The following is a 115,343-nucleotide window of genomic DNA, read 5'->3' as shown; positions in this document are numbered from 1 at the left end:
ACGTTGTACCGTTCAACTATGTTGATCTTAAATGCTTGTTGTTTTTTTAGCCTTTAGCTGAAATACATTTCCTTCAGAGTCTGTCCCGTCACAAAGCATAAAGTCATAATTTTCAAAGGTTTTTATCTCACGCATGGAAACACCTTTTGAAATTAATTCTTTTCTAGCACTTTCGATATCTATATCAATTTCAAAAACAATTTTTGTGTTGTTGTCGAATTGATGGTTCGGATCAATTGATTTTAAATATTTTTCACCTATCTTATGAAATCCGATATTTACACTTCCTGCATTTAGAAGTACCCAAATATCGTCTTCTTCCAATACCTTAAAGTCAAAGTTCTCAACATAGAATTTTCTAAGATTTTTGACGTTTTGAACATATAGGATCACATCTGAAAATTTGGCTTTCATTTGATCTGTTTTTTAGTAAATCATTAATGGCATGAAAGGAATAAAGATAGTCTAATTTATCTCCGAAATAAGCTATAATTAAATGATATTTATTTCTTTCCCTATGCGAAGCTTCTTGGCAATGTAAAGCTTTAAATTTAAAGCATAAAAGATTAATAGAATGAGAAAAGTAATTGCAGCATTCAATATGACACTTGACGGGTTCTGTGATCATACATCAGGTATTCCCGATGAGGAAATACATAAGCATTATACAGATCTATTAAATGAATCAAGTGTCATTTTATATGGGAGAATAACCTATGAGCTTATGGAATATTGGCGGCCTTATATAAAAAATCCCTCAGGAGAAGAATCAATGGATAACTTTGCATCGGCAATTGACAAAATTCCGAAGGTCATTTTTTCAAATAGCTTGAGAAAACTTGATTGGGATAGTGCCCAGTTAGCAGATGGAGAGCTTATAGATGAAGTATTGAGGCTGAAACACCAAATCGGTAAAGATATTTTAGTTGGGAGTAGAAGTTTAATTATACAGCTGTTGAAGCTTAATCAGATCGACCAATTTCAATTATGCGTTTATCCTGTTGTTGTAGGGCAGGGGTTACCTCTATTTGAAGATATAAGCGATAGGATTGTGTTAAAACTATTAAAAACTAGAACTTTTAGCGGTGGTTCGGTTTTATTATACTATGAGCCAATCAAAGCGATTGACTAAACTTAATGTTGTAATGTAACCTGTGAATGTATTGTTTCCATAGAATTTGGGAAGTTTAAACCTAGGTTTTCAAAAATTATTTTGGTTTCCCGTATATTTTTGAGCAATTAAGAAAAATCTGTTTTCCCATATTTTTTGATGCCATATTCACAAAATATACTTGATAGGATAACTGGCTGGAAAGTTATGCGTCCAATAAAACCTGTCGAATATATTTGATTGACACACTTTCCGTCGGTTATCATGATCTGAATCTTTCCCAAGCGTTTGAAAGTTTTATGGATGGATCTCTCTATTCGCTTCGGGAAGCTTTCTTATATACTAATTTCTTTCAGCGCTTCTTTGTGGGATAGTAATTTAGCTTTTTTTGATTCACCTTACCAGTTTCCATTCTGTCAAGTTGGAAAAAGTGGAGAAGCGCGATGAAAATGCTGTTATAATGATCTTTGAAATGCTCCTTTATTGCTCCTTCATAAGGGGATAACTTTTCATCGTCAAGATACATTGAACACTGATGTGATAGGTTTCCATCGCTGGATAAATGACTTTTTCTATGGTTAATGTTAATATCTTATCACAATTTTTCCGACGATGGATTTAAGTATCATCTTTTTTAAAATCGGTAGTATTTTATCCGTAAGGGTTTCAAAATTGCTGTGACCCTTATAGACAGAGCGTTATTTTTTTCGGGATTCATGAAACCGTTCCCACTATTTGGGAACGGTTTCATGAAAATTAATTGCATCTAGCCATTAGATGTAGCAAGCCTTTGCTGTAATTTAGGATAACCAATACATCTTCTTATAGGAAGATTACAAGACCATTTAAAATATTTAAAGAGATGAAGGTATCCGTAACTAAATGTTTCAAAATAAAATTATTAATTTTTCTCGTGTTGACTATGGTTTCGATTTCAATAGTTGTAGCGCAGTCATCGGTTTTCCATCCAGTGGTTCAGCTGAATTTTGTAAAGTCGAAAATAAGACAAAAACAGGAACCTTATTGGTCTGCTTATCAGGATTTGATTCATTTAGCAGATTCTTTACCAATGAATCATCACGCAATTGAAAACCTAAGTATTCCTGGGTTCTACTCTGATAAGAAGAAACACCGTGAAGTGGCGATGAATCTACAGAAAGATGCCTTTGCAGCCTATAGTGCTGCGTTAGCATTTCGTCTTAATGGGAAAAAGAAATATGCTAAGAAAGCTCTTTATTTTTTAAATGCGTGGGCTGCGATTAACAAAGAATATGATCAGTTGGACGGCTCATTAGTAATGTCCTATGCTGGCTCGGGTTTGATGATTGCTGCTGGACTAATGCAGAATACAAAAGCGTGGAAAGTCGGCGAGCAGCAACAATTTAAACACTGGACACAGAATGTCTTCCAGAAGGCAACCCATAGTATCCGGTCTCGTCATAATAATTCAGGAGATTGGTCACGCTTTTCTGCTCTGCTGGCTGCGGCCTACTTACGTGATACAGCCGATTTTAACGTTACGACCAATCTGATTAAAAATGATCTTTTTGATAAGATTGCTGTGGATGGGCATATGGTTGAGGAAGTGAAGCGAGAAGGTAAAGGGTTATGGTATACTTACTTTTCTCTAGCGCCGTTAACAGCTTCTATGTGGACGATCTTCAATATGACCGGGGAAAATCTATTTTTTGTAGAGCAAAATGGAGCATCCTTATTAGGTGCGCTGCGCTATTTGAGCTACTATACCTTACATCCCGATGAATGGAGGTGGTATAAGAATCCCGATGTGGCTACCCCTAAAACCATTACCGGTTTTTGGCCACCCAATCTTATGGAAGCCATGAAGGATGTTTACCGGGAAGAAGAATTCGAGACTTTTGCCGCCCCTTACAGACCCATCATATTTCAAAAGCATCATTTTGCTTGGACTTTCCCAACATTAATGCCGCTCAATTTTGATCAGTATAAAAGCAAAAACTAGAGGCCATTGGCACTGTTGGAAATCATAGAAGATGTGGTTGTTGGTAAATCTTTAAAATAATATAAATTGATGAAAATAAAGGGTTTTATTGCGTTTAGTATACTCGGGCTTTACCCAGGACTATCAGCTTGCCAGGGATTAGTAAGTAATAAGGATGCACAAAAAGAAGAAGTGATTCACATTGGGAAATATTTGGATCGGGTCGCGTCCTGGCAGTTGGATAGTATTGAACATAAGGGGTTACGTCATGCGGCCCGTGAATGGACGTCTGCGACTTTATTTACCGGTCTGATAGAGATGACGAAGTTGTCAGGTGGAGAACGTTATGCCAGGTATCTCGAGTCGGTAGGAGAGCAGTTTGATTGGAAAATGTATGCGGACAAATATCGGTATTATGCGGACAATTATTGTGTCGGGCAATTGTATACCTGGAAATATAGTCGGGATAAAAACATAGATTACATAGCCGATTTCGCTCGTTTGGCAGATACGTTGGTAGGTCGTCCACATAGTGAATCCTTGGCTTGGAAAAATAATATCGCACTTCGAGAATGGGCTTGGTGCGATGCCTTATTTATGGGCCCTCCAGCACTTTCTGCAATTTATAAGGTGACGGGCAACCTGCAATATCTCGAGTTGGTAGACACGCTTTGGTGGAAGACTACAAGCTATCTTTACAATCCTCAAGAACGCTTGTTCTATAGGGACCAAAGTTACTTTGATAAGAAAGAGAGGAATGGTCAGGATGTTTTTTGGTCTAGGGGAAATGGCTGGGTTTTGGCCGGGTTGGTGCGTGTTTTAAACGATATGCCGAAAGCTTATAAAAGCCGCGCGAGATGGGAGGATCTTTATCGTAGTATGGTACAGCGGATTGCGTCTTTGCAACAGAATGACGGTTATTGGCGGACGAGCCTCTTGGACCCCGAGCGTTACCCCGCAAAAGAAACCAGTGGAACAGCACTATTTACATATGCGATAGCCTGGGGCATCAATAATAAACTTATTCCTTCCAAAGATTATGAGACCGTCGTATGGAAAGGCTGGAAGGCACTCAGTAGTTCGGTGCATCCCGATGGAAAATTAGGTTATGTGCAGCAAGTCGGCGAGGCTCCAGGAGAAGTCAGCTATGGAGATACGGAAATTTACGGTGTAGGGGCCTTTCTGTTGGCGGGTAATGAGTTATTGAAGCTCGCACAAAAAGAATAGTCTAGGGCCAGTGACATGATCAAATTTTCGCGAGGTTGGTATTAAGATTGGTCGTAGGGATTTCTACGGCCAATCATCTGAGCGAAAAGATGCCACAGGAATACCTTCAGTACGATATAGTTCCCCAAAGCACCAGTCATGAAAAGCATACCGCACGGCAATAGGTGCCTGCACGGCAGTTGAAGTAACAGCAATACGGTTATTTTGCAGTACAGCTGTTGCCGGATGAAAGATCTGATCAGCGCCTGCAAGTTCAAACTGGGTTAATGGTTTTCCATAGCTCGTAAGTCCCATAGGACAATGCTTTAATGAAATCAGCACAGTATCATTAAGGATGACGATTTTATCCAAAGTTGGCGTCTGATAAGCTATTCCATGTTTTTGATAGTGGCTACCTAATGCCCAGCTTACCAATCGCTGTGCAACAAACGTTTTATTGGCAGGATGGATATTGTGCATTTCACCTACATCTATCGTAGAAACCATTCCTGCATTCGGTAGGCTATCTTGTGTTTTGAGTTGCATTTCGCGAAGACGAGGTAGTAAAATGCCCTGTCCAGCAGGATATTGCATAGGAGCTATCTCTACATAGTAAAAAGGCCATTCTCCCATATCCCAGCTCTTCCTCCAATCGCGGATCATATTGGTTTGTAATTTGTTGTAGTCATAATAATTATATCGGTTTTGTTCGCCTTGATACCAAATCACGCCAGCAATGCGAAATCCGATGAGTGGGCAGATCATGCCGTGATAAAGATTACCCGGCTGTTGGTGTACCTGCTTTCCGATCGCTCTATTCGGTAATTCTTGCTCTCTTAATGTCATTTCCACAAGCGAAGGCTTCATCCAAGCCTCAATTGCTGAACCGCCCCAAGTGGTTTGAATAATGCCAACAGGAATTTTAAGATGCTGCTGCAGGTACTTTGCAAATTGGTAGCCAAGCGCACTGAATTTGACGACCGAAGTCGCATTTGCTACAGACCAATTTCCCTTTAAATCAAACTCGGCGTTTTCCGCATGTTGTCTTTCTACCTGGAAGAGACGAATTTGATCATTAGGTGACTCCAATAGCATTTCTGTCGCATGAAGAATAGGCTGGCCGTAATAACCTTTCATGGGGATGTCCATATTGGATTGACCTGAACATATCCAAACTTCACCGATCAATACATTATGCAATGTAAGTGTCTTTTCTTGTTGTATCTGAATTTTATAGGGACCACCGGCTTTTGGCGTTTCCACCCATAGTGACCAATTCCCCGCTTGATCTTTGTATGTTTGATATCTCTTTCCATCCCAGGAAGTTTGTATCTGTATTTTCTTTTTTGACGTACTCTTACCCCAAATCTTGACCTTACTTGATTGTTGTAATACCATATTATCTGCAAAAAAATGCGGTATTGTTAAACTTGCGAAGCTTAGTTGGCAAGAGATTAAACTATATATAAAAGCAAGAATGTATTTCATGTATTGAGCTTTCTATTACGCGTGAGTTTTGCTATAAATCCAGCAATGATCAAGACAGCCAGTCCGACAGCCATGACCATATACGAGAACTGCGTAGTCAATGCGCCGAGAACGATGATGCCGATCCCGACTACCGCCATAGAAGCGGCGATAACCCTAATTCCAAATTGATTCTGTTGCTCGGTATCGGTATGTTTTTTATGGTTTTTGGGGGTAATAGAATCGCTATCTTGGTTTGTCATAGGGACTAGTATATGTGGCGCTATCTGACCGGTTGAAAGATAATACAATTCAAATATGGATAATATGAGAATTGGAATTCCCATGCCAAATATAGTTTCCAGGGTTAAATTGAGCTTCCATCCCAAGGTGTCTGGAGCAATTGTTTTTAAAAATAGATTTACGACCAAAGAAATGATCGTAGCGCAGACGACCGAAAGTCCAGTTTGTCTTTTTGAAAATAAGCTCCAAATAATGGGAGCGAAGAGGGCACCACCGGCAATGGATGCAGTACTCAGTACCACATTGACGATCCCTCCGGCGGAAGGTATCCACATGGCAATCAGAATTGTGCCTATACCAAAGATCAAGGTAAATAATCTTGCTACTGCGATAACCGATTTTTCAGAAGCTTCAGGTCTGATGAGATTCTTGTAGATGTCTTGTGCAAATACTGTTGCTGCCATATTGATTGTGGTGTTAGCTTTACTTGACGTTGCCGATACCATGCCTGCCAGAACCAAACCGATAAGCCCCGCAGGCATTACTTTTTGGATAAGCATCATGTAAGCATCTTCTACCTCCAGTCCTGCTAGATTGGGGTTAATAATGCGATAGATCATAGGCGGAAGCATCCAAATCAGCGGACATATAAAATATAAGATGCTAAAAATACCCGATACTTTTTTTGAGCCTTTGGCTGTGGCCACACTGGTGTACCGTTGCACATAGGACCAGTTTCCGCCGAGATAAAATGTTTGGTATACAATAAAGGCTAACATGAAGCCAAAGGTATATTCTTCATTAAAAGGTTTGAAAAAATCTTTGGGTGCCTCGCTAACCAATGTATGAAAGCCGCCAATTTCATTGAAAGCAATCGGAATCACAATGACTACTGCGGCCGACAATATAACGAATTGAACTACATCAGTTACCAAGACTGCCCATAATCCACCGGCAGCGGTATACAAAATAATAATTAGTCCAATGATTACAATACATAAATTAACGGGCAGATCGGCAGCAACGTGAACCATCTTTCCTACGGGATAGAGGACCGCGGCTGTAGTGAACAAGCTTAATAACAAAGTCATATAGGTGTAAAACTGCTTTTCCTTCTGACCAAAACGTTTCCCTATATACTCTGCCCCAGTTGCCACACCTGTTTTTTTCCATCTTGAGGCGATAAAGAGGGTTACAAGCAGACCGCTAATAGCCATGGTCAGCTGGATGGCATTTGCGATTAATCCATGTCTGTAAGCTATCGATCCCCAGACAACAAATGTGCCTGCGGAAAAATAACTAATAAAAAGAGATAGTCCATTGATCCACCAGGGTGTTTCACCCCCTGCCTCAAAAAAAGCTTGTCCGGTCTTACTTCCTACACGCGTAAAAGTAAGACCAATGCCAAAAATCAACAGGCTAAAAATGCCCATCACGATATAGTCTAACTGTATCATACTATAATTCTTTTAAAAGATCATTTATTTTTTTCCGAAACAACGTATACCAAATAGTGATGCCGGTACATGATCCGACGGGTGCAGCATTTGTATACTAATACGTTCAGTAAGTATCGGTTCGGCTAAGGTAATACGATTTAATGTCCTGAAGTTGTCAGACGTTGAATATATGATCTCACCTGAGGAATCTTTGATAGTATATGCGCGCACACAGAAAGGCATTATGTTTTCTGGATGACTCATCAATACTGACTCCATGGCATGGTCAAAGTCTGTGTCAAACCAAAGGTCGATTTGTGTGATATCCTGCGGGCTATCCCAATTAAGTACAAGGGTAGGTGTTTTGTCTTTAGGGTCTGCAACCCAGGCATTTGTAGAAGATACTGGTCTGTTAATTCCATTCTTTAGTTGAATACTTGCAAAAGTATCTATTTGCTGTTCGAAAGCCACCGCAATGTTTTGTCCATTGGGTCTGCGCTGTGGGCACCAGAATTCAAATTCGTCTACACCTACACCGGTTATTGGTATTTGCTTTCCGTTGTTAGATACAGCTTTGTTAAAAGAGTTAAATACGGACAAGACGCCTGTTACACGTTGATCTGTATAGCCCAATTGTATGTTAGGGTTAGCTTGGAAAGTCAAAAAGACATATCCATCGGAAAGTAATAGCGTATCAAAATCAATGTCGACCGAAGTCGTTCCCTTAGTAAGTGGAATCGTACGTGTCGTAAGGGTAATGTCTGGAGTGAAATTTCCGGCTTTCTCCGATATTCGTATTGAAGTTTCCAATACGGTGTCTTGCATTACTTTCAGGGCGACATGGAAAAGTGGAAGTTTTCCTTTTTTCATGGGAAGCAATTGCGCTGATGGTATAGTCAGCGGCTTCCATAGACTGACGCGATCGAAACCAGTAAATTGCAATTCACTGGAAGTACTGATGTGTGCCTGGAGAGCAAGATCCTTCTCATCGTGTAAGGCCATTGAGGGAATATGCTGGCCTTCTGCCATTAGGCGTTGTTGTAGGTTATGCATGTTATTGTCCAAAGTCAGTTGCCGTGGCGACACTTGTAGCTCTTTGCAGAGTGCGGCTGCCATCCCCACTGCTTGACCGACATAAGCGCAGGTCGCCATTACGCGCGTGGCGCCAAAAGCCACATGGCTTACACTAATTATACGCCCTGTCAGAAATAGATTACGGATGTTTTTGCTATATAGACTTCTGTAAGGGATATCGAATATTCCTTTGCTATGCCATTGATTACAGCCTGGTAATTCACTATAGACTCCGTCGGCTGGGTGCAAGTCGATTGACCAACCGCCATATGCAACTGCATCTGGATGTTGACGTTGTTCAATAAGATCCTGTTGTATCATCATATAGTCGCCTTCAAAGCGCCTACTTTCACGTTTTCCAGGTATCATTCCTACCCATTCTAAGGTGAGTGTTTCTGCTTCCGGAAAATTTCCGGAGTTTTTAATATAATTCCATACGCCATAGATGATTTTCCATAATTCCCATTTGATCGTTTCTGTATCGTGCACTGTATCCAAGCGCCCCCCATACTCCACCCACCATAGTTTACAGCCATGCTCGTTCGCTTTAAACTGCTTGAATCGTGGTATTTGACTGATATCCTTCAGAGCGAACGCTGGAGGGGTGAAAGAAACAGGCATCCCTGTATCCTTTGTATAGAAATATAAGGAATGGCCTAATAATTCGCCATATTCTTTACTTGGCGCCATCCCTTCACCAAATTCCTCCTTACTTTCAGCACCCATACGGAATGCAGCCCCTGCTAGAAATCCTACGATACCATCGCCAGAAGCATCGCAAAATAATGGTGCATGAAATGTGTATTGGGTCGAATTCTGGCTACAGAAAGCATGTATACACTCTATTTGGTCTGCAGCGGATTTTTCGATACTATATACAGCTGTGTTTAAGAAAAGTTGGATGTTTTCTTCCTGATTTATTTTATCAATCAGGATCATGTCCAAGATGATTGGGTTGCCTTGCGGATTGCGATAGGTATTTTCAACTAAAATTTCGTCGATGACACCACCCTCCCTGGACCAGCGATTGTTGTTTCCCATGTGTGAGGTGGCACCCAACATCCAAAGACGAACTTCGCTGGAGGCATTGCCACCTAGAATGGGTCTATCCTGTATCAGGATTACTTTTAAACCTTGACGTGCTGCGGTAATGGCGGTACATATACCCGACATACCTCCACCTGTCACGATCAGATCGCCATTGCACTGAATATGATGTAGATTTCTTTTTTCTAGTGTATTGTTTGTGATCATGGATAAAATTGGGATTAAGTGCTATAATTCGTTAGATCAAATTTATCCAATCTATGGGTAGGAGCTGGTGTGGTTTGTTATAAAATTTCCATGGGAACGCTCCCTATATTTGGGAACGCTCCCGTTTTAGTTGCTGTTTTTGGGAATTATTCGCTGGATCGTACAGTCGATTCACGTACCATGAGCTTGGCTTCCATCGTACGGATTATCGGCTTCCATTCTTCGATATTTTTTCCAATTAGCCCCAATAAGAGTTCCATTGCTGTTTTACCTATTTCCCGTACAGGCTGTGCCACTGTAGTGAGGCTAGGTTCGGCAAAGCTCGAACCGTAGTTGTCACTGAATCCGACTACAGCAATATCTTCAGGGATACGTTTATTCATTTTTTTGATTATCTGCATAGCTTCTATCGCTGTGGGATCATTCACAGCAAAAATACCGTCTATGGGGTTATCGAGTTCAACCAGAAATTTGACAAATATTTTGATCTTATTTAAGCTGAGGTCTGAGTCAATAATCAGATCCTGATCGATAGGAATGCCATGTTTGGTCAAGGCATCACAATATCCATTGAGCCTTTTTTGGCTAATGCTGAGCTGTTTGGGACCCGCTAAGTGTGCAATTCGTCGTCTTCCTAGGCTGATAAGGTGCTCTACCGCATTGTATGAGGCATCATAATCGTTGACGACAACCTTGGGTACCATAATTTCATTACAAACTCTATTGAAGAATACAATGGGAATTTTTTTGCGAATAAATACTTTCCAGTGATCATAATTCAATGTTTCCTTTGTCAATGATACCATTACGCCGTCCACACGATTGGCCAGCATGACCTTAGCATTGGCGACCTCTGTTGCGTAGCTTTCATTACATTGCGATATTAGTACAGAATAACCATGTTTGCTGGCCTCTTCCTGTGCACCAACGACTACTTGTGGGAAGAATGAGGTAGAGAATTCAGGTAAGACAATACCGATCGTGTTGGTTTTGTTGGTGATGAGACTTAGTGATTGCATATTGCGTTGATAATCTAATTTCTCAGCCAGTTCCAAGATTTTTTGACGCGTTTCTGCCTTTACATTAGCATGCCCCGTGAGGGCGCGGGATACTGTGGATTTTGAAATATTTAGTTCGTTGGCAATATCAACAATAGTTATCTGATCACTTTTCATAGAAATAAGCGTTGGTTTCGATTTATAATGAGCAATTAAAAATAAGATATGTTTATGAGAAAGCGAATACTTTTTAATTTTTAGATTTTCTAATAATTAGGACGGTATGCTAGTTGGGGCCTAGTGTAAAAACGATAGCATCCTGTAAATCTTTTGGAGATTTTTTAATGAAGTAAAGGTGCGAATAGCAACAGTCGCACCTTTACCGCTGTAGATAGCCGGAATTATTGTCAATAACCAGGATTTTGTCGCATAAGCGGCATTTTTTGAATTTCACTTAATGGAATTGGTAAAAGGTACATTGCTTTCCTAAAGTTTAATGGACGTAAGGCCGAACCGACGAGATAAGTAAAAGTATTATCATTGCGTGTAATAATAATTGTTTTATTAAAGCCTTTCAGCACATTTTCGGCAATCATCCAGCGACGGATATCATTAAAACGATGATCTTCAAAAGCTAGTTCGATACGTCTTTCATTTTGAATGACCACCCGCATTTGCTCTACATTCATACCTGCCTTCAAGCCATATAGGTGGTCTGCACCAGCTAATATTCCGGCTCTTTCACGTAATTCCTTAAGCTTGTCATAGGCGCGGTCCGGAAAGCCCGCTTCATTGATTGCTTCGGCATAGTTGAGTAGTATTTCTGCATAGCGAATCAGGGGCCAGCCGCGCTCGGTAGATCCTGCGGTATTGGTCGCTAAATTCTCATCCAGCATTTTTCTGCTGTAATAGCCTGTGGAGTAATTATTGGGCGTATATGCATCGTTTGTAGAATTAACCGGATTTGAACCGCTACTCATATAGGTATAGATGGTTGTCTTGGGGCCTGTATTGGATACATAAGATAATCCATTATAAATAACGGAATAGTCGAAACGCGGATCCCGATTGGCATAGGGGTTGTTGGGATCATATAGCGTACTTTCATCAGTAGGTTTACCATCTCGCATGGGAAATGCAGCGATCAAATTGTGCGTAGGTTTCATCACTGAGCTGCCCGAACGAGTGGGAGGTAAATAGTAAGCCTCCAGCTCTTTCTGTGTTGACCGATTGTAGGCAAGGATATACTCGCTGTTCATTCGTTTTAGAAACACTTGATAAAAACCGTTGCCTGGGCGTGTATCGTTATCGACGTTTAAAGCATATTTATGGCTGTTGATCACAGCTTCAGCGGCCGTTGCAGCAACTTGCCAACGATTTTTGTCGTAGTTTGGGTAGCCGACCAGGCTACTGAGTTCTGCCGGGGTATCACTTAGTCCACCGTTAAAGAGGGGGCTCGCTGCATAAAGTAATACCCGTGATTTTAGGGCCATGCAGGCACCGTTCGTTATACGACCAAAGTCTATATCCTTGTACACCACCGGCGCAAGAGTCTGTGCTGCTGCATCCAGTTCTTGTACAATGTAATTGATCGATTCTTCAAAAGTATTACGTGGAAGGTCAATAAGATCATTGATTTCAAAGACGCGATCTCCTACGAGTGGAATACCACCAAAAACCGACACCATGTTATAATAATAAAAAGCACGTAGAAAGCGTGCTTCTGCAACCATTCTTGTCCGGGTGGCAGGAGTAAAGGGGGCATTGGGAAGCTTTGTTAAGAGTAAATTTACACGACGGATATTGGTATAAGGGGTATTCCACAGATCCTTATTCGCTGCAAAGCCTGTGAGTACATTGCTAGGAGCTATTACACCCTGAGCATAAGCATTTCCCCAGACCGAGACGTTATTGTTACCTTCGGCATTATCGGTAGCCAATTCCATATTACCAGCGCCACCAGCTGCTGAGAAACGATAGGGATCAAAGCTGAAGCCCATATCCTGATAAATCCGATTAAGAAAACCAAGCGTTCGAACGCTGTCGGTAAATACATCTTCAGCAGAAATACCTACAGTTTTATCATCCAAAAATTTAGAATTTTGACAAGAGTACAATGTGCTTGTCAATACGATTAGAAATATAAATATCTTCATGATTGTGCTTTAAAAAGTTACATTTAAACCTAAGTTGAAAATACGCGTAGGGGGGTAGGGTAGGTCTGCTGATGACTCCAGCACTTCCGGGTCCAAATTGTACAGTTTGTCGAGCTTTGTCCATGTAAATAAATTATAGCCACTGCTATAGACGCGTAATTGTTTTACTTTCAGTTTTTGAAGTACATTCCCAGTTAGTGTATAGCTGATCTCCGCGGTCTTAAGACGAATGTAATCACCTGGTATAGCCCAGAAGTCCGAATACCAATCTCTTGGGCTTTGGCTTAGCGCACTTGTATATACTTGTGGGTATTTGGCGTTATTCCCTAATTCTGGTGTCCAATGTTGCAGGTGTATGGGGAGTGCTTTACTGGCGTTGTGATGTATAACAGCACCTTCGGCACTAGCGACAAAGTTGGCTGCTCCCTGAAAGAGAACTGTAATATTAAAATTTTTGTAACCAGCACCCAATGTAATGCCATAGGTTGTATTAGGCAGATTTGTATAGCCAAAATAAGATTGATCGCTCGCGTTGATGATGCCATCCCCATTTAAATCTTTGTATTTTAAATCTCCCGGGCGACCGCCTGCGGGTTTGGCTACATTAGGATCCGCAATTTCTTCGGAGGTATAAAACTCTCCTGTCCAGCTGTATTTTAGTTTGGCTCCAATCGCTTGGCCGGTTTGTTTTTGATAAGGGTATAAAGGTACTGGTTCGTCCCTAAACAACACTTTATTTTTCGCTAACGAATAGGTTCCTTTTACAGTGTATCGCCAATTGTCCTGAATTTTGCCTGTATAGCCTAATTCAACTTCCCAGCCTTTATTATTGGTTTTTCCTAAGTTTACATTAGGCAAGGTTTGGCCGAATACAGCAGAAACAGCCCCTCTGCTGGTCAGGATATCAAATCGATTGTTGTCAAAATAGTCAATGGTTGCTGTCAGCTTGCGATTAAAAAAAGCTAGATCTAGACCGATATCCATTTTCTTTTCTTTCTCCCAGGTTACTTGATTATTTCCCAAGGCGCCCTCGACAGCGGTAACATAGCTGTTGTTGTTGGCTTCACCAAATAAGCCCGAACCGCTACCAATGCTGTAGTTTTGAAGATAGGCATATACGCCACCGGTATTGTCAACGCCGGTTAGACCATAGGAGCCACGCAACTTGAAGATATCAATAAACGGAAGTTTTTGCTTAACAAAGTTTTCTTCCGCGATATTCCATCCGATGGAGGCTGCAGGGAAGAAGCCAAATCGGCGTTCTTTCGCAAATCGATCGGATCCATTATAGGCACCGCTCAGCTCGAGTAGATATCTGTTCTTGAAGTCGTAACCTATACGGGCAGTATAGCCTCGGAAATTCTCCGGAATAAAATTATAATCTTTTGCGCCTGTTGCGCTTTTACTATTCTGGTTGTATAATATCAGTGCGGATATATGGTGTGTCTGTGCGAAGCTACGGCTATAATTCAGCATGGCTTGAAGGGTGATCGCATAATTGGTACTGCCAGCACCATAGTTTAAGGTTGGAGTTGCGATGCGATAGACGTTGTCCTGACGTCCGAACGAATAGGAATCGGTTGCCGGATCGTAGATATAGGACGGGAAACCGCCGCCCGCAGTAGGTCGCTGTAAAGAACGGTTGTAAGCGTAGTCGTTACGATAAGCTAATGTTCCTTTGAAAGATAGCCCTTGTGTAATAAAATTCAGTTTCTGGTTTGCGGAGGCTGCCAGATTCATATTATTATTGTGTGTACGATAATAACCGTTGTACATCAGCCGACCGATGAGATTGTTGTTATTTCTACCCGAGGAATTTCTCTGCCATACGCTGTAACCTAAACTACCATCTGGATTGAATAGGGGATAATTATAAGGAGCGGTCTCTGCAGTACGACCCAAGTCGCTGAAAATATTATCGTTAGCACTAGCGTTGTTGCGGTTGGTCTCACCTAGACTACCAAAGAAATCAAACCGTACATCAAGGTCATCATTAACTTTTAAATCTATATTTGAACGATAATTATATCGTTTATAATAAAATTTACTGTTCAAGTCTTCGCTGAAGTCCTTTAGTTGTCCTCCTTGGTTCAGGTAGCCTACAGATACATAATATCTGGCGCGGTCGGTACCGCCGGTTACATTCAGTGTATTCGTAGACTGTGGTGCGAATTTGCGCAATAGGATATCCGTCCAATCATTATCGGGATGCGTATAAGGGGAAGTTCCATCTTTGAACAACTGAAGGTCTTCTTCCGAAAATTGCGGTTTAAAATTTGCGTTTGGATTCAAGTTATTTGTGTTGACCTGAGACTCGACCAGGAGTTTGGCTGATTCGTAGGCATTCAAATACCGGGGTGTCCGGGTCAATTGACTCAGCGCATATTCCGTCTGGAAATTGATTTGAGGCTTGCCCGACTTTCCCCGTGTTGTTGTCACTAAGATAACGCCATTGGCACCTTTGATCCCGTAAATGGAGGTTGTTGCAGCATCCTTAAGGATGCTGATTGATTCGACTTCATTTGCATTTAACGTTTGGAATTGTGTGTAGGTGAATTCGATGTCATCCACAATAATAAGCGGTTGGTTGTTACCCGTGTAAGAACTGGTCCCACGGACATAGAAAGTGGCACCATCGTTTCCGGGTTGTCCAGAGCGTTGTTGGCTGGTAAAACCTGTTAAACGGCCCGCTAATGTGTTTTGTAAGCTAGGTGATGGGCTTTGCCGGATTTCTTCGCCACTAATCGAGCTAACAGATCCTGTCAGCGTCTTTTTAGTGGTTTTGCCATAACCCACCACGACCACTTCATCGATTTCCTGCTCGCGAGGTATCAATTGGATGGTAATCGTTTTCTTTCCCTGTACGTCGACCTCCTGGCGTAAATAGCCGAGGTGGTTGACTACAATCGTCCCAGTGCTAATATTTATTTTAAAGTGACCATTTTCATCCGTGCGGGTTTGGTGTGTTGTCACATTTTTCTCCGTAATCGTTACATCTTTTAGCGGACCACTGCTTCCTCGAACGGTGCCAGTCAGCAGCCTTTCCTGACCGAATGCGGTTGAGCAAGTGATCGCGGTTAGGCCAATCAGATAATATGCTAAGTTTTTCATTTTAGAGTTCATGTCTTTTGGATTAATAATAGCCCTCATTTTGGATCAACGCGGTATTTTTAGACGTTTCGCTATAAGGGAGAGGCATATAATAGTACTTCGTCTCGAAATGAAACGGTGCCAGCATTTGTTCAGTTGCGGTTACGGTTGCCTCTGATTGATGCAGCACAAGACCTTTGAGGGTATTTTTGATATCTCCAGCATCCTTCCAACGTCTGATATCCCAGAAGCGATGTTCCTCGAATGCCAGTTCGATGCGTCTTTCATTTTTGATGAGGTCACGCATTGCGGTTTGTGCGATCCCTTCCGAGATACCATAGCGACTATTGTTGCCCGGTTTAATACCAGCCCGTGTCCGTATCAAGATGATCTGTTTGACTGCATCTTCTGTACGACCGACTTCGTTTAGCGCTTCGGCGTAACTTAGTAAGACCTCAGCGTAACGGAAATAGGGGAAATTATGACTTTGATTTGCATAAGTAGTGGAGTTTGTGAAATCACCCAAGAATTTGCGTAAGTAATACGAGGTCTTGGTTTGGTTTAAGAAAGGCTTATTGGGTTTATCCAAGCCACCTTCAAATGTTTCAATCGGCCTACTCAACCAACGGACACCATTGTAAAAGAGAATAGCTTTTAACCGGGGATCTCGATTTTCATATTGAGTGAGATCAGTAGTTGAACCAGCATATGATAAACCTGTCTCCGTCGGGAAGGCATTGACAAAGTTTTGTGTAGGGCTTGTTCTACCATTGCTTGCCGCAGGTGCTACATAACCTACCGGTGCATTATTTGCTTCTAGCGAAGTGGAATTAGCCGACTGTTTGGCGAAGATAATATCTGTATTTACCTTGGTTGTAAAGATATTTGCATAAGCTGTGGAACCTGTGCCAGCAGGTAATTTATGATACCCTTTAGCAATTAGCTCTTCAGCGATTGAAATGACCCGTGTCCAACGCCCGTTGTTTTTGTCTGGATAGCCATTAAGTAGCTTGATTTGTGGATCGATACTAATACTACCACCGTTAAAAAGAGGGCTAGCTGCATAGAGGTATAACCTCAGTTTTAGCGCTAAAGATGCTTCATTTGTCACACGTCCATATTCGGTGGTGGTGAGCAGTGCCGAAGAAGCTGCGGGTAGATCATCTTTGATCGCCGTACACTCATTGGCGATATAATCCACACATTCAGCATAGGAGGCCCGGGGGATATTCAGGTCATCGGTTAGTTCGAATACCTGATCGCCCAATAATGGAATCCCTCCGTAGCGCTTCAACAACTCAAAATATGCAAATGCCCTAAGAAACCTCGCTTCGGCTTTATAGCGACGGATCATATTTTCGGGAATCGGTACCACGGATATATTTTGTAAGAATATATTCGCCCGACGAATAATTGTGTAGCTATTCTGCCAGTTGTTGTCCGGGTAATTGACAGCAGTTAACTGGCCATTTGTAAATAGTTTAATATCCGATGTTTCGGAAGATGATACAGCATCATCGGTTGCTGCGTCGAGCATATCGCCCGTTATGCGGTTGAATCCATTAGGGAGAAAGGAGTAAATTCCAAATAAATAGGCCTTTGCCTGTACCCCCTCCTTGTCTGTCGGATCGAATACGTCCCCAAGCAGAATCCGTTCTTCTGGTTGTTGTTCAAATTTGTTGCAAGATGCTATCCCGAGCATGGCACAGGTTAGCACACAAATTACTGTTTTTCTCATATCTCCCTGTATTATAGTTGGATGTTTAGACCGAAACTGATGACTTTCTGTATGGGGTACAGACCACGGAAATTTTCTGGATCGGCACCATTGAATGTGTTTGAGCTGAATGTGTGTAGATTAAAACCATTTGCGAAAATCCGAGCTGATTTGATCTTTGCCCGTTGGGTCAATGTCGTTGGTAAAGTATATCCTAGCTCGATATTGCGTATACGTAGGTAGTTGCCACTGCGTAACCAAAAGGTTGAATAAACATTATTGTTAACAGCACCGCTCTGTGGCCCTGAACTGGTGCTAAGTCGCGGATAGCTGCCACCGGGATTGTCTAGGGTCCAACGATCGAGGTGGGTGTCGTAAGCCTGACCGGTACCGCCGTTAAATTCCCTGTAACTATTGCCTGAAAGATAGACTTCCCGATTTATCATGCCCTGAAATAAGATTGAAAAGTCGATGTTGGCGACACTAAAACCTAAATTCACACCCAGTAAGATTTGTGGTTTCTCGGAACCTATAGGACCCTGATCATATTGGTTGATCACACCATCACCATTCAGGTCTCGGTAACGAATATCTCCTAACTGAGGTGTATACCCTTCAACTGTTGGCGACGATTGTAATTCTGTATCATTCCTATACAATCCTTCTGCTATATATCCTATGGTTTGTCCAACGGGATGACCTGAGGAGGACATCCAAGAATAGGCCAGTGGAGGTTCGGCTTCGTAAACCATTTTCGATTTTTGGAAGCTGGCATTTAGCAAGGCATGATAGGTGAGTTTGGAGGTGTGATCGCGCCATCCCAATTCGGTCTCAAATCCCGTGTAGTCTTGTTTGCCAATATTTTCATTAGGATAGCTGATGCCCAACAGAGTATTATTACTTTTGCGTGTAATATTGAGGTCGCGATACTTATTTTTATAGTAAGTTAGTTCAAAAATAAGCCGGTCGTTAAGGAGAGCGCCATCGATACCTAGGTTTAACATGTTAACTTTGGCCCAGGTTGGGTTGGCGCTGGCCAAATAAGACTCACCTATAGTTCCTGCCGAACCCGCAGTCGATCCGAAAAATGTCTCAGGAGTTCCATTATAACTTTGTATATAGGTATAATAATTCGCATTGTCACGACCTAATGAACCATATGATCCAAAAAGCTTCATCCGGCTTATCCACTTTGAGTCTTTAAGGAAGTTTTCACGATGTATATTCCAACCTAAGCCAATAGCAGGGAATGTGCCGTATTTGAATCCACCGTCAGTTGGATAGCGATTGGCACCATTCACAGCAAAAGATACTTCTGCTAGGTAGCGGTTGTCATAGTGGTAAGCAGCATGACCTGAGATACCCTGTATGGTATAAGGTAGGTCTGAGCCATTTACCAGATTGTCCCGATTAGCTAACAGGATGAGGTCTATCCCGTGCTTTTCGGTCTCACTGGAATAACCTACTGAAAGTTCCTGAAAATTAGATCTATTCTGAAATGCAATATTATTGCTGTTATTTTGCTCTGTATTGTTACCATACTGTTTATATATAGGGCCTTCGACATCATTGTTTACTAGCTGAAATACAGCAAATGACTTATTCCGCACGTAGTTTTCACGTAGATTCGAAAAAAATGAAGCTCTTGCTTTTAGCCATAAACCTTTCACTACATCATCCAAAGAACGTTTTAAGTAGAAATCTGTTAATACGGTACGAGTATTAGCTACAGCATAACCCGATGCGATTGTTTGCGCTAATATATTATTCTGAAACGTTGAAGAACCACTATAGGTTCCATCTAAGTTATAGATCGGGTATGCGCTATTGGGGGTATTCAAAATCGATTGAAAAATATTGTCGGTACCGTCATTACCTGGGCTATTGGCATTCAATATTCGTCCTTGGATATACACTCCTGCCTCCAGCAAATCGGATAGTTTGACGTCTACATTCGAACGGACAAAATAACCTTTAGCGTTGGTATTGGTGTTATAATTGTTTTTAGCATCGGTTTTCAGGAACCCATTTTGACTGAAATGTTCGAGATTGACGAAGTATTTGACGTATTTATTGCCTCCTCGGGTATTCAGATTATACCGTGCAACAGCAGCGTTATTTTCCATTACCTGTTCAGGCCAACGGACATTTGGATAGACCAATGGATCATTCCCATCTTTAAAGCTCGCTAGGGCAGTTTCACTAAAACCATTGTTTTTGACGGAAAGTCCATCATTTTTTAATGCTTCATTGTACAATAGGGCATATCGATAGGCATCCAATGGTTTTCCGATTAAGTTCTGTAATGGTTTTTGGATACCGTATTGAGCCGAGAAATTAATCTGTGTCCTATCGGTGTACCCTTTTTTTGTGACAATAGATATAGCACCGTCTGCACCGCGGATTCCCAGCATTGCTAGGGAGACAGCATCTTTCAACACGGAAATAGATTCGATCTCCTGCATACCGATTTCTGTTACGGAACGAGGGATGCCATCGATTAAGATAATCGGCGTCCGGCCCCTGAGTTGATAGCTTACATCTTCATTAAGGGGCTGCCCATTGCTTTGGTTAACTTTTAGACCTGGCAATTGTCCCGCCAAGGAAGTAAGGTAGCCAAATGTGGGTGTTGTGGCAATTGCATTGCCTGATAACTTGGATACTGAAGCTGTGGAGTGTTGCTTAGGTGTCTTGAAATAGATTAATTGATGGATCTTACTGATAGAATCTTGCTCTAGAGTTTTCTCTAAAGAGACATCTTGCTGCGCATAGCTCCACAAGGGAAAACAAAAGAGCATAGCATAAGCGGTCTTAGATTTAAGCAAACTTTTTAATTCTAACATACCTGATTGGTTTAAAATTGGTCTCTTAATATTGTTGAGCATCACGAATTTAGCTACCTACGGTTAAAGCTATTTAACCATACTCTTATTCTCACTGTTATTATAAAATAAGGCTCGTAGGTCTATTATATTCGGTTAGTCAATATCCAAAGATATTATAGTTGAACTCGGAAAGGTTTGCTGGATTGGTTTTTTTTTTAATGAAACCGTTCCCAAATTTTGGGAACGGTTTCATGATACAAAAGATCGACTTTGATATTAGCGAGCATCCAGGTTGGGGATAATGAAAGGTGGTAGTTTAAGACAAGGATGTTGAATTTCATTTAAATATAACAGGGAATTCTGTCATTTTGTTACTTATATCATTTCAGAACATTTATGAGTGTTGTTTTCAGTAAAATTGGTTTCAAAATTTAAGAGGGGAGATATCTATTAAATCTTTAAAAAGCCGCTGAAAAGATTGTGGATACTCGAAACCTAATGAATATGCAATTTCACTTATGGGAAGATTGGTTGTTGATAATAGTATTTTAGCTTTTTCAATAATCTTGTTTTGTAGATGCTGCTGGGTTGTCTGTCCGGTAAGCGTACGGAGCATGTCGGTAGGTCAGTATTACCAAATTTACCTAATTACCATAGGCCCGATTACTTTTCCTTCTCTGCTAGCATAAAAGGCGCCACTCGCTGATGAGCAGACCAAAAAAGAAATATTTTTTCAAAAATACTATACGCTAATATATTTTTTGAGTACTTCAAGAAGGTCTGCCCGCCGTATAGGTTTAGGAAGAAAGTCATTCATTCCGGATTCAAGGCATTTTTCTTTTTCCCCCAGCACATTTCCAGCTGTTACGCCAATGATAGGTATATGTTGATATTCTGGCAGCATTCTAATATTTTGTGTTGCCTCAATGCCATTCATTATTGGCATCTGAACATCCATAATAATAATGGAAAACTGCTTTTTCCTGCATTCTTCCAAAGCCTGTAAACCATTTGCAGCTTCCGTTAGATGTATATTGGGAGCGAGAGACTTCATTATCCTATTATTCAGGACCATATTCACCGGGTTATCATCAACCAAAAGCACTTCTAATGCTAGTGTAAATGCATGCGAATCTTTCTTAGGCTGATCCTGAATAATTTCTATTACAGTACTTCGGTCGACCTTTTTAAGGGTTTTGTATAGATCATGTGACTTTATAGGCTTCAACAGTAGATGTGTATTTTCTATTTTCCTAACTGAAGTAAGTATATTCAGTTCTTCCGAAGAAGAAGAAAGTATTATAAATGGAGCAATCTCTTTTCGTTGATTTAATAATCCTTTTATTTTATCTATTGTTTCCAATCCGGACATGATAGGCATATGATAATCCATCAGGATCACATCAAACCGCTCACCTTTCAACATGATATCTAGGGCTTCCATGCCGTTAGAAGCCAACGTAGATTTGATATTTTTATAGGTAAGCATGTGTTCAAGAATGATCCTGTTGCTTTCATTATCATCTACCACTAAGGCCGTTTTAATAGCTGTTTCATCTTCTTCTTTCCATTCAGACATTTCATAAGGAACCTCAAGATCGAAGAAAAATACAGAACCGCTGTCCATTTGGCTGATCAGCGACAAATGACTTCCCATATAGCCTAAGATATTGTTTGATATGGTTAGTCCGAGACCCGTGCCACCATATCGTTTGCTGATTGAACTGTTTTCTTGGGTAAAGGCATCAAAAATGTATTTCTGCTTCTCAACGGGAATGCCGATTCCCGTATCTCTTACAGAAAAACGCAAGGCAATCTTATGATCATCCATGTGTAATTTCACTACTTTTAGCTCGATCTCTCCCTGTTCTGTGAATTTCACAGCATTTCCCAGCAGATTGATTAAGATCTGTTTTAACCTTGCCTCATCAATGAAAAGTATTTTTGGGAGACCCGGCTCAACGTTGAGAAGAAGTTCGATGTTTTTTTTCTGGGATTGATAAAGAATAACATTAATGACTTGGCTTAACATATCATACATATCACTTTTTTCAATTAAAAGTTCCATTTTTCCGGATTCTATTTTAGAGAAATCCAGTATATCATTGATGATGCTAAGGAGGTTTTCCCCTGATTCATTGATGTAATGCAGATATTGCGTCTGTGCTTCATTCAGTGGTGTCCGGAGGAGGAGGTCTGAAAAACCAATAACTCCGTTCAAAGGAGTACGGATCTCATGACTCATATTGGCCAGAAATTCGGATTTTGCCTTGCTAGCTATATCTGCAGTTTCCTTTGCAGTTTTCAGTTCTTCATTTATTTTTACGGCATTTGTAATATTCTGTATGGAAATAATTATACCTCCAACTTCATCTCTTGTAAGATACCAAGGTCCGACTTTGAGATCGTAATGCTGAATTCCTTCCTTTCCTTCCACCTTTAGCGCAAAATCCCCGTCGACATACGTTTTTCCCAAAAGAGCATTACTGTAAATTTTTTTTCTTTCTTCGGGAATATTAGGAGATATTGTAAATAGATTATTGCCGATAAGATCTACATTATTCATACTAAATTCGTCTCTCCATCTGCTACTTACAGCAACGTAGTTAAGGGCCTTGTCAAACATTGCCAAAGGAATAGGGACATCGGTAGCAAAGGACTGCATCATTGCCTCCTTCTGGGTAATTTCCAAAAACATTTTTTTGAAGGCATCAATGTCCTGAATAATTCCAAAAACCCTGTGGCAAATTTCATTTTCAAATTCGGGAATCCCTTTTACTCTTACCCAGATCGTCACGCCATCATTACGTAGAAGCTGTAGCTCCTCATCAAAAGAAATTCCCTGTTGTACCGCTCTGTTAAATAGATATTCTATTCTCTCTCTGCTTTTTCCTTCGTAAAATCCAAGCGCATTTTCAAAAGTTGGTTGGAAATTAGTGTTCGTTTTGTGAATTTCCCTCACACTTTGGGACCATATGAGCCTTCCGGTCTTCATATTGGCTTCCCAGCCTCCCACCTGGGCAACTGCACTTGTTTCCTCAAGCATTTCTTTCGTATAAAACAGATCTCTTTCTAACTTATTCCGGCGTAGAATGTCAGATTTTATTTGGATATAAACGAAAATGGTGACACCAATGGCTGCAACTGCAGAAAAGATAATGAATAAAACTGTCCGTTTGGTGGAGTTATTCAGATCTACATTTTTTAGGGCAAGCTGAACTTCTCCGTGTTTTATAAATTTCTGAACGAGCATTCGACATTTATCCATGGCTCTCTTGTTTTGCACAAGTTCTTCTGGGGTCATTAATATTCCCTTTTTACGATTATCAATCAACAAGGAATATTCTTTCATAAGGATGTCTGAGGTGTGCAGCAGTTCATGAAGTATATTAATCTGAAGTTTATCTTGAAGATTAAGCCTATCTTTGTTAGCTACAAGCAGGGGATATTCACTCCTGCTTTGCTCGAAAGGATCAAGAAAATCTTTCCGGCCGGTAAGCTGATATCCCCGACTGCCTGTTTCAGCATTTAACAGTGTGTTTAAAATATCTTTTATTAAACTGATAGATTCCTTGGTTTTTAAGAGCCTTTGTCTGCTCTCCATCTGGTTATGTATGCTAATATAAGATGCTATAGAACCCGCAATCAGCAGTATCAAAGAAAGTACTACACCTATCTGAAGATTTCTTATAATTTTTTTTGGCATTGAATGGTCGTTTACTGTTAAGATACTAAAAAAGTAAATATCTACTCCACATTTCTTATTTAACACTTTGAAAACTTTAAGTGCAATAACAAATGGTATGAAAGTGTCAGTATTCTTCCCTAGATAATTCTATTCAATTTCAAATATAGCCTGTATTTCAACAGAAGTATTTCCGGGCAGTGACGATGCACCAACTGATGCTCTGGCATGTTTTCCTTTTTCACCAAATACATCTACGGCCAGATCTGATGCAGCGTTCATCAGCTCAGCATGTTTGGAATAGTCTTCAGGAACATTAAAATAACCTGTTAACTGAACACATTTTTTTATGCGGTTAAGGTCGCCTCCAGCGGCTGCTTTTAGCACGCCCAATACATTGAGCATTGTTGTACGTGTCGCCTCTCTTACCTGTTTTTCATCTACGTCCTTACCGAGTTTTCCTGGGTGCTGTATTTTTCCATCCTTTAATGCATATTGATTGATAAACACAAGGTTTCCGCTACGTACAAATGGTTGGTAATTTCCGGCAGGTTTTGGTACTTTAGGCAGGATAATGTTTTTATTGATCAGTACCTGATTTATATCGGTATTATTTGTGCGTGAAATAGGAGCGGATTCTTGGCGAAACGTTCCCTTCAGAGCCGTTGCAACCTTACCAAAGTTTTCCCCCTGATCTTCGGCAAGAAGGCATTCATCTACGCTCGGACGTGGCACATTTTTTATACCTGCTAAACTCGTGGTTCCTAAAACAGAATTGCCCTGAGCAATAGAATTGTCAATTTTGTCATTTGACCGTATGCCATTTGAAACAAGTATCATTCCATGAACCGCAAGAGTATTCCAAAATGACTGTAAGGCGAGTTCACGTCCAGCTCCGCTACCCGCGGACATAAATACGCTGGCAGGCATTCCTTCAAGTGCGTGTTTGGCCCATAGATCTATTGTTTTGGAGAAAAATTCGCTCATGCCGGTACTCATATTTCCAAAATACACTGGAGAGCCAAAGGCGATACCATCATAGGAAGATAGTTCTTCTATATTAACAACCGGGATGGTCTTTAAAATTGGATTCTCCGAATGCTTTACCTGTTTGATCACCGATCGAACATTTGAGTTTTTTTCTAAGCCTTTAGCAAATTCTTTAGCTAATTCATATGTCCCACCGTTATCGGAATAAATAAGGACCAAGACGTTTACATCTTTCTTTTGTGCTATGGATGGGGTTGAAAATGCTGTTATCAGAATAATTAAAGGAAGTAATAATTTTTTAAATTTTGTCATCTCTGAATATTTTGGTCAAAATTAATCAAAGTACTTTTTTTAACTTTGCCAAAAAGTGTATGCAAAACGACATGGGTAAATGTGGGTTAACCGAAGCGGAGCAGGGATGGTATACGGATCGAAGTGAAAAAAAATCCTTCCTGTGGTATGAAAGAAATTATCAGCATGATAACTATGAGCATTATCACAGTCATTATCAGCTGACCTATGTCGAGGAGGGATATCAGTATTTTCATATAGAAAATAGTATTTATCTCGTTCCGCAAAATAGCCTGATCTGGATTCCTTCTGGGATTAAACACCGTATTTCTTCTGATGCAAAGACTGTTAATTTAATGGTACTATTCTTTAGCGAATTGCAAGTCGAAGAATTCCACCGTGAGGTTCGAGTTTTTTCTTGTCCAGCAGTTTTAAGAGAAATGCTTATTTATGCCAAAAAATGGAATAAGCTTGATACCATAGATAAAGAAGAATCAAGTTTCTTGGCTACCATTATCAATAGTCTACCCAGTTTCTGCAATGAAAACACTTCACTGCAGATTCCGGTTCCAACGGACAAACGTCTTGCCAAGGTATGTAATCAAATTAATGTAAACTATGTCTCTAGCATTGATTTAATAGAATTGGCTTCGCTGGCATCTCTATCAGTAAGGCAGATGCAACGAATATTTAAGCAGGAGACAGGAATAACGATCTTAAAATATCAGCAGCTGCTGCGCATAGTTAAAAGTGTTGAATTGCTCGACAGCGGCCAATTTACACAGACAGAGATCGCTACAATGGTTGGATACAAAAGTCTTCACGCTTTCTCAAGTTCTTTTAAGCTACTGATGAAAAAAAGGCCTGCTGTGAATAAGCACAAGGTTAATTTAGATGTCGTGTGATAACCTGAATATTTGGTTCTGTCAACGTATTTGAATACATGCCCAGATCAAAGTAAAGCGTATCTATGTTGTCTACAGCAATTGCGCCGACATAACTGTCGATTCCATTTTGTTTGACCTGCTGCCATTTATAAGGAGCTTCAAGCGTAAATAGACCAAAATTCATTGTCTTTGTGGGAGATGGATCTTTGCACCTCACAACAAGGATGGTAAGAGCAGAAATGTGGAATAGTTTTATGAACTGTTTCATGCAATGGCTTATGCGTTGAATTTACAAAATTAGGCTGCACTATCAATCTAAGGTTAATATTTTTTATTATTAAATCGCAAACGGGTGGAGTGGAAGCGCCAAATTAATTATTAGCTTCGTGCAATATGATTTTCTTTTTAGATATAGACGGTGTCATAGTACATGCCAATCCACATAGGGCGGTAGAGCAGGCAACCGATGGCTTTTATATATTCAGTAGTGAAGCTGTTGAAACATTTAATACTATATTCATTGCAAAAGAAGATCAGGTGATTCTCTCCACCTCGCATCGTTTTAGATATAGCATAGCAGAATGGAAAAAGATATTTCTTGATAGGAATATTCGAATAGGTTCGCTTACGTTGTTGGATGATGTTAAACACCACTTAAATCATCGCTTTACACGGAAAGATCAGGTATTGGGTCAGATTGTGCGTCAAGGTCTGCAAACTGAAGAAATAATCATTATAGACGATGACAAATCATTAAATGAATTACCACAACCATGGAAGTCAAGGTTAATATTGACATCTTCTTATATCGGATTGAATGAAAGGGATCTTCCCAAATTGAAGATCATACTCAATAGGTAATTTCCCATTAATAGTTGTGGTGTTTTGTTCATATCTCTACGACAAGATTCTTATTAAACCCATTATACGGCTCATCAATATAGCCGTGTGGATTGCATATAATTTCGGTGTTACCGATTTTATAGTTTACAGGAGTATGTATATGGCCATGGATCCAGTAGGAGGGCTGATGCTTTATTATTAAGTCTTCCATATCTGAGACGTAGGCGGCGCTGATCGGATCGTCTATATACTTCATTGGCAGGGATCGAATGCTCGGAGCATGATGCGTCACTACGATGTTATGTTGCGCTTCACTGACACGAAGACTTTCCGTCAGCCATTGCCTCGAAGTTTGGTGGATTCTAAACGTATCGATGCTTCTTAATTTGGCATAATTGTCACCTAATCTGATCTTCTTATAATCATTTATACGGCTTTGGCATAGCGATCCGTAAACTGCAGGATTGCCCTTTAAGGAAAAATCAGTCCAGAGTGTGCAGCCATGGAAACAAACGTGGTTGATCTCCAAAGATTCATTTTCCAAAACATGGATATTTGAATTGCTTGCAGCGTCCTTGATTTTATATAGTGTTTTCGGATATGCACCCTTATAATACTCATGATTGCCCAGCACATAGATGATCGGTATATTCAAAGAAAGTGATTTGAGCCAACTGATCCCTTTTACCCCTAGATCCGTATCTCCCGCCAATACAAGTACATCTGCTAATTTCAGATTGATATCGTCGTATCCAAATTCTCTATGTAGGTCGCTAATAATATGGATTTTCATTGTAGGTAATTTTAGTCAATTTAATGCCAATCGTAATAACAAAAACGACATTGTTTTGCTGTTGGAGTTCTGGCTAGCTTCCCACAATTGGGGCAGTAATTAAAAAATATTTCAGAAGCATGATCACGCAGGATACGCGTTGCAGTATCTTCATTAAATTTCTCTAGGCCGTTGTTCAATAAACTTAGTGCATTTTCGTCTTTGATCAGCCATCCAGCTTTAAAGTAAACTCTCTTTATTTTATCAATATCCGCATTTTGATTTATATTTAAAAGCGAATGTGTGTGTTTATAAGCAAGTTTCTCTTTTGGAGACATCAAATGAAGGTAATAGTTGATGATGTAATCTTGTTTTTCTTTTTCCACAACTATGATAGCTAAGTTTTCTTTTTCCAACCTGAAAAATACAATTGGCAACTGTTATTAGGATGGTTAACAACCAAATAATTAATGAGTAAAATAGTAAACCAAATGATGCTCTACCTTGAAAATCAGGAGGTATAACTAATTTTAACTTCATTATGTTTTTAATTTACAGAGTGAGTTATTAACCTATTGTTGGAGCAGTTGCTCTTGTATATTCTCTTGATTTAAACCTAGATTTTCAAAAATAATTTTTGTTTCCCGTACATCTCTGAGCAATTTGAAGAAATCTGTTTTTCCATATTTTTTGATGCCATATTCACAAACTAGGCTTGCGACAACATAGCTTGCAGGAAAATCATGCGTCCAATAAGACTTATCGAATATATTAGATTGACAAACTTTCCATATATCTATCCGATTGATTTCTTTTTTTAATTTGGCTTTAAGTTGCTCATATGATTGCGTTCCACTTCCACCTAAATACGTAGCAAGTCCTTCATCGAAAAACTGATTTATCCCTGGGACAGCGTTTCTAATATACAAATGACTGATTTCATGAGGATAATATTCCGAATTATTTGCAGACAATACATTGTTTTTGTAAACGACGCCACCAGTACTATTTGCATACATCATTGGATGATATTGAAAACCCTGCATATTAAAAAACTCTTCTACCGTCGATGCAGAATAGTAGGTTAATGGGATCCTGGGAACATCAAAATATTGAGACATTTTTTTATTAAACTCTATCTGTTCATTGATGTCTTTATCAACGTTTTTTAATCTATTGTGACTTATATAATAAGTAATTTCTTCTTTCTCTTTCCTTTGCCATGTCTGCTCAATAAAATTTAGATATGATGAGATTCTGACCGTATCATTATCGCATTTTGCTATTACATTGACAATAGCTTTTAATAGAGATTTGCTGGATGAGATAAAACTGATCTTGACAATAAATTGTTTCCGAGGAATCCACGGAATAACCTCCATTACACAGGGGTTGAAAACACGTTGACCACTGTTATTATTCTCCATATCCTTCAAGAAGAAAAATGGACTTCCAAATCGATCAAAGTCAGATTTTTCGCAGAATTTATACCTATTAATATTGGTATAGTCATCCCTAACCCTTAAAAAGCTGTCTACAGTATTGACAATTTTTTGATTGATCGGTATATCTAAATCAACTATGGGGGATACTGCAATAGGGGGCGTATCTTGGCAATAGGCAGATGATAAGAAGGCGCAAAGATTTAAAAGTATTAATAAATATTTCATAATCAAGTTAGTCAGTAGGTGGGTCGTAATCTATTCCTCGGTATTGATTTTTAGCTCCGGAATCTAAGGTTACATAATAGCCTATTTCATGACCCGACACAAATTCAAGTTTTGCTATTTTTTCAATTTTAATGGTCATCGCCAGAGTAAATCCACATTGGTTCAGTTTGTCCTGCTCTTTCAAAACCATTCTTTTTATAAAAGTTTATGGTTTTTCCGTCGGCAATAAGCATCTGCATATGAAAATCATTATAGATCTCTTGCATTTTATCCATCATTTTGGGGTGTATTATCGCTGAAATATCGTGATGTGCTTATTTTAGCAGGTGTCTGAGATCCCATTCCTTTTTGTTATGCCCAGTATCAATTCCACCACCAATAATATTTATAATATCCCTAACTGAACGGTCATGATAATTGATTACATCCAGCGAAGCACCTTTTGACACAAGAAGATTTATTATTTTGATCGTATTCTCCTGACCGCGGTAATTCATAACAGCTATCCATAAAGGGGTATTCCCATTTATTTCACGGATATCAATTTCTGCACCACAATCAATTAAATGGCTTACAATTCGATAGTTCATTTTAGAAACGGCTACATGCAGAGCTGCAAGTTCACCTCCGCGTTTATTCTGCCTATGATTAATGTCAATGCCACAGTGTAAAAGAAAATCTATCAGATCCTCCGGTTGATATCTTTTGTTATAACCCGAACCCGAATATGCTATAAGCAGATTGTTCTGATCATACCCGTCGGTTCTACAAAAATCAACACCTTCCGACCTAGTTTTTTCTAACGTATCAATGTCATTTTCGTAGATTAGTTTAAATAATTCTGTAAATTCCATCTTTTAAGTCTTTAAAGGATTTTACTCCCCTTTAAAAATAGTAATTCATCACCGAATTTTCTAATTTTCAATACTCTGGAACATTCCGCCACAGTACAATACTAAAATCAGTCAATAGTTGACAAATTTTACCTGCACTATCTCTTCCTATGTAAGTAGCATAAAAACCATCTCCAAACCCCGTAGAGAAAAAGAAGGCATTTTGATTTTGAAAACTGTAATTTAAATAATCCTCGAATTTTTCGGAGAACATATTGTCCCAGTTTTTGTCGAGCAGCGTATTCAGATTATTCTTTGCTGCTTGATCAACGAAAAGACCTAGTCCTGCATCTACTCCGTAGCCGTAGATTTCTTTGGATTTAAGGGGGATTGGAGTCTGTCCAGGTAATAAGGCAAACTCCCATTTTCGGATGGGTTCATCTGAGAATTTTACCCGTGCAAAGGCGACCCTTCGATCCTTATTAGCGTTGATATTTGCCATTGCCAATTCGACCGGAAACTCACCAAGAGGGAAATTTTCGCTGAAAGCTATTGCATCTCTTAAGGTAACGGGATCAGTTGCGATAATCTGGCCTGATGATACCTTTATATTTCCGACAGCTATCTTATCAAAAGTTATTTCCGTACCGAATTGCGTTACTTTTGTGCTCGTCGCGAAACTTCCCTCAAATATTTGCGGGAATGCCAGTGATGTGTCGTTAATGGTTGTTTTCGGTATGGTATCTGTGAAGTCAAATTTGGCTGTCGGTACAACAATGTCGTTACTATTACTTGGAACTTTGTTCGTCGAAGTACATGAAAATTGCACCAGGGCCATTAAACATATTGCTATTATTCTTTTGTGCATTGAACGTATAATTAAATTATCTTTGTCTAATTCATGACTCTACATGATGACCTATCTCCTTAAAAAACTTTCTAAGCATTCCATATGTACTACTATCGGCTGTAACCTGCTTGGAACTATCTAGCGCCATTGCTTCACAACTTAAACAGATATTCAAAACAGATATAATTTCGCCCGAGCTTTTATAGAACACTATAGCATCCCTGTAAATGGGGGCACACATCCAATTGTTGACGTTAGTTGTTTTGGTAAGTAAAATATTCTTTAATAGACTGATTTCCTCATTGCCACATATAAATGTATTGGTTCTTTGACTAGAAAAATGAAATCGACCTGTACTATCAATTAAGTACTGTGTTGCACCTAATAGCGCGTCAAGTTCGCTCAGTCGAATTTCTTCGCTATCGGTCAGATTATTGCGTTTCTCCTTTCTTACTTTTAAATTATGTCGCTCTGGTTTCAGTATTTGGATCAATGCATTGTATTCCTTTCCGCGCTGTAAGGAGTATGTTTCGATGTAGTCAAATGGGAAGCCATTTATATAATCAGCGGAGTTCACTGTATTGGCTTTTGCGCTATCTTTGGGCATGTATAAATTCAAGTTTATAGTTATCTGCTAGACACTCGAAAGTCTCATCCTTAAAAAAGAAAATGTAGTGTCTTTTGTTGTCTAAATCATCACTTAACTGTACAATCGGTTCAGGCAATTTCCTATCTAAGCCGCTAATTATTTCGTAGAATTCTCCCCATTCGAGTTGCTTCCAATTTATCCGATATTGTCCATAATAGTATCCCCCGTCGTTGCAAGAGTTTAATGAATACTTGTAGGAGTTTTCAAATGTAATACGTGCTTTGTCGCCTTCGACAAAGCTATCGAACATATAGTGATTAAGATAAATCTCCATTATCAAATTTTTACCTACAATTTGTAGGTTTACTTCCGGTGATACAGGGTGTGCATTCCAGTTGTTTGATAGCTGGATAAAATCAATAACTTTTGCCATATTGTCTTTAGATATAATTATATCATCAGGAAATTGTACACCTTCACTTCGATCAGTGATCTATTTTCAATGTATCATTCAATATTTCTAAGATCTTTCCTGTACCGATCACAGGGGGGCGTTCCCGAAATTCAAATAACATACCTTCGGCAAGTCTTCCTCTAAAATATATGACACCCGCTAATCGAATCGCCGCTTTAACTTCCTCTCCGGGATACACTGTATCTTTATCGATAAATGTTTGTTCACCTGATGTTTGCATTTCATCAAAATCAAATTTTATCTGTGGTCTATATTTAGAGAAAGCAGGCGTCTTTCTTCCACCTTCTTGTGTTGTTCTGTATTGCAGCAGCGCTATGAAATCAGACATATACTAAGACTTTTTCTAAAATTAATCAATTTATCGCAGTGATGAGTCGTCATCAGGATTGTGCTTCCTGTGATGTATACCCCCTGCAACTCCAAATCCAACAAGTGAGCACCATATAGTGATGATATTCTCACGCCCTTTTAGCGCAGCTAATTTAAATATTGGCTGTGCGGCATATAATCTGCTATTGGCCATACCAGTACAGATAACCCAAATATGACCACCATCGAAAGCCAGAATTTTGGGAAAGGCAAGATTATATTTGTAATAAGCGCAAATAGTATTGCAGCTAAAGCCGAACCAACATACATCGCATACATTCCCATTGGAGAAAGCATAAATACAGTGATGCCAATTGTGATTATAAAGATAACAATACTCAAAAACCAATGTAGCATTATGCCTATCAATTTCTTAGGAAAACTGATCCTATCAAAATTGCTCAATGACACAGCTAATGAGATTAATGTCGGGATAAGAATAAATGACCAATCCCATTTAATGCAAACCAGAAATATTATGCTGGCCAAAACGCAGCAAAGTGATGTCATAGCGATTCTCATCATTTAAATATTTTATATCTCAACCGTGTATTCCCAATAATGGTCTGTCTTGTCATTACAAAGAAAACCCTCAAACAAATCGCTAGCGATGAGCTGATCCATTTTTTTATGATCCGTTGCGATGAGAAAGAAGAAGCTATCCCACTCAATGGTAAACAGAATTTCTTTATCTGCGGAGTATAGGTAATAATCTTTGCCGCCGATCTCATCACAGAATTCATATTCCGTTAATCGATTAAGATCCACAGTTGAGGTGTTTTCATAAAACTCGTCGGTTATCATGATCAGGCTCTTTTCCAGGAGTTTGAAAGCTTTATAGATGGCCATCTTTGAAAGTACGCCAAACGCACCTTCAGTCGGATGGTACATACTTTCGCGATCTGTATAATTATTAAGCTTTTCCATGAGGTCCGGTCTCGTAAAATTTCGGTTTAGCCCACCTATAGAAGTTCTTAGGGCCGTATTAAGTTGTGCATAGCCCGTGAGGGAGGAGCCATTCACGATATTTTTCCAAGGTGTTGCTTTACCCGTCCTAAAAATATCTTCATCGGAGGGATATCGTTCATTGTCATAATTATAGATCTCCCTATTTGCCTTGGGAAGGTTTTTTAAAAAATCAACTTTCTTCAACGCCTCTTCATGCGATAGAAGCTTAGCCTTTTTTAGATTACTTTTATCAGTTTCCTCTCTGTCAAGTTGAAAGAAGGGGAGGAATGCAATGAAAACGGTGTTATAATGGTCTTTGAAATGCTCTTTTATTGCCCCTTCATAGGGATATAACTTTTCTGCGTCAAATATGTTGCCCATAAAATATTGGTTAAGTATGAATAGCCTTTATTTCAAATCCAATATATGTAATTTTATGGAGAGCTGAAAATTTGAGAAAGCCCCCAAACCTTTGGCACAAAGTACATCTCCTATACTTTTTCCACTGTTCTTGTTCGATATCATCTATCTCGCAAATAGCTTAAATCCAAAAGTATTGCCTTCCAGTTCGTTTCTTTCATATCTATTGCTATTCGCGAAAATATGATTGTGGACAAGTCGAAGTATACGGTATCATTTACTCGAAAATGGTATTATATAAATGTTAAACAGGTTTTCTAAACCACGATGATATCATCTTTCTATCACATCAGATGGAATATTGTGTCCCCCGTTTTCTACTCTCTTCTTTTACACGTTGTATGGCTAGTGAAGGTGAGTCGAGCCAAAAATATAGGATAGTGACTGAATAGCCCTTTTTTTGAGCATCGATTACTAAATTTTTATAGCTTTTTGTGGGAAGCGTTGTTTCAAATGCAAAATCAGTCCTATTCTTCATTAATTCCGCTATAGGCTCCAACATAATTCGTCCAGCTAACACGGCGTGGAGTTTTTTTTTGATCTCCAAATTTTGTAGTTTAATTTTTTTTAAAGAGGTCACCCCTTTAGAAGTTCATATTCACGCATGGGGAAGTCATGTTCAGACCATTTTTTCTTATAGCCTTCTGGTCCTTCCTCATTCCATATTCTGATGAGATTCTCCCGAACCAAATTAATGTATTTTGGCAATGTAGTAGTTCCCGAGATTACGGGCTCAAAATTATCTTCAGATGTGAGATTCCAACTGGCCCAGTCTTTATACCATCGCAGTTCATAGTCAATACTAGTGCCTTTTTTTTTCAGTATAAGTTTATGCTCACCCGGTTCATCCATAAAAACAACCGATGTTTCATCTTTAGTTTTTAATTCAATAGCAGATTGAGCCAATTCTTTCAGTGAATCGTGTAAGTAGGAGATATTTAGTATTACTATCTCTGTTATATTGCCGATGCAGAGTGTAGCCCAGCCACCCTTATTTACTACATATTTCAGCGTTAGAACTTGTTTCATTGTATTGAGCTATTTTTTACAATTTAAAAATATTTTGTTACATATATATCATATTCTACCCCTAAGTTGGTTTTTCGGTATTTCCGAGATGCCGCTTATGTAAACCGATATAACTATCTTTATGGAGGAAAGGAGATACAGTACGAAACTGGCTGGTACGACCGTCATGCCCGAGAGTAATTACAACCCATACAGATATAATAACAGCTTTTCCAATAAAATAAGATAATGAAAACACTGTTAAATGTATTGTTAAGACTAATTGAGACTGCAAGAATTCTGGGATTAAATTATCGTGATTTAAAAAATGCAGAAGATCTTTTAATGCATAATGAGTTTGGTTTGTGCTTTGACACAATAATAACACAGATGTATGAATACGAAATTGAAATTGATGATGAGTTGTATGAATCGATTTCTAAAATAGGTGATATAATGAATTTGAAACCAGAGAGTTATACTTTTATGAAAGAACTAATAAGGGATGAAAGTAATATTCCTAAACCTTTGAAAGATGAGTTGACGAGGATTATTACGAGCTTAATAGAGTAAAAATTGTAGTTGTCGCTATGGGGGTATGTCCGGGAGCTCAATATTCTGTTGCTTTTGAAATGAAGTTAGCAAGTGGTTCTTATCCAGGAGTATATAAGCGATGTGCTAGATGCAGTTTTGGGTTTTTTATCCAATAATTTACTTCCTCAAATCAAGATCATTTTTAATGAAAATAGTAATCAAGTGTTTTGAAATGGTACGGGTGTTGTAAAATAAAATTATGGAAATAATAACAGAAATACGTGATATAAATTATATGCTTCAGAAATATAAGGGAGCTAATCTCCAACTCGCATTTTATAGTGAGAGTTTAAGTAAACTCGCTATAAGATTATATTCCATGAATCAAAAAAAAGTAATTTATATCATTGGAATTGGTTGTGAAAAAATATGTGGCCCCTTTCGTCTCTCAAATATTGACTTATCGATTAATGATGTAGTTAATTCAGAATTAGGAGCAAATTTAATAAGGGTTTTTGATAAAACATCTGGTTTCGAGCTTTTTGCATCTGGCGGTGTTACGTTAGCACAGGGAGAAGAGTCTGAATTTGGGACATCTTTTGATCATTTTATTGCACCTGATGACTAAATTTTGTTAAAACTAAAATTGTATTTTTCATATATGCGATCTAAGCACTGCCGTTTATTATAATCTGAGCCCGAAATGCCATCAGAGGTTCAATTACGATACAATACCGTTTCTCGTAATCAATCTTAGTTTCAAACCCATACCTTAGCCTTACAGTTTGTAATCATCTTGAAAGTTAATATCTGTAAACATATTAATTCAGCATACTACGACCAATTCCAATTTTCCAATAGCTGCCAATGTTGTCATCTATACTAATATCTTTAGCGATATAGGAGGGAGGTGCACAAGCAATTCGCGCTCCAAAAAAAACATTCAAGAGACAAAATATATAAAGGGGGACATTATTTCCCCCTTTAATCTATGTTCCAATAAATTTAACAAAGACTACACCGCGCATTTTAACGATTAAGTAAAAATAACAAGTTTCCAGCTTTAACAATTAGCATAGTCATTATATAGAAATGTTACTGCGTTAAAGAAAACTACTGTAGAGTGTTATATTTACCATTTTATCCTTTGCTACCTGGTAAGAGCCAAATCCCCAGCCATAGTTGCCATAAATCTTGTGGTGAACAATAAAATCAAAACTTTGGTTCGCTGGTACTTTTAGGCTTACGTATCCACTTTTATTTGTCAGTCCTTTCAGCGTCGAACTTTTTACTACTTCAGCGACATTATTAGAGGTGACATAGATCTTATTGACAGGAAATGCGACGACCCCCTGATCTTGAATAGGGATACTGCTTTGGTACGATAGTAACTGAATTATAAGGGTGCCCGAAAAATCAGTCACCTTTGTTGTCTTTTTACGTTCTATACCCGCTGTAATCTGTACATATTCATCGATGCTGTAATCGTTGTTATTTAATTTTATAAAATCTGTCTTTAGTTGATAATTATTAGGTAACAAATCAGTAAAATAGACTTCGCCAACACTGTTCGTAATAGCTGAATCTATCAGTGAATTGGAGGCTTGCTTGCTCCCAGGGTTATAAATGTAAACTTTGAGGCCAGGCAATCCCTTGCCAGTATCGTCTGTCAATTTGTAGTTTAGTTTTCCCGTAACTTCTCCTTCTACCAGTTTGACAACGACCTCCTTCTTACAGGAGACTGTTGCAATCAACAGTGTGAGCACAATAAAAAAAATGCCTTTCATATTATTAAAGTTTTTTATCAGCAATTTATTGATAAAAACCTGCAAAATAGTTCATCGTTATACCTTTTTGAATGGATGTTGTACCCCAGTTAACATTTGAAAACGTTGTTGTATTGTAGAGTAAGACAACATAATCTTTGCCAGATGCGATATTAAATGTAGCAATACCATTTTCGCCTGTCACACCTTTAAATTCGGCGTTAGCTAAGTTTTTTGAAACATATTGCTCATATTCGTAGTTATTAGCAGGAATAATAAGGACACCTATATTTTTCGCGGGTTGATTCGTATTATAGGAAGTTACTTTAACGACTAAGGTTCCTGAAAAATCTGTCACTTTAGTCTCTTTATTCCTTGTCATACCAGTAGTGACCTGAACATAATCTCGAACAATATAATTTACATTATTTACTTTTGCCGAATCAGCGACTACTAGATAACTTTTCGGATTTAGATCGCCAAAATCAACTTGGCCGTTTCCGTCTGTACGACGCTCATCGATTAATATACTGTTGTTTGCATAATAGCTGTCCAAGTGATCGAACAAGGATACCTTGACATTGGATAGACCTTTACCATTTGCGTCGGTTAATTTGTAAGTAAGTTTTCCACTATTAGAGAGGGACATCTCTACCTCAGTGGTTTTCTTACATGATACAAATGCTACCGCTAAGAGCATTAAATAGGCTAAATTTAATTTCATAAATGTTAATGAATTGTTTAAGGTTGCAAATATATAATTTTAGTTATTATGTTGTGATTTAGAAGTGTTAAATAGACAAAATATATAACTCAATAGCTATAAATTCCATATGTATTAAGTATCTTGACTAAACATAATAATCCTAGTTATACGGAAGTATGGAAGAAGAGGGAGCTGGATTAGCCACTAATTCATTCTAAGTAGTTTTGTATAAATTCCAAAATGATAAAAGCACAACGTTGAAAATAGATTACGAACAGTTTGCAGGTAAAAAATGTCGGGAACTTGTGCAGATCCAGGAGAGGTTTATGGAACAGTTGAGTATCGGCAGCTATCAGCATTGGTATTATGATGCTGAACTTGCACTCTTGCGGTTATACAATGACGATACAGATCAATTGTATCTAAAATATATTCCCATCGGTACCTTTTCGCTTACGTCAGAAACATGGATGTGGAGTTGGTTCAATAATCATAGTTACGAGCCTAATAAGGACAGCACATTTGCTGTTAGGGAATTTGGCCTCGAAAACGATTACCCGAAATTGACAGCAGGCACTTTCCCGGCCGATGAATTCGATTGTTGGGAGTTTGCTGCGATATCATTAGTCACTTTGGAGGGGATAGGAGTGTATCGAGCTCCCACCGAAAAGCTTCAAAGTTATCTTCTAATTACTGCTGTCTTGGAAGAAGATTCTCGGGAAGTTGTCCATTTTAACCAGGCAAAAGTTGAATGTAAAATCCATGGGCGGTCAAGAACAGCGTTTGTTTGTCAGCATCTTAACCTAGAGCATCCGAAGGGTTTTGAAGAGGCTTTTGAAACATATAAAGGGATGGAACTTGGTGAAGATGACGATTTTCAAGCATGGTGTGATGAATGTGAAAAGGTCAGGATCAGAAATAACGGTTGGAACGAATACGCTGAAGAATTTGCAAAGATCAAACTGGTCTGTGAATATTGTTACTTTGAACTAAAAGATTTTAATAATCTTTAAATAGAAGATTAGTAGCATATCTGGACGGAGTTTAACTATCGTTTTTCTTGTATGTTTCATCCTGTTTGTATGGAGTAACTTATAAATTGACAGGTATGTGCCGTTCACAATATTACTTCATAACTTAGAAAGATTTTTTAATAAAAATGGTAAAACACTTTGATGTTAAGTTTTTTTAAACACATATTGTGTTGTTAAATAGTGCTTTAATATCTTAAAAAAATAAAAAAATAAAAAAATAAAAAAATAAAAAAATAAAATTTTAAAAATAACCAACAGGATATTTATTTTTAGTTTTGATGGAAAGAAAATATAATTTACATTTGACGATAATTATAAACTCGTCATATTTTTAATCAATTCTTCAGAAGAATGTTATTGTATTTGTTTTTTTTCATAATGCTGATTATGGCAATCGTTGTCAACGAAAAAAATGCCCGGTATATTCTTGCTGGGTATAATTCGATGTCAGAAATTGAAAAGCACCAATTTGAATTGGTAAAATTTTTGAAATTTTTCAAAAATTATCTTTTGATATTGGCTGTTTCCTATATTGTCATTGGATTTATCTTAATCAAGATGTTTGATAATGCGAATATTGGTATTGTATTCTCTGTATTATATCCTTTTTTTGGTTTTTTCCTTTTAATATATAGGTCCTTAAGTTATTATAGAAATAGTTCTAAAACTAACGTGTTGGTCTTAGTTGTTGGGACGGCAATTATTATTGCAGTTATAACTGCTATTTCTATAGGGTTAAGTAACCCAACTATAAAATTGAATAATAATAAGTTATTTATTTCTGGTCCTTACGGAAAAATACTAAATATTGATGAAATTCTATCCGTGGAGAAGATATCTACACCTATTCAAGCGAAAAAGGTAAGTGGGTTTCAAATGGGTAATGTCCGTAAAGGGAAATTTGAGTTGCCAGATGATGAAATTGTAACCATTATATCAACAACCGATAAAAACTACCTAATGATATTTACAAAGTCTTCCAAGTATATTATAAACTTTGATAGTGTATTGCAAGCTAAAATTAATGAGAAAATAAAAAAGCAATAAGTTTTAACCATTTTATTTTTTATTTTATGAAAATCAAACAAATAATTTTGATCACTTTGAGTGTGATTGGGTGACCTCCCCCTGCAAACCAGACATTTTAAAAATAGAGAATTCGGGTGTGAATTACTAATTTTAAATAGGAGGAAAAACGATGAAAAGATCAAAGTTTACCGAGGCACAGATAGCTTTTGCGCTACGTCAGTCCGAGACCGTTACTCGAATGGAAGAAATATGCTGGCAAATGGGAGTTTCACAGGGCGACATTTTTCAATTGGAAGAAACAATACGGTGGTTTAGGCGTTCCTTAATTACGCAAACTGCGGCAGGCGGAAGATGAGAATGCTTACTTTTATTGAGGAATTGTATTCTCTTTTCAAGAGATTGTTATCATTAAGCCTGCTTTATAATGAGAAAAAAAGACAAAAATATTCCTGTCAACACATTGCCTGAAGGAACTTCGAAGGGTATTATGATGATGCGTGAATCATTTCATGGATCACCAGATTCCGAAGTTGAACGAGCCCATCGCGATGGAGGCTATACGTTTATCATTCAGGAAAAAGGAAATACAACTATTGAAATTGATTTTCAAACCTATTGCATTAAAGCCCCGGCCATTGTCTACATCAATCCCCATCAGGTGCATCGCGTAATCTCATTCGACAAAGCAATGCTCAGTACCTGGATCGTTACCGAAGAAAACATCCGCGCTGCATATCTGAGCTTGTTGCAAGATCTTACACCGGCAAAGATATTGTCTGTAAAGCCTGAGACCCTTGATATCCTGACAGACGCCGTTGCCTTATGTATGAAATTGTCTGGAAAAAAAACGGAGATTTTGTATCATTCCATTTTAAAAGAAAGCTGTAATACCTTGATTACGCTGATTATTTCACAATATTTAGTTTTGGAAAAATCGACAGTATATCATACCCGATTTGAGGATATCACAAGAGCGTTTAAAACAACATTGGAAAAGAATTATAAGAAGATTAAAAATCCAAGAGATTATGCCGGACTTTTAAACCTATCGACTTCTTACCTCAACGAATGTGTCAAGGTGACGACTGGTAAACCCGTTTCTATCCATATTCAGCAGCGGATTGTACTCGAGGCCAAACGGCTGCTTTATCATTCCGGGAAGTCAGTGAAAGAGATTGCGGATGAACTAGGCTACGATGACTTTTCCTACTTCACACGGCTGTTCAGCAAAACGGTAGGAATGTCACCGACTGCCTTTCTTGCTAAAAACCGCGAATAGTCCTAAATTTACAGCATCTCGTTATTGTATCGCCTTTCTTTCCGCCCTTCCTTTGTATCATTAAAAAAGATAGAAATGTTAAGCGAAAAAAATATTGCCATCGTTGGAGGTGGTCCAGGTGGTCTGACATTGGCCAGGCTGCTGCAAATGAAAGGTGTACAGGTTAAAGTGTATGAAAGAGATTTTAGTCAAGCCGCAAGGGTACAGGGAGCTATTGTAGACCTGCACTTTGATTCAGGTCTTAAAGCGATGGAGGCGACCGGACTTATGGAGGCTTTTAAAGCAAACTACATGAAGGGTGCCGACAAATACCGTCTGCTTGATCCGCAGGGAAATATGCTGATGGATGAGAGTCAGCGAGACGAAGAACCCGTATTCGGAGATGAACATTTTCGACCAGAAATCGATAGAGGAGCGCTGAGAGATCTCCTAATCGACGGACTGCTTCCTGATACCGTAGTATGGGATAGCCAGCTTATCGGTTTGCGAGAAATTGAAGATAAATGGGAATTAAAATTTGAGAATGGAATGACCGCGGTTGCTGATCTGGTCATCGGATCGGACGGTTACCGCTCCAAGGTTCGTCCCTATCTGACAGATTTGAAAGCTCTTTATTCCGGAGCCGCAATTATCCAGGGCGAAATAGATCATCCCGAGATTGCATGCCCGGAAATGTACGAACTAGTTAATCAAGGGAATCTGATGGCTATGGGAGATGGTGCGACCCTAGTTGTCCAGCCTAGAGGCGATGGCGGATTCACTTTTTATGCAGCCTCAATGTATCCGGAAAACTGGGGTATATCCAGTGGTATAGATTTTGGTAATCCTATAGAAGTTGGCGGGTATTTAAAAAAACATTTTGTAAATTGGAATCCTGTCTTCTTCATGCTTTTTGAAGCCAGTGAACATTTCACGTGGCGCCCACTTAACTATTTTCCTTTATCGATAAGGTGGGCTTCTAAAAGTAATCTTACCCTCATTGGGGATGCCGCGCATTTAATGCCTCCGAATGGTGAAGGCGTAAATCTGGCCATGCTGGACGCTTTGGATCTGTGGGAATGCCTAACCAGTGGAAGGCAAGCCAATCTTAAAGAGGCAATTTCAGCTTATGAAGATATCATGTTTGAAAGAGCTGCGCCTCTTTGCATGGAAACAATTGATGGAATAAAAGATTTTGCAGCACCAACTAACGAATCTGTAAAGGAACTTGTTAGATTGCTAAGTAATACTAAATCATAGCTTCAGCGGATGGCGTTTTAAATTCTAATTCCAAGATTAGATATGATATACCTAGTGGATAACACTAAGTATATGGGGAGCGTTAATTTTCTTCATTCTCTATATTACGTTTGTGGAATCTCAATGTCTTTACATACTCATTTTGTACCTTCATGCAACATGAATAATCTTGTTAGAAGAAAAATAATAAATAACTATATTGTTGCCATCTATCCGATGAAGGTTGAGTTTACTATATCTGCCACCTAAACATAACAGAATTAGAAAGATGAAAATTAAATATTCTTTTGCAGTATTTTTATATGCCTATTTGAGACAAGTTGATTTATCATTAGACAGGAGCAGGTGGGAACCCATTGATAATCTGAGGGGTTTTTATCGAAGCCAAATTTCTCCTAAAACAGTAGCAAATTATCTCATTGATAAGTTGGGGCTAAACGTTGAAAAATTGAATTATTTGATTTTTATTGAGGAAGAATCTTTGTGGGAGAAAATTAAAGATTCATTATTATCTAACTTTAAGAAAGATGTTATTTTGGATGAAGATAAAGTATACTATTTATGTCAGAAATTATTGCTTTTGGATAATTTCTTAGAGAATGGCGAGTAGGTGCATAGATTAGAAATCGAGAAGTTAAGAATAGAGTTTTCTAAACTAAATTATGGTACCATCATGTTTAAACTTGCCGGCAATGATCGTTTAAAGGCGGACAATATCGAACATTTCTTACAAAATGAAAGATTGAGCACAATTAAAATTTGTGAGTTTAATAAAGGTTATTTTTAGATCAAAATGGTCATTTAGCCAAACTTCCTCCTTTAACGGTTACAAGGGCACCTTTTTGACACCCTCTTTTATGGAGATTCTATATTTGTTCGAACAGAAGAAATTAAAAGTACCTATATTCACGATGTTACCAATGCTGATATTTGGTTTGATATAGAACCGGATGGTTCTCCAGAACTATTAAAAAGATTATTTCCCTTTGCTTCAAGTGATAACGGTCTTTATCTCTTCTGGGATTATGAATCAAAATCCGAGAATGAGATGGATATCTATTTAACTGATTTTAGAGGAATTGGATTTAGAAATGTTGGCAGATCTTTGTATGAAGCTATAGGAAATTTAACGGGAAATCGATACAAAGAATTTTTACCATTTTCTACGCGACCTTTGGCAAGAATTTTTAAATATCCGAATAAAGGCTAAAGGGTTAAAAACTAAACGTTTAATACGGTAATTCAAAAGCTATAAAATGTTATAAAAATCATTCAGAACAGAAATCTAGTAGCCTCAATATGAATACACATATTGAGGCTTTTTGTGAAGACCATTTCAAAAGATCTTCTTGGGTATGAGATGGCTATTTAAGAAGCTTAAAAGTATCTGTGATCCCTTCTATAAATGCTTCCGGATTTTCCCAAGGGCCAAAATGTCCCCCTTTCTTAAATGCTTTTGCATATACGGTATTAAATTGCGCTGCCATCGGGCCATTTTTGAAAATATCCACACGGTTTTTCTCGGTACCCAGGGGAGGATAGGCATCCCCTGCGAGGAAAGTAAAGCCTGCAGGTGCTTCCACAATCGGGGTCCTATCATGTGATGGTTTCCATGGATACCTATTGGCGTTGGAATATACACGGATAGAGGAACCGATAGCCTGATTTATCCAATAGATCATGGCAAAAGTAATAATATCATCCTTTGAGAACACATCTTCAAAATTGCCATGAATGTCACTCCATTTTTTCCAGCGCTGTAGTATCCAAGCAAGCATTCCAACAGGGGAATCGTTCAGTCCATGCGTGATGGTCTGTGCATCAAGCATATGTACCGCAACATGGGAAGCATAGGTGCGCTGTAGGTTGATGATGCCATCACGCAGCTCAGGAGATGCATCTTTCGGTATCATCTGTCCTTCGGTAAGATCCCACGGTCTTTCACTCTGAAAGATGGTCAATGGCATTTCCTGCCCCAAATGGATACCGATCAATTCGTCCGCATATTTATGTCCCAATTGGGCAGTAACGAGCATTCCGTAATCACTTCCTGAAGCGGCGTATTTTTTATAACCCAATGTTTCTGTCATTAGTTTATGCCAGAGTTCCGCCATTTTCCAAAAATTCATTTCCCCGTTCTTAACCGGTGTAGAAAAACCAAATCCCGGCAATGAAGGAACAATGACATCAAAAGACTGTCCGGGATCTCCACCGTAAGAAGCAGGATCGGTGAGCTGGCGGATAACTTTGCTCCAGTGCCAGTAAGTCCACGGCCATCCATGTGAAAGAATAATCGGCGTGGGGTTAGGACCTTTACCTTTTTCGTAAATGAAATGAATAGGCTGCCCATCTATTTCTACCTTATGCTGATGAAAGGAATTCAGTTCTTTCTGTGCTGCCTGCCAGTCATAGCCACCAGTCCAGTGATCAACGATCTCTTTTAGGTAGGCTGTACTGATGCCATAATAAGAATCTTCATTGTTCAGATCCTGAGACCAACGTGTAGCTTTTAGTCTGTTTTGCAAATCTGCAAGTATCTCTTCGGATACGTTAATTTCAAAAGGTTTTAAGTCTGTATTCATTGTTCTGTTATTTTAATAAGTGAAATCCAATTTTAGTCGGGTCTGTACGAGTTTTTCGATATACCAAGTGTTATCTATTTTAACGAAATCGCCATGATAATGTCCGAAACCATGTAATGTCCGGAATGCCGGAACATTGCTTTCGTTTAATAAGACACTCTTCTCGCTTTCAGGTCTTATCAGGCGGTCTTCCATAGAAAATACAGCATGGACTTTCTCAGGAGACAGTATGTCCACTTCAAAAGAAAATAAATGATGGATTGCGGTTGCTTGCCCTACACTTGCAGCAATCTTACCAGCTATTTCCGCTCTTCCTGACATTTCGACAAGAGCATCACCGTTGACATCCAATGGAACAAATGTTCCGTCCGAGGTGAATAAACCAGCAAGCTCCTTGAAGTTTTTGTTGTCAGCATTACGAACATACTTTGCCATTACCGTTCTTATGTCATCGGTGATTTTTAATTTTTCTAAATCTGTCATATTCATTTTTATATTTTTTGATGTCTTTGACAAATTTATGGTGAATTTGATATACATTTGTTACCAGTATAACAGAGTATATCAGTAACATTGGTTATATCACTTAAATTTGTAGCTATGGAAAGAGACCAGACAGAAGAGCTTAGGGCATTACAGGACACCCTTTATTTTATCGGAGGAAAATGGAGAATACCAGTAATCAATTCGATCTGCAACGGAAATAAGCGATTCCGTGAAATAGAAAGAAGTATTCCTGGTATAACAACAAGGATGCTATCTAAGGAATTAAAGGATATGGAACTGAACAAGCTAGTAAGGAGGAACGTTTATCCCGAAACGCCAGTACTAATCGAATATGAACCCACGGGATATTGTAAAACATTTGGGAAGATAATTCAGGAAATGATTAACTGGGGCCGAGAACACAGAAATGTGATCATTGAAAAGTGATGTTATAAATCAGTAATAAGGAGCAATAAAGCAAGTTTATTCAGGGTAATACCCATATCAATATTTTTAGTATTTATAATCTATTCTGATTTAAATATGGATCACAAAAAAATAATAGGCGAGTTTAAAAAACAGATCGATAAAGCAAAAAAGGGAAGTGTCAGCTAGAAAGAAATCGATCAGTATTTTGATTTAATAAAACAAAGTATCCAGGATGATATCAAAGAGGGCTTTAAGGATACAATTGCCAGAAATCTTACTTTAGGAATTGGTATCCATGCAAGAGAATATCCTAAATATCTTATTTTGAATGATCAAAAAGAGGGATGGAAATATATTACGCGCTATTTACTATGGCAACAGCATATTTTAGAAAAACTGTTTGCTTATAAAGAGGTGACACCGAAATCTATAGGATGTATTATCGGTTTGTCACTTTTACGGAATATGGATGATCTCGCAAGATTATCGAGAGCCTATTTTCAACTTTTATTTGAAGAGGACAGGAAAAAATACAAACAGAAGGAGACGCATCATTTGCTTTTAGCAATTTTATATGACCTGATTCAAACGAAGGAAATAAATCAGGAATTGTATTCCACTTTACCTGTTGATCATATTTATAGGAGATTCCTGGATCAATGGCACTCAACGGATGAAAAAGTTATTGGTGACCTACTTTCTGAAATATGCGATTTTCACATTTATAGCTCATTAGATTTAAAAGATAGATTTTCAGAGATCCTTTCGTTAAATTTTATTCCGTATGAGATCAGGTTAATTGAAAAAATACGAAGTGAGCAAGGATTAGGAAACGTAAAAATCAATCACCCCTTACTTGAAACTCAATTGGCAGATATCCCCGAAACAGCTAATGAATGGGATCTTTCTCACGATGAAATTTATCAGTTTTTAAAAAGAAGAGAGGGTAAAGCATGAAACATATAAGGAAAAGGTAAAATGGGAGCGAGCTATGTAGATTTTTTTAGTCGTCCTGCAGGTAACTTTTACAGTTTTTCTTTGTTCGGTAGGAAAGGAGGGAATCGAACCAACTGCTCTCACGCCATTTGAAAGCACTTTTTAAGGGGCTTTTTATAAGTGCCACGAATATGGATTTTTATCTTGTTTCAAAGATTTATCATCCCAAATGATTATAAACAAAATTAAATATGTTTTATCGCCTGAATAAACTCTTAGCTTTAAATTTTCCGATTTGGGTTGACTATTCAGATCCAAAAAACTTATCGTGCCAACAATACCAAAGCGTACAAATTTCAAAATGGTTTCATTCAACATATAAGTTTTTATTTTCACCTTTAGTTCAGTAAAATCTGACCTAGATTCAATTGTTGCTAATCCTTATTATTCAATAGTTTATGCTAATCAGATTTCAGTTTGGGTATTTCTTCTATATTTTTATAAGGTAGTTTATAAATAGGGTTGAAATAATTGTAATATCTCCAAAAAGCAAAAGGATTCATCGGAAACAATCGGTATAACGTAGTATTGTTAGATTTTACATTGCCCTTTTTCAAATATGCATGCCAACTCTCCTCTATCCCTTCGAAGTTTTCAGCGCTAGTTGCTCTTATATAGAAGTCACCGGAGCTATTTGCAAATTTGTAATGGTATGTATCTACGAGCCAATCACAAAGCGTTCTCAATGGATTCAAATTAAATACTACTATTATTAGAAGTATAGGGACTAAATACTTAATTATTTTTTTCATATTAATTACATCCTGTGTTGGATTGAACTTTAATCGGATTTGTTGTTGCACCAGCGACTCCAGCGTCTTTCTTTGCCTTAATAGCTTTATAGAGGCCTGAAGGTGTTGTTCGATAGTTTATAGGTAACGGCGCGGCGGTCATAGTTTTTCTTTCTATTATCCAATCTTGAACAGTAATCTTATCTCATCTTAACTTTATTCCTTGTGTTTCAAGTTGGTCCGCGCCCGATAAGATACCGAAGCTTCCAATTCTTTTTGTTGCCAGTTTATTATGAATTTGATATTTTAATTTTCTTGATGTCGCTTGAATTTCTGTCCAGTCCCAAGCATTTACTTTTCCGTTGAATGTAGTTGAGCTTTCGTTTTTCAGTGCTCCGTTTTCATTAAAATGTCCGATGTGAGATTGATTAAGTTCGCTGTTCTTTAGTCCACCGAAATATAATTGAATAAGTCCCCAACCTTCTGTCGAATATCGAAAGGTGTGACCTTTACAATATTTGGGGTTAAGGTCAATTTTTTTGAATATGGGTTTACCTTTATGTCTTGGTGTCCAAAGTTGAAAAGTAACAGCAAATTTGTCTCCATTGTCAAGGTCAAACTTTGATGATATTTCGTTAACAGTTTTGTATTGGCAAATCCCTTGCCCGTATGGTGAATACGAGTCGTAAACGTGCAAGTCAGTGTCCTTGAAAATGAAGTCAAGAATTTCCAATTTATCGGCTTTGTCAGCGAAAAAATCGTAGGTCATAGTTTAAGTTTTCTGTCTTTTAGTTTTGCTGGTCGTGGATTACGTATTGGCGAAGTCGCGTAGTTGTATCGCAAGATACGAAAGTAGCGCTGTTTTACCAAGTCGCTTGTTAGAAGTCAATGTTCTTCGTTCGTAAATATGTGAACATGTGAAAGGAATGACTACGGTTTCCCGTAACTAATCCCGCTTTTAAGCTCATACCTTAGCCTTACAGTTTGTACTAAACTTGAAAGTTAATAGCTGTAAACCTATTAATTCAGCATAAATAATGTATATTAGGCTTGAATATTAACCTTGCCCGATTGAAAAGTCGCATGCCATGATAGTGACCACGACCAATTCCATCGAAGGGAGGGAGATTTCACGATATAATGATCCAATAGCTGCCAACGTTGTAATCGGCACCACTGTCTTTAGCGAGATAGGAGCGAGCTAATGTGAAATGATATCACATTTACTAGCCATAATAGGGGGAAACTTATCTATTGCTTAGGAGCAGACAGGTCACCCAGTTTCCTTGCCAGCCTTTCCCGCTCACCGCTACCCGTAGTAGAAAATCGGAGTAGTGGTAGACCATACTTTTCCAGTATGGCATCTTTCATTATGTCGCGTTCCGATTGTTTGCCTTCGGCGGCGTGATAGGCATAACCATCCACTTCGATCGCCAGGACCGGATTCTTTCCAAGCTTGTTGTAGATCAGAAAATCCAGGTGCGTCTTGTGATGGCTTGCATACTTTGCTTCCGCAGGCGTCAAGAGTGAGTAGTCGTCAATCAGGCTCCGCAATGGAAAGTGGAGGAGTACATCATATTTAGAAAACCTGTCATCAGATAATACCGAACGCACCAGCGTATACATTAGGTTTTCACTATCAAATATCGATTTTATACGCTTCTGGGACAAGATCCTGCGCCGTTTTTCCTCATAACCTTTGTATAGGTAATCAAAGATCGAATGCAGCTTACTTTGTATGATCGTGAAGTTATTGTATTCAATATAACGGATCAGATCTGCAATATTACTTTCATTTTCAGAATCGTTGCCATGTACCAACAAGATCAGCTGGTCTTTAGCGCGCGAGATTGCAACATTTAGTCGGTTAGGGTTATCCGTAAACTCGGAGATTTCATTGTCGACCGTCGATAGAATAATCACATCATTTTCTCTGCCCTGAAATTTATCAACCGTGTCAGCTATAATTTCCGTACCCGCAAAAGTACCCTGCAAAGCATTTGTCTGATTACGATAAGGTGTCACAATACCCAGATCAACCGAAGCAAGCTGCTGTTGTGGAATAATCTCCTGTAGGATAACATCGATCTGTCGCTGATTCATCCGTGCCCGCGCATGGTTACCGGCCACTGTACGATAGACCAGGAGCGGTTCACGCTCTGATGTTGGCTCAGATAGGATAATGAGCTGATCGTTGTAGAATTTACGGTTACAGAATTCAATAATCTTTGGATGGCAACGGTAATGTTCTTTCAGAAGTGTTTTATGGATACCAGGGAATAACTGTGTGATGGATGCGAGTAAACTGTTTTTCGCATAATGATAAGGATCAGACAGCTTGAATGCATGAAAGATCGCATCTGTTTTTTGGGCCATTGTGGCATCCACTACATTCGGCAGCTGCTTGAGATCACCGACAATAACGGCACGTTTGGCGCATGACAGGGCCAATGCACCCGTTGCCATATCCACCTGTGAAGATTCATCAATGATCACATAGTCATAGACGGTATGCTCAGCCAGGCATCTTCGCAGCGAATAGGTGGTACTCATGATGACGGGATAGTCTTCAATGAAACTTGTGGACTTACCACGCAGATCGGCCTCCTGATATATCGGACGATCCTTGTGCTGATACCTGTTGTAAAGCACATTTTTAAAAAGCCGCATCGCGATTTCCGTATACTCACGCATCTTTGCATCAAAGGAGAAGTTATGTAAAGCCTTTTCCAATGATCCGATACGAGATGCCAGTTCCGCAATCTTTGTTCGGTAATAAGCCGACTGAGCGATCCTGATCATGTCCCAATGCGATAGGGTATAAAAGTCCTTATCTTTGATGCGGTACCTGAAGCGATAGACTAGTTTCTTCCACCAGTTAAACTGTTTGCCAGTATGCTCCAGATCGGTGACTGAATTCCAGAGTGTCAATAGCCGATCTGATGAGAGGTTACTATTCAGTTTAAATTCTGCTATTGATTTCACCGTATTCAGAAAATGCTGCTGTTCTGTCTTTATATTTTCTATTAAGAGCTTTAGGGCGGCTAGCTCGTTCTTCTGTGCTAGTTTTTCGGTGAGCTGTAACAGGAGCTCACTATTCTGCTGTTTTAACTTAGTCAGCTGCTTCTCCGTTAACTGAAACTCGGATAGGTCAGGAATGTCCGATTGCGATTCTATAAATTCTCTTTTATTATGGTTGCTTCCCAGTAAAGCAGCGATAAAAGAGAGACCATTCTTATGCAATTTTTCATACACATTTTTCGTTGCCGAGTTATTGCTTGACACCACAGCTACACTTTGACCATGCATAACAGCGTTGGCAATAATATTGAGGATCGTCTGCGTTTTACCGGTACCCGGAGGGCCCTCGATAACACTCAGTGGGTTGGCAAAGGCATTATTTACAGCCTCTTGTTGACTGAGGTTGAATCCAAAAGGAAAGATTTCAATGGGAGAGAAGGGGATACAATCTTGTGGCTGTGTTTCATTTAGATAGTTCGATAGGATAGCATATTCTGGGATAAATGATATTCTATTATAGCTATCTTCAAGAATATTTTTTCCATCATCAGACTTAAGCCCTACAGCATCTGCAATTGTTTTTAGATAATTGAATGTTGTTTCCGCTTTTTTGCTCTGCAAAGCCGATTTGATGACCTGAACTTTATCTTTATTGTACGTATATTTTTTATTACTGCTTTTAAATGCCACAATACATTTCTCCCCTACGAAAGAATAGGACTGGATATCGTTGGTCTTGTCCCTTCCATCGATATAGATGGCTTCTTTCTGTGAGAATATATTTGAATTGTGCATTAGTTAGTAATTTATATTGAAGTCTAATTTAAGTTTTTCCCCTTAACTGCCCTAACCATTTTTAGCGGATATTGTCAGCGCAATAACTCTTATTAGCTCAAAATTATATAAAAAGCCATTACCCTATAATATAGATGATTTTAAGAATATCAAAATCAATATTTTAAAATAGAAGGATCTATGACTATAAATGGGTAAGTAGCGATTAGTCCTAGTTGATCGTAAACTAAATTAAACCCTTCTTTTCTGCATATTCTTTGAGGTTCGCTATTTGATATCGATTACAATTTTCTTTTGATATTTTCCTGTATTCGGCTCTGGCTTTATCCAGGAGCTTTAGCTCGCCGAAAAACGTTATTTTAGCGGCGACGTTGAGTAAGGTTTCCTCGGATGTTTCCAGTTCGTTGATAAGCTTTTGTTCAGTGTTTAATTTTTCAAAAAAAGGTAAAATAAAGCTTGAAATATTGTATTTCATTTCGGCAATTAGTTCTTCAACATCTGTCATCGTTGTTATATTATACCAAATATCGGGTAGGCCCCTCATGTAGCTAATTCTTTTTCTTATCATACATTCAGGTTCGGTGGGATATGCCGGTACGCCTTTGTTATGAAAGTTAAAGCACGCTAGCCAATACTCGGGCGAAAATATTCCAACGTTTATAGTGAAACGGATATCGTCTTTAGTGCTATAATAACTTTTTTGAATATTTATGATGTGACCGATTTTCTCAAGCGGCAGATAAAAATTGTTGGCCTTCTTTTTAAAACCAAGCGGTTTTAAGATTTTAATAAAGCTTTCTTTTATGATTCTGTCAAATTTTTCTTGGGTTTCTGTTTTCATATATGACCGTTGTACTATTATATTTATTCAATGTTTGAAAAGCGGTAAGGCTTCAATCTAACAAAATATCATATAAAATTTTAATTTTTTTATGGTGAAAAACTATTATTCAAAAATAAAGTTTAGCAAGATATAATCTATTATAATATGAAAAGGATTTAAAGAATTGCGGTACTTTCATTGCCATATTATCACCGACGTACCAAGTTCCCTTATTTCACAAACAGAAGTTGTTGAGAAGATAAGCGTATAAGCTAAAGCAACATCGGCAGAAAACAAAAATGATTTTCTTCTTGACGTTTATTTAGGCGTCAATGAGCGTGTTGGCATTTACATATGTTTTAGACAAGTGAATTTAAAACGAATATTTAGAATGGAAAATAGCTAGCTATAGTAATTTTTTGTTCCTCAATGGTCTTGTAACTATGATTAATAAAACTAAATTATATTTTCATATGGACAACTTAAATATAACATCAGCTACAGTATTGGACTTTGAAATACCCTCATTTTACAATACTTACAAAACCACTTCTGTGGCGGCATATTGAAGGTCTTCTGAAAATCTCTCTTATAGCCTGAAAGGCTTCTCCCTGTAAGTTGTGCAAACTTTTCGATAGGGATATTGAAATGAAAATTGCTCAGCATAAATTTTTCTAGAGCCTTGAAACCGCGGGACCGTTTTTACCCAATTGAATTTTAGTGATTTCTGACATTTGATTGATTTAATGTTACTACACAAAGGTCTTGATTTAATAACTAGATTGCTTTCTTCTACGGTTCAATTTACTTGTCTGTATAGTTCATCTATTGGTAAATTGCATAGTCATTGGTTTTGAACCCAGACAGCCAATATGATCAAAATGTCCGGTCAACAAATTGAGTAGCTTAGTTGCAAAGCTATATATTGATAGAAATTTCAAAGCCTGGTTTTATTCCGGCTACAACATAGTCACTTTTGGCTACATTTGTGAATTCGCCAAGTCTGAACTTTGCTTCATAAAAGATTTAAGATATGAAAGTATTTATTACAGGAGCTACAGGTTTTGTTGGAACAGCCGTAGTACAGGAATTATTAGAAGCAGGTCACGAGGTTCTAGGACTGGCAAGATCAGAAGAATCTGCAAAGAAATTAGTTGAGGCAGGTGCGGAAGCCCACTATGGAAACCTGACAGATTTTGAAAGCTTAAAGTCAGGAGCCCGACTTTCTGATGCTGTGATCCATTTAGGGTTTGTTCACGATTTTAGTCGTTTTCAAGAAATGTGTATCCTAGACAGTGAAGTAATTGGAGCGCTTGGAGATGCTCTGGCTGGAACTGAAAAACCTTTTCTCATTACCTCCGGAACCGCGCTGTTTTCAAAAGATGGATTTACAATGGAGAAAGACCGCGTTGTTAACTACCCGCATCCAAGGATTGCTACCGAAAATGCCGCAGACGATCAGGTTAATAAAGGCGTAAATGTTGCGGTGATCAGATTATCTCCTTCCGTGCATGGAGAAGGGGATAAAATCGGATTTGTACCACTCTTTATTAGAATTGCAAAGGAAAAAGGCGTATCGGCCATCATTGAAGATGGAAATAACCATTGGCCAGCTGTTCACCGCTTTGACGCAGCAAGACTGTACCGCTTGGCTCTTGAAAAACCGTTTGAAAAAGGAACCAGATATCATGCTGTAGCTGAGGAAGGAATTCAGCTTAAAACAGTGGCAAATGAAATTGCCGAACGTCTCAACATCCCGCTAGTTTCACTGAAGCCAGAACAAGCTGAACAACACTTTTCCTGGTTTACACATTTTGCAAAACTTGACAACCAAAGCTCGAGTGTGCAGACAAGGGAATCACTGGACTGGAGTCCTGTTCATCCTACTTTACTGGAAGATTTAAAAGGTTCCTATTACTTTTCTGATCTTCAGTAATTTGTATTTTTATTATAATCCACATAAACACAAAATTCTGTAAAGCCATGTCCGATAATAAACCGATAAGACTAAAGACCATTTCTGAGTTTCATAAACTTCGGGGATTGCCGGTACCAAAGCATCCGCTGATCAGCGTAATCAATTTTGAAGATATGAAAGTACCGTCCGTAATTGGAAAACAAAACTTGCTGTTCGACTTTTATACGATTTCTGTAAAACGGGATATGGACCACAAGTACAGATATGGGCAGAAGGATTATGATTTTGACCAAGGAGTGATGTTCTGCATGGCACCGCATCAGGTGTTAAGTGTGATACGGGAAGAGAAAGGAAAGAATCCTTCCGGATGGATGCTAATGATCCATCCGGATTTTCTCTGGAATACGCCACTGGCAGCATCTGTCAAAAGATATGAATTTTTCGATTATTCTGTGAATGAAGCCCTGTTTCTATCAGAAGACGAGGAACTCAAAATGCTGCAGATCATTGAAAACATCAAGCAGGAATATCACAGCAATATTGACCAGTTCAGCCAAAATATAATAATCTCTCAATTGGAGACCCTGTTTAATTATTCCCAGCGGTTTTATCAGCGCCAGTTTATCACACGTAAGAAAGCTAGTCATCAATTTTTAGAAAAGCTGGAAATATTTCTTAACGAATATTTTGAAGGAAAAGATATTATACAGAATGGGATACCTACGGTACAGTTACTCTCGGAGAAACTAAATATGTCGACACAGTATATGCGGGGCATGCTCAAATCGCTGACAGGACAAACCACCCAGCAGATCATCCACGAGAAAGTAATTGAAAAAGCCAAAGAGAGACTTTCTACAACTGAACTTAGCATCAGCGAGATCGCTTATGAGCTGGGTTTTGAACATTCCCAATCATTCAATAAGCTGTTCAAGGCTAAAACTAATATTTCTCCTATGGAATTTCGTAAATCTTTTAACTGATCACAACTTTTTTGCTAATTATTTTAGTTTTTTATTTATTTAATATTGTATATTTGATGGAAAACCAATTAATAAATATTATGGCTAGATCAAAAAAGCACTTGGGTAAATATGTAGATCCACGTACCGATTTCGGTTGGAAATTTTACTTTGGTAGAGAGGACAACAAGATCTTACTGATTGAGTTTCTCAATAGTCTATTTCATGGAGAGAAGATAATTTCGGATCTAAGATATAAACCTGTAGAACATGATGGTGATTATGAGGAAATGCGTCGTGTTGTATTTGATTTACACTGTATCGGCAGCGATGGTGAAGTTTTCATCATTGAGATGCAGCAGCTCTTTCAAGAATTTTTTAAGGATCGCGCGGTGTATTATACCTCACGTCTCATCAATAAACAATTAGCGCGAGGTAAGAAAGGGGACGATTATTACCTACCAGAGGTTTACTTTATCGGTATTCTGGAGTTTAACATGGATGGAAATGGAAGTTCTAATATGTCCCGTGTGACAGAGCGTCCTTATTTTTATGATGTGGCGCTGTGTGACAAATTGACCAAGGAAATATTCTATGATAAATTGGGATATAAGATGATTTCGCTTCCCTTGTTTAATAAACAGCCAGAAGAACTAAAGACAGTTATGGATCAATGGTTGTACTTACTTAAACACTTGAGTACCATGGATAGATTGCCATCATTTTTGGATAAAAGAATATTTGGTCTTATCTTTGAGATAGGAGAGATAGGTAAATTAACGGAGGAGGAACTAATGTCATACGAAGCAAGTTTAAAACATAAGCGCGATGCTGAGAGTGTGTTCAATTCGGCCAAGAAATCCGGAGAAGCTTTAGGACATGCTAAAGGTCTAGCGGAAGGTAAAGCGGAAGGTCTAGCAGAAGGTAAGGCAGAAGGTAAAGCGGAAGGTCTAGCAGAAGGGGAACGCAAAAAAGCTCTTGAGACTGCTAAAGCATTTAAGGAAATGGGGCTGCCTGTAGAGGATATTGCTAAAGGCACAGGACTTTCAGTCGAAGAGGTCGAAAATCTCTAAGTTTCGCTATTGGGGGACTGTTCCACTAAATGTGCAAATAAATTACGGAGTTCAGCTATGTCCCTTATATTGGACTCTGTTTCCATATAAAGTAGAACTGACCCATACCCTAGCCTTCTAGTTTGTAATCATCTTGAAAGTTAATATCTGTAAACATATTAATTCAGCATACCATGACCAATTCCAAACTTCCCATAGCAGCCAATGTTGTCATCCGGTACCAATATCTTTAGCGATAGAGGAGCGAGCTATGTAGATTTTTTTGGTGGCCACTCTACCACCTATGAGAAGCAGATGCAGGAGATGTACAAGCGTGTTACCGAAGCGCTCAAGCAGCGTGCACAGGCAATTCGTGCTTGCTATTATTGGGCTTAGTGTCGATATCGATGGAATTTTAGGATGTAATACCCAACTCTCGATGCCACTGATATAATCCTCCGGGGTCGAAGACATTCCCTTTTAAAAAACGCTGCAAAAACTCTGTGAGGGACGACGTCAATGCAATTTTAGGGTGCGTTGCATTAAATATTTCATATCGGCAATCTCCTAAATACCTTAATCCCCATATATCTGAATTAATCATATATTCTGAAAAATAAAACCAATTATCCCCATAGTTGTCTGAGTACTCCATTATTCCATCAAGTGGTATAATATTGAAAATATCTTCATTACAACCGAAACCATTACATAAGAGATAAAATCTTCTAAACTCATCGGGCAAAGGAAATCCAATTTTTTGCTCAAAGGTATCAATCTCCGAGAGCATTGCTCCAGGATAGATGTCAATTCCATCTTTCTCGTGCTTTTGTTTTATAGCCGTAATTAATTGTCTCATTGCTATTATGTGGTAAAACTGGCGGGGTATAAAATCATCTTAAGATAAAGTTATTAAATATATTCGTCCATAAGTAAACGCAGTAGGAGTAAATGTAGTTCTGATAAAGTTAATACCTCCGTTCCAATTTCTCGAAACCTTCGGTGGAACCATAACAAGCATATCAAACTCTTTCGTTTAAATTTTCCATTTCTTTAGTGTTTTCTGGCTTCTTTCAGATGCCAACGCAATTCCTCATGAACTAAATCAAAGGCGAAGCTGGAAATTCCAAAATCTTTTGAAAATATCTCATTATTATTCTGCCAAACTGTTATTTGATCCCAACAAGCGAGGAAGAAACTCCCTTCCTGAATAAAGTCCATCCAACCATTGGCTTTAATTGATGCTTGTTTGTCGGTCAATATAATACCCGAGTAATTTTCTAGGCTACCATCCAGAAACATTCCATCATGCCCTTCTATGCAGGATTCTGACCAGTGAAAATCAAATTTAAAGCTCATACCTAACAAACTATTTAGTTCATCAGCAAGCTGGATTTGCACTAGTTCCCTTAATTTTGGCCCCATAGCACTTGAAAGGCCATATTTATCACAATTATCTTCCATAAATTCTTATTTACGTGTTGAAGGTAATCTTTTCAATGTAAAGACAGCATATCCGACCACGGGAAATATGGCTGAGAGAATAATATAAATGCATTTCGCTTGAAATTGCCAATTTATATTCAATGGGAGCGGGATTCTCTTGATGAGATGAGCTATTAAAACATCATATGCTATGTAATAGGCCTCAGGAACCAGGCATAAAATGGTGATATCTATATTGGTATTAAACTGATAGTTTCCCGTAATGAGTATACAAGATATTAGCATCAATAGTCCAATCAATGTTGGGCGGAATACGGTGAATATTTTTCTATTTCTTTGCGCCTGCAGGTATCCCGCATAAATAAGTCCTGCAACTTGCAATCCAAAAATAATCAGGTTAAAATTTAAACTCCCCGTAAAATACCTCAGCCAATCACCGTCTGTTAATAATGCATAAAATGTTAAAGCCATAAAGCTGAGATGTACAAATAGGGGACCGTTAATTCTCTTCATTATCTATATTACCGTATTTGAATACATGCCCATATCAAAGTAAAGCGTATCTCTTTTATCTACAGCAATAGCGCCTACATAACTGTCTATTCCGTTTTGTTTGACCTGCTGCCATTTATAAGGAGCTTCAAGCGTAAATAGACCAAAATCCATTGTCTTTGTGGGAGATGGATCTTTGCACCCAACCACAAGGATGGTAAGGGCAGAAATTTGGGATAGTTTTATGAACTGTTTCATGCTATGGCTTATGCGTTGAATTTATAAAATCCGGCTGAAAGGCACAAGAAGTCATTTCAGTGCCAGTCGCAATAACAAAAACGACATTGTTTTGCTGTTGGAGTTCTGGCTAGCTTACCACAATTGGGACAGTAATTAAAAAATATTTCAGAAGCATGATTACGCATGATAAGCGTTGCGGTATCTTCATTAAATTTCTCTAGGCCGTTGTTCAATAAACTTAGTGCATTTTCGTCTTTGGTCAGCCATCCAGCTTTAAAGTAAACTCTCTTTATTTTATCAATATCTTCATTTTGATCTATTTTTAAAAGTGAATGTGCATGTTTATAAGCAAGTTTCTCTTTTGAAGATATCAAATGAAGATAATGCTGTATAATGTAATTTTGTATTTCTTTTTTCATAATTATAATGTCTAAACTTTCTTTTTCCAACTTGAAAAAATGCGATTTACAAATATTATCAGAGTAGTACATGCCCAAATAATTAATGAGTAGAATAGCACAACTAATGATGCTCCACCTTGAAAATTCGCGGGATCTATATAGAGAAAAATATTAAGTGCAAGGCTAATGGACACAATACATATCAGTTGAACTTTTTCACCTCTACCACCAATTACAAACCTATAGCTGATATAGCAAAATAGGAGTATGTACAGTGCGTAAACCATAATGAATTCATGATCTGTGGGAAACATATTCGCTATTATTTAGTTTTTCTTTTGTTATTTTCTAATGCTAGATTACCAGCGTCAAACCTCAGCGGGTAGGTGTATCCGCATTTTACAGCACGTCCATCTTGATATCCCGGTTTCCAGGGACTAGATTTTCTAATTAATTCAATTAATGCTTCACCTGTATGATAACCAATATCTTTGGTTATCTGAAAATTACTTAGCCGGCCATCTTTCTCAATCGTAAAATTGATAATCAGTTTGCCGTTTACTTTTGCTTTCTTGGCAGCAGTTGGTATCTTATAATTTTTAACAATCCAATTTTTAAATCCGTTTGTACCATAAGGTGGCTCAGGAAATACTTCAATCATGTGAGGAGGAATATCCGCGATTGAGTCATCCAAAACAAGGGACTGACCGACAGCTTGCGATAAGATGCTTATCGATACAATACACATAAATGATAACTTGTGAATCCAAAAAAATCCCATTGTATTAATATATATAACTAAGCAACTAATTTACATATCTAATTTGTATCTTGATGCAATATGATTAATCTAGTAATAAGAAAAGTATTGAACGATTATGTCACTTTCATAAACGACTTCAAATATCAGTTTTCTCCAAATATGGATGAATTTGAACAAAAGAGCAGTCGAAATCGCTCGGGACAAATTGGTGGATTCAATTACCAGTTTCATGGTGCGGGCTGCCGTTTAGAGAAAGACGGAATAGTATGTGAATTTGATTTTATGCCAACCAATGAATATCCCATAAAGTTTTCTTTATGGAAAATGAGCGAATTTATTTTAACCAATAAAACTTATGGAATAGGTAAATTGGAGGAGTCGGAATTACATGAGGTGCTACATACACTTGTTGAAGATGGCACACTTGTCAAATTGGTATTGGGTGGCGTGATTTGGGAAATATACCAGATTTAACACGAAATTTTATTTGCGGATATACTCCTTAGGATAGTATGCTTTTTCAGAAATTCAATAGCATCTTCGTTTTTTAATAGCTGTAAACATATTAATTTAGCATACCACGACCAATTCCATCGAAGGGAGGGAGATTTCACGATCTCATGATCCATAGCAGCCAATCTAGTCATCGGTACTACTGTCTTTAGCGATATATGTAGGTTTCTTTGTCGGTCGCTCTACCAGCTGTCCTCCTCAATCTTTAATCATTGCACAGATCTTAAAGGTTTTCTGTTCTCTGGCCGGCATAACGGAATTAATTCTATTTGCGAAAAAGTCCTTAATTAATTCCCAGTCACTTATATTCATACTACCATTCCCGTTTTTGTCGAGGTAGTCAATAATATTTAAATTACCAATAACTTCAAAATTGTCTCGAAACTTCATAAAGTCTTTTCGGAAAATTAAAAATCCGTAAGAACCTAAAAAGTATGGTTCAGTCTCAGGATGAATTGACCACATCTTTTTAAGTTCATCATCAGAATATTTGAAGTAGTCACACTTTCTATTTCCTATTCCAAAGAATTCGATATCATTAATGTTTGAAGTAGTAGGCTTGTCGAAACTGTCGTAGGTCAATGCCGCGAAAGTAAAATATTGCGGACTTTTGTTCTTGCGCGTACTCGTACAAAGCAACACTTTAAATTTATTGTCAGCGGCTTTGAATGTTAACAAGTCTCCTTGATTAATATCTGTTATTTTTAGCATAGGATGTTTAATCAATAATTTTAAAGTTCAGTTTGTTATTCCCTATTAAAAGGAGTAGTTCTTCGTTCGTTATACTTCCATCAATTTTGTTCGGTAGTACAACGCCAACCGGATGTCCAAAATTTAGGTATTCAGTGCTGTACATGTTTCCTGTCGAATCAATCAATCGTTCTGATTCAGACCATTCATATCCAATGAAATCAACTTGGTCTACTAATTCTTCAATCGTTTCCAATTCAATAATATCTTTGGGATATTTTAAGTCAATTATTATCGAAGGAAACACGGGCGGATTAAATTTGTCCTTGCTTTTCCAGTTTTTCAAGTATTTGGAAATGATTTGCTCAAGTTTGTTGAAATTGAAATTGTCATATATACTCCACATATCGTTAAACAACTCCCTATCTATGTCCTTTATGGGTTGAATGGAGTTTAAATGTAATTCTGCGTCCCTCAATCCCCTTATTGGATTTTTAAAAACATCAAAGGGAATCTTCCTTGTAATTGAATTATTTATATCGTCAATTTCTACCCACCAATAATCAACACGTTTAAGTTTTTTTAATCTCTTATATTCGGCTAGTTTGCCCGTAAAAAAATAGTAAATCCAATTCCTCTTAATTTGTGAAGTAGAATTTAACAAGGAATCACTATATGATATTTGTAATGTTTGTATCATGCCATTATTGCTGACAATATTTGCTCGAACTTTGTGATTTCCTCCATTTTAATGATCACCGCCAGAATAGATCCACATAGGCTCTGTTTGACCAGCTCGTTCAAAACCATTCTTTTTATAAAAGTCTATGGCTTTACCGTCAGCAGTAAGCATCTGCATATGAAAATCCTTATAAATCTCTTGCATTTTATCCATAATCAAATGACCAACCCCTTTGCCTTGATAGGAGGGTAGCACCAGTAGATGCGGATAATAAACCACGAGATACCCATCGGAAATAGCATTTCCGAGGCCTACTAATGTTGTACCATCCCATGCCGTGACCAAAGAATGCGAATTTACGAGTGCTTTAATCAGTAGTTCTGGTTTTTCGGCTGCGCTCCATTTATTAGCTTGGTAAAGTTGCAGAATGTCGTTTGCATTCAAATCTCTATTAACACTAAGCTTTACGTTCATATATTATTCTGTAGTGTTGGTATGTATACTTAAGTAAATGTTCGTTGGAAATATGCGAACATGAGAAAATCGAAGTTTATGCTTCATATTACTCATAAATTTTAGCTCCCTTGAAAATATCAGCAAATGTTGACCACGAAGCTTTTTCAGCATCCACGTTTGCATTTGTATTATCATAATACCCTTGGATATCTTCTGTATATGTCGCCAAAGCTTCCAGAAAATCAGGTAAGGTTTTGTTTTCCCAAGTTTCAGGATGTTGTAGCAAATCCAGGCGCAACAAATCAAGAAATTTGATGAAGCTCTGTCTGTCTGTGACTTTCATTTCGTATAATTTATTATTCATGTAATTTACTTAATTGTCCATAATTTAAGGCCTATAATTTTGATCATTTTATCTATTCTTGCAAATATCAGGTTCAGCTTCTCTTTGAGCGGAATATCATATTTACAAATGCCCTGAACATTTTGAAATCTCCAGCATTCCAATAAGTTTCTAATTTCAGCTAATGTAAAGCCCACTTACTTGATCACTTAGCAAAAAGTCAATCCGCAAGGATTATCAATATGTATTCCGCAATGCATAGACGAGGAGGTAAGCCCGATTTTAATGATTTTCAATCGGTTAAAAATTATAAGCCTGATCGTGCTTATGGGTTATCTAAATTATACCTTATCTGGATCACCAAACACCTGGCCAAAGAATTAAAAAACAGGGGTATATCAATCATTTTATCGAGGCTTGTCTTACTCGTCTTTATCGTGGCAATATGTTTTAGGGTGCGGAAAGACATCAAAAAAAAAGCTACATTTTGAAAATACCTATGCGATTCAGAATGTCTTGACAGGTAAAGCACTCAGACCTTTTGGCGCACATATCGAAAATGATGTTGAAATCATTTCTTATCCTCTTAAAAACTAGGAATGTATAACCTGGGAATGTATTGTGATAGTGGATAATACTTATTTACTCAAAGATCTATTTAATTTTTTTACCTTAGCTGACAGTAATTACTGACATGAAAATTCTCAGAAGCACTTTTTTTAAAAAGCGGAAATCCAATCATGGTGATTTTGAACTGATCCCTGATAAAGGATGGGAGATTTTGCAGTCCTTTATCGATTATGAATCCAAGCTTCTTGTTGTCACGACTACAAAAGAAAAAGATGTCCCGCATCAAGGCTCGGTGAAGCAGTTAGATGTCAGACAATTTATCATTGACCCCGTAAAGGCCAAGATACTCATCCCTTACGTATATCGGACACTTTTTAATTATAAAGTGAGCGAGACGATCAGCGATGACGGTAAGCTATGCCTGATATCGCAAAGAATACATGATGAACAACGAGACAATGACTTTATTTCAGAAAAGTTGTACGATGCAGAAGCGGGTACGCTTGTTTCTTCGTCCGAATCGGTCGCATTTAATCAGAATAAAAGAATAAATCTGCTGGATAGACATTATGCCTGCCAAAAATTAAATCCCACAGATCTCAAAGCAGGAGAGATAAAACAATACTGCTCCAACTGCAAGGCTATGATAGCAAATAATCCAAGATATCCAAAAGCAATCTGCTCGACTTGCCTTTCCAAAGATAAGTATAACGAAGATGGACTGTTTGTTGAGTTTTATAATATTGATCTTTCAGGTGGATTAAAAGTTATCTGCAAGAATACCGCTGGTGAAATTATTTCTGAAGATAATACCCATTGCGAATATATATGCTACATCGATGGCAAGGCGTTTGTTGCCCGAGAAGCCAGGTTCGGAGGGATTGTTATTCAGAAAAGATGATTCTGTGTGATTGAGAAAAAGGATCTATATTTCTTAGTTTAACTTTTAATATGAAAAATTGGAATTCTTCATACTGCCGTACAAATAATATAGATATACACTTTACAAGGACAGGAGGTACCAAACCTCCTATCATATTATTACACGGACTTATGACAAGTGGTCTTTGTTGGATGGATCTAGCAAGGCGATTAGAGCAAGATTATGATGTAATAATGCCCGATGCAAGGGGACATGGAAAATCAGGTAAACCAGATTTCGGGTACACCTATAACGATCATGCAAACGACATTATCGGCTTCATTGAAGCACTCCGGCTGCCACCGGTAATATTATTAGGGCATTCTATGGGGGGAATGACTGCTGCCTTAGTAGCAAGCCTTAGAGCAGACCTGCTCCACACATTGGTACTTTCCGATCCAACGTTTATTGAACTTGATGTTCAGTACCAAGTTTATAACAGCGATGTAGCTCAGCAGCATCTGAAAGTTTTGGAAATGTCGATGGAGGAAGTAATATCTGAAGGAAGGAGGCGACGTCCCCAGAGGTCCACTGAGCTATTGGAAATATTTGCTCAAGCAAGACTTCAGACGTGTATACAGGCATTTGATGTGCTTATTCCTCCAAATCCTGATTATAAGGAATTAATGGGAAAAGTTTCTGTTCCTAGCTTGCTTGTGTTTGGCGATAAAGGAATAGTTTCTTGCAATGTTGCCAAAGAGCTGCAATCTCTTAATACACTAATGGAGATCGAACAAATTCCATATGCCGGTCATTCAGTTCATTTAGACCAGCCTGAGCATTTTACTTCTACTGTAAGTTCTTTTTTAGCTTCCGTCTATTAATTCAATAACCTCATGTTCGTATATTTTTAAAGGAACTCAAATCGATACTTTGATACCCTTGACCATCTTGATTCGAAACCTCATGACTATTCGTTCGGACATTTTTGACCCTATAAATATTGATTGCCCCGATTACTTTTCTCATATCCGTCATATTTTAGTACAACTAAAATATATAACATTTTGAAGTTTAATAGATTGTAGTAGTTTAGTTGTGCAATTCCCTGATAATAATTTGAAATTGTAATCTAAATTTTACGTAAATTCGGTATTCTTTTTAGGTTTACTTCATATGCTCAAAATCCTAGGCCCTCTGCGCTAAAACAGAGTTCAGGAAATGTGAAGAGCAGCCAAAAACAGGTAGAATATTTTGATCATTTAGTTTTGGCAATAAAATTGTGAGGTTGCATATCTTTGGAGCTATTCAGATGTTTCACATAAAGAAAAAGTTTAGTTTAATAGATAGAAGGATGTATTTATATCTTATACTGATCGCTGGTTTAGTCATATTTATTCTGTTGTCTATTGTACTTTACAGAAAATACGCTGCTGGGTTTAAACCCGATAATAACCAGATCATTGATCAAAGTTCTGCAGATTTAACGATGGGTGAACTAAGAAAAATATCCTCACGGCCGATTCTGCTGGGGTTGGAGGATAACCTGGTTAGTGATGAAGATTTGTATTTTGATGATGTGAATTTTTATGCGATCAATACTAAGCATAATAGAAAGGTGGTTTTTCCGCTTACAGATATAGTGGAGTTGAGTAAGACTTCTGTAATAATAACGAATCATCATGTTTGGCTAGTCATCCTCCAGACAAAAGATAATAATAAAATTGTCTTCAGATTTACGCATAATTATACGATTTGGAATAAGAATTTCCATGTGTTTTATCAGAAAGTCAATCAAATTAGCCCTTCTGCAGTTAAATCAAAATGGAGCCTTTGGACTATGTAGTATCGTTTTGTGGCAAAATAGTTGGAGCTGGAATGCCCAGGTGCAGACTAATAAGGTAAAAATAAAGTTTGAATCGGGGAAAGATTACACCCTTTTTACGGACATAGGGTCAGGTGAGGCCCCAAAAAAATATTACCTGCCGTAACTTTTGAGGACTCTGGCGCATGTGTTCATCGGTCGTGCTGACGCTATTATAGGGCTAAGTGTAGATATCGACAAAATCTCAGGAAAGGGAGTCAGAGGTTTGTGCCTAGTATTATGATTATGAACCTGGTAAAGCAATTGGAAAATAATGTCGAATTATTTAGAAAAAGAATTGGTATATTAACCTATCTGTTCTATTTTTGCTCCACGCGATACTGTTCCTCTGAACAAGTCATTAAAAGTCCTTTCTGAAGTTGACTGATCGACTGCCATCAGCTAGAGATATGGAGTGAAGATCGCAATTTTAATCAGTAATGAACATAAACTGAAAATCACATCAAATTATTGCAAACATAAATGAACCAGGTTTTTAAACTCACCATATTTGTATTAACAATACTATTTATTCCTCATTATTCTTCTGCACAAAAGAAAGCGGATTACGTAGAAAAAATTGACAATTTATTAAAAAACCGAAATCCCAGAGATTTTAACGGAGTGGTTTATATCCAGCAGAACGGAAAATTAAAATATGCAAAAACCTATGGATTTGCCGATTTTGATAAGAGAACACCTCTAAAAATCAAGGACCTTTTTTCTACAATGTCCATTGCCAAACAATTTACAGCGGCCCTTATTTTACGGCAGGTAGAACAGGGTACGATCGATCTGCAGGTACCTATTCGCAAATATCTGCCAGATTTTAAATATGCCTGGGCGGATACCGTTACTGTTCATCAGTTGTTAAACAATACTTCGGGATTGAATAGTGACAATATGGACGAACCCCTGAAGTTTAAACCGGGTTCTGCTTTTAGTTATTCAAACATAGGATATTATGTGGCGGGACTGGTCCTGGAGAAGCAGAGTGGTGAAAAATTTGAAAAACTTGTTGCTGAATTGTTTAAAGAGTGCAAAATGAACGGTAGTTATTACCCCAACGAAACAAATAGTAAATTTTTAGTGAAAGGGCACACGATCAAAAGCGACAGGAGTTTCGTCCTTAAGGAAAAATCCGGATTTGATGCGCCCCACTACTATGGAAGTCATCTAATTGTTACTGCGCCTGACTTAGCTCTTTGGAACGAATGCTTGCACAGGGGGAAAGTTTTGAAGCCTGAAACCTATAAAATGATGACTGATTACGTAATCACCGCTGTACATCCGATTTTTGGTGACGAACCCATTGGTTATGCATATGGTTTACGAATAAATGACAAGGCTGATATTTATGAAATTGGACATACTGGCTTTCACCCAGCGGAAGGTTTTACAGCTGTAAACCTGTATTATCCGAAAACTAACACGAGCATTGTCATTATGGAGAATGTGGGTAATGAAAATTTTGACATCGCCTATTTTTACGAGCAGAAAATCAGGGACATTATAAAACAAAGTACGCTTTTAAGGTAAGTCGCTTCTATGAGAAAAATATTTTTATTGATCTGCTGTTTACTATCATTAATCGCAAATGCACAGACCGGGCGTACCATTTATTCAAAATCTTATGGACAGCGTAAAGATCCTGTGATCATATTTATTCACGGCGGACCGAGTGGAAATTCAACACTTTTTGAGGGGACGACCGCTGAAAAGTTAGCAAGCAAAGGATTTTATGTCATCGTTTACGACAGACGTGGTGAAGGTCGCTCCATTGATAGCACTGCAACATTTACTTATCAAGAAGCGATTAATGATCTGAATGAACTTTATAAAACATATTCGCTCAAAAAGGCTAATATCATAGCTCATAGCTTTGGAGGCTTGGTTGGGACGCTTTTTGCAGCACAGAATCCTGATAGAGTAAATTCGCTGATACTTGCGGGGGGGCTGTTTTCCCAGCAGGAAACATATGACCATATTTTAAAAACCACAAAAGAATATTATACGGAGAAAAAAGACAGTCTGAGCCTTCAGCAGATTGCGGAGGTGCAGAATCTTTCGAAAAATTCAGCCGAATATAGAAAAAGGTGTTACGAACTTGCTTCCAAAAACGGTTATTTTACGATGCCTTTTCCAACTGCTGAAGCAGATGAACTCCGTGAACATTTTGAGCTGGGTAAATTCGCTAGTTCCAATATCAGAAATAACAATGCACCTATTGTGTTCTATAGAAATGAACCTAGAAATAACATTGACACACAACCTATTTTAAAGAATCTAAAAAAACAGGTTAAATTATTTGCAATTTATGGAAAACAGGACCATATATTTTCAGACAGGCAATTAAGCAATATGGAGAATATAGTAGGAAAGCAACACTTTATGATCGTTGAAAACTGTTCACATTTTCTTTTTGTTGACCAGCAGAAAATATTTATCAACGCGGTTGTTGGATGGCTAAAATAATAGGGTTGAAAATTTCCATATTTAAATTACCGACCAACATCAGGTTTTTAGTGAAAAAGCCCCTTATAAAATAGATTTATTCATGAACAAATTTTTATTATTTTTCTGCATTTTCTTCTTTTCAGTTCACTCTTTTGCACAACAGCGTAATAGCCTCCGCAAAGAACTTTATCAAATAATTTCAACAAAAAATGCAACAGTGGGTATTGCAATGAAGGGAATTGAAGACAAAGATACGTTAAGTATTAATGGACATTTAAATGCACCATTAATGAGTATTTTTAAATTCCATATTGCTTTGGCGACCTTAAACTTGGTTGATAACGGGAAACTTTCTTTATCACAGAAATTTTTCATTAAAAAAGAAGATCTGCACGCAGATACGTGGAGCCCAATTCGGGACGAATTTCCGAACGGAAATATAGATTTAACTTTGGACCAACTATTACGATATACCGTTTCGCACAGCGATAACAATGGGTGTGATCTTCTTTTAAACTTGATTGGAGGTCCGGAAACCGTCCAAAAGTTTATCAATAAACAAGGAATAAAGGATTTTACCATAAAAGTCAATGAACAAGAAATGCGAACTTGGGAGAATCTTTATATCAACACAACAACGCCATTAGCGTCCACCGATTTATTGGAGAAATTTTATGCAGGACGGGTTCTTAAAAAGAACACCACAAAATACCTTTATCAACTCATGGTTGAATGCTCGAGAGGCCTTACCTGGATGAAAGCAGGGCTTCCCGAAGGAACAGAATTAGCACACAGAACTGGAATTTCAGATAGAAATGAGCATGATTTAAGAGCAGCAATGAACGATGTAGGCATTTTTAAACTTCCAAATGGAAATCACGTCGTTCTTTCTGTTTACTTAAAAGATATCACCGAAGAACGTGAGGTCACTGAAAAAATTATTGCTGACATAACAAAAGCTATTTGGAATTACTACACGAAAAAATAAATATTTATCCAATGACAGTTGACCTCCCCCCGCAAAACAGGACATTTTAAAAATAGAGAATTCGGGTGTGAATTACTAATTTTAAATAGGAGGAAAAACGATGAAAAGATCAAATTTTACCGAGGCAAATTGACCATTGCGCTACGTCAGTCCGAGACTGGGTCTTGCTTTTTATGTTTTCAGGAAATCTCAGGGAGAGTGGCAATTGGCATTCGGTGTACTCGCCGATGACATCAAGGAAGCGTGCATTGACGCCCTTATACTTCGCTTTGATACGGATGTGCCTGAGTTGTATTACCATCATGGAAAACGCCAGGTAGTGGAAGTTCGGGCCAAGAAATACAGCCTTTGGCATATTTATCTCAATAATGCTTATGTAGGAAGTATTCAATATTACACCTTCACTAAGCAGTTCAATTACCACCTTGAAGACAATGGCTTATTGACCGATGATCACGTGCAAAAGTATATAGCAATGATACAACGTGGGGAATTAAAGTGGATAAAGGACGATATTCGATGAAAAACGATATAAAAGGAATAAAAAAACCTTGAGTCCGGGGGGGCGAATCCTGTTTGGTTTTAAAAAATCTATTTCTAGATGTTGAGTGCGGAGTACTAGCTGTCAAAAAGTTTGATCACATGTCCAGCGGTTACCATCCCAATCTTACCATCGGAGTTTCTTTTGGCAGCAAAGGCATAAGAACCGTAACTTGAACCCGAAGTATTCACCGCAGCTTTACATTCAGGATTTAAGGTCGCTTCCAAAACCATTTCCCCTTCAGATTTTCGGAAACTGATTGCTTCGTAAGGAGAGACGTTTTTCGGATTATCGTGATATTTTTTTTGATTGTCATAACCAAAATCTAATAATGTGTTGAGTTCAATCATGGCTAACTCAAATCAATAACATTATTGTCCGCAGGAACAACTATCTTTTTACCATCAGCGTACGATTTACCCCAGTTGCATAAACTGTCTAAAATGGGAACAAGGTCCACACCTTTATTGGTTAATAAATATCTTATCCCTACTGGGATGGTATCTGGTATTTCCCTTTTTACTAAATCGAATCTACTTTAATAAATCATTTATCCTTTTTTCATTTAGCGTTCTACTTTTGGCTCCGTCTAAGTAATAATTTATAATAGTGCTGACTGCGTCAAAATTGTCCACACTGTTAAATTCTGAAGTAATATCTTCCGTAAACCATACAACTTCATCAAAGGGGATGTTAAATTTAATTTTGACTTTGGAAAACTCGCTGCTAGAAGAAAATTCCTCCTTAAAAAGGTTATAACTATCAATCAATGGCTGTAAAGCATGGTATTTGTTCGTCAACTTCGGAAAGTTGATGTAATCAATTTGTTTCAAATGAGCTTCTTCTGGATAATTAATAAAAAATGATATGTGATTGATTTTATCCTTAATATCTTGATGCAAGATATTAGACTCTAAATTCTTATTAGCATTTTTGGCACAGAAGTCTTTTGATCTAAAAGCTATTACGGTCTTTGTAAAATAGTGATAAATTCGTCTCCCTGTATTTTCGTTCGGAAAAATAGCGTTGATCTTATCATTGGTTTCATTAAGACCCTCTAGATATTTCAATAATACAGTTTGTTTGAAAGAATTTTCATCTATTGATTTGTATAAATCTAAAGTGTTAATGAATTGGCTATTGTTTTCATGAAAGGCAAGCCGTAATAAAATCTCATCTTTTTCTTCAACATCATGATAAATATACTGGGCTGCAAAATACTCTTGAAGCGATTTGTGCGACCATTGGTAGTATAATCCATCTACAATCATAACTGGAACAGCGACAGTGATATCGTCAATAAAATCTGAAATATTTAAAGTTATATTTTTAGCCAATCGTAGGGAATTGGCTAGCGCTTTAACGAGACCATCCTTTGTAAATTCTGTTTTATTTTCTGATGTCAAACAAACAAATCCGAAACACCTTAATAGACGGTGGAAATCATCTGTTAATAATCTGGATTTCTTTTCGCGTCTAAATGGTCCGCCCTTTGAATAGTCATGGCTTTCATATAATGAATCATAAACTTGTCGATAGAAGAGGTGTTTTTTATCTGGAATATCATTATTGTATTCGAATGAATGATATAAAAGCGATACAAGCAATGGTGTCTCCAAATATTCACGAATATACTTTTTTATACGAGGTTCCATAATCTTTTTAATAAGATTATTCGATACCAGACCATTACAGCCATATTTTCTAATGAGATTATAAGCTTGTTCTTTGTTCAATTTTTGAATACCATATTCTGAAAAGCTACCGAAGGATTGTAATGAACTATCTGGTCTTGATGTGATAACAAAATAGTTATTACTTGCTTTGCTAATAAAGTCGTTTAATTCATTAGTCACTTTGATTTTGTCATCAAGCGCTACTTCGTCGTAGCCATCAAAGAAAAAAAAGAAATTACCATAATCTATCATTTGCAGCAGTAGTTCTTTATCGAAAGTTCTAGTAAGTTGATTCAGTTGTTCTAAAACTAGTTTTATAATCGTCTTTTTTGATAGTCGCCTAAGTTCAATCAATATGGGGATTCCAGAGGACTTGCTAATGATACTTAAAATTAATTTCTTAATGATGGTAGATTTTCCCGTACCGGCAGTAGCATTTATAAGGACATTGCTATTACTCTTAAATAAACTGGGCCAATATTCATCAACAATGTATTTATCAGTTTTATTGATATTTTTAAGCGTAAGAGGAATATAGATATCATCTAAAATAACTTCCCTACGTTTGCCACCTATAATATTCACGACTGACACATTTTTATATAAACGGGTCATATACTTATCTAGACTTGTCAAAAGAGATTCTTCAGATTGACCTTTTGCCTTTAGATGCGTTGGATTTAAATCCTTTAAAAACGGTTTGACAAAAATTTCAGATATGACTTTAACTCCTTCAGCATATACCGTTGAGAGCTCTGATGGTAATATATTATTATCACTCATAATATTTTGATTAAAATCTCATATATTTCTATAGTAAGATAAGTAAATTGCACGAAGAAAGACAGATATAAATGGTATTGTCTACTATTATAGATCATAACAATGGATATCTTTGAGATAAATATAGGAGAGCGTAGATATTTAGTGAAACCCTTCAACAAAGATGGGGGCCTTTTCTTTATTACTGAGATTAATGGACTGCAGGTAATTTTTGGCGGTACTGGTAATGGCCTGGAAGCAATAGATCCACCAAATATTGATGACGATCTTTTAGATGAGATCGCATCTGAGATAGATTCTTATATGATGTAATAAATATTTAGATTTGTTGTTGGTAAAAGTCTAAAGCGATCTAGTAAACTCGTCAATTTTAATAACATAGATGAATAGAAATAGTTATCGTATGAAAAGCCGTTATATAGTCGCTCCAAAGGATAAAGCAGCAGCAGAATTGTTGGACTATAATAGGGCTACTGAGAATGACTTAATTGAATTGGTCTTGACAGAGCAACAGTATAATACATTAAATTACCATAATGTTTTTTCTAGTTTAAATGAAATTCTAGGATGCAGCATTGAAGATTTTGAAGACGAGTCGATCACTGACGAAAGACAGCTTGAGATGGGCTTGAACTACCTAAATGCTATAAATGTGAATGACGAAGTCGCCAGAAAACTACTAGAAAAATTGATTTATTTGTTCCAAGAAGCGAGAATAAGGAAAACAGGTGTTTACTTCTACTTTTGACTCTATAAAAGCTTAGGCAATTCGTGCTTATGTTATTATAGAGTTTAGTATAGATATGGACGAAATTTCAGGAAAAGTGAGTCATATGCTTATCTAGCGGTTACGAAGTATAAAATATAGGTCTACCAATCCTAATATAGACAACCAATATATGAAGATACAATTGACAATGATTGTCCTACTGACGACATTAACATTGACCAGCTGTGGACAAGATAATGATCATAAATCTGTACATAGCTCGGCAGACACCACTTTTATAAAATCATTGGAAGAAAGGCAATTAGGGGAAAGTAAGTATTCTATTTCTTTACCCACAGATTATGCTATAGGTGAAACCAATGGAGAAGATTTTTCCGTTTACTATTTTAATCCTGCTGACACTACAAATCATACTGGTTTTTCGGGAGGCCTATATTTCGGTAATCATCCTAGCCAATTTCCAGCTATAAGCAAAAGTTGCAAAACGGAGCATCTGAAAAATGAAATATTTGATCAAGATGTAAGCTGGACCATCTATAACTGTAATGGAGACTATTCAATTCAAAGCATAATCTATAGTAAAAGCGGCGAGGGGTGGAATGAAATGATTCACATGTTTGGCAATGCAAAATCAACTAAAGATCTGGACAAATTGCTGTTTATTTTTAAGACAATGAAAAAAAAGGAATAATATATAGAAGGAACTAAGTCAGTTTTAATAAGAATTGGCGGAAATTGTAAATATATAAGAATTAGAAAGATGAAAATTAAATATTCCTTTGTAGTATTTTTATATGCCTATTTGAACCAAATTGACCTTTCTTTAGATAGAAGTAGGTGGGAACCCATTGATAATCTGAGGGATTTTTATCGAAGCCAAATTTCTCCTAAAAAAGTTGCAAATTATCTCATTGATAAATTGGGACTAAACGTTGAAAAATTGAATTATTTGATTTTTATTGATGAAGAATCTTTGTGGAATAAGATTAAAGATTCATTATTATCCACCTTTAAGAAAGATGTTATTTTGGATGAAGATAAAGTATACTTTTTATGTCAGAAATTATTGCTTTTGGACAATATCTTAGCAGATGGAGAACAAGTGCATAGATTAGAAATTGAGAAATTAAGGATAGAGTTTTCTAAACTAAATTATGGTACAATAAAATTTAAACTTGCCAGCAAAGATCGTTTAAAGGCGAACAATATCGAACATTTCTTACAAAATGAAAGATTGAGCACAATTAAAATTTGTGAGTTTAATAAAGGTTATTTTTAGATCGAAATGGTCATCTAGCCAAACTGCCTCCTTTAACTCTTACAAGGGCACCTTTTTGACGCCCTCTTTTTCTGGGTTAACCCATAGCTAATAAGGCCTCCCTAGACTGTCATCAAGGAAAGGCTTTTCTCTCTATTTTATATCTTTATAGCAGCTTACGTTTTGTGTCCTCAAATTCTTCTTGTGTAAGTATTCATTCGTAATCGATAACTTAAAAAAATAATGGACGTTTAAGAAATGTCATTTGGGCTTTTAAGAAAAAAAGTAATAAATTCAATTACTTACATTTGCCAATGTAATAAGTTATTATGGAACAGATTCAGCCAGAAAAATATGGAATGATAACCTATACCGGTGTCTTTCTTACCTGTTTTGCAGACTTAGAAGAAAGATGTTTTCATGCCATGCCCGAACACGTGCTTTTTTACCTGTATTCTGGTGAACAAACTATCGTGGACAGAAACAGGAAAATTAAGGTCAAAGCTGGTGAATGTGCTTTTATCCGCCGTGACCATAGAATAGAGATGTTCAAATACAGCAAAGGAAAGGAACCCTATAAAAGCATTACATTAAGTTTTGATAGAAATGTAATTCGAGATATTTATAATAAAATGTCCAAATCCGATATTCCTGCAGATATTCCTTTTACTGATGATAAAGTAATAAAAGTTAAAACTACTCCCGACATCACCAGTCTATTTCATTCATTGACACCGTACTTTGATGAGCATGTAAAACCAACGGATAAAGTTGTTTATTTAAAGCTAATGGAGGCTATATATGCTATGCTAGAACAATCCGACAATTTCTATCCCATCTTGTTTGATTTTGCTAATCCCTGGAAGATAGATATCCTGGAATTTTTAAATAATAATTTTATGGATGATCTTTCAATTGAAGAAATTGCTGCATATACCGGCAGAAGCTTATCTACATTTAAACGGGATTTTAAAAATATCAGCAATATTTCACCACAAAAATGGATCTTAAAAAAGAGATTGGAAGTTGCTTATCAGATGTTGAAAGAAGGGAAGAGAGTTAGCGAAGTTTATGTAGAGGTCGGGTTCAAAAATCCATCACATTTCTCAACTGCCTTTAAGAAAGAATATAATTTAGCACCTACAGAAGTTCTTTTACAGAAAACAAATTAATACACTGGATTTTTCATGAACTCCATCATCGTTCTAATCTGATTCATTTTTTGATAATTTTATCAGATTGGACGTTTGAGAAAAGATCTTTGGGCCTCGTAGTAAAGTCACTGCGAGGCTTTCATTTTACATTTGTATTGTAATATTAAATACATGCAAAATGGAAAATAACAGCAACAACTCATCACGACGAAATTTTCTGAAATTAACCTCATTAGCTGCGGGTACTACACTTGTCAGCCCTTTGCAGATGTTTGGTCAAACAGCCGATAACACTATCAGAACAAAGAACATTCAGTCAAAAGGAATTGCCGGAAAGGATACCTACAGTCCGCTAGAGCTGTGGAACTTTGAACGTAGAGCCATTGGCGAAACTGATGTTTTGGTTGAAATAAAGTATTCTAGCATTTGCCATTCAGATATTCACACCATCAGGGGACATTGGGGCAAACAGCCCTTTCCTCTTGTTCCCGGACACGAAATTGCAGGTATCGTTAAAGCCATTGGTAAAGGTGTCTCCAAATTTAAAGTTGGCGACCGTGTGGGTGTCGGCGTAATAGCTGATAGCTGTATGAAATGTAAGCCATGTAGCGAGGCACAAGAGCAGCATTGTATTGAAGGAATGGTAGGTACTTATGGAGCACCGTATCCTACAGAGCCGACAGGCATCACACAGGGAGGCTACGCCAGCAATATTGTAACGAAAGAGCATTTTGTTTTTAAAATTCCCGATTCCATGGATTTAAAATACGCCGCTCCATTACTTTGTGCAGGCATTACAGTCTATTCTCCTTTGATGCGAAATCAAGTTAAGAAAGGCGATAAAGTAGGCATTGTAGGTATCGGAGGCTTGGGACACTTAGCCGTTAAGCTGGCAGTATCAAAAGGTGCGGAAGTATACGCTTTTACCACCTCGCCATCAAAGGTTGAAGATATAAAACGCTTCGGGGCAAAAGAAGTTATTGTAGTGGATAAACTCGATACATTAAAGGCCTTCTTCGGAAAGCTGGACTACATGGTTTCCACCGTTCCCTACGACTTTGCCGTGTCCGATTATATTTCCTGCGTAAAACCTTACGGCTTCTTCACACAAGTAGGTGTCGGTGAAAACGGAGGAATTACCCTCAACAATTTTAATATGGTCAATAATAGTGTAAACTATAATGGTTCCCTTGTTGGCGGTACGGCTGAAACTCAGGAACTCCTGAATTATTGCGCCGCTCATAAAATCTATCCCGAAGTACAGGTTATCAGCGCCAGCGAAGTGAACGAAGCTTGGGATAAGGTCGTCAATAAAGAAGCACGTTATAGGTATGTCATAGATGCCAGCACCATTGTTTAATGATGATAGCATTTCATAATAATTTTTAAATGAAAAAAAAGATGATAACTCCACTTTTATATACCATGATGCTGTCCGCAGTATCAGGCTTATCGGTTACTGCAACATCATGTAATGATATTACGCCGAGAGCCGAGCAAACAGTTAATAACGAAAATCAGTTTCAGGATATGGATACGATAAACAAAACGGCTTACAACCTAAACGGTGTAGCATTCAAAATGGTAACTGTCGAGGGAGGCACATTTACGATGGGTTCTGACCAGCGTGCTCAAGGTGGCGGAACACAGGTAAGCAATCAGGCCGGCGAACATCAGGTTACGCTCTCTACCTACATGATAGGCGAAACAGAAGTAACGATAGCCTTATGGAATGAGGTGATGACAGGGAAACATAGCGAGAAGGATAACAAATATCCGGTTGCCAGTGTAACCGTACCAGATTGTCGTGAATTTGTGAAAAAACTCAACGAAAAAGCATATGCCGCAGGTATTATCCCTGCCGACAAAAATTTTTATCTTCCTACCGAAGCGCAATGGGAATTTGCAGCCAAAGGCGGTAACAAAAGCAAGGGATACACTTACGCCGGAAGCAATGATTTATCCGAAGTAGGTTGGACCAGCGATGACGGCAGCAGTGTACATCCTGTCAAACAAAAGAAGCCGAACGAGCTGGGGCTTTACGACATGAGCGGCAATGTATACGAATGGGTAGCTGACTATGCAGCACCATATACTGCCGAAGCCCAAACCGACCCTTGCAATACGAAGCCGAGCAGCAACTACATCAAACGGGGAGGCAGTTTCTATTACAACGACCCTTATCGTTTTACATCCACCTACAGATATTTCTATTCATCTACGGATTACACGATAGGGTTGCGGATTGCGCTTTATTAATTTGCAAACGCGACGAACAATTAAATGGTTAATAATATAAAAGATTTAGATATGATTTTGAATGAACATTATACCCTATCAAATGGAGTTGAAATCCCAAAATTGGGGCTTGGTACTTGGGAGATCAGTAATGATACCGTAGCGCAGGCGGTAAAGGATGCGGTTGCTATTGGCTACAGGCATATTGATACAGCGCAGGGTTACGGTAATGAGAATGGGGTAGGCGAGGGTGTCAGAACATGCGGACTAAAAAGAACAGAAATTTTTGTAACTACCAAACTGGATGCAGCCACAAAAGGTTATGAAGCAACAGTCGCAGGTATCGAAAGTTCGCTTAAAGCATTGGACATTGAGTATATAGACCTGATGATTATCCATGCACCCAAACCGTGGGCAGAGTACGATAAGGAAGATCGCTATTTTGAGGGAAACCGTGAGACCTGGCGTGCTTTGGAAAACGCTTACAAAGCAGGCAAAATTCGTGCTATCGGCGTTTCAAACTTTCAAGTAGAGGATATAGAGAATATTCTTTCAAACTGTAGCGTAAGACCGATGGTCAATCAGATCCTGACACATATCAGTAATACGCCAAAAGAATTGATTGCCTACTGCCAGCAGCACAATATTCTTGTAGAAGCGTATTCGCCCATTGCCCACGGTGAATTGATGAAAAATCAGGAAGTCATTAAAATGGCTGAAAAGTATGATGTTTCGGTTCCCCAGTTAGCTATCCGTTATTGCCTTGAATTGGGATTGCTGCCTTTGGCAAAAACAGCCAATCCAAAGAACATGAAAAGTAATTCGCAGTTGGATTTTGTAATTTCAGCGGATGACATGGAGAAGTTAAAAAATATAGAAAAAATCAAAGATTACGGTGAGTTTAGCAAATTTCCCGTCTTTTGGAGCTAGTTTATCCATCTACTAAATTTCGTGAGTAAGTGCCGTGAGATTTCATGGCGTTTTGCCAAAATGGCCTCCCTTAACGGTTATAAGGGAGGCTTTTTTTATTTTATTGTCTTATTAACACGGTCGAGTAAATCAGCTACGGTTTCCCGTAACCAACCCTTCTTTCAAACCCATACCTTAGCCATACAGTTTGTAATAATCTTGAAGTTAATATCTGTAAACAAATGCTCAAGCAGCGTGCACAGGCAATTCGTGCTGATACTATTATCGTATCGGGCTTAGTGTAGATATCGACGAAATCTCAGGAAAGGGGAGTCAAATGTTTATGATTACTGCGGTGGGTACACCAGTATATCTTAAAGAGGTTGCACACGTTCCGATGGAGAAGCAGGATGAACTATTGTACGGCAAACTGGAAAACCACCTTAACGAAGAGAAAGCTTCAGGCAATAACAACTAGCGAAATGGCGAGACAAAAAAGACATTCCGAGGTCTTAATACCGGCACTTTTGAATTGGAGATATACGAAGAAGATGAAAAAAAGAATAAATAATCTAATATTAGCTGCCCTTATTTTTGGATTTTTTACCGATTGTCACCAAAAGGAAAATAGAAAAGCAAATTTTAGTAAAGAAAAAAAATCAGCGTTTACCGATAAAGATAGTACGGTGTATGCTGAGAAGTTTGACGACTTTTACACCCATTTCTTTAGAGACTCAATATTCCAAATAAGTAGAATAAATTTCCCGCTCAGAGGTATGTCAACTGAATTTGTTTTTAATGAAGAAGAAGCAAGTGATTCAGTAGGTAATGCTTTTTTCATTAAGGACAGAAAGTTTTATTGGACCAAAATGAATTGGACCTTCATACAGGCCGCTAATCTTAATCTAGAAGACTATTCCTTTTTCAAAAAGAAAGGAGATAATTATTATGAGATAACCTATCGGTCAAAGTTGGACGATATTGTTCTATTTTTTAGATTTCAATTTGTGTCAGGACATTGGTACCTCACATATTATAGTTTTGAATGGAACTAGATAAAAGATTACAGAAAGAGGACAATATGACAACAGAAAAATAGAACTTTACAAAAAATGGTAACTTAGAATATGAAAACAGTCAATGAACTATTATTGAAATACAATTGTCCAAAACGTCCTCAAAAAGCCAAAACAAAAATTGAACAAATACAAAGAATTTTGAACTTCAATCTTCCTAACGATTACTTGTTTTTTTTACAGAATTACTCGGGTTTTGAACAGTTTATAGGATCAGAGTTCGTGAGACTTTGGGACACTGACGAATTAATTGGAGCCAATACCGACTATCAAATTTTTGAGAACCTTCCAAAGACTTTGGCAATTGGTGGAAATGGAAGTAGTGAATTTATTGCCATTGAACAAACAGTTGACAATTCAATTAGAGTAGTACTTACGCCTTTTATTGATTTGGACAAACAATATCATATTGAAATTGGAATCTCTTTTACTGACTTTTTACAACGATTAGACAACGGACAAGAATGGTTCAAATGAAACTTATTACGAGAAGAGCGTCAGAGACCCTAAACGTATTGGCAATAGTGGGGCTGACATTAATAAACGGTTGTTGGATGGCTAAAATAATGGCGTTGGAAATTTCTAAGTTTTCGGTTAGGAAGAAACGTTTTGAGTTATCGAAAATTTTTGAATAGAATTAACAACTGATATCTCAAAATAATCTAGCAAGCTTTACAGAGCCTGTAAAGTAACTATTTTGGTAAATTCATAAGTAGTTCCTTTGCAGGTACTTCTTGAATTTTACCATCAACTTTTACCACCAAACTCTCACCCTTTGCAGCACTTTCTTCTGCCAATTTTCGTAAAGCCTTTTGCACTCCTAAACGAATTCGTTCAGCAAGATTGATATTTTCAATATTTACCTTATCGTTCATTATAGTATTTCGATTTTAGTGTTGACCAAATTTCGCTATTTGAAACGAATTCTCCAAATTTATCACCTTGAGCAATTATTTCGGGTATTAGATCCATGTTATCAAAAACCAGCCATCGATCACATATCGGAATATAAATGTTAAACAGGTTTTCTAAACCACGATGATATCGTCTTTCTATCACATCAGATGGAATATTGTGTCCCCCGTTTTCTACTCTCTTCTTTACACGTTGTATGGCTAGTGAAGGTGAGTCGAGCCAAAAATAGAGTACAGTGACTGAATACCCCAGTTTTTGAGCTTCGACTACTAAATTTTTATAGCTTCGAGTGGAGAGAGTTGTTTCAAATGCAAAATCAGCTTTATTCTTCATCAATTCCGCTATACGCTCCAACATAATTCGTCCAGCTGATACAGCTACGCTTTGCGGGTTGAAAGGAGAAATACCTGCTGCTATGTTGTCGGCATTTACAAATTCCCTGCAATCTAATATCTCCGGTAATACAGTGTAACTAGCGGTTGTTTTTCCTGCTCCGTTGCAGCCAGAGATAATGTAGATATTTGGCATATGCTGTTTTTTTGTTAAAATAGGGAAAATTGACCAAATTTTAATTTCTTATTTAAAATTGGTTATTTCAGTAGCGATAGTTTACTCACTTCAAAAGCGGAAAGAGCACAAAGTTCGAGTAGGCTTTTTTTAACAGCCCTACGGTTTCCCGTAGCCAGTCCTACTTTCAAACCCATACCTTAGCTTTACAGTTTGTAATAATCTTGAAAGTTAATATCTGTAAACATATTAATTCAAAATAAATAATGTATATTAGGCTTGGGTATTAACCTTGCCCGATTGAAAAGTAGCATGCCATGATAGTAACCACGACCAATTCCATCGAAGGGAGGGAGATTTCACGATATAATGATCCAATAGCAGCCAATGTAGTTATCGGTACCAATATCTTTAGCGATATAGGAGCGAGCTATGTCGATTTCTTTGGCGGTCCCTCTACCAGCTATGAGAAGAAGATGCAGGAAATGTACAAGCGTGTTACCGAAACGCTTAAGCAACGTGCACAGGCAATTCGTGCTGATGATATTATCGGCCTTAGTGTAGATATTGACGAAATTTTAGGATGTAATACACAATTCTTGATGCCACTGATATAATCCTCCGGCGTCGAAGAAATTCCCTTTTAAAAAACGTTGCAAGAATTCTGTAAGGGACGAAGTTAATGCAATTTTAGGGTGTATTGTATTAAATATTTCATATCGGCAATCACCTAAACACCTTAATCCCCACATATCTGAATTAATTATATAGATACGCATATCATGGCATCGAGTTTTGGCGATACCATGATATCTGGGAGTTGACCTTTAAAATATGGATCATTCAGGAAATAAACAGTGAAAGTTTAGCGTATGTTATTACCAAGGAATTTCGCCTGTTTCAGGGTTTAACTCTTCACTGATAAATTTGCCAGTTACTCCGTCTTTATCTAACAAAGCGTACTTTACTATACGTTTTCCCGCAATTTCAACATCGCCGCCAAAAAAGTTGGTATGATCGGTTTTTGTAAGGCCCGGGCAAACAGCATTTACTTTAAATGGTGTATCACGAAGTTCATGAGCCAAATGAATGGTATACATATTCAAAGCCGATTTGGACGAAGAATAAGCTGAAAAAGATTTATAGCCGTAATTCGGAGAATTCGGGTCGCTATGAAGTGCTAGAGAGCCCATATTTGAGCTTACATTTACGATGCGCGGCTCCTTTGATTTTCTAAGTATATCCATGAATTCGGTTGTCACCCGAACGACCCCATACACATTCGTTTCATAAATTTTTCTGAAATTCTCAATGCTTGCTGCCGTAACATCTTCTGCAATGCCATCCGCATTAATTCCGGCATTGTTGATCAGTACGTCCAGAACATCTGTTCTTTTGCCGATTTCAATTCGCGCTTTTTTCACCGAATCCTCATCAGTCACATCGAGCTGAACGGCCTCAACGTTTACCAATCCTTCGGCTACAAGCTTTTCAACTGCCTGTAAGCCATTTTCTAAATTTCTACTTCCGATGTAGACATAGAATCCTTTTTGCAACAACTGCCTTGCCGTTTCAAAGCCAATACCTTTATTTGCTCCTGTTATAAATGCTGATTTCATTTTTCTTCATTTTTAATATTACCATACAAAGATGATTCTATTAAAAATGAAGTTATTTACCATTTGGTAAAAAGTGATTCTAGCGAATATTTTTTCGTATTCTGCTCAATGATTGTTGCGTAACTCCCAAATATGATGCAATATGAGAAAGGGCCACACGGTTAACAAGTGATGGGTAATTATCTAAGAATTCCAGGTAGCGTGTCGTAGCATCTTCTGAAATCATTGGGTTTTTATTGAATAACTGGTACATACACTTTTGAATCATTTTGTTTTTAATATTGTCCCAACCAACTATTGTTAATGACAATTCGTCCCAAAGTTGTTTTGAAAATACAATAAGTCTACAATCGGTGCTGGCCTGTAAATATGCTGCAGATGGCGAGCTCGAATCAAAACTTACATAATCAACTACTAGGTTATTTTCGGGTATAAAACATCTTGTAATTTCCTCACCTTTATTGTTGTAATAACACCCTCTAATAATTCCTTCCATAATGAAGCCGACCTGCCGCGAAATTTTTCCTGCTTCCGAAAAGTATTCGTCTTTACGAAGTTCAATTTCCGTGACATTGGCTGTTATAAGACTAATTTGCTGTTGGTTTAGGTTGCCAAACTGTAAAATGTATTCTATCAATTCTTTCATTGCTGCAAAATAATAAAATGACGCTGTTTATAATTTACCATTTGGTAAAAGTACTATTCAATTATATAAATCGCTCACAGTCAACGTTAAGCAACTTGTGTTTTCGAAATAATCCTCAGGATTTTGGGACAGGTAAAAGTACATCTGAAACCAGCCTCTGGTTCTTCTGATATCTATTTGTCCAACACTTAGATTCCATGTCCGGCCCATCCAATCCTCTTCTGAGGAAATTTCCCCTTCTTCATAATACGATTTACCGTCAATGTCCGGTCCAAATTTATCGGCAAATAATTTTATCATTCCTTCGACTTCCCAAATATGAATGATGTGTTTTTTTGTTGGACTTTCCTTGCTGAGAATGAATAACGCACCATTGGACTGAGGATGGGGAACTAATAGTTTATTGAAAAAATTAAAAAAATATTGGTCTGTAAGTTTGACAAAGCCAAAACTCTCTCCGTTTTCATACTTCTGCTCGAGATAATTGTCGGTTTTTTTATATTCATCAATTAAAGACTCGAAATGCTCGTCAAAAGTATTAGCAGTAAGGAATGAGTTATTATATTGAACAAAATCATTTGGCTTTAGTACTTTTGTGCGGATATCTAATTTCTGAAAAACCGCTTTTGTTTTATGGTAATTTTTATCGTCGTTTGTGATGTAAAAATCACATCTTGAGGCGAATGCCGAATGAAAAGCGTCTTCTGTAGTATTCCTGAATGTATTTTTCTCCTTGTCTGTAACTTTGATCTTATCGGCTTTAAAGCCGTGCATATCTAAGCTTACATATTCATTTATAATATCATTAAACCATTCGGGAGCATTTTTGGTTTTATCAAAATATTGCCCAACATCGAAGATTTCCATTCCCTTTTTTTTATAGGCATTTTCGATAACATCGAACGGTTTTTTGTCTTGGCTAAAGTGGCCATTGCTTATTCCAACTTGTTGAACAATGTTTCTTAGATCTTTATAACCTTCGCCTTCATTCATATTATCCAGCATCTGTCCAAAACTCTTGAAGAAACCATTCATAGTTAGATCATCTTTTAAGCCCGGAAATAACTCTTCTAACATCTTTGCACTTTCTGGATTTTGATAAGCATCATTGAATGCACTATCCAAAGGAATCGAAGCAATCAGATTTTTCATGGCATCACCAATCCCATACATAGGATTATCTGCTTCCATGGAATCAAACAGGCTGTCAAGGCTAAGATTCTTGAAGAGCGGAGCTTCACTGATCCTGTCGTCCAATAATTCTTCCGGATCACAGATGCTAAGTGTGACTTCTTTTGAATCGTTTCCCAAGCATAGATTGTCTGTCAGGCTGGTAATAAATTCTAAATCCTCCCGAACTAGTTTTTGTTCTTCAGCACTATTGTTTTTGATGCTTGCAAAGATATCCCCGATGTGCGATGTCGAATATACAAGTAGAAATTTTTCTCTGTTGGATATTATCTCAGTCAAATCAGGAAAATAATTGTTTTTCATTCCAGACATGACATTCCAATCCAAATAAACTTTTATCATAATCTCAGACTAAATGATCTCTCTAAATTAATTCTTTTTTGATGATTATCCATACAATTAAGATTTGTACAGCTGTTAATTCAAAGCCTATTTTTTGAATTTATTTCATTGATCATTGCAATCAAAGAGTAACGAAAATAAATAATTGCAATATTTCCTCAGGTTGGCGTAATTGCCCTTAACAATGGTGTATCTTGTATCAAATATCGGAAAGTATTTAAAGTTATGATTTCGTAAAGCATTTGAATGTTTGTAGAAATTAATTCCTCGGATTTTTATTGATTTATTGCTTAAATTGTAGGCACGTCATATTAAAGGAAAAATTCAAGTTTATTGCTTTTAGCTTCCTGAAAGAGCTTTAAAGACAATCTTTGAAATTTGACCCTGTTCTAATCGTAAGGTTATGAAAACAAATTCTAAAAAATTGTCATATAGCCAAAAAGTGCAGGCCAGCCGGAAAGTATTTTATCATCGGTTGGAAATAATCTGTAATAAGATGGTAGGACCAGGATATTTCGAGATCCTCCCAGAAAGTAGTCTCAGACTCTTATATGGACATAGATATCCGTCTGTCAAATTGATCCGGCAAGGAAATCGGGTTATGAATGAGGAAGAGTTCTTGGAGTATAAAGAAACCCTTACCAGGCTACTTAGCGAATATCATGTTGAAACATTGAGAGGTGAACAAATTTCCTATGCAAGATTTTTGACAGATGTCATGGTGCTGATCCATTTTATACAGTATAGGATTGGAAGCAAAATCAAAGGTTTTTTAAGCCTTTATCAAGTTTTCTCCCCATATTTTACGACTACTGAATGGTTTGAAAAACAGCGGAATAAAATTATAGAGATCATGAGCCTAAATGATCTTAGGCTTTATGATTTTTATAGAGGAACGGTTCGTATCAGTTTTGAGCGAATGGCGGTCGAAAAATTTGGTGGTACGAATGAAGTGTTTATTCACCGTTTGGCACATAATACTTCTTTACAGAAAGTAGATGGTAAAAAACGCACCATATTGCAGCTTGGGGTACCTTCATCTGAAAAAGTTGATAAATTTAACTGGGTGGCTATAAGACCCAGTCAGCTTGGAATAACTGATAGGGATGATGATAGTCCAATGCCGGTATTTATACAGCAGCATGTTCTGGAACGGTTTGAAGAACGGATAGTTTTCTGGCGCGGATATGTTCAGGTGTATCTTGGATATGTTCTAAGCAAAGCTAAGGTAAATACTATTTTGCGAAACGGATACTTTCTTCTGGAGTGCTTTCTTGGAGTACATAAAGTGGGATATTTTGTTATCACCCATCATATGGATAAATGGCTTGTACGGACTTTTCTATTTCTAACAAATGATGGTACACCAGAAGGAAATAAATTAAAGAAAATTACTCATCTTGAAATTCCTGATAAGCAGTTCTTGATGCTGGACCGTATGGATGCCTTTATAACTTATGGTATTTCCGAAGACAAAAAATTACGAGAATTATTCGAAAAAGTTGGTTGTAGCTCACTATTGGATTATGCAGACGAACTCAGGAAATTTGTAGGTGACCCGCTTAAAAGTCCTGAGTTCATTCATCGTTATCTATTTAGGATCTAAATTGCTCTTCTAACTATTGTTTCTTTCATGAACAGAAGATAACATCTATGGCAAGGAAGCGGTTGAAGCGATCAAGAAATAAACCAGTAATGCATTTTTAGTACAGTTTAGACTAATTTGGCGACAGAGCATCTAGCCAAAATGGCCTCCCTTGACGGTTAACGAATAAATCAGCTACGGTTTCCCGTAACCAGTCCTACTTTCGAACCCATACCTTAGCCTTACAGTTTGTAATAATCTTGAAAGTTAATATCTGTAAACATATTAATTCAGAATAAATAATGTATATTAGGCTTGGGTATTAACCTTGCCCGATTGAAAAGTAGCATGCCATGATAGTAACCACGACCAATTCCATCGAAGGGAGGGAGATTTCACGATATAATGATCCAATAGCAGCCAATGTTGTCATCGGAACCAATATCTTTAGCGATATAGGAGCGAGCTATGTAGATTTCTTTGGCGGTCGCTCTACCAGCTATGAGAAGAAGATGCAGGAGATGTACAAGCGCGTTACCGAAATGCTCAAGCAGTGCTTACAATTGCATTTATAGATAAAAAAAATACACTAAAAAATATGGATTATTACAGACGATGAATAGTCTGTCTTAGTTAATAGTTATAATAATAGTCGTAATAAGAGAAGATAAATTTATGAGAAGGATACATGGAAAATTACCGCCTGAGCTTCTAGAACATACGACGCCTAAAACTGTCGGAAAAGATTCTGGTTTTAAAATTTCGAGCTTTCGTGAATTAGTTGAGCAAATAGCTAAGCTTTCATATCTAAATAAAGATTATTTACTATTCTTTAGGGGGCAAAAGAGTGATTATCGAAATAGTAATAATAATTCAACATTTTATCCAACAATTTATCGAAGTAATTACTTATCCCAACCGGAGTTGGACTTCCGATTTGAGAAATTAAGCAGTGCTTCAAAAATACTAGTAGAGTTGTTAAAGCAAAATAATATATCAGGTGTTTCTGAGATAGAAAGAAAAAAATATATCCAATGGAGTATTTTACAGCACTATGAAGTAACTGAAACGCCCTTTATTGATGTTACGCAGTCATTAAGAGTAGCTTGTTCTTTTGCTCAGCTCGATAATGATCAACCTAATGCTTTTATTTATGTTTTTGGCTTGCCATATTATTCAAATAGGATTTCAATTAATTCTGAACATGATTTGATAAATATTAGGTTACTAAGTATTTCTCCTCCGCAGGCTTTAAGACCCTATTTCCAAGAAGGCTATTTGGTAGGTACTGATGACGTGTTTAATGATTATTTAAATAAATCAGAACTTGATTTAAACAACAGATTGATAGCAAAATATGAAATTCCTAATAATGATGATTTCTGGGGGATACATTTCAATCGAATTCCTAAATCAGCTCTTTATCCTGACAATGACATAATCCATTCTATCTGTCAGGAAATTACGTCCGAAATAAAAGTGGAATTAAATTCGTCTAATATTGGTAACTATATCAAATTATGGACTGACTTAGAACAAATAATTATTAATAAAGCCAAAAGATACTTTCCCGAAACGCACACATTAACGAATGCAATATACGTCTTACTAAAATATGATGAAGAAAACAGCCATATATATAGTGAAATCAACTATCTCAGGCAGTTTCGCAATAAATTAGTTCACAAACCTACTAGTGTTTCCAATGACGAGACTATCAGGATGACTGAAAATCTTAAAAATGTGCTGAATATGCTTGGATAATAGATGATTAGATGTTATAAAATCGCAACTAAATAATTTAGTTTTTTAGAATATAATTCATTTAAAAAGTTATGTCTACAAATAAGCATGCACTCATTCGTTACGAAGCATTAGATAGATGTTTCTCCAATAAAGGTCGGAAGTTTTTTATTGATGATCTGATAACTTATGTTTCGGAAGCAATTAAAGAGTATACTGGGAAAGCGACCTCCATTTCTCGACGACAGATTTTTAAAGATATAGATTTTATGCGTAGCGAGGCAGGTTTTCGTGCGCCTATCGAATCTTATAAAGAAGGGAAGAAAAGCTATTATCGGTACTCGAAAGCTAATTATTCTATAGCTATACAGCAAATCAATCCAGTCGAAGCAGACTCATTGAAGACCGCTTTGAATATTCTTGGAAGATTCAGTGGATTACAACAATTCGAGTTTGTTCAAGAACTAGCACTTAAACTAAAAAAGAGCTTCCAACTGGAGGAAATCGAAGAATGTATTTTCTTCGATCAGAATGAGTATCTAAAAAATATAAACCTATTAGGTGATTTGCTTAAACATATTCAACAGAAGCAGGTGTTAGAAGTTAAATACAAGCCATTTAACAAAGAGATTGAAGAAACGTTTGTTTTTCATCCTTATTTCCTGAAACAATACAATAAGCGTTGGTTTTTATTCGGAAAGCGAGATAGTTTTGAAAATTGGACCAATTTGGCTTTGGATAGAATCTTTAGCGTGAATACCTTAGAAACCCTAGATTTTATAGCTTCAAAGGAAACGTATAATGCATATTTTGAAGATATCGTGGGCGTTAGCAAACCAGCGAATACAGAGTCTTTGATTGTTTCAATCAAAGTTAGTATGCCATTGTGGCCTTATATAGATTCTAAACCTATCCATCCGTCGCAGACAGTGGTTGAGAGAACTGCAGAATATGTCATTTTAACATTGGATATTATTCCCAATTATGAGTTCTTCTCACATATATTGGGTTATGGTTCCACCATTGAGATTTTAGCTCCAGTTTCGGTGAGAGATTCCATGCATAAAAAACTGGAAGACACTATCAGCAAATACAAATCATAAAAAATTACCTGTGCACATTGGTTGCACAGATACAGTACAACTTTGTATCAATATGTCAAATGCAAAGTTTGAAGTATTTGTGAGTTCAAGGAATTCGCAATACTATTTTAGATTAAAGTCTGGTAATGGTGAAATTATTCTTGGTAGCGAAGGCTACGTGAACAAACAAGGATGTTTAAATGGGATAGCCTCGGTTAAGGCTAACTCTCCCTATGACAGCCGTTACCAGCGTCAAAATTCCGTTTATAATTATACCTTCAACCTTACAGCTGTTAATGGTGAAATTATCGGACGGAGCGAGAATTATACGAGTTTAGCAGGTAGAGAGAATGGGATTGCGGCGGTAAAACGTGATGCTCCTACTGCTCCAATAGTTGATCTTGTTTAATTGTTATGTGCTTTGTGTTATGATAGATACACAAAGCACATTTTATTTTATAATCTAATTACTTTAATATTATGAGTACTAAAATAACCGTATCCCTTTATTGTGCAACCTGCGGTCAAGGTGATTTTGAACACAATGAAAATAAATCTTGGGTGAAATGCAAGAACTGTGGTCGTGAGTATCCCGGTGGAATCGATGAATTAGCAACATTCAATCAAAATCAAATTCAAGATGCAGCAGAGGAAGTTGGTCAACAGTTTATTGATGACTTTGCTAAAAAACTAGAGAAAAGTTTTAGAGGTAATAAATTCATTAAATTCACGAGAAGATGAAAATAGATTTAAGCGATCCTTCATTTATTGTTGCCGCTATGGCATTAGTGGGGACTATTTTTACTTATTTCAAGCACGATAAAAAAATAAAAGCTCAGGAGAAACTAATCAATGACTATCAGCTTGGGAAAATCGAAGAGGAGAAAATCCAAAAAATGCAGGCTGAGGTCAGGGCCTCTATTATTGTAGGTAATAAGGGGCTTCGGACTTTAAGGGTATATAACAAAGGAAAGGCTTCTGCAAAAAATGTTCGGTTAATTTTACATGATGAACCTGAATGTCTTTACAGTTTGAATCCTTTTCCTTTTCCGCTTTTAAATGAACATGAAAATGTAGATCTGAATATCCATCTTCACATGGGATCTCCCGATAATATTTCATTTGAATTATTATGGGATGATGCATTCAAAATGAATAATTCTCATTTACAAACCGTTCAGCTTCGTTAAGCTGTAATCCCCAAAAAATAAGATATAAATAAGAATTTAAAATTAACAACAATGGACTATACAGAGATGTTAAATTCTTTAAAGGAATTTAACATCAATCCTACTATCATAATGGTAATATTTATCATGTGTGTGGTAGCTGCTTTCTTTTTAAGGTTTTTAAATTCCGAAGGCCCCTTAACAGGATTGTTATTCAAAAAAAAGCAGAAGCCGAGGTCATATTGGTTGCAAAGACATGCTGATTTACGTCATCTTGCGAAAGATATTCAGAAACAACAAGAATTTCGGGAATTGACAGGTATATATATCCATCCAGATAAAATCGACAAGCTTATAGCATTGAGGGATAATTCAAACGGGGAGTTTGATTGGCCAGAAATCAAGGCTGCGAGGTCATTTATGGATTTAAGTACGGAGCAGCCAAAGCTTAGAATAGACGTGCGGGCGAAAATTTTTGATATTTTCACGATTACATTATTTTCTGTCGGAGGAATTTGTTTTGCGTTACTCTTTTCAATCGTAGTTGTAATTATAGCTACTGAGAAAGACGTAAAACCTAGTCTCGTGGCATCTCTTCCATTATGTTTCGTTAGTATTGTATTTACTTTTATATTGATGCAATCTTTAAGACGTAATTATAGAAGTGCCAAGCTTATTAAAAAAGTATTAGGTGGGGGTAATAAACTTAGTGTTTGAGACAATATTCTGTTGTATAACGATTGGTTTTGTTTATATTTGGTTCTAGCTGAATATCTGAATTAAGTATTATCAATATGGCCATATCCAATTTCCAATTTTTAGAACAAGAATATCCCTTACTTTTTAATTTAGCACAAGCCGCCGAATACAATCTGTATCAAGATCCAGCCACATCTTTATTCAAGTTGCGGCAATATGGGGAATACATGGCCAAGCAGATTTTTGAGACCTATGGAATTGACCTGCCGGAGGATACAAAATTTCAAAATCTAATTTATAATCTGAGGAGTCAAGGTATTCTACCCTCAAATGTAATTGACCATTTTACGATACTTCGCAAGCAGGGTAATGATGCCGTACACGAATACGTAGGTACCACTGCAGATGCGACTTCGTCGCTTTTTTCCGCATTTAAACTAGGGAAATGGTTTTACGAGTCCTACTCTGTAAAAAATATCGATATTTCTTCATTAAGATTTGGTACACCGAAGGATTTAGATGCCAGACATGCATTGCATATCCTTGAAAAGGAAAATAAGATCTTAAAGGAACAATATGAGCAGGCGATAGCCCAGCATAAAACAGTCAGTGCAGAACAGCGGACGGTATTTACGGCGCGTGCCAAACGCTCCGCATCCAAACTTGATATGGACGAAGCAGAGACCCGAGAGCTTATTGATCTCAATTTGCGTAAGATAGGATGGGAAGCAGACACCAAGTTACTGAATGCTAAAATACATAAGACGCAACCCCAAAGAGGTCGCAATATGGCTATTGCCGAGTGGCCGGTCAAAGGTGGCTATGCAGACTATGCACTATTTGTAGGTACAAGTTTATACGGTGTCATTGAGGCCAAAAAGTATGGTCAGGATATATCCACCAATCTTGATCAAAGTAAGCGTTATGCAATGAATATTATACCAAGAGAAGGTATAGACATATTGGGCGACTGGGATGGTTATCGGGTACCATTTCTATATTCAACCAATGGACGCGAATATTTGCAACAGATTGCCACGAAAAGTGGCGTATGGTATCTTGATATCCGTGAGAAGTATAATAATTCTAGATCTATCAAAGGATTCCATAGTCCAGCGGATTTGCAAATTAAGTTTGAACAAGACATCACACTTGCTAATAAAAAATTGGAAGAGAATTCATTGGATTTTCTTCAGCTCAAGACAGGATTGGGGTTGAGAGATTACCAGATCAAAGCAATTCAAGCAGTCGAAGATATTATTATCCATCATCCCGAGATCAACCGGGCATTATTAGCCATGGCAACCGGTACTGGTAAGACACGTACAGTTATTGGGTTGGCCTATCGCTTAATCCAGACCAATCGTTTTAAACGTATTTTATTTTTGGTAGACCGCACCCTGCTGGCCACACAGGCGCTCGACGGTTTCAAAGATTACAAGGTTGATGATCTGAAAAGTTTCAGTGACTATTACCACATCGACGGGTTAAAGCATGCATGGCCCGATATAGATAGCCGTATCCACTTTGCAACTGTGCAGAGCATGGTCAAAAGACTCTATAACAATGATAGCGAAGGAAAAACGCTGAGCGTAGATACTTATGACTGTATTATCGTTGATGAAGCACATCGAGGCTATTTACTGGATAAGGAAATGGACGATGAAGAGATTTACTTCAAAGACCAAGATGACTATGTCAGCAAGTACCGTCAGGTGTTGGATTATTTTGATGCTTTTGCTGTTGGTTTAACAGCTACACCAGCGCTTCATACCAAAGAGATTTTTAATAGACCTATCTTCAACTATAGTTTACGAGAAGCCGTATTAGATGGTTATCTAGTTGATCAGGATCCACCGATCAAGATCAAGACACAACTATCAGAAGAAGGGATTGTATGGGAAAAAGGCGAGAAACCTACTATTTATGACAAAGAAGGTAATCAGGTTATTGAACTCGATGAGTTGAGTGACGAACTCAAGTTTGATATCTCAGGATTTAATAAACGTGTCATTACCGAGAACTTTAACCGTACGGTACTTCGGGAGCTTGTCAATCATATTGATCCCGATGGCGACGCCAAGACGCTTATCTTTGCAGCTACAGACCATCATGCAGATATGATTGTCAAAATCCTGAAAGAGGAGTTTGCGGCAGTGGGGATACCTGTTCCTGATGATGCTGTGGTAAAAATCACTGGAATCATTGACAAGCCAGCGGAGAAAGTCAAGCGTTATAAAAATGAGAAATACCCAAATATCGCCGTTACAGTCGATCTATTGACCACTGGGATTGATGTACCCAAGATTGCTAATCTCGTATTTATGCGTCGCGTTCGATCACGTATCCTATACGATCAGATGATCGGGCGTGCCACCCGTCTCTGTCCAGAGATAAACAAGGAGAGTTTTCGTGTTTTTGATGCGGTCAATCTATATGAAGGCATTAAAGATTATACGGAAATGAAACCACTTGTTGTCAATCCTTCGGTTGATTTCAGTACATTGAACAGTGAATTTGCAGATATACAAACCGATGAGCGTGCAGCCGTACAGGTTGATCAGATCATTGCGAAGTTGCAACGCAAAAAGCGAACCGCAGGCCTAGATGGCGAAAAGATCAAATACTTTACTGGAGCGGATACACTGGATGAATTTATTCAGCATCTTCGCGAGAAAGATATTACAGAGCAGGTGAAAATGCTGACTGAAAAAGCGGAGCTCTGGAAGTATTTAGACGAGTATAGACAATCGCCGGCTCATCAGTTTTATTCCAATCATGCTGATGTACTTCGTGAGGTAAGTACCGGCTATGGGGAGATGGACAAACCCGAAGACTATATCGAAGGGTTCAGACGCTATCTTGAAGAAAATCAAAATGAGATAGCTGCACTTAAATTGATTGCCACATCTCCGACGCAACTAAAACGTGCCGACCTCAAGGAACTAAGCTTATTACTTGATACCAAGGGCTATAATCTTCGCACCCTACATGATGCGTGGAAAAATGCAAAAAGACAAGATGTAGCAGCCGATATTATTGCTTATATTCGTACCCTTATGCTTGGGTCCGCACTTGAAAGTCGAGAAGATCGTGTCAAAAAAGCCTTCCAACGACTGTATCAAGAGCAAAATTGGACCGTGCCGCAGAAGAGTTTGCTCCAGCGGATTGAAAAGCAGATGATTGCCGAAGGCATTGTTACTGTCGAAGATCTCGACAAAGAGCCCTTTGATGAGATAGGCGGATTTGAACGCATCAATAAAAGATTTGAAAATCACTTGCCCGATATTCTGCAGAAGATCAATACCTATATGTACAATGGAAATCAAACAGCTTAATTGAAATGGCAAAAATTAATGTTTATGATACCGAAATTACGGTTATATCTGTCCAGGAGAGAGACTATATTTCGCTTACTGATATGGCAAATGCCAAAGAGGGTGATAGCCGTGCAGCCGACATCATAAAAAACTGGCTCAGGACAAGATATGCACTTGAATTTTTGAGTACTTGGGAACAAATCAATAATGCCCATTTTAAAGTGGTGGAATCTGACCACTTTAAAATGCAGTCAGGTTTACCAAATTTTGTGTTAAGCGCATCTGAATGGATTGAAAAAACAAATGCAGTTGGCATTATCGTTAAAAAAGGGAAATACGGAGGAACCTATGCCCATAAAGATATTGCTTTTGAGTTCGGTTCGGCCATCAGCGTACCATTTAAACTGTATTTGATCACTGAATTTCAGCGGCTGAAAGAAGAAGAACAAAAGCAATTAGGCTGGACTGCAAAACGTGAATTGGCAAAAATCAATTATCATATTCATACGGATGCCATTAAGCACAATCTTATTCCCAAGGAGCTCTCGTCGGCCCAAACATCAATCATTTATGCCAACGAAGCTGATGTATTGAATGTTGCCTTATTTGGCATGACAGCTAAGCAATGGCGTGAAACAAATCCCGATAAAAAAGGGAATATACGCGATTATGCATCCATCAATGAATTGATCTGTTTGGCTAATATAGAAAATCTGAACGCCGTACTTATCAGTGAAAATTTACCACAAAAAGAAAGACTTATAAAACTCAATAAAATAGCTATTCAACAAATAAGCATATTGCAAAACGTGGAGAATCGCAATTTATTGAAATAGATATCATAACAAATCATGAGCGCTGAAGAAATCGCACAGAAACTTTGGAACCTCTGTAACGTCCTACGTGATGACGGAGTTACCTATCACCAATATTTAAATGAATTGACTTATATTCTTTTCCTCAAACTTTCCGAAGTGCGGAAATTTGACAAGGAGATACCAGAAGAGTATCGCTGGGATAAGTTTAAGTCAATCAAAGATAATAAAGAATTATACGACACCTACCGGGAACTGCTGGCTACCATCTCTGCAAAGACGCAGAACGCAACGATTAAGGAGATCTATACCAATGCAAGCAGTATGCTGCGTAAGCCTGTTAACTTACGTACCCTAGTGACAGCTATAGATGGTATAGACTGGTTTGAAGATGTTGAGAAAGACCAGATTGCGACGATCTATGAAGAGTTGCTAGAGAAAAATGCCAACGAGAAAAAATCTGGAGCTGGACAATATTTCACACCACGCCCGTTGATCAATGTGATGGTTGATCTGTTGGTGCCTAAAATTGGCGAACGTTGGAATGACCCTGCTGCGGGCACATTTGGTTTTATGATCGCAGCAGACCACTATCTCAAAGGAAAAACAGACAACTATTTTACATTGGGTGAGAAGGAACTTCGCTTTCAGAAGTATGAAGCTTTTACGGGCTGTGAACTCGTACAAGATGCCCATCGCTTAGCCTTAATGAATGCCAAGCTACATGGTATAGAGTCCCCCATAGCCTTAGCGGACACACTGAGCCAAGAGGGAGAGGCTTTCAACAATTACGATGGCGTGTTGGCCAATCCACCTTTTGGTACCAAAAAAGGAGGGGAGCGACCAACGCGGACGGACTTGACCTTTTTAAGCTTCAACAAGCAGCTGAATTTTTTACAACATATCTACCGCTCGCTGAAAAAAGACGGCAAAGCACGTGCGGCAGTTGTGCTACCAGATAATGTGCTGTTTGAAGACGGCGACGGTTTGAAAATCCGTCGTGACCTGATGGACAAGTGTAACCTGCATACCATCCTGCGTTTACCTACAGGTATCTTTTACGCGGCAGGTGTCAAGACGAATGTATTATTTTTTACGCGTGGCAAGACAGAAACCGGCAACACCAAAAACGTATGGGTCTACGATATGCGGACCAATGCGCCCAGCTTTGGTAAGCGCACCCCATTCACGCGGACAGCATTTGCCGATTTCGTGAAGGCTTACACAGGTGGCATTTCCATTGATGATGTGAAAGATAGCTGGCAAGGAGATATCGTTGAGGCTAAACGTACTGAAATAGCCAAAGAGGATAATCGCTGGCAGGTATTCAGTCGTGACACCCTTGCAACTAAAGGGGATTCGTTGGATATTGGTTTAATAGCCGACAGTACATTAAGTAGTGGTGATGACCTTGGCGATCCAATAGATATCGCACGTGAAGCGTTATTGGAACTAGATGCTATTACCAAGGAGTTGAATGATTTGATAAAGGAGTTGAATTGATGGAAAACGTATTACCTAAGGGATGGGCCTCTTCGAAATTGGGATATCTTGGACAATATTTAAACGGGAGAGCTTTTAAGCCTAATGAATGGAAACTCGAAGGTTTACCAATTGTTAGAATACAGAACTTAAACAATGAAGATGCCCCATTTAATTATACCGATAAAATACATGAACAAAGATATCTAATTGATAATAATACTTTATTAATGGCATGGTCGGCGTCTTTAGGTGTATATTTCTGGGATAAGGGACCCGCTTGGCTCAATCAGCATATTTTTAAAGTTTTACCAAATGAAAAGTTAATAACGAAAAGATTTCTATACTACTGTTTATCAATTTCCATTGATGATTTTTATCGAAAGACACACGGGACAGGAATGGTTCATATTACTAAACCAGTATTTGAAAATCATGAGATACCGCTCCCTCCACTTTCTGAACAAGAGCGTATAGTTGCAAAACTTGACAAACTCTTTGCTCAACACGAAAAGATAAAAAAAGCACTGGATCGCATTCCACAATTGCTAAAAACTTTTCGCCAGCAAGTGTTGACACAGGCGGTTACAGGAACGCTTACTGAGCAATGGAGGGAAGGAAAAAAATTGGAAGACGCTGATATTTTCATCCGAAAAGTCATTAGTGATAGAAATGAAAATGATCGAACTTTAAAACGAAAACTTACTTATAAATTTATTGAAGGCTCTTATGAGATTCCAGATAAATGGAGTTTTTCTTTTTTACAAAATTTAGGAGAATTTACAAGAGGGAGATCAAAGCACAGGCCAAGGAATGATAAAAAACTATTTAATGGAGCGTATCCATTTATTCAGACTGGCGATGTTTCCAATGCTACGATGTATATCAATGAATACAAAAATACCTATAGCGAATTTGGATTAAAACAAAGTAGATTATTCCCCAAGGGAACATTATGTGTTACAATCGCGGCAAATATAGCAGAAACAGCTATATTAAATTTTGATAGCTGTTTTCCTGATAGTGTGGTGGGCTATGTGCCATATAGAAACCTCTATTCTTCTGAATTTGCCATGTATTTCATTAAAACAATACAAAAAGAGTTAGAGCATTTTGCACCGGCTACGGCTCAAAAAAATATTAACATGGCTATTCTGGGAGAAATCCCATTTCCAGTTCCGCCGCTTCAAGAACAACAAGAAATCGTCCATCGAGTAGAAAGTCTCTTTTTTAAAGCCGATGCTATTGAAACTCGCTATCAAACGTTAAAAGCAAAAATAAACAATTTGCCGCAAGCTATCCTGCATAAAGCCTTCAAAGGTGAGCTAGTCCCTCAGCTTACAACAGATGGTGATGCGATGGAATTGTTAGCGGAGATTATGGCCTTGAAAAAAGATGTAAAGAAAAAAGGAAAAGCTTAAAATTCAAATATTCTCAAGCAATGTAAAAAGCAATGCTTGAGAATATTTATAAATAAAATGCCTTTTAAAAGTGGCTATTTTAAGTTTTTTTCATTTATTACAGTGATTAGATCATTGTAACCATCTCTCAGGGCTAGCTTGTTCAATGTGTACACAAATCGGTCAAACTCCCTATTCAATATATTCTCATAATCGGATGACATTGAATTAAAATCGTACGGTAATAAATTTGATATTGCAAAATTGATTCCCGATAACACGGTTGGAAAATCCACAACAAACAGTTTTCCGTCTTCTACAAATACCTCGACGTCGATATGACGTGGGCGGCCCATATAGTTGAAAGTAAGTTTTTTGGTCTGGAACCTTTTTTTCAATGTTTGAAACTGGCTGTTTACATCTGCTGTAAGGCGTTCAGGAATAATGATCTTTATAATACAATCCTCATACAGCTTATCGTCATCATTCACTATTCCGTTGTTTTGTATAATATGTAAACAAGTAGGTTTTACGAAGTTTTCGTAATATACTGCTGCTAAAGTAGATGATGGAAAAAAGTTAATTCCTGAGTCTACTTGATTTTTGAATAAACTTTTAATCTGATTGATGGCGTTGAGAAAAGTCTGAATTTTATCTCTTTCAAAACGGGCTAACGAAATCCCTTTAATGTCGGACAAGACTTTAATATCTTTGTCTATTAAGAATGCACAATTATTTAGCCCAAGACGGCCTATGAATAAGCCTAATTCGAACAATATATTGTCTCTAGGTTGTAGGTATTCCTTTTCTCTGACCTCTACTTTATCATCTTGTGTCCCGATCAAAATTCCAAAATCGAATTGCAGAGTAGCTTTTATCAAATCGTTTAAATAATTGCTATTCAATTTAAAAATGGCTTTATCCCATATATCTTCATTCCAAACAGTAACTTCAAATTCACCATCTATTTCTAAAATATCTTTTGCTGCTCTTGCCAAATCAAGCTCTTCACTAGAAGAGCCAATGAAAATTCTTTTTTTTCTCATGCTATAATTGTGCTTTTAAATCAGATAGAATAAAACTTACTTCAGCCATCAGATTCTTGAGATACTGTAGCTTATTCGGTTGGTTTCTAAAAATATATTCCCGACCATCTACAGATGTTAAATCATTTGCAGCTTGTTGGTTGGTGGCAAGTTTGAAAAGTTGACTTAGCACGATAGAAACGAGCATATATTTATTTAGGTTCTGATAGGTAGATGCGTCGATATCGTAACAGATAGCATTAAAGTCGAAACTGGTTAATTGAATGTCTTTATCGCTATCTTCTTTAATATTTTTTAATAGGCGAATCATCTTCTTTAATCGGCCTTGTGTAACAGAGCTTTTTTCGTTGATACGTTTAATACTCAAGAAGGGGTAGTCTACATCACCTTTTGAGTTGGTGTGTTTGTTATATACTTGTATACCTCTATAGTCTTCTTGTTTGCTGTTAATCACTGATTTAGCGTCATCATACCAGTTAGCTATAACAATATCGACATCACGTTTCAGGTGTTGATTTGTAATTTTTATAGATTTAGGTTTGGTTATATCACAACTATCGTACACGTCTGATAATTTAGATTCTGACTTCAATCTATTAACTCTTAAATCCTGCAACGCGGTATCAAGTCCGTATCCTCCCCCTTGTAATTCCGCTTTGAGGCTACTGACTTGTGTTGCCTGCAAATATTTTATCTGGTTATAATCAGATAATACTTCCTCGATACCCGACTTGTCAAAGGTGTAAAATTTTTGCGTGATAACAAGAAGGTCAATGTCGCTACTTCCCTTTATATGAGTGTTTGTCATTACCGATCCTTGATATTTGTAAGTAACGTCGGATAAGCTCTCTTGCAGATGGCTTTTTACTCTTTCTCCAGCATCTTTACTCCTTTTAGTATATGCAGCGTCAACACCGTTCATTGCTAACGTAACATACCTCATGATGTCGCTATATTGGAGTGCTGAGAGCTCATCTGACAGGGATTTTTCTAAGATAATATTCTCTGGGTTAGACCTTCTTTGAATATTACTTATGAGTTGGTTATAATTTTTATACATCGTAAATTATTGATAATATGAACAACTATTTATTTTTACCAAAGTTCACTCTTATCTGTGCAGCTAATGTGCACAATAAAATGAGAGAGGCATTTTTTTGTGCAAGCTTAAGGAATGAACTTTTATAATCTTTATGGAAAACCGTAACCATGGTAATTAAGAAATAATGAATAGTTTTTACTATTAATAGGAAAAAGATGTATTTTTAATTGAGCCTGATTTTACGAAAAGTGATTAACGTTCAATAATACAAATTATAATTCATGACCTATAATTTATACATCCAATGTGGCAATGGACAATTTAATTTGTTCGATCTGCCTAATGAGAAACTGGAAAAGGTTTTATTGGCATATTTAAAAGGAGATTCTAAATTTACTTTATCTGGTCAGACTTATCACTTTGGTAATAGTGTAGATGTTTTTAAAATATGTGAAAATGAGTCTGGACGAAATCAAAGGGAACTTGACGAGATAGTCAATATGCATGGGAATCAAGCCTACTTTGGCGGCGCTTATTTTACTCCTGAAGAACTTGAGGGTTTGGGAAAAAACGTTTCAGATGAAATTGTAGGTGATCGAGAATTTGGATGTGAAAAAGAAAAAATAATCCAAAGCAATGAGATATATATTAATTTAAAGCATATAGAAATTTTAGAAAAATTAAATGAACAAACCTCTTATGATTTATCAAAATTGGTAGGATTATGCAAGGAAGTTAACGATAATTTTGTCCGACACAATTACTATTCTGTATCATTACTTCTGAGAACGATATTAAATCATGTTCCTCCTGTGTTCAATGGAAAGGATAACTTCGATCAAGTACTTGCAGAATTAAATGGGCCTAAACATCGGACTAAAAGAGAACTTCTATCTCGGCTTAACGAGCTACAGCGTAAATTAGCGGATTTGGTTACTCATGCTACTCTTAAAGAGTTTGAACCCGAAATAACTAGACAACAAGTTTCTTTTATTCCTGAAATTGATTACCTTTTAACAGAAGTGATCTCTGAACTTAAGTGTAATAGCCACTACTTGATCTGACAGTTGGTTGTTTTTTAAAATTGTCAGATTGCCTATTCGAATATAGTAATGTTTCCGCAAAATCTATAGATTCAACTTGTTACTTATTTTCTTGCACCGGATAAGTAACAAGTTGATCTTCTTTTAGTGTCTCCAGCATCTTTTCTTTTGCCAAATTAATTGTATCATTGAAGGTCTGCATAGGTGTCTTTCCAAAGCAATACTTTCCTGTATGGGTACGATCCTGATTATAGTACGTCATCCAACGATCAAGGTCGTTTTGGAGTTCCTGAATGCTTCGGTATACTTTCTTTCTGAATGCAACTGCATAAAACTCGTCCTGAATAGTACGATGGAAACGTTCGCAAATACCATTTGTTTGAGGACTTTTTGCTTTGGTTTTTGTGTGATCTATATCTTCGATGGCTAAATAGAGCTGATATTCATGCTGGTCTCTTACCCCGCAGTATTCCGTTCCTCGATCTGTCAATATCCTTAACAACCTTAAGTCATGTTGCTCGAAAAATGGTACGACCTGATCATTTAGCATATCTGCAGCAACTAATGCATTCTTACGATCATACAGCTTTGTAAAAGCGACTTTGGAATAGGTATCAATGAAAGTTTGCTGATATATATGTCCAACTCCCTTAATATTCCCGACATAGTATGTATCCTGAGCACCTAGATATCCGGGATGATGAGTTTCTATCTCACCGTGTGCCTTTTTCTCTTCTTTAGCTCTTTCCAGAGCTACAAGCTGAGCTTCCGTTAAAACAATACCTTCCTGTGCAGACTTTGCCTCTAAGGCTTTTAATCTGAGCTTGAAGGTCTGCAGATCATGCCTCATCCATATACTCCTAACTCCTCCAGGAGATATTAATATACCTTGCTTTTTCAACTCATTAGAAACACGTAACTGACCTAAAGCAGGCTGGTCTATAGCTAGATCGACAACAGCTTTTTCAATATGCTCTTCTACTCGGTTCTTTAATATAGGCTTTCTTCTAGAAAGTTCTTGCAGTGCAAGCTCGCCTCCTTGATCATACAATTCTTTGAATCTATAAAAGCTGTCTCTGGAATAGCCCATTACTTTACAGGCTCTTGATACATTTCCTAGATGCTGGGCAAGTTCTAAAACACCCAGTTTGTTCTTGATGATTTTTTCTTGTGTTGTCATAACTCTAATCTATTTTACAGTTGTTAATTTATCGCAACTGTCAGATTAAGTCTTGACTACTTCAATTCATAGGTGAATAATCTACTCCATACCTGCTTTTGAGGATATATCTCGAGTACTACACTGTCTCCTATATGACCTAATTTATCAATAAAGAAACCTGTCGATATGGAAGGGCTACTGACAAAAATATCATAACTATTTCTCTTTAATTTTATAGAAAATTTGCCTTTTCTATCGCAATAAGCTGTCTTATCTTTCTCATATATAGATTGACCTGCGCTTCTGAAATTTACAGATACTACTTGAGTCATCTCCGTTGGTTGAATTACACGTCCTGAAATAGTAACAGAATCTTTTTTATAATATTCTTCTACCTCTTTAAAAGTACTTGTATACCAGAATGTGTAGCTTGCTCCATACTTATAAATTTTGTTTTTTGTGGTGCAGGCGGTAAATAGTAGTGATACTAAGATTATACTTATTATATTTTTCATCTTATTTACATCGAAGTGATAATTTATTCCCTACCGGATATATGCCTCTGAGAGATTGTTCAGTACTGTCGGCTTTAATTCTATTTTTAATTCTTGTTCGATCCGCTATATTGGGGACAGCGGTTACAAATTCAGTCATATCATCAAGGCCAGTCCATGCAATATTTTTTATACCTCGCTTTACATATTCATTGTGTCAATCAAGCCTTTAAACTTGGCTTTACCTTATCAGGAGCTGGTTGTTGTGGAAAGAAAGCAAAAGCCTACCTTGTTAGCTAGGCTTTTGAATTTTGGAAATATCTACATATTTCCATTTAGAGTGATATTTTTTATAGTGTAACTAGATGTACCACAGGAGTTTGTTTCTCTAGCTCTAACTTTCACCGCCATAGTCGAACCTGAGGTGTTTGGGTTGACAACTTTAATAGTGAATTGCGTATCAGATACGGGAATTAATTCAACATCTCCTCCCAGCATTAAGTTATATTCAATAGTTGACCCGGGAAGGTTTCTAGAAACAATATATCCGTACTCTCCGACTGTATTTATTTGAGATGTACCTGATATTGTTGGGGCAGGGGTTCCAATCACAATATTTTTATCGTAAGTTTTACCATTAAAGGTAGATCTTAACTTAATCAGACCACTAGCAGTACCAATTCTGGTTACTTTCCATTGGTTATTTCCAAGAGGGGTTAATGTAGCAATACCAGCTGCATTTTCAAGGGTTATAGTGTATGGGTTTGTAATCGTATAATTACCTTCATCACATATTTGCGATGGTCCATCGAACAAAGTAGGGGGGACAGTATCTATTTCAACCGTTTGCCATGTTTTACCAGATTCCATAGCTGACCATCCATTACTCGTATTTGGATAATTCTTTTTGTAATATTTGAATCTAAGGATAACTTGTCCCGCCTTTTTATTGGGTTGAAGTTTAAAAGTGAAATTTTTTGGTACACTTATCGAAGTACGAAACTCTGAATTATTTACTCGAATAGAATCTGAAATAGTCGTTTCAGTTCCTGTAGAACTTCTATGTATAAAAATAGCTGAAACATTACATTCCAATGAATCCGGGATACTTTTCGTAAAGGTCAAGAAACCAGTTACGTCTGTTGTTTTATTGTCGTTTTTATAAGGGATTTTACCATCTTGTAAGGTGACATTCAAATTAGCTTGGTAAACTGAGATATATCCTCCTTGTGCAAATACAAAACTATTACACAATGTTATAAGAAAGACAATAGACAGAATGGATTTTAATAAATATCTCATAATGTAATCGTGTTTAATGTTGAGATCAAATCAACCAATTTGTACTCCCCAGTGTATCCTACAAGGTATAAGCTTTGATTTTCAGCAGAAAACCCAATTTTATCTACTTCTAGATTGAAAAATTTAGCCATTTTAGCTTTTAAGACGGCAATTTCATAAGTCATTCCATTTATGATCACGTATTTAGAGGTATCAACGGTTTCTTGATCTGACTTTAGAGATTCCTCTTTCTTACACGCGCCAAAGCCTAGCCCCAGCAACGCAATAAATACTAAATATCTTTTCACTTGGTAATATAATTTAGCCGTTAAGATAAATATATTTAAGTCGATAAGACTGTAGTATCAATTAGTTCTACACAAAAGTGTAGAAGTCAGATAGTTATTTCTGCTAATTCACTCGTTCCAAAAGAGGAAGGGGCGGAAAGTTGGAGCAGGCTTTTTTTGAAAACCCTTTGTCGAGATTTAAACAAGATTTTAGCGAAAATGGACAACTGATAACTCAAATAATCTCAAGATTTTTACAATAGACGAATGCCCCAAAGCTGGTTAAATTAGTTGACAAGGAGAGTATTTGGCTAGCATTGCCTCCCTTGGCGGTTAACGAGGGGGGCTTATTCGGTATCTCCCGATTACCGCTTATTTATATCATCTTTTCTGCAGTTAGGTATATCGAGTCGAATACCTTTGTCAGATACATTTAAATCAGAAAAAATATGACAAATCAATTTCTTATCAAAAACACAGTAGAAGATCTTCGTGTATTGTCTTCTACAGAAATATCAGACCTACAATTAGGAATTTATGAAGGACTCATGCTATTGGGATATTATGATAGAGGAGATACTCCAGCCCCAATTATATATTATCTATCGGATACAAGCGAAGAAGAAGATGGAGGGAGCGTTTTTCAAGTTGGGGGTCTTAAGTTGGAGCATAAATTTGTGGGTGGCGTTGATGTTCTTTATTATGGAGCTAAAACAGATTCTGATAGCACTGATGCTATAAATAAGTCGCTTTCAAAAAATAATGAAGTTGTTATTAGTAGTAACTTTAAAATAAATCCAGTAAAAGTCGTAACTGGAAGTTCATTTGGAGGGGGGATTCAATTAAATGACAATAATATTTTACGATTTATAAATGGCTCATACTTATATATAGATGGCCAAAATACTGATAAATATGTTATAATAAATTTGAGAAATACCTCTAATGTAACAGTTATAGATGGTTATGTTATAGGTGATATTGATTCTCATGTGGGAGATACTGGTGAATATGGTTTTGGATATTATATAGCTTCTGCTTATAATTTCAAACTTATAAATTGTCAAGCTTATAAATGTTGGGGTGATGGCATTGTAGTAACTTCTGATAATGTTACTAAGACACCTTGTGTTTTAGGAGAAATTAACAATGTTTTTATGTCCGATAATAGAAGACAAGGAATGTCTATCATAGCTTGGGACAATGGCGTTGTCAATGGTGGTGTTTTTGAAAAAACAGGATTTACTAAGTCTATTAACCCATCTTTTGGTATAGATATAGAGCCTAATGCTGACGGTAGGAGTGTTATAAATGTAGTTTTAAACAGTCCAAGAACACGTTTCAACAAAAATGGCGGAATTTTACTGACACCCTCGCAGATGACAGACGATTCCTACTCATCTAAAGGTATTTACAACGTAACTATAAATACACCAATTAGTTATCAAGACTACGGATTCGCTGGTTTGAGATTTAGTTTTGCTGGAAATTCTAACAGCTGGAATCCTAATTACACTACGGCTAAAATAAATGGGACTATTAATATAAATGATTCTTTAATCCAAGAAAGCGCATATAATGCCATTAAATTTGACAGATGGGGTTTATCTGCGCCTGTTGTAAATATAAAAAACACAACAATTATTGATTGTAATGCAACTCTGTCTAATGACAGAACTTTAGGTTCTGCAATAATAATTCTCCCATCACAAGTTCAGGATGATATTGGTACAATAAATATAGATGGGGTAAATGTATTAGAAACTAGAGAGGTGAACAGTATTTATACAGCTGTAAATATAGTTATGTATGATTTCAGTTCTAAAAATATAAATCTTAAAAACATAAATATTGAGAGAGTAAAAGACGCTTCGGGGGCTAAGGTATATATAAACAAATCATTAAGTACTTGCGTAAAATATGATGTTCCTCCTGAAAACAGAATAACAGGATCATATATTATACCTAATTTTGGAAGATATAATGGTGAAACAATTATTTTAGATTCTAATGGCACTAATGTTACACTGCCTAGCGCAGTAGTGTCAGGAGGGTATGAGGTAGAATTTGTTTACGGAGCGAACAATACAGCATCAGTTTTTGTAGGCCCAAGATCAGGAGATGCTATCGATATGATTGGTTTTACTGATGGAGCATTGATACAAATGGGTTCTATTAGAGATAGAATTAGATTAAAGTCTGTTAACGGCAGATGGAAGGTAATATCATTTCAAGGTGTAACTAGGATTAATAGTAGATCATCTACAGATTTGAATAATTCTTTTATAAATAAGTCCGGAGAACCTGATCTTGCACCTTTATCTTCAGGAGAATTTTATTTTGATTCTACAAATAGAATTTGGTATAAATCTATAGGTACAACTGCTATTAATAATTATATTGCACTAAATCCTAGAGCATCTACTACAGTTAGAGGAGATTTATTGCAATCCGCAGCATCAACAGATACGGCTACTAATCCAAGTGCAACTTATAATCAATCAGAAGTTCAAGCAATATTAACAGAACTTCGTGACTTAAAATCAAAAATGAGGACAGCAGGTATACTAGCCACTTAATCTTGTAACAAAAAGCCTAGATTGTGCACTACCATATTTAGGTTGAAGGTGTACTTTTTGTTGATTTTTCAAGTGACGGGCAGTAAAGTCATTTAATAAAACTGTAGTAATCAATAATATTTTGAAACGGAATTTTTCATAAGAGACTGTATATGATAAAGTTATAACAAAAGGTGTAGAATTATAAAATAAATAATATGACAAAAAATCTGAAAAATATCTATTACAATTTTGAAGAAGGAAATTATGGACTTAAGGTGGTGTTTGATTTGGACGGATTATACCTTCTATTCGATTCGACGAATTTTATATACACCGATGCTCCTGAATTTGATGGATGGAGAAATTGGAATACACCAATTTATAAAGAGCCTGAAAAAGATTCATTGCACGTTACAGAAATTAAAGAAGATGAATTGACAAGTTACTTCGTCAAGCTTTCAAATAGGGATGTGTTTTATATTTATCAGCATATGGATTTGGAAGGGACCTGGCACCAAAATTTTACAATGGTCTCCCCAAAAGAGGACAATTATAATGAAGTTGTAGAATACATGGAAGAGGAATGGGTAGAAACAGTCGTTCCGGAACTCCGAAACATGTAGCATCATTACCCTCATTCGAAAGGGATCAGTCAAAGGGCGATAAGTTTTTCCGGTATATGCCAGTCAATGAAATTCTCCAGCAATGTAGTTTATCATTCGATTCCTAGCGGGATTGTAAAGCGAACATCTAGCCAACATAGTCTCTCTTTGCGGTTAACGAATAAATCAGCTACGGCTTCTTGTAGCCAATCATTCTTTCGAACCCATACCTTAGCCTTACAGTTTGTAATAATCTTAAAAGTTAATAGCTGTAAGCCTATTAATTCATCATATCATGACCAATTCCAACCTTCCAATAGTTATAAGAAAACATTTTCTGATCTGTAAAGTTTTTTCAAGACGAGACAATATGACAACAGAAAAATAGAACTTTACAAAAAATGGTAACTTAGAATATGAAAACAGTCAATGAACTATTATTGAAATACAATTGTCCAAAACGTACTCAAAAAGCCAAAACAAAAATTGAACAAATACAAAGAATTTTGAACTTCAATCTTCCTAACGATTACTTGTTTTTTTTACAGAATTACTCGGGTTTTGAACAGTTTATAGGATCAGAGTTCGTGAGACTTTGGGACATTGACGAATTAATTGGAGCCAATACTGACTGTCAAATTTTTGAGAACCTTCCAAAGACTTTGGCAATTGGTGGAAATGGAAGTAGTGAATTTATTGCAATTGAACAAACAGTTGACAATTCAATTAAAGTAGTACTTACGCCTTTTATTGATTTGGACAAACAATATCATATTGAAATTGGAATCTCTTTTACTGACTTTTTACAACGATTAGACAACGGACAAGAATGGTTCAAATGAAACTTATTACGAGAAGAGCGTCAGAGACCCTAAACGTATTGGCAATAGTGGGGCTGACATTAATAAACGGTTGTTGGATGGCTAAAATAATAGCGTTGGAAATTTCTAAGTTTTCGGTTAGGAAGAAACGTTTTGAGGTATCGAAAATTTTTGAATAGAATTAACAACTGATATCTCAAATAATCTAGCAAGCTTTATAGAGCCTGTAAAGTAACTATTTTGGTAAATTCATAAGTAGTTCCTTTGCAGGTACTTCTTGAATTTTACCATCAACTTTTACCACCAAACTCTCACCCTTTGCAGCACTTTCTTCTGCCAATTTTCGTAAAGCCTTTTGCACTCCTAAACGAATTCGTTCAGCAAGATTGATATTTTCAATATTTACCTTATCGTTCATTATGGTATTTCGATTTTAGTGTTGACCAAATTTCGCTATTTGAAACGAATTCTCCAAATTTATCACCTTGAGCAATTATTTCGGGTATTAGATCCATGTTATCAAAAACCAGCCATCGATCACATATCGGAATATAAATGTTAAACAGGTTTTCTAAACCACAATGATATCGTCTTTCTATCACATCAGATGGAATATTGTGTCCCCCGTTTTCTACTCTCTTCTTTACACGTTGTATGGCTAGTGAAGGTGATTTGAGCTTCGACTACTAAATTTTTATAGCGTCGAGTGGAGAGAGTTGTTTCAAATGCAAAATCAGCTTTATTCTTCATCAATTCCGCTATACGCTCCAACATAATTCGTCCAGCTGATACAGCTACGCTTTGCGGGTTGAAAGGAGAAATACCTGCTGCTATGTTGTCGGCATTTACAAATTCCCTGCAATCTAATATCTCCGGTAACACGGTGTAACTAGCGGTTGTTTTTCCTGCTCCGTTGCAGCCAGAGATAATGTAGATATTTGGCATATGCTGTTTTTTTGTTAAAATAGGGAAAATTGACCAAATTTTAATTTCTTATTTAAAATTGGTTATTTCAGTAGCGGTAGTTTACTCACTTCAAAAGCGGAAGGAGCACAAAGTTCGAGTAGGTTTTTTTTAACAGCCCTACGGTTTCCCGTAACTAATCCTACTTTCAAACCCATACCTTAGCCTTATCAATTTGTAATCATCTTAAAAGTTAATAGCTGCAAACATATTCATCTAGCATAAATAATGTATATTAGGCTTGGGTATTAACCTTGCGCGATTGAAAAGTAGCATGCCATGATAGTAACGGCGACCAATTCCAAACTTCCCATAGCAGCCAATGTTGTCATCCGGTACCAATATCTTTAGCGATAGAGGAGCGAGCTATGTAGATTTTTTTAGTCGTCCCGCAGATAACTTTTTTTCAGTTTGGGTATTTCTTCTATATTTTTATAAGGTAGTTTATAAATAGGATTAAAATAATTGTAATATCTCCAAAAAGCAAAAGGATTCATCGGAAACAATCGGTATAACGTAGTATCGTTAGATTTTACATTGCCCTTTTTCAAATACTCATGCCAACTCTCCTCTATCCCTTCGAAGTTTTCAGCGCTAGTTGCTCTTATATAGAAGTCACCGGAGCTATTTGCAAATTTGTAATGGTATGTATCTACGAGCCAATCGCAAAGAGTTCTCAATGGATTCAAATTAAATACTACCATTATTAGAAGTATAGGGACTAAATACTTAATTATTTTTTTCATATTAATTACATCCTGTGTTGGATTGAACTTTAATCGGATTTGTTGTTGCACCAGCGACTCCAGTGCCTTTCTTTGCCTTAATAGCTTTATAGAGGCCTGAAGGTGTGGGACAATCCCTTATTATATAGGGTAGGGAGTGTAAATCCTGTCCGTTTAAGCAGGATTTTTATCTGATGTTATGTGCTTTTTTCCACTTCCGAATTCTCCCTCTTGCATTGGTATAAGGCGAAGACGTGTTAAACTGAATCATTCTTCCTAAAGCCCATTTCTCATACCAGGAAACCTCATATAATTCAGTATTAGATTTTTGCTTAATTAGATTAATAATTTTAGAAACCGTTTCATCTAATTTACTACACAATCTATTGAAGTCCATGCCTTCATAATCTTTGTAAAACTTTTGTGCCAACTTGCCGAGTTCATTCCACTTATAGCCTGTTTCAGGAAAATCCACTGGCTCATTATTATCCTTTTTCCGATTCCATTTAAGCACCAATTCTCCCCATCCCATCAAATAAGAAACAAGGTTATTGATACTCATTGTCGTATCTTTTGCATGTCCTTCTAAATCTGTGACGCTAGTTAATTCAACAGGGATGGTCGATAATTCATTTTTTAGCTTGTTGTAATTCGTTTCAATAGCCTTTTGTAATTCTTCTTTATTAACTGGTACAGCCATACTCGAGCGAAATAGATTTTTACCAAATTTACAAAAGTTTTGTTCTAATAATTTATCATATTCATATCCGCATTGGACTATGCTTTATGAATCATAAAAAGGGATGAAACTCAAAAAATTGCGACCATTTAGAAGTTTTGATAGGAATACTAATCTGATCCGTCTTCTCTTTTCATCTTCCGAAAGTCATATACTGTGTGCCTTTAGTCAAGTCAGCTCATTAGTCAAGCCAATGAACGATATTGAGCAAAAATTGGGCATTCTGTGTTGCGGCGGGATGGTTCATTCCTCTTTTTTCACTTTTGATGCCATGGAGTTGTGCCGAAAAAGGAGCACCATCTCCGAATACCACAATCCTCCCTTTCCCAAACCGGAGGTAAGCACCGTTTGCAAATCCTTTGCCCGACAATCGGGGAATATTGTTTGGAATAGGCCTTTTTATCTGATTAGCATCATTGGGTAGATAGATGTCATATTCTTCATTTAATAAAGAAATAATATGTGCGGTCGTTGGGACGATAAATCCAGTTCCACCCCAGCACATGATACTGTCTATTTCTTTACCTGACGCAGTGGTTATTTCGTTGGATAACAGTGTTTCTCTATCTTTTGAAAAGATCTCGGGACGTCCATTCTTAGGTAAGGCAAAACCGTTCACTATATGAATGCCAAATGCTGCACCAAGCGTTTGTACAGAACCGCCACAAGGCATGTGGTCGGTGACTAGAAATAGGCTTCCACCATCAAATACCCATTGGCGGAGAGTTTCTATCTCCTTATGGGTAAAGGCTGAATAGGTGGGCAATTTCCAGTTTTCCGGATTATATAGGGCATTTATGCTGATATAGATTTTTACTTCCTTTAATTGATCGTAAGAAATTTTTTCTTTAGCACTTCGGATACGATATCCATCAGCCTGAAGGAGATCTGAAAAAGGAGCGTAAGCTCCTCTCAAAGTAACTGGATTGTTGTGTGCCTCGTCAAATAGGAGTAGAGGTCCATCACCGATCCGGTGGTGCGGATCGGTAATGGGATAATGAAACTGTTCATCTGCTACCTGTTGGGCCCTAAGCTGAGCCATACCCAACAGCAGAAATACGCAGGCAATAAATCTGTTCATATTATTTTTTTGAATAGGATTATTGGTCAGTCTTTAGCCAAGCATCATTTTCGAAACACTGCATCTGCTTTACCTTTGCATTGGCAACAGAAAATGTCAATGGGAAGGTGCCATCATCGTTGAGGAAGAAAAATTCCGAACGAGGAGTAAATGAAATTGTTTTGTTATCCCACAATTGTGTAAGAATTAAGCCTGTTGAGGAGGGTTCTATTTGAATCTTAAAGTTGTTGTCATTTAACTTTTGATAAGTTCCGGCAAGCTGTTTCAGTTGAGATGCGGTTAGAGTCGCAATTTTATTCGGGTCAAATGGCACGCGCTCACATACAATTCTACCAATGATTTTTGTTTGGCTAAAATCGCCGGAGCCATTCTTTAAAAATTCTATAGTATATCCTTCGTTTTTGGATTCAAAATGCGTATCATCTTTACGGACGAGCTGATATCTTTTTTTCTGATCCCATAGCTGTGTGGCATACAGGTTGTTTTCTTGCTCCTCGAAAGCAATGAAAGCTACTTTATTGGGTAGCTGGTAGTAACCTTGAAATGATTTTAGCGGAACCAACTGTTGTTGCTGGGGGCTGTCTTTAGGGTGGGACTGTGCAAATGTATCAATCGAAGCAAAAAGACAACATGCTCCCACCAGAAGACCATATGTTGCTTTGGAAAATTGGTGGATCGCTTTCGAGTATCCCCTTGGTTTGATGTATTGTATCATAATTTTTTTTGTTGATATGATACAAGAGTAGGTCTTTTTGATAGGCTAACCGTTCGAATGGATGCAATCGAACAAACTTCATTGTGTCTGGTTAGTTTGATTGTTTACTATGGACTTTCATATATTCTGTCGGTGTAATGCCTGTTGTTTTTTTGAAGCTGGCATAAAAGGTTGTTCTTGAATTGAAGCCTGCCCTTATTGCGATTCCAAACATATCAAGTAGCTTGGCCTCTTCGGATAATAAAAGTTTTTTCGCTTCTTCCGTGCGAAGCTCGTTGATAAACTGGTAAAAATTTTTCTCCAGTCCATTGTTTATGATGTAGGACAGATCATGCGGATTGATTCCGATATGCCCCGCGAGGGATGATAGTGTTAAACCCGGGTCGAGATATAGCTTTTCAGCTGTTGTTTTCTGCAATAATTTTTCTTTTAATGTGTCTACCTGCTGTACTGTCAGCCGCTCTTCGGCTTTAACCTTTTTATGCTCCGCTTCGTTGATGAGGTTTTCTGTAGACTCAATTGTGTAAATTGATCCTTGTGTTAGCGTTGCGTACCCAAGTGCCACGGTGCCCATAAAATATAAAATTGGGGCGACAGCACTAAAAACTAAATGAACCATGGCCAGTAGACGGGCAACAATCATCAATAGTAACGCGATCAATAGATACTTCAACCAGACCATGTTTATCTTTTCCGTATAGGAAGATAGCTGGCGAATGTTTTTCTGATGTATTTTGAAGAGCCTATAACAGGCAATCCAATAAAAGATACATTGTGCAAAAAAGAAATATTTGATAGCAAAAATGATCCATTGCGGCAATTGAGGCGGATGGATATGATTATTAAAAAGTCCGGGTATTAAATAGATGATGGAGAAGAAAAGGAAAGCGAGGAAGGGAACAAAATGTAGTCCCCAATACCGAATTTTTGCTGTTGGCTTGACCATGTAGTGAACGGCCAGGTAGAAGCAGGGGAGTGTAGCCCATCGCGGGAGTTCCAGCGTATGGATCAATACATTGCTCTCGATATGAAAACCTTCAAAAAAAAGCTGGGTAAATAAGCATGCCATCAAATAATACCATGTTCCAAGCCACCGGTCTGCGCGCGAAAAACTGTGGTTGACACCCATAAAGATTAAGGTGCCAAGCATCAGAAATGCACCCGCTGAAAAAGCATGAAAGGTATAGAGTATATTGATCATGGGCAGTAGCAAGTTATCATTGTAACGTGAATTTAAACATAATTGATCAAATGGTACTACATCATCCAGATGGGTACCCCGATCCAACCATTGATGGATAGAAGGGCGACGAGATAGCAGAAAAAGAAATTATTGAAGGCCAAAAACAGACGAAGCCATAATGGGTTCAGTCTAGACCAACGGTAGTAAAGCAGCAAGCTGCTGACGGCAACCAAAATGGCAAATAGAAGCATGCCTAGAAAAATGGAAAAACTAGTTCCATTAAAAGAGGTAAATAACTCTTTATGGCTGGTGTCCGTTTGTCCCATGAGACGATAAGCAGCGAGAAAACAGCATGTTCCTATTATTGGCAATAAAGGAATGCCTAGGTCTATCAGTTTCATTTTTCGAAAGAGTGTAAGAAATATGCCTATAAGGCTATAAATGAGATAAATCAAAATGGCCATAAGTCCAAGGTAGATAGGCAACTTTTGGATTAAAACCGAAGCCCGAGGTACTTTGCGATAGAAACTACTGCCATAACCTTGAAAAAAAGGCTGCCCATCGGGATCTCTAGCTAGTACAAAAGCAGGAAGAATATCATCTTTTAGTCGGAAGATGCCGTTGCCGACATGGACAAGAGAATCGAGCTGTCCGTTTTCTTTTTTTACGACGAGTCTATCCTTGCTGACCGCCGTTAATTCGATGCCGCCAAAGATACGTCTGTAAAATTCCCAGCGTTCGTTTTTGGGATTCATAAATTGATAGTATCCGAGTAGCGGTTTAATTTTTTTGTCATCTATCGGTAGACTGATTGGTTTCGGAGCAGAAATGTCCCTTGTCAAAAATTCTTCAATAGCCTGTGATATTGGCCACATATTGACGATACTATTGGCTGCTATTGCGTAGGCGATACCGGTTTTACGGTCAAAGAATAACCAGGATACAAAGCCTTCTCCTTTACCGTTGTGGCCCCGTAAGCTAACTTTTTTATTATTTGGAAATAGATCATTACCGAGGGCATATCCCGTCTGTAATCCAGCATGGCTGGCTAATGTACTGTGAATAGTCTCTATTTCCTTCAGGCCGGCATTGTCCAGTAACCTGCTGTCGGCATTACCATTGAGCAGATAAAGCATAAATTTTGCCATGTCCTCAGCAGTGGATACCAAAGCGCTTCCGGCCCCATTTCCGATAGGACTATAGAATGGCATTGGTCTGTATTCACCCTTTTGAAAGTCATAGCCTGTGGCAAAGCTGGGTCTATGCGTACCATCAAGATCAAATAAGCTATTGTGCATGTTTAATGGTGAAAAAATATTTTCCTTTAAATACTTATCCCAAGGCATGCCCGAAATTTTTTCAATCATATAGCCGAGTACATTATAGCCCGGATTGGAAT

General features: G+C 37.4%; 119 protein-coding genes and 2 pseudogenes (1 of these 121 running past the window's edge). 57 read left to right on the top strand and 64 right to left on the bottom strand.

The features are described from left to right. Positions 1 to 27: 27 nt before the first annotated feature. Entirely contained in the window at positions 28 to 414 is a 387-nt protein-coding gene (locus tag AB1Z56_RS09650) for a VOC family protein (protein ID WP_426791900.1), read from the bottom strand. A 160-nt stretch (positions 415 to 574) separates the two neighbouring features. Here AB1Z56_RS09650 and AB1Z56_RS09645 point away from each other — a divergent pair, with 160 nt between their 5' ends. The 3 genes from AB1Z56_RS09645 to AB1Z56_RS09635 all read left to right on the top strand — a co-directional run bounded on the left by AB1Z56_RS09645 (position 575) and on the right by AB1Z56_RS09635 (position 4,298). After that, the gene (locus tag AB1Z56_RS09645) at positions 575 to 1,132 is read left to right on the top strand and encodes a dihydrofolate reductase family protein (RefSeq protein WP_426791899.1); all 558 of its coding nucleotides are present in this window, start codon (positions 575 to 577) and stop codon (positions 1,130 to 1,132) included. 841 nt (positions 1,133 to 1,973) lie between these two features. Then, on the top strand, positions 1,974 to 3,092 hold the full coding sequence (locus AB1Z56_RS09640; RefSeq protein ID WP_426791898.1) for an alginate lyase family protein: 1,119 nt from the start codon (positions 1,974 to 1,976) through the stop codon (positions 3,090 to 3,092). A gap of 69 nt (positions 3,093 to 3,161) precedes the next feature. Further along, positions 3,162 to 4,298, top strand: coding sequence for a glycoside hydrolase family 88/105 protein (locus AB1Z56_RS09635; protein WP_426792388.1), 1,137 nt, complete (start codon positions 3,162 to 3,164; stop codon positions 4,296 to 4,298). A gap of 63 nt (positions 4,299 to 4,361) precedes the next feature. Here AB1Z56_RS09635 and AB1Z56_RS09630 read toward each other — a convergent pair whose 3' ends face one another. From AB1Z56_RS09630 to AB1Z56_RS09580, 11 genes are all read right to left on the bottom strand, one after another. Continuing rightward, entirely contained in the window at positions 4,362 to 5,675 is a 1,314-nt protein-coding gene (locus AB1Z56_RS09630; RefSeq protein WP_426791897.1) for a sialate O-acetylesterase, read from the bottom strand. Between the two features lie 86 nt (positions 5,676 to 5,761). Continuing rightward, a complete protein-coding gene (locus AB1Z56_RS09625) occupies positions 5,762 to 7,444 on the bottom strand; it encodes a sodium:solute symporter family protein (protein ID WP_426791896.1) in 1,683 nt (560 codons plus the stop codon). Positions 7,445 to 7,468: 24 nt separating this feature from the next. Next, positions 7,469 to 9,754, bottom strand: a complete 2,286-nt coding sequence (locus AB1Z56_RS09620) for an FAD-dependent oxidoreductase (RefSeq protein ID WP_426791895.1) — start codon at positions 9,752 to 9,754, stop codon at positions 7,469 to 7,471. 146 nt (positions 9,755 to 9,900) lie between these two features. Further along, positions 9,901 to 10,929 carry a LacI family DNA-binding transcriptional regulator gene (locus AB1Z56_RS09615; RefSeq protein ID WP_426791894.1) on the bottom strand — a complete coding sequence of 343 codons (1,029 nt, stop codon included), beginning with the start codon at positions 10,927 to 10,929 and terminating at the stop codon, positions 9,901 to 9,903. 230 nt (positions 10,930 to 11,159) lie between these two features. Then, the gene (locus AB1Z56_RS09610) at positions 11,160 to 12,908 is read right to left on the bottom strand and encodes a RagB/SusD family nutrient uptake outer membrane protein (protein WP_426791893.1); all 1,749 of its coding nucleotides are present in this window, start codon (positions 12,906 to 12,908) and stop codon (positions 11,160 to 11,162) included. Between the two features lie 9 nt (positions 12,909 to 12,917). Next, complete coding sequence (locus AB1Z56_RS09605; RefSeq protein ID WP_426791892.1) at positions 12,918 to 16,019, bottom strand: SusC/RagA family TonB-linked outer membrane protein; 3,102 nt, start codon at positions 16,017 to 16,019, stop codon at positions 12,918 to 12,920. 22 nt (positions 16,020 to 16,041) lie between these two features. Further along, positions 16,042 to 17,736: a RagB/SusD family nutrient uptake outer membrane protein gene (locus tag AB1Z56_RS09600; RefSeq protein WP_426791891.1), complete on the bottom strand. Its 1,695-nt coding sequence runs from the start codon at positions 17,734 to 17,736 to the stop codon at positions 16,042 to 16,044. 11 nt (positions 17,737 to 17,747) lie between these two features. After that, on the bottom strand, positions 17,748 to 20,558 hold the full coding sequence (locus AB1Z56_RS09595; RefSeq protein ID WP_426791890.1) for a SusC/RagA family TonB-linked outer membrane protein: 2,811 nt from the start codon (positions 20,556 to 20,558) through the stop codon (positions 17,748 to 17,750). A 406-nt stretch (positions 20,559 to 20,964) separates the two neighbouring features. Further along, positions 20,965 to 21,156: a helix-turn-helix domain-containing protein gene (locus AB1Z56_RS09590; RefSeq protein ID WP_426791889.1), complete on the bottom strand. Its 192-nt coding sequence runs from the start codon at positions 21,154 to 21,156 to the stop codon at positions 20,965 to 20,967. A gap of 126 nt (positions 21,157 to 21,282) precedes the next feature. Then, complete coding sequence (locus AB1Z56_RS09585) at positions 21,283 to 24,246, bottom strand: response regulator (protein ID WP_426791888.1); 2,964 nt, start codon at positions 24,244 to 24,246, stop codon at positions 21,283 to 21,285. 129 nt (positions 24,247 to 24,375) lie between these two features. Next, positions 24,376 to 25,527 carry an Atu1372/SO_1960 family protein gene (locus AB1Z56_RS09580; protein ID WP_426791887.1) on the bottom strand — a complete coding sequence of 384 codons (1,152 nt, stop codon included), beginning with the start codon at positions 25,525 to 25,527 and terminating at the stop codon, positions 24,376 to 24,378. 59 nt (positions 25,528 to 25,586) lie between these two features. Between AB1Z56_RS09580 and AB1Z56_RS09575 the strand changes: the two genes are divergently transcribed. After that, positions 25,587 to 26,411 carry a helix-turn-helix domain-containing protein gene (locus tag AB1Z56_RS09575; protein WP_426791886.1) on the top strand — a complete coding sequence of 275 codons (825 nt, stop codon included), beginning with the start codon at positions 25,587 to 25,589 and terminating at the stop codon, positions 26,409 to 26,411. Here the strand turns inward: AB1Z56_RS09575 and AB1Z56_RS09570 are convergent. Then, positions 26,392 to 26,577, bottom strand: a complete 186-nt coding sequence (locus AB1Z56_RS09570; RefSeq protein ID WP_426791885.1) for a hypothetical protein — start codon at positions 26,575 to 26,577, stop codon at positions 26,392 to 26,394. The two genes, AB1Z56_RS09575 and AB1Z56_RS09570, sit on opposite strands and share 20 nt — an antisense overlap. A 209-nt stretch (positions 26,578 to 26,786) precedes the next feature. Here AB1Z56_RS09570 and AB1Z56_RS09565 point away from each other — a divergent pair, with 209 nt between their 5' ends. Further along, positions 26,787 to 27,254, top strand: a complete 468-nt coding sequence (locus tag AB1Z56_RS09565; protein WP_426791884.1) for an HAD domain-containing protein — start codon at positions 26,787 to 26,789, stop codon at positions 27,252 to 27,254. Between the two features lie 28 nt (positions 27,255 to 27,282). Here the strand turns inward: AB1Z56_RS09565 and AB1Z56_RS09560 are convergent, their stop codons facing one another. The 9 genes from AB1Z56_RS09560 to AB1Z56_RS09520 all read right to left on the bottom strand — a co-directional run bounded on the left by AB1Z56_RS09560 (position 27,283) and on the right by AB1Z56_RS09520 (position 32,753). After that, positions 27,283 to 28,029 (bottom strand): metallophosphoesterase, encoded by a 747-nt coding sequence (locus AB1Z56_RS09560; protein WP_426791883.1) that lies wholly within the window; start codon positions 28,027 to 28,029, stop codon positions 27,283 to 27,285. A 20-nt stretch (positions 28,030 to 28,049) separates the two neighbouring features. Continuing rightward, on the bottom strand, positions 28,050 to 28,424 hold the full coding sequence (locus tag AB1Z56_RS09555) for a hypothetical protein (protein WP_426791882.1): 375 nt from the start codon (positions 28,422 to 28,424) through the stop codon (positions 28,050 to 28,052). 156 nt (positions 28,425 to 28,580) lie between these two features. Next, entirely contained in the window at positions 28,581 to 29,678 is a 1,098-nt protein-coding gene (locus AB1Z56_RS09550; RefSeq protein WP_426791881.1) for a hypothetical protein, read from the bottom strand. A gap of 128 nt (positions 29,679 to 29,806) precedes the next feature. Then, entirely contained in the window at positions 29,807 to 29,956 is a 150-nt protein-coding gene (locus AB1Z56_RS09545; RefSeq protein WP_309366993.1) for a hypothetical protein, read from the bottom strand. Positions 29,957 to 29,992: 36 nt separating this feature from the next. Further along, positions 29,993 to 30,532, bottom strand: coding sequence for an ankyrin repeat domain-containing protein (locus tag AB1Z56_RS09540; protein WP_309366992.1), 540 nt, complete (start codon positions 30,530 to 30,532; stop codon positions 29,993 to 29,995). A 67-nt stretch (positions 30,533 to 30,599) separates the two neighbouring features. Continuing rightward, the gene (locus tag AB1Z56_RS09535; protein ID WP_426791880.1) at positions 30,600 to 31,379 is read right to left on the bottom strand and encodes a DUF4241 domain-containing protein; all 780 of its coding nucleotides are present in this window, start codon (positions 31,377 to 31,379) and stop codon (positions 30,600 to 30,602) included. Between the two features lie 31 nt (positions 31,380 to 31,410). Further along, complete coding sequence (locus AB1Z56_RS09530; protein ID WP_309366990.1) at positions 31,411 to 31,968, bottom strand: hypothetical protein; 558 nt, start codon at positions 31,966 to 31,968, stop codon at positions 31,411 to 31,413. Next, positions 31,955 to 32,383 (bottom strand): hypothetical protein, encoded by a 429-nt coding sequence (locus AB1Z56_RS09525; protein WP_426791879.1) that lies wholly within the window; start codon positions 32,381 to 32,383, stop codon positions 31,955 to 31,957. The genes AB1Z56_RS09530 and AB1Z56_RS09525 overlap by 14 nt, the downstream gene beginning before the upstream one ends. 52 nt (positions 32,384 to 32,435) lie before the next feature. After that, the gene (locus AB1Z56_RS09520) at positions 32,436 to 32,753 is read right to left on the bottom strand and encodes a hypothetical protein (RefSeq protein ID WP_426791878.1); all 318 of its coding nucleotides are present in this window, start codon (positions 32,751 to 32,753) and stop codon (positions 32,436 to 32,438) included. 216 nt (positions 32,754 to 32,969) lie between these two features. On the opposite strand from AB1Z56_RS09520, the gene AB1Z56_RS09515 reads away from it, so the two are divergent. Then, complete coding sequence (locus tag AB1Z56_RS09515; RefSeq protein WP_426791877.1) at positions 32,970 to 33,323, top strand: hypothetical protein; 354 nt, start codon at positions 32,970 to 32,972, stop codon at positions 33,321 to 33,323. A gap of 5 nt (positions 33,324 to 33,328) precedes the next feature. On the opposite strand, the gene AB1Z56_RS09510 is transcribed toward AB1Z56_RS09515, so the two are convergent. From AB1Z56_RS09510 to AB1Z56_RS09500, 3 genes are all read right to left on the bottom strand, one after another. Then, positions 33,329 to 34,123, bottom strand: a complete 795-nt coding sequence (locus tag AB1Z56_RS09510; protein ID WP_309366986.1) for a DUF2711 family protein — start codon at positions 34,121 to 34,123, stop codon at positions 33,329 to 33,331. A 328-nt stretch (positions 34,124 to 34,451) separates the two neighbouring features. Continuing rightward, on the bottom strand, positions 34,452 to 34,709 hold the full coding sequence (locus AB1Z56_RS09505; protein ID WP_426791876.1) for a zeta toxin family protein: 258 nt from the start codon (positions 34,707 to 34,709) through the stop codon (positions 34,452 to 34,454). Between the two features lie 29 nt (positions 34,710 to 34,738). Further along, positions 34,739 to 35,191, bottom strand: a complete 453-nt coding sequence (locus AB1Z56_RS09500) for a hypothetical protein (RefSeq protein WP_426791875.1) — start codon at positions 35,189 to 35,191, stop codon at positions 34,739 to 34,741. Positions 35,192 to 35,419: 228 nt separating this feature from the next. Between AB1Z56_RS09500 and AB1Z56_RS09495 the strand changes: the two genes are divergently transcribed. Together AB1Z56_RS09495 and AB1Z56_RS09490 are read left to right on the top strand one after the other, a co-directional pair. After that, entirely contained in the window at positions 35,420 to 35,743 is a 324-nt protein-coding gene (locus AB1Z56_RS09495) for a MafI family immunity protein (RefSeq protein ID WP_426791874.1), read from the top strand. Positions 35,744 to 35,963: 220 nt separating this feature from the next. Then, positions 35,964 to 36,332 carry a hypothetical protein gene (locus AB1Z56_RS09490; protein WP_309366954.1) on the top strand — a complete coding sequence of 123 codons (369 nt, stop codon included), beginning with the start codon at positions 35,964 to 35,966 and terminating at the stop codon, positions 36,330 to 36,332. A gap of 475 nt (positions 36,333 to 36,807) precedes the next feature. On the opposite strand, the gene AB1Z56_RS09485 is transcribed toward AB1Z56_RS09490, so the two are convergent. Together AB1Z56_RS09485 and AB1Z56_RS09480 are read right to left on the bottom strand one after the other, a co-directional pair. Further along, complete coding sequence (locus AB1Z56_RS09485) at positions 36,808 to 37,491, bottom strand: hypothetical protein (RefSeq protein WP_309366955.1); 684 nt, start codon at positions 37,489 to 37,491, stop codon at positions 36,808 to 36,810. A gap of 25 nt (positions 37,492 to 37,516) precedes the next feature. Beyond that, positions 37,517 to 38,194, bottom strand: coding sequence for a hypothetical protein (locus AB1Z56_RS09480; protein WP_309366956.1), 678 nt, complete (start codon positions 38,192 to 38,194; stop codon positions 37,517 to 37,519). 239 nt (positions 38,195 to 38,433) lie between these two features. On the opposite strand from AB1Z56_RS09480, the gene AB1Z56_RS09475 reads away from it, so the two are divergent. The 6 genes and pseudogenes from AB1Z56_RS09475 (at position 38,434) to AB1Z56_RS09450 (ending at position 43,367) form a co-directional block, all read left to right on the top strand. After that, complete coding sequence (locus tag AB1Z56_RS09475) at positions 38,434 to 39,189, top strand: DUF6882 domain-containing protein (protein ID WP_426791873.1); 756 nt, start codon at positions 38,434 to 38,436, stop codon at positions 39,187 to 39,189. A gap of 372 nt (positions 39,190 to 39,561) precedes the next feature. Then, a complete protein-coding gene (locus AB1Z56_RS09470) occupies positions 39,562 to 40,257 on the top strand; it encodes a DUF3784 domain-containing protein (RefSeq protein WP_426791872.1) in 696 nt (231 codons plus the stop codon). A gap of 151 nt (positions 40,258 to 40,408) precedes the next feature. Then, positions 40,409 to 40,562, top strand: a pseudogene (locus tag AB1Z56_RS09465) (transposase); the annotation flags it as partial. Positions 40,563 to 40,663: 101 nt separating this feature from the next. Next, complete coding sequence (locus AB1Z56_RS09460; protein ID WP_426791871.1) at positions 40,664 to 41,518, top strand: AraC family transcriptional regulator; 855 nt, start codon at positions 40,664 to 40,666, stop codon at positions 41,516 to 41,518. Between the two features lie 75 nt (positions 41,519 to 41,593). Next, complete coding sequence (locus AB1Z56_RS09455) at positions 41,594 to 42,757, top strand: FAD-dependent oxidoreductase (protein WP_426791870.1); 1,164 nt, start codon at positions 41,594 to 41,596, stop codon at positions 42,755 to 42,757. Positions 42,758 to 43,025: 268 nt separating this feature from the next. Continuing rightward, positions 43,026 to 43,367 carry a hypothetical protein gene (locus AB1Z56_RS09450; RefSeq protein WP_426791869.1) on the top strand — a complete coding sequence of 114 codons (342 nt, stop codon included), beginning with the start codon at positions 43,026 to 43,028 and terminating at the stop codon, positions 43,365 to 43,367. A gap of 754 nt (positions 43,368 to 44,121) precedes the next feature. Here the strand turns inward: AB1Z56_RS09450 and AB1Z56_RS09445 are convergent. Beyond that, positions 44,122 to 45,339 carry an epoxide hydrolase family protein gene (locus AB1Z56_RS09445; protein WP_426791868.1) on the bottom strand — a complete coding sequence of 406 codons (1,218 nt, stop codon included), beginning with the start codon at positions 45,337 to 45,339 and terminating at the stop codon, positions 44,122 to 44,124. A 12-nt stretch (positions 45,340 to 45,351) separates the two neighbouring features. Continuing rightward, positions 45,352 to 45,822 carry a nuclear transport factor 2 family protein gene (locus AB1Z56_RS09440; protein ID WP_426791867.1) on the bottom strand — a complete coding sequence of 157 codons (471 nt, stop codon included), beginning with the start codon at positions 45,820 to 45,822 and terminating at the stop codon, positions 45,352 to 45,354. Between the two features lie 117 nt (positions 45,823 to 45,939). On the opposite strand from AB1Z56_RS09440, the gene AB1Z56_RS09435 reads away from it, so the two are divergent. Together AB1Z56_RS09435 and AB1Z56_RS09430 are read left to right on the top strand one after the other, a co-directional pair. Next, positions 45,940 to 46,272 (top strand): winged helix-turn-helix transcriptional regulator, encoded by a 333-nt coding sequence (locus tag AB1Z56_RS09435; protein WP_309366963.1) that lies wholly within the window; start codon positions 45,940 to 45,942, stop codon positions 46,270 to 46,272. A 306-nt stretch (positions 46,273 to 46,578) separates the two neighbouring features. Further along, positions 46,579 to 47,211 carry a hypothetical protein gene (locus AB1Z56_RS09430; RefSeq protein ID WP_426791866.1) on the top strand — a complete coding sequence of 211 codons (633 nt, stop codon included), beginning with the start codon at positions 46,579 to 46,581 and terminating at the stop codon, positions 47,209 to 47,211. Between the two features lie 975 nt (positions 47,212 to 48,186). Here AB1Z56_RS09430 and AB1Z56_RS09425 read toward each other — a convergent pair. Further along, positions 48,187 to 48,750: a hypothetical protein gene (locus AB1Z56_RS09425; RefSeq protein WP_426791865.1), complete on the bottom strand. Its 564-nt coding sequence runs from the start codon at positions 48,748 to 48,750 to the stop codon at positions 48,187 to 48,189. 319 nt (positions 48,751 to 49,069) lie between these two features. Here AB1Z56_RS09425 and AB1Z56_RS09420 point away from each other — a divergent pair, with 319 nt between their 5' ends. Then, a complete protein-coding gene (locus AB1Z56_RS09420) occupies positions 49,070 to 49,186 on the top strand; it encodes a heavy metal-binding domain-containing protein (RefSeq protein WP_426791864.1) in 117 nt (38 codons plus the stop codon). Between the two features lie 46 nt (positions 49,187 to 49,232). Here the strand turns inward: AB1Z56_RS09420 and AB1Z56_RS09415 are convergent, their stop codons facing one another. Further along, a complete protein-coding gene (locus AB1Z56_RS09415) occupies positions 49,233 to 51,797 on the bottom strand; it encodes an AAA domain-containing protein (protein WP_426791863.1) in 2,565 nt (854 codons plus the stop codon). A 226-nt stretch (positions 51,798 to 52,023) separates the two neighbouring features. Next, on the bottom strand, positions 52,024 to 52,638 hold the full coding sequence (locus AB1Z56_RS09410; protein WP_426791862.1) for a DUF4304 domain-containing protein: 615 nt from the start codon (positions 52,636 to 52,638) through the stop codon (positions 52,024 to 52,026). Between the two features lie 1,015 nt (positions 52,639 to 53,653). On the opposite strand from AB1Z56_RS09410, the gene AB1Z56_RS09405 reads away from it, so the two are divergent. The 4 genes from AB1Z56_RS09405 (at position 53,654) to AB1Z56_RS09390 (ending at position 56,948) form a co-directional block, all read left to right on the top strand. Beyond that, entirely contained in the window at positions 53,654 to 54,556 is a 903-nt protein-coding gene (locus tag AB1Z56_RS09405) for an SDR family oxidoreductase (protein ID WP_426791861.1), read from the top strand. A 47-nt stretch (positions 54,557 to 54,603) separates the two neighbouring features. Next, a complete protein-coding gene (locus AB1Z56_RS09400; RefSeq protein ID WP_313265327.1) occupies positions 54,604 to 55,521 on the top strand; it encodes a helix-turn-helix domain-containing protein in 918 nt (305 codons plus the stop codon). An 80-nt stretch (positions 55,522 to 55,601) separates the two neighbouring features. After that, positions 55,602 to 56,573, top strand: coding sequence for an Rpn family recombination-promoting nuclease/putative transposase (locus AB1Z56_RS09395; protein ID WP_426791860.1), 972 nt, complete (start codon positions 55,602 to 55,604; stop codon positions 56,571 to 56,573). 204 nt (positions 56,574 to 56,777) lie between these two features. Next, on the top strand, positions 56,778 to 56,948 hold the full coding sequence (locus tag AB1Z56_RS09390) for a heavy metal-binding domain-containing protein (RefSeq protein WP_426791859.1): 171 nt from the start codon (positions 56,778 to 56,780) through the stop codon (positions 56,946 to 56,948). A 19-nt stretch (positions 56,949 to 56,967) separates the two neighbouring features. Here AB1Z56_RS09390 and AB1Z56_RS09385 read toward each other — a convergent pair whose 3' ends face one another. From AB1Z56_RS09385 to AB1Z56_RS09360, 6 genes are all read right to left on the bottom strand, one after another. Next, positions 56,968 to 57,411, bottom strand: a complete 444-nt coding sequence (locus AB1Z56_RS09385) for an SMI1/KNR4 family protein (RefSeq protein ID WP_426791858.1) — start codon at positions 57,409 to 57,411, stop codon at positions 56,968 to 56,970. A 194-nt stretch (positions 57,412 to 57,605) separates the two neighbouring features. Then, positions 57,606 to 58,016, bottom strand: a complete 411-nt coding sequence (locus AB1Z56_RS09380) for a hypothetical protein (RefSeq protein WP_426791857.1) — start codon at positions 58,014 to 58,016, stop codon at positions 57,606 to 57,608. 6 nt (positions 58,017 to 58,022) lie between these two features. Then, entirely contained in the window at positions 58,023 to 58,511 is a 489-nt protein-coding gene (locus tag AB1Z56_RS09375) for a hypothetical protein (protein WP_426791856.1), read from the bottom strand. A gap of 3 nt (positions 58,512 to 58,514) precedes the next feature. Beyond that, positions 58,515 to 58,748 (bottom strand): hypothetical protein, encoded by a 234-nt coding sequence (locus AB1Z56_RS09370; protein ID WP_426791855.1) that lies wholly within the window; start codon positions 58,746 to 58,748, stop codon positions 58,515 to 58,517. 56 nt (positions 58,749 to 58,804) lie between these two features. Then, positions 58,805 to 59,149 (bottom strand): hypothetical protein, encoded by a 345-nt coding sequence (locus AB1Z56_RS09365; RefSeq protein ID WP_426791854.1) that lies wholly within the window; start codon positions 59,147 to 59,149, stop codon positions 58,805 to 58,807. A 304-nt stretch (positions 59,150 to 59,453) separates the two neighbouring features. Next, on the bottom strand, positions 59,454 to 59,792 hold the full coding sequence (locus AB1Z56_RS09360) for an energy transducer TonB (RefSeq protein WP_309360117.1): 339 nt from the start codon (positions 59,790 to 59,792) through the stop codon (positions 59,454 to 59,456). Between the two features lie 180 nt (positions 59,793 to 59,972). Between AB1Z56_RS09360 and AB1Z56_RS09355 the strand changes: the two genes are divergently transcribed. Next, positions 59,973 to 60,368 carry a DUF6896 domain-containing protein gene (locus tag AB1Z56_RS09355; RefSeq protein WP_426791853.1) on the top strand — a complete coding sequence of 132 codons (396 nt, stop codon included), beginning with the start codon at positions 59,973 to 59,975 and terminating at the stop codon, positions 60,366 to 60,368. A 237-nt stretch (positions 60,369 to 60,605) separates the two neighbouring features. Here the strand turns inward: AB1Z56_RS09355 and AB1Z56_RS09350 are convergent, their stop codons facing one another. The 4 genes from AB1Z56_RS09350 to AB1Z56_RS09335 form a co-directional block, all read right to left on the bottom strand. Continuing rightward, positions 60,606 to 61,118, bottom strand: a complete 513-nt coding sequence (locus AB1Z56_RS09350; RefSeq protein ID WP_426791852.1) for a hypothetical protein — start codon at positions 61,116 to 61,118, stop codon at positions 60,606 to 60,608. Positions 61,119 to 61,125: 7 nt separating this feature from the next. Further along, complete coding sequence (locus AB1Z56_RS09345; protein ID WP_426791851.1) at positions 61,126 to 61,797, bottom strand: hypothetical protein; 672 nt, start codon at positions 61,795 to 61,797, stop codon at positions 61,126 to 61,128. A gap of 48 nt (positions 61,798 to 61,845) precedes the next feature. After that, complete coding sequence (locus AB1Z56_RS09340; RefSeq protein ID WP_309360123.1) at positions 61,846 to 62,253, bottom strand: GNAT family N-acetyltransferase; 408 nt, start codon at positions 62,251 to 62,253, stop codon at positions 61,846 to 61,848. A gap of 88 nt (positions 62,254 to 62,341) precedes the next feature. Beyond that, on the bottom strand, positions 62,342 to 62,599 hold the full coding sequence (locus tag AB1Z56_RS09335) for a DUF7660 family protein (protein ID WP_426791850.1): 258 nt from the start codon (positions 62,597 to 62,599) through the stop codon (positions 62,342 to 62,344). A 673-nt stretch (positions 62,600 to 63,272) separates the two neighbouring features. Here AB1Z56_RS09335 and AB1Z56_RS09330 point away from each other — a divergent pair. Beyond that, positions 63,273 to 64,049 (top strand): hypothetical protein, encoded by a 777-nt coding sequence (locus AB1Z56_RS09330; RefSeq protein WP_309360125.1) that lies wholly within the window; start codon positions 63,273 to 63,275, stop codon positions 64,047 to 64,049. Between the two features lie 50 nt (positions 64,050 to 64,099). After that, positions 64,100 to 64,894 (top strand): alpha/beta fold hydrolase, encoded by a 795-nt coding sequence (locus AB1Z56_RS09325; RefSeq protein ID WP_309360127.1) that lies wholly within the window; start codon positions 64,100 to 64,102, stop codon positions 64,892 to 64,894. A gap of 10 nt (positions 64,895 to 64,904) precedes the next feature. Here the strand turns inward: AB1Z56_RS09325 and AB1Z56_RS09320 are convergent, their stop codons facing one another. Then, entirely contained in the window at positions 64,905 to 65,039 is a 135-nt protein-coding gene (locus AB1Z56_RS09320; RefSeq protein WP_426791849.1) for a hypothetical protein, read from the bottom strand. 325 nt (positions 65,040 to 65,364) lie between these two features. Between AB1Z56_RS09320 and AB1Z56_RS09315 the strand changes: the two genes are divergently transcribed. From AB1Z56_RS09315 to AB1Z56_RS09295, 5 genes are all read left to right on the top strand, one after another. Then, positions 65,365 to 65,856, top strand: a complete 492-nt coding sequence (locus tag AB1Z56_RS09315; protein ID WP_309360129.1) for a hypothetical protein — start codon at positions 65,365 to 65,367, stop codon at positions 65,854 to 65,856. A 501-nt stretch (positions 65,857 to 66,357) separates the two neighbouring features. Next, positions 66,358 to 67,413 (top strand): serine hydrolase domain-containing protein, encoded by a 1,056-nt coding sequence (locus tag AB1Z56_RS09310; RefSeq protein ID WP_426791848.1) that lies wholly within the window; start codon positions 66,358 to 66,360, stop codon positions 67,411 to 67,413. Positions 67,414 to 67,422: 9 nt separating this feature from the next. Then, positions 67,423 to 68,349, top strand: coding sequence for an alpha/beta fold hydrolase (locus tag AB1Z56_RS09305; protein WP_309360133.1), 927 nt, complete (start codon positions 67,423 to 67,425; stop codon positions 68,347 to 68,349). 82 nt (positions 68,350 to 68,431) lie between these two features. Continuing rightward, positions 68,432 to 69,319 carry a class A beta-lactamase, subclass A2 gene (gene bla, locus AB1Z56_RS09300; protein WP_309360135.1) on the top strand — a complete coding sequence of 296 codons (888 nt, stop codon included), beginning with the start codon at positions 68,432 to 68,434 and terminating at the stop codon, positions 69,317 to 69,319. Between the two features lie 136 nt (positions 69,320 to 69,455). Next, positions 69,456 to 69,842: a hypothetical protein gene (locus AB1Z56_RS09295; RefSeq protein WP_426791847.1), complete on the top strand. Its 387-nt coding sequence runs from the start codon at positions 69,456 to 69,458 to the stop codon at positions 69,840 to 69,842. Between the two features lie 95 nt (positions 69,843 to 69,937). Here AB1Z56_RS09295 and AB1Z56_RS09290 read toward each other — a convergent pair whose 3' ends face one another. The 3 genes and pseudogenes from AB1Z56_RS09290 to AB1Z56_RS09280 form a co-directional block, all read right to left on the bottom strand. Beyond that, complete coding sequence (locus AB1Z56_RS09290) at positions 69,938 to 70,210, bottom strand: hypothetical protein (RefSeq protein WP_426791846.1); 273 nt, start codon at positions 70,208 to 70,210, stop codon at positions 69,938 to 69,940. A 2-nt stretch (positions 70,211 to 70,212) separates the two neighbouring features. Further along, a pseudogene (locus AB1Z56_RS09285) lies at positions 70,213 to 70,374 on the bottom strand (winged helix-turn-helix transcriptional regulator); the annotation flags it as partial. Positions 70,375 to 70,393: 19 nt separating this feature from the next. Further along, a complete protein-coding gene (locus AB1Z56_RS09280; RefSeq protein ID WP_426791845.1) occupies positions 70,394 to 72,319 on the bottom strand; it encodes an NACHT domain-containing protein in 1,926 nt (641 codons plus the stop codon). Positions 72,320 to 72,421: 102 nt separating this feature from the next. On the opposite strand from AB1Z56_RS09280, the gene AB1Z56_RS09275 reads away from it, so the two are divergent. The 11 genes from AB1Z56_RS09275 (at position 72,422) to AB1Z56_RS09225 (ending at position 80,161) form a co-directional block, all read left to right on the top strand. Next, positions 72,422 to 72,631: a hypothetical protein gene (locus AB1Z56_RS09275; protein WP_426791844.1), complete on the top strand. Its 210-nt coding sequence runs from the start codon at positions 72,422 to 72,424 to the stop codon at positions 72,629 to 72,631. Between the two features lie 70 nt (positions 72,632 to 72,701). Next, positions 72,702 to 73,067: a hypothetical protein gene (locus tag AB1Z56_RS09270; RefSeq protein ID WP_426791843.1), complete on the top strand. Its 366-nt coding sequence runs from the start codon at positions 72,702 to 72,704 to the stop codon at positions 73,065 to 73,067. A gap of 151 nt (positions 73,068 to 73,218) precedes the next feature. Next, entirely contained in the window at positions 73,219 to 73,740 is a 522-nt protein-coding gene (locus AB1Z56_RS09265; protein ID WP_426791842.1) for a hypothetical protein, read from the top strand. Positions 73,741 to 73,809: 69 nt separating this feature from the next. Further along, on the top strand, positions 73,810 to 74,328 hold the full coding sequence (locus AB1Z56_RS09260; RefSeq protein ID WP_426791841.1) for a hypothetical protein: 519 nt from the start codon (positions 73,810 to 73,812) through the stop codon (positions 74,326 to 74,328). A 308-nt stretch (positions 74,329 to 74,636) separates the two neighbouring features. Then, positions 74,637 to 75,479: a helix-turn-helix domain-containing protein gene (locus tag AB1Z56_RS09255; protein WP_426791840.1), complete on the top strand. Its 843-nt coding sequence runs from the start codon at positions 74,637 to 74,639 to the stop codon at positions 75,477 to 75,479. Between the two features lie 250 nt (positions 75,480 to 75,729). Continuing rightward, complete coding sequence (locus AB1Z56_RS09250; protein WP_426791839.1) at positions 75,730 to 76,821, top strand: NAD(P)-dependent alcohol dehydrogenase; 1,092 nt, start codon at positions 75,730 to 75,732, stop codon at positions 76,819 to 76,821. A gap of 41 nt (positions 76,822 to 76,862) precedes the next feature. After that, complete coding sequence (locus AB1Z56_RS09245; RefSeq protein ID WP_426791838.1) at positions 76,863 to 77,720, top strand: formylglycine-generating enzyme family protein; 858 nt, start codon at positions 76,863 to 76,865, stop codon at positions 77,718 to 77,720. Positions 77,721 to 77,771: 51 nt separating this feature from the next. Then, a complete protein-coding gene (locus AB1Z56_RS09240; RefSeq protein WP_426791837.1) occupies positions 77,772 to 78,629 on the top strand; it encodes an aldo/keto reductase in 858 nt (285 codons plus the stop codon). Between the two features lie 316 nt (positions 78,630 to 78,945). Further along, the gene (locus AB1Z56_RS09235) at positions 78,946 to 79,086 is read left to right on the top strand and encodes a hypothetical protein (RefSeq protein ID WP_426792407.1); all 141 of its coding nucleotides are present in this window, start codon (positions 78,946 to 78,948) and stop codon (positions 79,084 to 79,086) included. A 73-nt stretch (positions 79,087 to 79,159) separates the two neighbouring features. Then, positions 79,160 to 79,663, top strand: coding sequence for a hypothetical protein (locus tag AB1Z56_RS09230; RefSeq protein WP_426791836.1), 504 nt, complete (start codon positions 79,160 to 79,162; stop codon positions 79,661 to 79,663). A gap of 72 nt (positions 79,664 to 79,735) precedes the next feature. Continuing rightward, complete coding sequence (locus AB1Z56_RS09225) at positions 79,736 to 80,161, top strand: SMI1/KNR4 family protein (RefSeq protein WP_426791835.1); 426 nt, start codon at positions 79,736 to 79,738, stop codon at positions 80,159 to 80,161. A gap of 215 nt (positions 80,162 to 80,376) precedes the next feature. Here AB1Z56_RS09225 and AB1Z56_RS09220 read toward each other — a convergent pair whose 3' ends face one another. Both AB1Z56_RS09220 and AB1Z56_RS09215 read right to left on the bottom strand, forming a co-directional pair. Beyond that, positions 80,377 to 80,559, bottom strand: coding sequence for a hypothetical protein (locus tag AB1Z56_RS09220; RefSeq protein ID WP_028069684.1), 183 nt, complete (start codon positions 80,557 to 80,559; stop codon positions 80,377 to 80,379). Then, entirely contained in the window at positions 80,549 to 81,127 is a 579-nt protein-coding gene (locus AB1Z56_RS09215; RefSeq protein ID WP_426791834.1) for a zeta toxin family protein, read from the bottom strand. Before AB1Z56_RS09215 ends, AB1Z56_RS09220 begins: the two co-directional genes overlap by 11 nt. Before the next feature lie 296 nt (positions 81,128 to 81,423). Here AB1Z56_RS09215 and AB1Z56_RS09210 point away from each other — a divergent pair, with 296 nt between their 5' ends. Beyond that, complete coding sequence (locus AB1Z56_RS09210; protein WP_426791833.1) at positions 81,424 to 81,723, top strand: YbjQ family protein; 300 nt, start codon at positions 81,424 to 81,426, stop codon at positions 81,721 to 81,723. A 261-nt stretch (positions 81,724 to 81,984) separates the two neighbouring features. Here AB1Z56_RS09210 and AB1Z56_RS09205 read toward each other — a convergent pair whose 3' ends face one another. From AB1Z56_RS09205 to AB1Z56_RS09195, 3 genes are all read right to left on the bottom strand, one after another. Next, positions 81,985 to 82,725 carry an SDR family oxidoreductase gene (locus AB1Z56_RS09205; RefSeq protein WP_426791832.1) on the bottom strand — a complete coding sequence of 247 codons (741 nt, stop codon included), beginning with the start codon at positions 82,723 to 82,725 and terminating at the stop codon, positions 81,985 to 81,987. Positions 82,726 to 82,804: 79 nt separating this feature from the next. Then, entirely contained in the window at positions 82,805 to 83,371 is a 567-nt protein-coding gene (locus tag AB1Z56_RS09200) for a Crp/Fnr family transcriptional regulator (RefSeq protein WP_426791831.1), read from the bottom strand. A 57-nt stretch (positions 83,372 to 83,428) separates the two neighbouring features. Then, positions 83,429 to 84,904: a hypothetical protein gene (locus AB1Z56_RS09195; RefSeq protein ID WP_426791830.1), complete on the bottom strand. Its 1,476-nt coding sequence runs from the start codon at positions 84,902 to 84,904 to the stop codon at positions 83,429 to 83,431. 601 nt (positions 84,905 to 85,505) lie between these two features. On the opposite strand from AB1Z56_RS09195, the gene AB1Z56_RS09190 reads away from it, so the two are divergent. The 12 genes from AB1Z56_RS09190 to AB1Z56_RS09135 all read left to right on the top strand — a co-directional run bounded on the left by AB1Z56_RS09190 (position 85,506) and on the right by AB1Z56_RS09135 (position 98,220). After that, positions 85,506 to 86,510, top strand: coding sequence for a hypothetical protein (locus AB1Z56_RS09190; RefSeq protein WP_426791829.1), 1,005 nt, complete (start codon positions 85,506 to 85,508; stop codon positions 86,508 to 86,510). 332 nt (positions 86,511 to 86,842) lie between these two features. After that, positions 86,843 to 87,064 (top strand): YbjQ family protein, encoded by a 222-nt coding sequence (locus tag AB1Z56_RS09185; RefSeq protein ID WP_426791828.1) that lies wholly within the window; start codon positions 86,843 to 86,845, stop codon positions 87,062 to 87,064. Between the two features lie 100 nt (positions 87,065 to 87,164). Continuing rightward, positions 87,165 to 88,253 (top strand): FRG domain-containing protein, encoded by a 1,089-nt coding sequence (locus AB1Z56_RS09180; RefSeq protein ID WP_426791827.1) that lies wholly within the window; start codon positions 87,165 to 87,167, stop codon positions 88,251 to 88,253. Positions 88,254 to 88,324: 71 nt separating this feature from the next. Next, a complete protein-coding gene (locus AB1Z56_RS09175) occupies positions 88,325 to 89,335 on the top strand; it encodes a helix-turn-helix transcriptional regulator (protein ID WP_426791826.1) in 1,011 nt (336 codons plus the stop codon). Between the two features lie 52 nt (positions 89,336 to 89,387). Beyond that, positions 89,388 to 89,723: a YegP family protein gene (locus AB1Z56_RS09170; protein ID WP_426791825.1), complete on the top strand. Its 336-nt coding sequence runs from the start codon at positions 89,388 to 89,390 to the stop codon at positions 89,721 to 89,723. 71 nt (positions 89,724 to 89,794) lie between these two features. Continuing rightward, entirely contained in the window at positions 89,795 to 90,055 is a 261-nt protein-coding gene (locus AB1Z56_RS09165; RefSeq protein WP_426791824.1) for a hypothetical protein, read from the top strand. Next, positions 90,052 to 90,504 (top strand): hypothetical protein, encoded by a 453-nt coding sequence (locus tag AB1Z56_RS09160; RefSeq protein WP_426791823.1) that lies wholly within the window; start codon positions 90,052 to 90,054, stop codon positions 90,502 to 90,504. Before AB1Z56_RS09165 ends, AB1Z56_RS09160 begins: the two co-directional genes overlap by 4 nt. A 51-nt stretch (positions 90,505 to 90,555) precedes the next feature. Next, the gene (locus tag AB1Z56_RS09155; RefSeq protein WP_426791822.1) at positions 90,556 to 91,200 is read left to right on the top strand and encodes a hypothetical protein; all 645 of its coding nucleotides are present in this window, start codon (positions 90,556 to 90,558) and stop codon (positions 91,198 to 91,200) included. A 77-nt stretch (positions 91,201 to 91,277) separates the two neighbouring features. Beyond that, entirely contained in the window at positions 91,278 to 94,520 is a 3,243-nt protein-coding gene (gene hsdR, locus AB1Z56_RS09150) for a type I restriction-modification system endonuclease (RefSeq protein WP_426791821.1), read from the top strand. Between the two features lie 5 nt (positions 94,521 to 94,525). After that, positions 94,526 to 95,338 carry a KilA-N domain-containing protein gene (locus AB1Z56_RS09145; protein WP_426791820.1) on the top strand — a complete coding sequence of 271 codons (813 nt, stop codon included), beginning with the start codon at positions 94,526 to 94,528 and terminating at the stop codon, positions 95,336 to 95,338. A 15-nt stretch (positions 95,339 to 95,353) separates the two neighbouring features. Then, positions 95,354 to 96,820, top strand: coding sequence for a type I restriction-modification system subunit M (locus AB1Z56_RS09140; protein WP_426791819.1), 1,467 nt, complete (start codon positions 95,354 to 95,356; stop codon positions 96,818 to 96,820). Continuing rightward, positions 96,820 to 98,220, top strand: coding sequence for a restriction endonuclease subunit S (locus AB1Z56_RS09135; RefSeq protein ID WP_426791818.1), 1,401 nt, complete (start codon positions 96,820 to 96,822; stop codon positions 98,218 to 98,220). Before AB1Z56_RS09140 ends, AB1Z56_RS09135 begins: the two co-directional genes overlap by 1 nt. A 74-nt stretch (positions 98,221 to 98,294) precedes the next feature. Here the strand turns inward: AB1Z56_RS09135 and AB1Z56_RS09130 are convergent, their stop codons facing one another. After that, complete coding sequence (locus AB1Z56_RS09130) at positions 98,295 to 99,245, bottom strand: STING domain-containing protein (RefSeq protein ID WP_426791817.1); 951 nt, start codon at positions 99,243 to 99,245, stop codon at positions 98,295 to 98,297. A 1-nt stretch (position 99,246) separates the two neighbouring features. Continuing rightward, complete coding sequence (locus AB1Z56_RS09125) at positions 99,247 to 100,305, bottom strand: hypothetical protein (RefSeq protein ID WP_426791816.1); 1,059 nt, start codon at positions 100,303 to 100,305, stop codon at positions 99,247 to 99,249. Positions 100,306 to 100,568: 263 nt separating this feature from the next. On the opposite strand from AB1Z56_RS09125, the gene AB1Z56_RS09120 reads away from it, so the two are divergent. After that, on the top strand, positions 100,569 to 101,351 hold the full coding sequence (locus AB1Z56_RS09120) for a hypothetical protein (protein WP_426791815.1): 783 nt from the start codon (positions 100,569 to 100,571) through the stop codon (positions 101,349 to 101,351). Between the two features lie 79 nt (positions 101,352 to 101,430). Here AB1Z56_RS09120 and AB1Z56_RS09115 read toward each other — a convergent pair whose 3' ends face one another. The 4 genes from AB1Z56_RS09115 to AB1Z56_RS09100 form a co-directional block, all read right to left on the bottom strand. Continuing rightward, complete coding sequence (locus AB1Z56_RS09115; RefSeq protein WP_426791814.1) at positions 101,431 to 102,510, bottom strand: IS481 family transposase; 1,080 nt, start codon at positions 102,508 to 102,510, stop codon at positions 101,431 to 101,433. Positions 102,511 to 102,566: 56 nt separating this feature from the next. Further along, positions 102,567 to 103,007, bottom strand: coding sequence for a hypothetical protein (locus tag AB1Z56_RS09110; RefSeq protein ID WP_426791813.1), 441 nt, complete (start codon positions 103,005 to 103,007; stop codon positions 102,567 to 102,569). A gap of 300 nt (positions 103,008 to 103,307) precedes the next feature. After that, positions 103,308 to 104,288 (bottom strand): hypothetical protein, encoded by a 981-nt coding sequence (locus tag AB1Z56_RS09105; protein WP_426791812.1) that lies wholly within the window; start codon positions 104,286 to 104,288, stop codon positions 103,308 to 103,310. Next, positions 104,285 to 104,575 (bottom strand): hypothetical protein, encoded by a 291-nt coding sequence (locus AB1Z56_RS09100; RefSeq protein ID WP_426791811.1) that lies wholly within the window; start codon positions 104,573 to 104,575, stop codon positions 104,285 to 104,287. Before AB1Z56_RS09100 ends, AB1Z56_RS09105 begins: the two co-directional genes overlap by 4 nt. A 428-nt stretch (positions 104,576 to 105,003) precedes the next feature. Here AB1Z56_RS09100 and AB1Z56_RS09095 point away from each other — a divergent pair, with 428 nt between their 5' ends. The 3 genes from AB1Z56_RS09095 (at position 105,004) to AB1Z56_RS09085 (ending at position 108,559) form a co-directional block, all read left to right on the top strand. Continuing rightward, positions 105,004 to 107,133 carry a hypothetical protein gene (locus AB1Z56_RS09095; protein ID WP_426791810.1) on the top strand — a complete coding sequence of 710 codons (2,130 nt, stop codon included), beginning with the start codon at positions 105,004 to 105,006 and terminating at the stop codon, positions 107,131 to 107,133. A 197-nt stretch (positions 107,134 to 107,330) separates the two neighbouring features. Next, positions 107,331 to 107,738, top strand: a complete 408-nt coding sequence (locus AB1Z56_RS09090) for a hypothetical protein (protein ID WP_426791809.1) — start codon at positions 107,331 to 107,333, stop codon at positions 107,736 to 107,738. A 395-nt stretch (positions 107,739 to 108,133) separates the two neighbouring features. Next, positions 108,134 to 108,559 carry an SMI1/KNR4 family protein gene (locus AB1Z56_RS09085; protein ID WP_426791808.1) on the top strand — a complete coding sequence of 142 codons (426 nt, stop codon included), beginning with the start codon at positions 108,134 to 108,136 and terminating at the stop codon, positions 108,557 to 108,559. 214 nt (positions 108,560 to 108,773) lie between these two features. Here AB1Z56_RS09085 and AB1Z56_RS09080 read toward each other — a convergent pair whose 3' ends face one another. The 7 genes from AB1Z56_RS09080 to AB1Z56_RS09050 all read right to left on the bottom strand — a co-directional run. Further along, positions 108,774 to 108,956, bottom strand: coding sequence for a hypothetical protein (locus AB1Z56_RS09080; RefSeq protein WP_028069684.1), 183 nt, complete (start codon positions 108,954 to 108,956; stop codon positions 108,774 to 108,776). A gap of 185 nt (positions 108,957 to 109,141) precedes the next feature. Next, entirely contained in the window at positions 109,142 to 109,483 is a 342-nt protein-coding gene (locus AB1Z56_RS09075; RefSeq protein WP_426791807.1) for a hypothetical protein, read from the bottom strand. 930 nt (positions 109,484 to 110,413) lie between these two features. Beyond that, entirely contained in the window at positions 110,414 to 110,926 is a 513-nt protein-coding gene (locus AB1Z56_RS09070; RefSeq protein ID WP_309366965.1) for a ClbS/DfsB family four-helix bundle protein, read from the bottom strand. Between the two features lie 220 nt (positions 110,927 to 111,146). Continuing rightward, complete coding sequence (locus AB1Z56_RS09065) at positions 111,147 to 112,046, bottom strand: hypothetical protein (RefSeq protein ID WP_426791806.1); 900 nt, start codon at positions 112,044 to 112,046, stop codon at positions 111,147 to 111,149. A 19-nt stretch (positions 112,047 to 112,065) separates the two neighbouring features. Beyond that, complete coding sequence (locus AB1Z56_RS09060; RefSeq protein WP_426791805.1) at positions 112,066 to 112,761, bottom strand: hypothetical protein; 696 nt, start codon at positions 112,759 to 112,761, stop codon at positions 112,066 to 112,068. 91 nt (positions 112,762 to 112,852) lie between these two features. Further along, entirely contained in the window at positions 112,853 to 113,962 is a 1,110-nt protein-coding gene (locus AB1Z56_RS09055; protein WP_426791804.1) for a helix-turn-helix domain-containing protein, read from the bottom strand. A gap of 56 nt (positions 113,963 to 114,018) precedes the next feature. Beyond that, positions 114,019 to 115,343 carry the 3' portion of a serine hydrolase domain-containing protein gene (locus tag AB1Z56_RS09050; RefSeq protein WP_426791803.1) on the bottom strand. Its footprint extends 562 nt past the window's final position, so the window shows 1,325 of its 1,887 coding nt (coding positions 563–1,887); its start codon lies beyond the right edge, outside the window — the gene reads right to left on this strand; it ends in the stop codon at positions 114,019 to 114,021.

Origin of the sequence: Sphingobacterium sp. WOUb80 (assembly GCF_050058145.1) — a bacterium.
Taxonomy (GTDB): domain Bacteria; phylum Bacteroidota; class Bacteroidia; order Sphingobacteriales; family Sphingobacteriaceae; genus Sphingobacterium.
The sequence above is the reverse complement of the archived record's forward strand: the minus strand, read 5'-3'. Positions and strand labels throughout refer to the sequence as shown.

Coding starts and splice junctions, on each gene's coding strand:
- AB1Z56_RS09650 (WP_426791900.1), bottom strand. CDS start 414: ATGAAAGCCAAATTTTCAGATGTGATCCTATATGTTCAAAACGTCAAA.
- AB1Z56_RS09645 (WP_426791899.1), top strand. CDS start 575: ATGAGAAAAGTAATTGCAGCATTCAATATGACACTTGACGGGTTCTGT.
- AB1Z56_RS09640 (WP_426791898.1), top strand. CDS start 1,974: ATGAAGGTATCCGTAACTAAATGTTTCAAAATAAAATTATTAATTTTT.
- AB1Z56_RS09635 (WP_426792388.1), top strand. CDS start 3,162: ATGAAAATAAAGGGTTTTATTGCGTTTAGTATACTCGGGCTTTACCCA.
- AB1Z56_RS09630 (WP_426791897.1), bottom strand. CDS start 5,675: ATGGTATTACAACAATCAAGTAAGGTCAAGATTTGGGGTAAGAGTACG.
- AB1Z56_RS09625 (WP_426791896.1), bottom strand. CDS start 7,444: ATGATACAGTTAGACTATATCGTGATGGGCATTTTTAGCCTGTTGATT.
- AB1Z56_RS09620 (WP_426791895.1), bottom strand. CDS start 9,754: ATGATCACAAACAATACACTAGAAAAAAGAAATCTACATCATATTCAG.
- AB1Z56_RS09615 (WP_426791894.1), bottom strand. CDS start 10,929: ATGAAAAGTGATCAGATAACTATTGTTGATATTGCCAACGAACTAAAT.
- AB1Z56_RS09610 (WP_426791893.1), bottom strand. CDS start 12,908: ATGAAGATATTTATATTTCTAATCGTATTGACAAGCACATTGTACTCT.
- AB1Z56_RS09605 (WP_426791892.1), bottom strand. CDS start 16,019: ATGAAAAACTTAGCATATTATCTGATTGGCCTAACCGCGATCACTTGC.
- AB1Z56_RS09600 (WP_426791891.1), bottom strand. CDS start 17,736: ATGAGAAAAACAGTAATTTGTGTGCTAACCTGTGCCATGCTCGGGATA.
- AB1Z56_RS09595 (WP_426791890.1), bottom strand. CDS start 20,558: ATGTTAGAATTAAAAAGTTTGCTTAAATCTAAGACCGCTTATGCTATG.
- AB1Z56_RS09590 (WP_426791889.1), bottom strand. CDS start 21,156: ATGCTCCGTACGCTTACCGGACAGACAACCCAGCAGCATCTACAAAAC.
- AB1Z56_RS09585 (WP_426791888.1), bottom strand. CDS start 24,246: ATGCCAAAAAAAATTATAAGAAATCTTCAGATAGGTGTAGTACTTTCT.
- AB1Z56_RS09580 (WP_426791887.1), bottom strand. CDS start 25,527: ATGACAAAATTTAAAAAATTATTACTTCCTTTAATTATTCTGATAACA.
- AB1Z56_RS09575 (WP_426791886.1), top strand. CDS start 25,587: ATGCAAAACGACATGGGTAAATGTGGGTTAACCGAAGCGGAGCAGGGA.
- AB1Z56_RS09570 (WP_426791885.1), bottom strand. CDS start 26,577: ATGAATTTTGGTCTATTTACGCTTGAAGCTCCTTATAAATGGCAGCAG.
- AB1Z56_RS09565 (WP_426791884.1), top strand. CDS start 26,787: ATGATTTTCTTTTTAGATATAGACGGTGTCATAGTACATGCCAATCCA.
- AB1Z56_RS09560 (WP_426791883.1), bottom strand. CDS start 28,029: ATGAAAATCCATATTATTAGCGACCTACATAGAGAATTTGGATACGAC.
- AB1Z56_RS09550 (WP_426791881.1), bottom strand. CDS start 29,678: ATGAAATATTTATTAATACTTTTAAATCTTTGCGCCTTCTTATCATCT.
- AB1Z56_RS09545 (WP_309366993.1), bottom strand. CDS start 29,956: ATGATGGATAAAATGCAAGAGATCTATAATGATTTTCATATGCAGATG.
- AB1Z56_RS09540 (WP_309366992.1), bottom strand. CDS start 30,532: ATGGAATTTACAGAATTATTTAAACTAATCTACGAAAATGACATTGAT.
- AB1Z56_RS09535 (WP_426791880.1), bottom strand. CDS start 31,379: ATGCACAAAAGAATAATAGCAATATGTTTAATGGCCCTGGTGCAATTT.
- AB1Z56_RS09530 (WP_309366990.1), bottom strand. CDS start 31,968: ATGCCCAAAGATAGCGCAAAAGCCAATACAGTGAACTCCGCTGATTAT.
- AB1Z56_RS09525 (WP_426791879.1), bottom strand. CDS start 32,383: ATGGCAAAAGTTATTGATTTTATCCAGCTATCAAACAACTGGAATGCA.
- AB1Z56_RS09520 (WP_426791878.1), bottom strand. CDS start 32,753: ATGTCTGATTTCATAGCGCTGCTGCAATACAGAACAACACAAGAAGGT.
- AB1Z56_RS09515 (WP_426791877.1), top strand. CDS start 32,970: ATGACCACCATCGAAAGCCAGAATTTTGGGAAAGGCAAGATTATATTT.
- AB1Z56_RS09510 (WP_309366986.1), bottom strand. CDS start 34,123: ATGGGCAACATATTTGACGCAGAAAAGTTATATCCCTATGAAGGGGCA.
- AB1Z56_RS09500 (WP_426791875.1), bottom strand. CDS start 35,191: ATGAAACAAGTTCTAACGCTGAAATATGTAGTAAATAAGGGTGGCTGG.
- AB1Z56_RS09495 (WP_426791874.1), top strand. CDS start 35,420: ATGAAAACACTGTTAAATGTATTGTTAAGACTAATTGAGACTGCAAGA.
- AB1Z56_RS09490 (WP_309366954.1), top strand. CDS start 35,964: ATGGAAATAATAACAGAAATACGTGATATAAATTATATGCTTCAGAAA.
- AB1Z56_RS09485 (WP_309366955.1), bottom strand. CDS start 37,491: ATGAAAGGCATTTTTTTTATTGTGCTCACACTGTTGATTGCAACAGTC.
- AB1Z56_RS09480 (WP_309366956.1), bottom strand. CDS start 38,194: ATGAAATTAAATTTAGCCTATTTAATGCTCTTAGCGGTAGCATTTGTA.
- AB1Z56_RS09470 (WP_426791872.1), top strand. CDS start 39,562: ATGTTATTGTATTTGTTTTTTTTCATAATGCTGATTATGGCAATCGTT.
- AB1Z56_RS09460 (WP_426791871.1), top strand. CDS start 40,664: ATGAGAAAAAAAGACAAAAATATTCCTGTCAACACATTGCCTGAAGGA.
- AB1Z56_RS09455 (WP_426791870.1), top strand. CDS start 41,594: ATGTTAAGCGAAAAAAATATTGCCATCGTTGGAGGTGGTCCAGGTGGT.
- AB1Z56_RS09450 (WP_426791869.1), top strand. CDS start 43,026: ATGAAAATTAAATATTCTTTTGCAGTATTTTTATATGCCTATTTGAGA.
- AB1Z56_RS09445 (WP_426791868.1), bottom strand. CDS start 45,339: ATGAATACAGACTTAAAACCTTTTGAAATTAACGTATCCGAAGAGATA.
- AB1Z56_RS09440 (WP_426791867.1), bottom strand. CDS start 45,822: ATGACAGATTTAGAAAAATTAAAAATCACCGATGACATAAGAACGGTA.
- AB1Z56_RS09435 (WP_309366963.1), top strand. CDS start 45,940: ATGGAAAGAGACCAGACAGAAGAGCTTAGGGCATTACAGGACACCCTT.
- AB1Z56_RS09425 (WP_426791865.1), bottom strand. CDS start 48,750: ATGACCTACGATTTTTTCGCTGACAAAGCCGATAAATTGGAAATTCTT.
- AB1Z56_RS09420 (WP_426791864.1), top strand. CDS start 49,070: ATGATAGTGACCACGACCAATTCCATCGAAGGGAGGGAGATTTCACGA.
- AB1Z56_RS09415 (WP_426791863.1), bottom strand. CDS start 51,797: ATGCACAATTCAAATATATTCTCACAGAAAGAAGCCATCTATATCGAT.
- AB1Z56_RS09410 (WP_426791862.1), bottom strand. CDS start 52,638: ATGAAAACAGAAACCCAAGAAAAATTTGACAGAATCATAAAAGAAAGC.
- AB1Z56_RS09405 (WP_426791861.1), top strand. CDS start 53,654: ATGAAAGTATTTATTACAGGAGCTACAGGTTTTGTTGGAACAGCCGTA.
- AB1Z56_RS09400 (WP_313265327.1), top strand. CDS start 54,604: ATGTCCGATAATAAACCGATAAGACTAAAGACCATTTCTGAGTTTCAT.
- AB1Z56_RS09395 (WP_426791860.1), top strand. CDS start 55,602: ATGGCTAGATCAAAAAAGCACTTGGGTAAATATGTAGATCCACGTACC.
- AB1Z56_RS09390 (WP_426791859.1), top strand. CDS start 56,778: ATGTTGTCATCCGGTACCAATATCTTTAGCGATAGAGGAGCGAGCTAT.
- AB1Z56_RS09385 (WP_426791858.1), bottom strand. CDS start 57,411: ATGAGACAATTAATTACGGCTATAAAACAAAAGCACGAGAAAGATGGA.
- AB1Z56_RS09380 (WP_426791857.1), bottom strand. CDS start 58,016: ATGGAAGATAATTGTGATAAATATGGCCTTTCAAGTGCTATGGGGCCA.
- AB1Z56_RS09375 (WP_426791856.1), bottom strand. CDS start 58,511: ATGAAGAGAATTAACGGTCCCCTATTTGTACATCTCAGCTTTATGGCT.
- AB1Z56_RS09370 (WP_426791855.1), bottom strand. CDS start 58,748: ATGAAACAGTTCATAAAACTATCCCAAATTTCTGCCCTTACCATCCTT.
- AB1Z56_RS09365 (WP_426791854.1), bottom strand. CDS start 59,149: ATGAAAAAAGAAATACAAAATTACATTATACAGCATTATCTTCATTTG.
- AB1Z56_RS09360 (WP_309360117.1), bottom strand. CDS start 59,792: ATGATTGAAGTATTTCCTGAGCCACCTTATGGTACAAACGGATTTAAA.
- AB1Z56_RS09355 (WP_426791853.1), top strand. CDS start 59,973: ATGATTAATCTAGTAATAAGAAAAGTATTGAACGATTATGTCACTTTC.
- AB1Z56_RS09350 (WP_426791852.1), bottom strand. CDS start 61,118: ATGCTAAAAATAACAGATATTAATCAAGGAGACTTGTTAACATTCAAA.
- AB1Z56_RS09345 (WP_426791851.1), bottom strand. CDS start 61,797: ATGATACAAACATTACAAATATCATATAGTGATTCCTTGTTAAATTCT.
- AB1Z56_RS09340 (WP_309360123.1), bottom strand. CDS start 62,253: ATGAACGTAAAGCTTAGTGTTAATAGAGATTTGAATGCAAACGACATT.
- AB1Z56_RS09335 (WP_426791850.1), bottom strand. CDS start 62,599: ATGAATAATAAATTATACGAAATGAAAGTCACAGACAGACAGAGCTTC.
- AB1Z56_RS09330 (WP_309360125.1), top strand. CDS start 63,273: ATGAAAATTCTCAGAAGCACTTTTTTTAAAAAGCGGAAATCCAATCAT.
- AB1Z56_RS09325 (WP_309360127.1), top strand. CDS start 64,100: ATGAAAAATTGGAATTCTTCATACTGCCGTACAAATAATATAGATATA.
- AB1Z56_RS09320 (WP_426791849.1), bottom strand. CDS start 65,039: ATGAGAAAAGTAATCGGGGCAATCAATATTTATAGGGTCAAAAATGTC.
- AB1Z56_RS09315 (WP_309360129.1), top strand. CDS start 65,365: ATGTATTTATATCTTATACTGATCGCTGGTTTAGTCATATTTATTCTG.
- AB1Z56_RS09310 (WP_426791848.1), top strand. CDS start 66,358: ATGAACCAGGTTTTTAAACTCACCATATTTGTATTAACAATACTATTT.
- AB1Z56_RS09305 (WP_309360133.1), top strand. CDS start 67,423: ATGAGAAAAATATTTTTATTGATCTGCTGTTTACTATCATTAATCGCA.
- bla (WP_309360135.1), top strand. CDS start 68,432: ATGAACAAATTTTTATTATTTTTCTGCATTTTCTTCTTTTCAGTTCAC.
- AB1Z56_RS09290 (WP_426791846.1), bottom strand. CDS start 70,210: ATGATTGAACTCAACACATTATTAGATTTTGGTTATGACAATCAAAAA.
- AB1Z56_RS09280 (WP_426791845.1), bottom strand. CDS start 72,319: ATGAGTGATAATAATATATTACCATCAGAGCTCTCAACGGTATATGCT.
- AB1Z56_RS09275 (WP_426791844.1), top strand. CDS start 72,422: ATGGATATCTTTGAGATAAATATAGGAGAGCGTAGATATTTAGTGAAA.
- AB1Z56_RS09270 (WP_426791843.1), top strand. CDS start 72,702: ATGAATAGAAATAGTTATCGTATGAAAAGCCGTTATATAGTCGCTCCA.
- AB1Z56_RS09265 (WP_426791842.1), top strand. CDS start 73,219: ATGAAGATACAATTGACAATGATTGTCCTACTGACGACATTAACATTG.
- AB1Z56_RS09260 (WP_426791841.1), top strand. CDS start 73,810: ATGAAAATTAAATATTCCTTTGTAGTATTTTTATATGCCTATTTGAAC.
- AB1Z56_RS09255 (WP_426791840.1), top strand. CDS start 74,637: ATGGAACAGATTCAGCCAGAAAAATATGGAATGATAACCTATACCGGT.
- AB1Z56_RS09250 (WP_426791839.1), top strand. CDS start 75,730: ATGTTTGGTCAAACAGCCGATAACACTATCAGAACAAAGAACATTCAG.
- AB1Z56_RS09245 (WP_426791838.1), top strand. CDS start 76,863: ATGATAACTCCACTTTTATATACCATGATGCTGTCCGCAGTATCAGGC.
- AB1Z56_RS09240 (WP_426791837.1), top strand. CDS start 77,772: ATGATTTTGAATGAACATTATACCCTATCAAATGGAGTTGAAATCCCA.
- AB1Z56_RS09235 (WP_426792407.1), top strand. CDS start 78,946: ATGTTTATGATTACTGCGGTGGGTACACCAGTATATCTTAAAGAGGTT.
- AB1Z56_RS09230 (WP_426791836.1), top strand. CDS start 79,160: ATGAAAAAAAGAATAAATAATCTAATATTAGCTGCCCTTATTTTTGGA.
- AB1Z56_RS09225 (WP_426791835.1), top strand. CDS start 79,736: ATGAAAACAGTCAATGAACTATTATTGAAATACAATTGTCCAAAACGT.
- AB1Z56_RS09220 (WP_028069684.1), bottom strand. CDS start 80,559: ATGAACGATAAGGTAAATATTGAAAATATCAATCTTGCTGAACGAATT.
- AB1Z56_RS09215 (WP_426791834.1), bottom strand. CDS start 81,127: ATGCCAAATATCTACATTATCTCTGGCTGCAACGGAGCAGGAAAAACA.
- AB1Z56_RS09210 (WP_426791833.1), top strand. CDS start 81,424: ATGATAGTAACCACGACCAATTCCATCGAAGGGAGGGAGATTTCACGA.
- AB1Z56_RS09205 (WP_426791832.1), bottom strand. CDS start 82,725: ATGAAATCAGCATTTATAACAGGAGCAAATAAAGGTATTGGCTTTGAA.
- AB1Z56_RS09200 (WP_426791831.1), bottom strand. CDS start 83,371: ATGAAAGAATTGATAGAATACATTTTACAGTTTGGCAACCTAAACCAA.
- AB1Z56_RS09195 (WP_426791830.1), bottom strand. CDS start 84,904: ATGATAAAAGTTTATTTGGATTGGAATGTCATGTCTGGAATGAAAAAC.
- AB1Z56_RS09190 (WP_426791829.1), top strand. CDS start 85,506: ATGAATGAGGAAGAGTTCTTGGAGTATAAAGAAACCCTTACCAGGCTA.
- AB1Z56_RS09185 (WP_426791828.1), top strand. CDS start 86,843: ATGATAGTAACCACGACCAATTCCATCGAAGGGAGGGAGATTTCACGA.
- AB1Z56_RS09180 (WP_426791827.1), top strand. CDS start 87,165: ATGAGAAGGATACATGGAAAATTACCGCCTGAGCTTCTAGAACATACG.
- AB1Z56_RS09175 (WP_426791826.1), top strand. CDS start 88,325: ATGTCTACAAATAAGCATGCACTCATTCGTTACGAAGCATTAGATAGA.
- AB1Z56_RS09170 (WP_426791825.1), top strand. CDS start 89,388: ATGTCAAATGCAAAGTTTGAAGTATTTGTGAGTTCAAGGAATTCGCAA.
- AB1Z56_RS09165 (WP_426791824.1), top strand. CDS start 89,795: ATGAGTACTAAAATAACCGTATCCCTTTATTGTGCAACCTGCGGTCAA.
- AB1Z56_RS09160 (WP_426791823.1), top strand. CDS start 90,052: ATGAAAATAGATTTAAGCGATCCTTCATTTATTGTTGCCGCTATGGCA.
- AB1Z56_RS09155 (WP_426791822.1), top strand. CDS start 90,556: ATGGACTATACAGAGATGTTAAATTCTTTAAAGGAATTTAACATCAAT.
- hsdR (WP_426791821.1), top strand. CDS start 91,278: ATGGCCATATCCAATTTCCAATTTTTAGAACAAGAATATCCCTTACTT.
- AB1Z56_RS09145 (WP_426791820.1), top strand. CDS start 94,526: ATGGCAAAAATTAATGTTTATGATACCGAAATTACGGTTATATCTGTC.
- AB1Z56_RS09140 (WP_426791819.1), top strand. CDS start 95,354: ATGAGCGCTGAAGAAATCGCACAGAAACTTTGGAACCTCTGTAACGTC.
- AB1Z56_RS09135 (WP_426791818.1), top strand. CDS start 96,820: ATGGAAAACGTATTACCTAAGGGATGGGCCTCTTCGAAATTGGGATAT.
- AB1Z56_RS09130 (WP_426791817.1), bottom strand. CDS start 99,245: ATGAGAAAAAAAAGAATTTTCATTGGCTCTTCTAGTGAAGAGCTTGAT.
- AB1Z56_RS09125 (WP_426791816.1), bottom strand. CDS start 100,305: ATGTATAAAAATTATAACCAACTCATAAGTAATATTCAAAGAAGGTCT.
- AB1Z56_RS09120 (WP_426791815.1), top strand. CDS start 100,569: ATGACCTATAATTTATACATCCAATGTGGCAATGGACAATTTAATTTG.
- AB1Z56_RS09115 (WP_426791814.1), bottom strand. CDS start 102,510: ATGACAACACAAGAAAAAATCATCAAGAACAAACTGGGTGTTTTAGAA.
- AB1Z56_RS09110 (WP_426791813.1), bottom strand. CDS start 103,007: ATGAAAAATATAATAAGTATAATCTTAGTATCACTACTATTTACCGCC.
- AB1Z56_RS09105 (WP_426791812.1), bottom strand. CDS start 104,288: ATGAGATATTTATTAAAATCCATTCTGTCTATTGTCTTTCTTATAACA.
- AB1Z56_RS09095 (WP_426791810.1), top strand. CDS start 105,004: ATGACAAATCAATTTCTTATCAAAAACACAGTAGAAGATCTTCGTGTA.
- AB1Z56_RS09090 (WP_426791809.1), top strand. CDS start 107,331: ATGACAAAAAATCTGAAAAATATCTATTACAATTTTGAAGAAGGAAAT.
- AB1Z56_RS09085 (WP_426791808.1), top strand. CDS start 108,134: ATGAAAACAGTCAATGAACTATTATTGAAATACAATTGTCCAAAACGT.
- AB1Z56_RS09080 (WP_028069684.1), bottom strand. CDS start 108,956: ATGAACGATAAGGTAAATATTGAAAATATCAATCTTGCTGAACGAATT.
- AB1Z56_RS09075 (WP_426791807.1), bottom strand. CDS start 109,483: ATGCCAAATATCTACATTATCTCTGGCTGCAACGGAGCAGGAAAAACA.
- AB1Z56_RS09070 (WP_309366965.1), bottom strand. CDS start 110,926: ATGGCTGTACCAGTTAATAAAGAAGAATTACAAAAGGCTATTGAAACG.
- AB1Z56_RS09065 (WP_426791806.1), bottom strand. CDS start 112,046: ATGAACAGATTTATTGCCTGCGTATTTCTGCTGTTGGGTATGGCTCAG.
- AB1Z56_RS09060 (WP_426791805.1), bottom strand. CDS start 112,761: ATGATACAATACATCAAACCAAGGGGATACTCGAAAGCGATCCACCAA.
- AB1Z56_RS09055 (WP_426791804.1), bottom strand. CDS start 113,962: ATGATCAATATACTCTATACCTTTCATGCTTTTTCAGCGGGTGCATTT.